This window comes from Paenibacillus sp. USDA918EY (assembly GCF_009870825.1).
Taxonomy (GTDB): Bacteria; Bacillota; Bacilli; order Paenibacillales; family Paenibacillaceae; genus Paenibacillus_AQ; species Paenibacillus_AQ albilobatus.
In genome coordinates, this window is the sequence record NZ_WTWY01000011.1 from 115,343 (window position 1) to 210,382 (window position 95,040).

The 95,040-nt window shown below is 54.8% G+C and carries 89 protein-coding genes and 2 riboswitches; of the genes, 63 read left to right on the forward strand and 26 right to left on the reverse strand.

Translation table 11 applies throughout. The features are described from left to right. Window positions 1-45: 45 nt before the first annotated feature. Complete coding sequence (locus GQY55_RS20720) at window positions 46-300, forward strand: YuzB family protein (RefSeq protein WP_036710884.1); 255 nt, start codon at window positions 46-48, stop codon at window positions 298-300. Here GQY55_RS20720 and GQY55_RS20725 read toward each other — a convergent pair. Both GQY55_RS20725 and mqnE read right to left on the reverse strand, forming a co-directional pair. Beyond that, the gene (locus GQY55_RS20725; RefSeq protein ID WP_160043788.1) at window positions 297-1,358 is read right to left on the reverse strand and encodes an NAD(P)/FAD-dependent oxidoreductase; all 1,062 of its coding nucleotides are present in this window, start codon (window positions 1,356-1,358) and stop codon (window positions 297-299) included. The two genes, GQY55_RS20720 and GQY55_RS20725, sit on opposite strands and share 4 nt — an antisense overlap. Window positions 1,359-1,421: 63 nt before the next feature. Then, window positions 1,422-2,528 (reverse strand): aminofutalosine synthase MqnE, encoded by a 1,107-nt coding sequence (gene mqnE, locus GQY55_RS20730; protein ID WP_160043790.1) that lies wholly within the window; start codon window positions 2,526-2,528, stop codon window positions 1,422-1,424. A 488-nt stretch (window positions 2,529-3,016) separates the two neighbouring features. Here mqnE and GQY55_RS20735 point away from each other — a divergent pair, with 488 nt between their 5' ends. Beyond that, complete coding sequence (locus tag GQY55_RS20735) at window positions 3,017-3,376, forward strand: HesB/IscA family protein (RefSeq protein WP_160043792.1); 360 nt, start codon at window positions 3,017-3,019, stop codon at window positions 3,374-3,376. A gap of 112 nt (window positions 3,377-3,488) precedes the next feature. Here the strand turns inward: GQY55_RS20735 and GQY55_RS20740 are convergent, their stop codons facing one another. Further along, window positions 3,489-3,701, reverse strand: a complete 213-nt coding sequence (locus GQY55_RS20740) for a hypothetical protein (protein ID WP_160043794.1) — start codon at window positions 3,699-3,701, stop codon at window positions 3,489-3,491. Window positions 3,702-3,913: 212 nt separating this feature from the next. On the opposite strand from GQY55_RS20740, the gene GQY55_RS20745 reads away from it, so the two are divergent. Further along, the gene (locus GQY55_RS20745) at window positions 3,914-4,576 is read left to right on the forward strand and encodes a YheC/YheD family protein (RefSeq protein WP_160043795.1); all 663 of its coding nucleotides are present in this window, start codon (window positions 3,914-3,916) and stop codon (window positions 4,574-4,576) included. Window positions 4,577-4,946: 370 nt separating this feature from the next. After that, window positions 4,947-5,090 carry a sporulation histidine kinase inhibitor Sda gene (locus GQY55_RS20750; protein ID WP_156124595.1) on the forward strand — a complete coding sequence of 48 codons (144 nt, stop codon included), beginning with the start codon at window positions 4,947-4,949 and terminating at the stop codon, window positions 5,088-5,090. 205 nt (window positions 5,091-5,295) lie between these two features. Here GQY55_RS20750 and GQY55_RS20755 read toward each other — a convergent pair whose 3' ends face one another. After that, the gene (locus tag GQY55_RS20755; protein ID WP_160043796.1) at window positions 5,296-6,297 is read right to left on the reverse strand and encodes an NAD(P)/FAD-dependent oxidoreductase; all 1,002 of its coding nucleotides are present in this window, start codon (window positions 6,295-6,297) and stop codon (window positions 5,296-5,298) included. A gap of 571 nt (window positions 6,298-6,868) precedes the next feature. On the opposite strand from GQY55_RS20755, the gene GQY55_RS20760 reads away from it, so the two are divergent. Both GQY55_RS20760 and GQY55_RS20765 read left to right on the forward strand, forming a co-directional pair. Continuing rightward, window positions 6,869-8,062 carry an NAD(P)/FAD-dependent oxidoreductase gene (locus GQY55_RS20760; protein ID WP_160043893.1) on the forward strand — a complete coding sequence of 398 codons (1,194 nt, stop codon included), beginning with the start codon at window positions 6,869-6,871 and terminating at the stop codon, window positions 8,060-8,062. A 1-nt stretch (window position 8,063) separates the two neighbouring features. After that, a complete protein-coding gene (locus tag GQY55_RS20765; protein WP_160043797.1) occupies window positions 8,064-8,315 on the forward strand; it encodes a hypothetical protein in 252 nt (83 codons plus the stop codon). A gap of 67 nt (window positions 8,316-8,382) precedes the next feature. On the opposite strand, the gene hemQ is transcribed toward GQY55_RS20765, so the two are convergent. Further along, window positions 8,383-9,132, reverse strand: a complete 750-nt coding sequence (hemQ, locus tag GQY55_RS20770; RefSeq protein WP_160043799.1) for a hydrogen peroxide-dependent heme synthase — start codon at window positions 9,130-9,132, stop codon at window positions 8,383-8,385. A 221-nt stretch (window positions 9,133-9,353) separates the two neighbouring features. On the opposite strand from hemQ, the gene GQY55_RS20775 reads away from it, so the two are divergent. The 4 genes from GQY55_RS20775 to dnaI all read left to right on the forward strand — a co-directional run bounded on the left by GQY55_RS20775 (window position 9,354) and on the right by dnaI (window position 13,990). Then, window positions 9,354-9,650 (forward strand): YuiB family protein, encoded by a 297-nt coding sequence (locus GQY55_RS20775; protein WP_160043800.1) that lies wholly within the window; start codon window positions 9,354-9,356, stop codon window positions 9,648-9,650. Between the two features lie 97 nt (window positions 9,651-9,747). After that, window positions 9,748-11,382: an alpha/beta hydrolase family protein gene (locus tag GQY55_RS20780; RefSeq protein ID WP_160043802.1), complete on the forward strand. Its 1,635-nt coding sequence runs from the start codon at window positions 9,748-9,750 to the stop codon at window positions 11,380-11,382. Between the two features lie 79 nt (window positions 11,383-11,461). Continuing rightward, complete coding sequence (locus GQY55_RS20785; protein ID WP_160043804.1) at window positions 11,462-12,979, forward strand: DnaD domain protein; 1,518 nt, start codon at window positions 11,462-11,464, stop codon at window positions 12,977-12,979. A 54-nt stretch (window positions 12,980-13,033) separates the two neighbouring features. Further along, window positions 13,034-13,990: a primosomal protein DnaI gene (gene dnaI / locus GQY55_RS20790; RefSeq protein ID WP_160043806.1), complete on the forward strand. Its 957-nt coding sequence runs from the start codon at window positions 13,034-13,036 to the stop codon at window positions 13,988-13,990. A gap of 92 nt (window positions 13,991-14,082) precedes the next feature. On the opposite strand, the gene GQY55_RS20795 is transcribed toward dnaI, so the two are convergent. After that, complete coding sequence (locus GQY55_RS20795) at window positions 14,083-14,241, reverse strand: YqzM family protein (RefSeq protein WP_160043807.1); 159 nt, start codon at window positions 14,239-14,241, stop codon at window positions 14,083-14,085. Between the two features lie 311 nt (window positions 14,242-14,552). Here GQY55_RS20795 and trxA point away from each other — a divergent pair, with 311 nt between their 5' ends. Continuing rightward, complete coding sequence (trxA, locus tag GQY55_RS20800) at window positions 14,553-14,870, forward strand: thioredoxin (protein WP_160043809.1); 318 nt, start codon at window positions 14,553-14,555, stop codon at window positions 14,868-14,870. A gap of 228 nt (window positions 14,871-15,098) precedes the next feature. Beyond that, a complete protein-coding gene (uvrC, locus tag GQY55_RS20805; RefSeq protein WP_160043811.1) occupies window positions 15,099-16,988 on the forward strand; it encodes an excinuclease ABC subunit UvrC in 1,890 nt (629 codons plus the stop codon). 117 nt (window positions 16,989-17,105) lie between these two features. Here the strand turns inward: uvrC and GQY55_RS20810 are convergent, their stop codons facing one another. Next, window positions 17,106-18,797 (reverse strand): CPBP family intramembrane glutamic endopeptidase, encoded by a 1,692-nt coding sequence (locus GQY55_RS20810; protein ID WP_160043812.1) that lies wholly within the window; start codon window positions 18,795-18,797, stop codon window positions 17,106-17,108. 261 nt (window positions 18,798-19,058) lie between these two features. Next, window positions 19,059-19,201: riboswitch (cyclic di-AMP (ydaO/yuaA leader) on the forward strand. 62 nt (window positions 19,202-19,263) lie between these two features. Here GQY55_RS20810 and GQY55_RS20815 point away from each other — a divergent pair. The 3 genes from GQY55_RS20815 to GQY55_RS20825 all read left to right on the forward strand — a co-directional run bounded on the left by GQY55_RS20815 (window position 19,264) and on the right by GQY55_RS20825 (window position 22,708). Further along, window positions 19,264-20,607, forward strand: coding sequence for a TrkH family potassium uptake protein (locus tag GQY55_RS20815; RefSeq protein WP_160043814.1), 1,344 nt, complete (start codon window positions 19,264-19,266; stop codon window positions 20,605-20,607). Between the two features lie 165 nt (window positions 20,608-20,772). Further along, the gene (locus GQY55_RS20820) at window positions 20,773-21,441 is read left to right on the forward strand and encodes a potassium channel family protein (protein ID WP_160043815.1); all 669 of its coding nucleotides are present in this window, start codon (window positions 20,773-20,775) and stop codon (window positions 21,439-21,441) included. Window positions 21,442-21,457: 16 nt separating this feature from the next. Then, window positions 21,458-22,708, forward strand: a complete 1,251-nt coding sequence (locus GQY55_RS20825) for a cation:proton antiporter (RefSeq protein WP_160043816.1) — start codon at window positions 21,458-21,460, stop codon at window positions 22,706-22,708. Window positions 22,709-22,958: 250 nt separating this feature from the next. On the opposite strand, the gene GQY55_RS20830 is transcribed toward GQY55_RS20825, so the two are convergent. Beyond that, on the reverse strand, window positions 22,959-23,873 hold the full coding sequence (locus tag GQY55_RS20830) for a LysR family transcriptional regulator (protein WP_160043817.1): 915 nt from the start codon (window positions 23,871-23,873) through the stop codon (window positions 22,959-22,961). Window positions 23,874-24,092: 219 nt separating this feature from the next. Here GQY55_RS20830 and GQY55_RS20835 point away from each other — a divergent pair, with 219 nt between their 5' ends. The 4 genes from GQY55_RS20835 to GQY55_RS20850 all read left to right on the forward strand — a co-directional run bounded on the left by GQY55_RS20835 (window position 24,093) and on the right by GQY55_RS20850 (window position 28,311). Beyond that, a complete protein-coding gene (locus GQY55_RS20835) occupies window positions 24,093-24,761 on the forward strand; it encodes a succinate dehydrogenase cytochrome b558 subunit (RefSeq protein WP_160043818.1) in 669 nt (222 codons plus the stop codon). A 15-nt stretch (window positions 24,762-24,776) separates the two neighbouring features. Then, window positions 24,777-26,522 carry a succinate dehydrogenase flavoprotein subunit gene (sdhA, locus tag GQY55_RS20840; RefSeq protein WP_160043819.1) on the forward strand — a complete coding sequence of 582 codons (1,746 nt, stop codon included), beginning with the start codon at window positions 24,777-24,779 and terminating at the stop codon, window positions 26,520-26,522. A gap of 15 nt (window positions 26,523-26,537) precedes the next feature. Continuing rightward, window positions 26,538-27,302: a succinate dehydrogenase iron-sulfur subunit gene (gene sdhB / locus GQY55_RS20845; protein ID WP_160043820.1), complete on the forward strand. Its 765-nt coding sequence runs from the start codon at window positions 26,538-26,540 to the stop codon at window positions 27,300-27,302. Between the two features lie 367 nt (window positions 27,303-27,669). Beyond that, a complete protein-coding gene (locus GQY55_RS20850; protein WP_160043821.1) occupies window positions 27,670-28,311 on the forward strand; it encodes a potassium channel family protein in 642 nt (213 codons plus the stop codon). Window positions 28,312-28,326: 15 nt separating this feature from the next. Here the strand turns inward: GQY55_RS20850 and GQY55_RS20855 are convergent, their stop codons facing one another. Continuing rightward, window positions 28,327-29,706: an aldehyde dehydrogenase gene (locus GQY55_RS20855; RefSeq protein WP_160043822.1), complete on the reverse strand. Its 1,380-nt coding sequence runs from the start codon at window positions 29,704-29,706 to the stop codon at window positions 28,327-28,329. Between the two features lie 209 nt (window positions 29,707-29,915). Between GQY55_RS20855 and GQY55_RS20860 the strand changes: the two genes are divergently transcribed. From GQY55_RS20860 to GQY55_RS20870, 3 genes are read left to right on the forward strand one after another with little or no spacing between them, the layout of a single operon-like run. Beyond that, window positions 29,916-30,782: a metallophosphoesterase gene (locus GQY55_RS20860; protein ID WP_160043894.1), complete on the forward strand. Its 867-nt coding sequence runs from the start codon at window positions 29,916-29,918 to the stop codon at window positions 30,780-30,782. A gap of 38 nt (window positions 30,783-30,820) precedes the next feature. After that, window positions 30,821-31,411 (forward strand): GNAT family N-acetyltransferase, encoded by a 591-nt coding sequence (locus GQY55_RS20865; protein WP_160043823.1) that lies wholly within the window; start codon window positions 30,821-30,823, stop codon window positions 31,409-31,411. 20 nt (window positions 31,412-31,431) lie between these two features. After that, entirely contained in the window at window positions 31,432-32,400 is a 969-nt protein-coding gene (locus tag GQY55_RS20870; protein WP_160043895.1) for a DMT family transporter, read from the forward strand. Between the two features lie 157 nt (window positions 32,401-32,557). On the opposite strand, the gene GQY55_RS20875 is transcribed toward GQY55_RS20870, so the two are convergent. Both GQY55_RS20875 and GQY55_RS20880 read right to left on the reverse strand, forming a co-directional pair. Further along, window positions 32,558-33,367 carry a histidinol-phosphatase gene (locus tag GQY55_RS20875; RefSeq protein ID WP_160043824.1) on the reverse strand — a complete coding sequence of 270 codons (810 nt, stop codon included), beginning with the start codon at window positions 33,365-33,367 and terminating at the stop codon, window positions 32,558-32,560. A 37-nt stretch (window positions 33,368-33,404) separates the two neighbouring features. Further along, a complete protein-coding gene (locus GQY55_RS20880; protein ID WP_160043825.1) occupies window positions 33,405-34,307 on the reverse strand; it encodes a LysR family transcriptional regulator in 903 nt (300 codons plus the stop codon). Window positions 34,308-34,713: 406 nt separating this feature from the next. On the opposite strand from GQY55_RS20880, the gene GQY55_RS20885 reads away from it, so the two are divergent. From GQY55_RS20885 to GQY55_RS20905, 5 genes are all read left to right on the forward strand, one after another. Then, window positions 34,714-35,172 (forward strand): chemotaxis protein CheX, encoded by a 459-nt coding sequence (locus tag GQY55_RS20885; RefSeq protein ID WP_160043826.1) that lies wholly within the window; start codon window positions 34,714-34,716, stop codon window positions 35,170-35,172. Window positions 35,173-35,298: 126 nt separating this feature from the next. Further along, entirely contained in the window at window positions 35,299-36,072 is a 774-nt protein-coding gene (locus tag GQY55_RS20890; RefSeq protein WP_160043828.1) for an SDR family NAD(P)-dependent oxidoreductase, read from the forward strand. A gap of 215 nt (window positions 36,073-36,287) precedes the next feature. Then, window positions 36,288-37,691, forward strand: a complete 1,404-nt coding sequence (locus tag GQY55_RS20895; RefSeq protein WP_160043830.1) for a DEAD/DEAH box helicase — start codon at window positions 36,288-36,290, stop codon at window positions 37,689-37,691. A 39-nt stretch (window positions 37,692-37,730) separates the two neighbouring features. Further along, the gene (locus GQY55_RS20900) at window positions 37,731-38,477 is read left to right on the forward strand and encodes an ABC transporter ATP-binding protein (protein WP_160043831.1); all 747 of its coding nucleotides are present in this window, start codon (window positions 37,731-37,733) and stop codon (window positions 38,475-38,477) included. A 2-nt stretch (window positions 38,478-38,479) separates the two neighbouring features. Then, complete coding sequence (locus GQY55_RS20905) at window positions 38,480-39,703, forward strand: ABC transporter permease (protein ID WP_160043833.1); 1,224 nt, start codon at window positions 38,480-38,482, stop codon at window positions 39,701-39,703. A 92-nt stretch (window positions 39,704-39,795) separates the two neighbouring features. On the opposite strand, the gene GQY55_RS31540 is transcribed toward GQY55_RS20905, so the two are convergent. The 3 genes from GQY55_RS31540 to GQY55_RS20915 form a co-directional block, all read right to left on the reverse strand. Then, entirely contained in the window at window positions 39,796-39,915 is a 120-nt protein-coding gene (locus GQY55_RS31540) for a YjcZ family sporulation protein (protein ID WP_212958675.1), read from the reverse strand. Window positions 39,916-40,053: 138 nt separating this feature from the next. Further along, window positions 40,054-41,352: an aminotransferase class I/II-fold pyridoxal phosphate-dependent enzyme gene (locus GQY55_RS20910; RefSeq protein WP_160043835.1), complete on the reverse strand. Its 1,299-nt coding sequence runs from the start codon at window positions 41,350-41,352 to the stop codon at window positions 40,054-40,056. Window positions 41,353-41,490: 138 nt separating this feature from the next. Continuing rightward, window positions 41,491-42,150 carry a pyridoxamine 5'-phosphate oxidase family protein gene (locus tag GQY55_RS20915; RefSeq protein ID WP_160043836.1) on the reverse strand — a complete coding sequence of 220 codons (660 nt, stop codon included), beginning with the start codon at window positions 42,148-42,150 and terminating at the stop codon, window positions 41,491-41,493. Window positions 42,151-42,316: 166 nt separating this feature from the next. Between GQY55_RS20915 and pdxR the strand changes: the two genes are divergently transcribed. The 4 genes from pdxR to GQY55_RS20935 all read left to right on the forward strand — a co-directional run bounded on the left by pdxR (window position 42,317) and on the right by GQY55_RS20935 (window position 46,926). Then, a complete protein-coding gene (pdxR, locus tag GQY55_RS20920) occupies window positions 42,317-43,768 on the forward strand; it encodes a MocR-like pyridoxine biosynthesis transcription factor PdxR (RefSeq protein ID WP_160043838.1) in 1,452 nt (483 codons plus the stop codon). A 118-nt stretch (window positions 43,769-43,886) separates the two neighbouring features. Then, the gene (locus tag GQY55_RS20925) at window positions 43,887-44,672 is read left to right on the forward strand and encodes an AraC family transcriptional regulator (protein ID WP_160043840.1); all 786 of its coding nucleotides are present in this window, start codon (window positions 43,887-43,889) and stop codon (window positions 44,670-44,672) included. A 376-nt stretch (window positions 44,673-45,048) separates the two neighbouring features. Then, complete coding sequence (locus GQY55_RS20930) at window positions 45,049-46,059, forward strand: phosphotransferase enzyme family protein (protein WP_160043842.1); 1,011 nt, start codon at window positions 45,049-45,051, stop codon at window positions 46,057-46,059. Between the two features lie 12 nt (window positions 46,060-46,071). Continuing rightward, window positions 46,072-46,926, forward strand: a complete 855-nt coding sequence (locus GQY55_RS20935; RefSeq protein WP_201452200.1) for an SDR family oxidoreductase — start codon at window positions 46,072-46,074, stop codon at window positions 46,924-46,926. Window positions 46,927-46,932: 6 nt separating this feature from the next. Here the strand turns inward: GQY55_RS20935 and asd are convergent, their stop codons facing one another. Beyond that, the gene (gene asd, locus GQY55_RS20940; RefSeq protein ID WP_160043843.1) at window positions 46,933-47,742 is read right to left on the reverse strand and encodes an archaetidylserine decarboxylase; all 810 of its coding nucleotides are present in this window, start codon (window positions 47,740-47,742) and stop codon (window positions 46,933-46,935) included. A 440-nt stretch (window positions 47,743-48,182) separates the two neighbouring features. Next, window positions 48,183-48,294: riboswitch (TPP riboswitch) on the forward strand. Between the two features lie 105 nt (window positions 48,295-48,399). Here asd and GQY55_RS20945 point away from each other — a divergent pair. From GQY55_RS20945 to GQY55_RS20955, 3 genes are read left to right on the forward strand one after another with little or no spacing between them, the layout of a single operon-like run. After that, complete coding sequence (locus GQY55_RS20945; RefSeq protein WP_160043844.1) at window positions 48,400-49,008, forward strand: ECF transporter S component; 609 nt, start codon at window positions 48,400-48,402, stop codon at window positions 49,006-49,008. Continuing rightward, window positions 49,001-50,542, forward strand: coding sequence for an ABC transporter ATP-binding protein (locus GQY55_RS20950; protein WP_160043845.1), 1,542 nt, complete (start codon window positions 49,001-49,003; stop codon window positions 50,540-50,542). The genes GQY55_RS20945 and GQY55_RS20950 overlap by 8 nt, the downstream gene beginning before the upstream one ends. Continuing rightward, window positions 50,542-51,348, forward strand: coding sequence for an energy-coupling factor transporter transmembrane component T family protein (locus GQY55_RS20955; RefSeq protein ID WP_160043897.1), 807 nt, complete (start codon window positions 50,542-50,544; stop codon window positions 51,346-51,348). Before GQY55_RS20950 ends, GQY55_RS20955 begins: the two co-directional genes overlap by 1 nt. 22 nt (window positions 51,349-51,370) lie before the next feature. On the opposite strand, the gene GQY55_RS20960 is transcribed toward GQY55_RS20955, so the two are convergent. Continuing rightward, window positions 51,371-52,453 (reverse strand): YheC/YheD family endospore coat-associated protein, encoded by a 1,083-nt coding sequence (locus tag GQY55_RS20960; RefSeq protein ID WP_160043846.1) that lies wholly within the window; start codon window positions 52,451-52,453, stop codon window positions 51,371-51,373. 308 nt (window positions 52,454-52,761) lie between these two features. Here GQY55_RS20960 and GQY55_RS20965 point away from each other — a divergent pair, with 308 nt between their 5' ends. The 23 genes from GQY55_RS20965 (at window position 52,762) to GQY55_RS31060 (ending at window position 79,430) form a co-directional block, all read left to right on the forward strand. After that, a complete protein-coding gene (locus GQY55_RS20965) occupies window positions 52,762-53,919 on the forward strand; it encodes a glycosyltransferase family 4 protein (RefSeq protein ID WP_160043847.1) in 1,158 nt (385 codons plus the stop codon). Between the two features lie 271 nt (window positions 53,920-54,190). After that, a complete protein-coding gene (locus GQY55_RS20970) occupies window positions 54,191-60,787 on the forward strand; it encodes a WIAG-tail domain (RefSeq protein WP_160043848.1) in 6,597 nt (2,198 codons plus the stop codon). 297 nt (window positions 60,788-61,084) lie between these two features. After that, window positions 61,085-61,834 (forward strand): glycosyltransferase family 2 protein, encoded by a 750-nt coding sequence (locus GQY55_RS20975; protein ID WP_268895041.1) that lies wholly within the window; start codon window positions 61,085-61,087, stop codon window positions 61,832-61,834. Window positions 61,835-61,924: 90 nt separating this feature from the next. Continuing rightward, window positions 61,925-62,956, forward strand: a complete 1,032-nt coding sequence (locus tag GQY55_RS20980; RefSeq protein ID WP_236575762.1) for a glycosyltransferase family 2 protein — start codon at window positions 61,925-61,927, stop codon at window positions 62,954-62,956. Continuing rightward, a complete protein-coding gene (locus GQY55_RS20985; RefSeq protein ID WP_160043849.1) occupies window positions 62,953-63,717 on the forward strand; it encodes a glycosyltransferase family 2 protein in 765 nt (254 codons plus the stop codon). Before GQY55_RS20980 ends, GQY55_RS20985 begins: the two co-directional genes overlap by 4 nt. 21 nt (window positions 63,718-63,738) lie before the next feature. Next, entirely contained in the window at window positions 63,739-64,470 is a 732-nt protein-coding gene (locus GQY55_RS20990) for a sugar phosphate nucleotidyltransferase (RefSeq protein WP_160043850.1), read from the forward strand. Next, a complete protein-coding gene (locus tag GQY55_RS20995; protein ID WP_236575763.1) occupies window positions 64,467-65,585 on the forward strand; it encodes a GT-D fold domain-containing protein in 1,119 nt (372 codons plus the stop codon). Before GQY55_RS20990 ends, GQY55_RS20995 begins: the two co-directional genes overlap by 4 nt. Window positions 65,586-65,660: 75 nt before the next feature. After that, window positions 65,661-67,007, forward strand: a complete 1,347-nt coding sequence (locus tag GQY55_RS21000) for a glycosyltransferase family 2 protein (protein WP_236575764.1) — start codon at window positions 65,661-65,663, stop codon at window positions 67,005-67,007. A gap of 132 nt (window positions 67,008-67,139) precedes the next feature. Continuing rightward, window positions 67,140-67,427, forward strand: coding sequence for a nucleoside-diphosphate sugar epimerase (locus GQY55_RS21005; protein WP_160043852.1), 288 nt, complete (start codon window positions 67,140-67,142; stop codon window positions 67,425-67,427). A gap of 30 nt (window positions 67,428-67,457) precedes the next feature. Further along, the gene (locus tag GQY55_RS21010; RefSeq protein WP_160043853.1) at window positions 67,458-67,796 is read left to right on the forward strand and encodes a restriction endonuclease subunit S; all 339 of its coding nucleotides are present in this window, start codon (window positions 67,458-67,460) and stop codon (window positions 67,794-67,796) included. Next, window positions 67,793-68,065: a hypothetical protein gene (locus tag GQY55_RS21015; RefSeq protein ID WP_160043854.1), complete on the forward strand. Its 273-nt coding sequence runs from the start codon at window positions 67,793-67,795 to the stop codon at window positions 68,063-68,065. Before GQY55_RS21010 ends, GQY55_RS21015 begins: the two co-directional genes overlap by 4 nt. 27 nt (window positions 68,066-68,092) lie before the next feature. After that, on the forward strand, window positions 68,093-68,461 hold the full coding sequence (locus tag GQY55_RS21020; protein WP_160043855.1) for a hypothetical protein: 369 nt from the start codon (window positions 68,093-68,095) through the stop codon (window positions 68,459-68,461). Between the two features lie 389 nt (window positions 68,462-68,850). Next, window positions 68,851-69,924 carry a CgeB family protein gene (locus tag GQY55_RS21025; RefSeq protein ID WP_373309267.1) on the forward strand — a complete coding sequence of 358 codons (1,074 nt, stop codon included), beginning with the start codon at window positions 68,851-68,853 and terminating at the stop codon, window positions 69,922-69,924. 84 nt (window positions 69,925-70,008) lie between these two features. Then, entirely contained in the window at window positions 70,009-71,142 is a 1,134-nt protein-coding gene (locus tag GQY55_RS21030; RefSeq protein WP_160043856.1) for a glycosyltransferase family protein, read from the forward strand. A 141-nt stretch (window positions 71,143-71,283) separates the two neighbouring features. After that, the gene (locus tag GQY55_RS21035) at window positions 71,284-72,705 is read left to right on the forward strand and encodes a glycosyltransferase family 4 protein (RefSeq protein WP_160043857.1); all 1,422 of its coding nucleotides are present in this window, start codon (window positions 71,284-71,286) and stop codon (window positions 72,703-72,705) included. A gap of 12 nt (window positions 72,706-72,717) precedes the next feature. Continuing rightward, the gene (gene wecB, locus GQY55_RS21040; protein ID WP_160043858.1) at window positions 72,718-73,809 is read left to right on the forward strand and encodes a non-hydrolyzing UDP-N-acetylglucosamine 2-epimerase; all 1,092 of its coding nucleotides are present in this window, start codon (window positions 72,718-72,720) and stop codon (window positions 73,807-73,809) included. After that, a complete protein-coding gene (locus GQY55_RS21045) occupies window positions 73,802-74,785 on the forward strand; it encodes a polysaccharide biosynthesis protein (RefSeq protein WP_160043859.1) in 984 nt (327 codons plus the stop codon). Before wecB ends, GQY55_RS21045 begins: the two co-directional genes overlap by 8 nt. After that, entirely contained in the window at window positions 74,785-75,633 is an 849-nt protein-coding gene (locus GQY55_RS21050) for an SDR family oxidoreductase (RefSeq protein ID WP_160043860.1), read from the forward strand. Before GQY55_RS21045 ends, GQY55_RS21050 begins: the two co-directional genes overlap by 1 nt. Further along, complete coding sequence (locus tag GQY55_RS21055) at window positions 75,594-76,526, forward strand: NAD-dependent epimerase/dehydratase family protein (protein WP_160043861.1); 933 nt, start codon at window positions 75,594-75,596, stop codon at window positions 76,524-76,526. The genes GQY55_RS21050 and GQY55_RS21055 overlap by 40 nt, the downstream gene beginning before the upstream one ends. After that, the gene (locus GQY55_RS21060; RefSeq protein WP_160043862.1) at window positions 76,523-77,236 is read left to right on the forward strand and encodes a glycosyltransferase; all 714 of its coding nucleotides are present in this window, start codon (window positions 76,523-76,525) and stop codon (window positions 77,234-77,236) included. The genes GQY55_RS21055 and GQY55_RS21060 overlap by 4 nt, the downstream gene beginning before the upstream one ends. 125 nt (window positions 77,237-77,361) lie before the next feature. Then, a complete protein-coding gene (locus GQY55_RS21065) occupies window positions 77,362-77,799 on the forward strand; it encodes a hypothetical protein (protein WP_160043863.1) in 438 nt (145 codons plus the stop codon). A gap of 208 nt (window positions 77,800-78,007) precedes the next feature. Then, window positions 78,008-79,228, forward strand: coding sequence for a glycosyltransferase family 4 protein (locus GQY55_RS21070; RefSeq protein ID WP_160043864.1), 1,221 nt, complete (start codon window positions 78,008-78,010; stop codon window positions 79,226-79,228). 40 nt (window positions 79,229-79,268) lie between these two features. Beyond that, on the forward strand, window positions 79,269-79,430 hold the full coding sequence (locus GQY55_RS31060; protein ID WP_201452201.1) for a hypothetical protein: 162 nt from the start codon (window positions 79,269-79,271) through the stop codon (window positions 79,428-79,430). An 82-nt stretch (window positions 79,431-79,512) separates the two neighbouring features. Here GQY55_RS31060 and GQY55_RS21075 read toward each other — a convergent pair whose 3' ends face one another. Next, window positions 79,513-80,142: a DUF1796 family putative cysteine peptidase gene (locus tag GQY55_RS21075; protein ID WP_160043865.1), complete on the reverse strand. Its 630-nt coding sequence runs from the start codon at window positions 80,140-80,142 to the stop codon at window positions 79,513-79,515. Window positions 80,143-80,324: 182 nt separating this feature from the next. On the opposite strand from GQY55_RS21075, the gene GQY55_RS21080 reads away from it, so the two are divergent. The 3 genes from GQY55_RS21080 to GQY55_RS21090 are packed head-to-tail and all read left to right on the forward strand — an operon-like array spanning window position 80,325 to window position 82,152. Beyond that, on the forward strand, window positions 80,325-80,660 hold the full coding sequence (locus GQY55_RS21080; protein WP_160043866.1) for a hypothetical protein: 336 nt from the start codon (window positions 80,325-80,327) through the stop codon (window positions 80,658-80,660). Window positions 80,661-80,687: 27 nt separating this feature from the next. After that, window positions 80,688-81,749: a glycosyltransferase family 4 protein gene (locus GQY55_RS21085; protein ID WP_160043867.1), complete on the forward strand. Its 1,062-nt coding sequence runs from the start codon at window positions 80,688-80,690 to the stop codon at window positions 81,747-81,749. Window positions 81,750-81,765: 16 nt separating this feature from the next. Further along, window positions 81,766-82,152, forward strand: a complete 387-nt coding sequence (locus GQY55_RS21090; RefSeq protein ID WP_160043868.1) for a hypothetical protein — start codon at window positions 81,766-81,768, stop codon at window positions 82,150-82,152. Between the two features lie 62 nt (window positions 82,153-82,214). Here GQY55_RS21090 and GQY55_RS21095 read toward each other — a convergent pair whose 3' ends face one another. Further along, the gene (locus GQY55_RS21095; RefSeq protein WP_160043869.1) at window positions 82,215-83,129 is read right to left on the reverse strand and encodes an NAD-dependent epimerase/dehydratase family protein; all 915 of its coding nucleotides are present in this window, start codon (window positions 83,127-83,129) and stop codon (window positions 82,215-82,217) included. Window positions 83,130-83,305: 176 nt separating this feature from the next. Between GQY55_RS21095 and GQY55_RS21100 the strand changes: the two genes are divergently transcribed. Together GQY55_RS21100 and GQY55_RS21105 are read left to right on the forward strand one after the other, a co-directional pair. Continuing rightward, window positions 83,306-83,875 (forward strand): hypothetical protein, encoded by a 570-nt coding sequence (locus tag GQY55_RS21100; protein ID WP_160043870.1) that lies wholly within the window; start codon window positions 83,306-83,308, stop codon window positions 83,873-83,875. A gap of 105 nt (window positions 83,876-83,980) precedes the next feature. Beyond that, the gene (locus GQY55_RS21105; RefSeq protein ID WP_160043871.1) at window positions 83,981-84,982 is read left to right on the forward strand and encodes a YhcN/YlaJ family sporulation lipoprotein; all 1,002 of its coding nucleotides are present in this window, start codon (window positions 83,981-83,983) and stop codon (window positions 84,980-84,982) included. A gap of 27 nt (window positions 84,983-85,009) precedes the next feature. Here GQY55_RS21105 and GQY55_RS21110 read toward each other — a convergent pair whose 3' ends face one another. The 8 genes from GQY55_RS21110 to GQY55_RS21145 form a co-directional block, all read right to left on the reverse strand. Next, window positions 85,010-86,398 (reverse strand): MATE family efflux transporter, encoded by a 1,389-nt coding sequence (locus tag GQY55_RS21110; protein WP_160043872.1) that lies wholly within the window; start codon window positions 86,396-86,398, stop codon window positions 85,010-85,012. Between the two features lie 282 nt (window positions 86,399-86,680). Next, complete coding sequence (gene nagA, locus GQY55_RS21115) at window positions 86,681-87,853, reverse strand: N-acetylglucosamine-6-phosphate deacetylase (protein WP_201452202.1); 1,173 nt, start codon at window positions 87,851-87,853, stop codon at window positions 86,681-86,683. Next, window positions 87,853-88,578 carry a glucosamine-6-phosphate deaminase gene (gene nagB / locus GQY55_RS21120; protein WP_160043874.1) on the reverse strand — a complete coding sequence of 242 codons (726 nt, stop codon included), beginning with the start codon at window positions 88,576-88,578 and terminating at the stop codon, window positions 87,853-87,855. The genes nagA and nagB overlap by 1 nt, the downstream gene beginning before the upstream one ends. A 6-nt stretch (window positions 88,579-88,584) precedes the next feature. Continuing rightward, entirely contained in the window at window positions 88,585-89,460 is an 876-nt protein-coding gene (locus GQY55_RS21125; RefSeq protein ID WP_160043875.1) for a MurR/RpiR family transcriptional regulator, read from the reverse strand. A gap of 211 nt (window positions 89,461-89,671) precedes the next feature. After that, window positions 89,672-91,525: an FTR1 family iron permease gene (locus GQY55_RS21130; protein ID WP_236575766.1), complete on the reverse strand. Its 1,854-nt coding sequence runs from the start codon at window positions 91,523-91,525 to the stop codon at window positions 89,672-89,674. A gap of 64 nt (window positions 91,526-91,589) precedes the next feature. Then, the gene (gene efeB, locus GQY55_RS21135) at window positions 91,590-92,882 is read right to left on the reverse strand and encodes an iron uptake transporter deferrochelatase/peroxidase subunit (RefSeq protein WP_160043876.1); all 1,293 of its coding nucleotides are present in this window, start codon (window positions 92,880-92,882) and stop codon (window positions 91,590-91,592) included. A 3-nt stretch (window positions 92,883-92,885) separates the two neighbouring features. Continuing rightward, complete coding sequence (gene efeO, locus GQY55_RS21140) at window positions 92,886-93,758, reverse strand: iron uptake system protein EfeO (protein WP_160043877.1); 873 nt, start codon at window positions 93,756-93,758, stop codon at window positions 92,886-92,888. A gap of 314 nt (window positions 93,759-94,072) precedes the next feature. Continuing rightward, window positions 94,073-94,366, reverse strand: a complete 294-nt coding sequence (locus GQY55_RS21145) for a hypothetical protein (protein WP_160043878.1) — start codon at window positions 94,364-94,366, stop codon at window positions 94,073-94,075. Window positions 94,367-94,548: 182 nt separating this feature from the next. On the opposite strand from GQY55_RS21145, the gene GQY55_RS21150 reads away from it, so the two are divergent. Then, complete coding sequence (locus GQY55_RS21150) at window positions 94,549-94,737, forward strand: hypothetical protein (protein ID WP_160043879.1); 189 nt, start codon at window positions 94,549-94,551, stop codon at window positions 94,735-94,737. The last annotated feature ends 303 nt before the right edge of the window (window positions 94,738-95,040 follow it).

Sequence of the window (95,040 nt, forward strand, 5' to 3'; positions counted from 1 at the left end):
TTGGGAGGACATCCCGAGATTCATTCATAAAGCAGGTGATCATAAGTGAGACCCATTATCGAATTTTGCACGAACAACATGCATTTCGGTACCGACGAAGTGATGGAAAAGCTGGAGGAAAATCCGGACTATGATGTGATAGAATACGGCTGCTTAAGCAATTGCGGCCAATGCGCCATGATGCCGTTCGCCATGGTCAACGGCGAAATCGTCGATGCCGACAGCGCAGACGAGCTGTACGAGGCCATCATGGCCAAAATAAAAGAGCTCGAGGCTTGGGACAGCCTCGAGCTGGATTAGCCGAAATGGCGTTTGGACAACCAGAGTACTCCGCTCTTCAAGATGCGGGGTACTCTTCCTTTTACGGAGGTTTTCCCCATCAATCCGAAGCCGGCTTTGCTGCCGAGCGAACCGAGCGTGCCTTTCAGGCGGATTTTATGGATCTTCGGCGTGTCTCCCCGCCAGAGGGCATGGATCACTTCCGCGACCTGCTCGGCTTGGGCGCCGGCGGCCTGTGCGCTTGGCGCAAACGGAATGCTCGCGCAGTCGCCGATCACGAATACTTCGGGATAATCGGGAAGCTGCGAATATTCGTTGATCAGCAGGCGCCCGCCGCGATCCTTCGGCAGATCGAGATCCTGCACGATCTTCACCGGCTGAATGCCCCCGGTCCATACTGCCGCGTCGGTATAAATTGCCTCGTCCCCGTTGTACACGGCGCCCTCTTCGACACGGCAAACCGAGATATGGGAACGCGTGTTGACGTCATGATCCCGGAACCACTGCTCCACGTATGCGGACAGCGTGGAAGGGAAGGCGGAAAGTACCCGGCTGCCCCGGTCCAGAATCGTAATGTTCAGGTCGGGACGGCTTTCGCGAAGCTCCGCCGCCGTTTCGACGCCGCTTAAGCCTCCGCCGATAATGTGAACCTGGCCGTACGGCTTGATATCGTTCAAGCGCTGATACGTTTTGCGGGTGCTGGAAAAGGTCTGGATGCTGCTCGTGAACTCCTCCGCGCCCGGAATGCCGTGGTAACGGTCGGTGCAGCCAAGGGCGATGACAAGATAATCGTATTCGATCGGCTCATCCTGTTCCATGCGAACAAGCTTCTTTTCCAGATCGATGGACGTTACCTCGCCATATCTTTTCGTTAACTGGCTATGGTGAGGGAACGGAATCCGCAAATCGAAATCCGAAGCCGTTCCCGCGGCAAGCGCGTAATATTCCGTTTTGATTCCTTGGAACGGCATCCGGTCGACCAGCACGATTTCAACGTCCGCCGGAAGATTTCCGTTCACCAGGCCTTGAATCATCGCGAGACCGCCATAACCTCCGCCTAGAATGACAAATTTTCTCATCTAGTCCGTCTTTCCTTTCTCTGCATCGGGTTTTAATAGATGAAGCGAATGCCTTTGACGGGCCTACTCATATACTTTGATTTCGTTGTAGAATGTATCCCGTTCGACCGGAATTCGTCCTGCCCCTTTGATCAGCCAGACCAGTTCGTTGCGTGTCAGGCCTTCGGGCGTAAGGGCTCCCGCCGCATGGCTGATGCGCTCTTTCAGGATCGTACCGTGCACGTCGGAGGCGCCGAAGGAAAGGGATACCTGCGTCAGCTGCGGACCGATGTTGATGAAGTAGGCTTTGATGTGATCGAAATTATCGAGCATCAGACGGCTGATGGCGATGGTTTTCAAGTCCTCGTAAGCGGAGTTGCGGCGCATGATGCCGGCGTTTTTGTTTCTAGGCTGCATGGACAGCGGGATGAAGACAAGGAAGCCGTTCGTTTCATCCTGAAGCTCGCGGATCTGCATCATATGGCGCACGCGGTCCTCATGCGTTTCGATGGCCCCGTACAGCATCGTCGTGTGGGTTTTCATGCCGAGGTTATGCGCCGTTCTATGCACTTCAAGGTAACGGTCGACGTTTGCTTTTTCGACCTTCATCTTTTTGCGGTATTCGTCCGACAAAATTTCGGCTCCGCCGCCTGTCAGCGACTTCAGCCCGGCCTTTTGCAGCTCTTTCAGCACTTCCTCGATGCTAAGCCCGCTGATCCGGGTGTAAAAATCGATTTCCGCCGCGGTGTATGCTTTCAGCGTCACGTCCGGGAAGCGGTCGGTCAGCGCCTGCAGGGAATCGACGTAATATTGGAACGGCACGTGGTTGTTATGGCCGCCGACGATATGGAATTCGCGAACGCCCGGATGGATGTGCTGCTCCACGTATTCGATCATTTCCTGGCCGCTCAGCGTATAAGCGCCTTCGTCGCCGAGGTCTTTGCGGAAATTGCAAAACGCGCATCTGGCTTCGCACACATTGGTGAAATAAAGGCTCATATTTTCAATAAAATAAACCTTTTTTCCGTTTTTGCGCAGATTAACCTCATTCGCCAGCTGGCCGAGCGTCAACAGGTCATCCGTTTCATAAAGAAAGACGCCGTCCTCAAGGTTCAAACGCTCTCCGTGGCGCACTTTTTCGGCGATTTCTGCCATTCTCTTGCTGTCATTCGATGTTGCGATCATGGACATATCCATTCCTCCTGTTCATTTGATGGGGGGCGGCTTTGCGTACGAAAACACAAAAAAACCGCTCGTCGGAAGGTGTCCGGCTTCATTCAATCAAGTCTTGAAATAACGGCTTGTTAATGCGCTCGAAAGGAGCAAAGGCCGGTTAAGTATGGGCGGCAGATCTGCTTGCCTGTCGTCGTTGATGTCGTTCTTTTTTGTGAAAAAAATAACAAAAAAATATGGCAGACCATTGTCCTGCGGGTGACAAAATTCCGACAAATGCCTTTCCCCTGTCACCCACCCTATTATAAACCGCACTTTCAGGCTCCGCAATACGGTAGGGAGGAAAAAAAAGGTCGGTATTTCTTGGGATGGCGGCGGCGGTCACTTGAGAGGATAGGTTTTGTGGAGTATACTGAGCTTAAGTAAGCGACGGCTTACGAAGCCAGTTTTGCTATGAAGAACGATCAAAGGAGCAATGCTCCGCAAAACTTTTAGGAGGGTGACTTATGATTCAAATCAGCGATTCCGCTTCCGATAAGCTTAAAGAAATGCTCGAAGAGCAGGAGATTCCGAACATGTTCCTTCGCCTGGGCGTCCAGGAGGGCGGCTGCAGCGGTTTTTCCTATGCGATGGGCTTTGACGACGAAGAAACGGAAAACGACGTATACATGAACGTAAACGACCTGAAGGTCGTCATCGATAAACAAAGCCTGCCCCTCATCAACGGGCTTGAAATCGATTATGAGGATGCAGGCATGAGCGGCGGCTTCACGATGCACAACCCGAACGCCACGGCTACCTGCGGCTGCGGAGCTTCGTTCCGCACGGCGACGCACGCAGGCAAACCGGCTCCGGAAGAATGCTGACGACCGCTAAGGCCATTCGTTCAAAAGGGCCCGCACCGCTTCGTAAGAAGCATGGCGCGAGCCCTTTTTGATTGCGTTCCTTGCGCGTTGCTCGTAAGTATCGTGCCGGTCTTCAGGACGCCGGGATAATAAAGGTATGGTTGACCATAAACACGATCATGGCTGCTGCGAGGATGGAGAAAACGATGCAGCCCGCTCCCAGCCCCTTGCGCTTATCCTTAATGAACTTGAATCCGATGGCAAAAATGCCGACGGTAACGGCAACCAGCGAAATCGACATGCCGATCATGGCGATCCAATACAATATTCTAAAAAATTCAGCCACGGTGTGAGCTTCCTCCCTTTGTCACATTCAAATCCAATTATATCCGATAAAACCATAGACGCCAATAGAACTATTATAGCTCTTTGCGGCCTGCTTTACTCCGCATCCCCCCTTTTTCCCTCCATATTTACCGTTCATGTACAAACATACAAGAGAGAACGGCTTTCTCCGAGTATGCTAAAAGATACTAGTTGAGAAAGGAGGCGGTACAGGTGGGGGGAAGACAGCTGGCTAGCAAGTGGTTGAAAACTGAAGCACTGCTGACAGATCCTGAAGTGGCCCCTTATATACCGCAAACCAAAGGACTAAATAAGGAAAATCTGTACGGGATGCTCGAATCCTATGGATTTGTCGTCGTGAAACCGATCGTAGGGGGCGGCGGATACGGCGTGATCAAAATAACCCGGTCCGGTGGGGGCTACAGCATTACCCGCTCTTTCAAGACGGGCCGTTACGGGTCGTTTGACGCGATGTATCAAGCGCTGCTCCGGACAAAGGTTAAAAGAAAATATTTGATCCAACAGGGCGTCCATCTAGCGAGCATTCAAGGCCGCCCGATTGATTACCGCGTGAAATATGTCAAATCGGGGGATCGTTGGGAGTTTAGGGCTATGGTAGGCCGATTGGCGCGACAAGGGCTGTTCGTCACGAATCTTTGCAAGGGAGGGCGTTTGTTGCCCTGCAGGGAGGGGCTTCGCAGATCGCTCCCGCACATCTCTTCGGCGGCTAAAAAAAGCGAAATGCGCCATCTGACGCGCAAATGCACGGCCATTTTGGAAAGCCATTTCCCGGGCATCGGTTCGCTTGGATTCGATTACGGGCTGGATCGTAACGGGAAAATTTGGATCTTTGAAGTCAATACGCGCCCGCAGTAACCAAAGCTATGGAACGCGTTTTCGGGTTTGATAGATTTAGGATTTTGCAAAATTCGATTCCTGCCGCGCCAGGGTACAATATATAGACGGATTAAACCGTTTCGCTCTATATATTGCTGATTGAACGCCGCTTTTTGGATTTCTGCAAAATCCTCATAAAAAAAATAAATTTTGTTTTGTTGACAATTTTCCTTCCTGTGTATAAGTGTTATCCCCAAAATCCACTGCATTTTTATTGGTATTACGACACTTGCTAACAAATTATACACAGGATTTCCACAACAACCTGTGGATATTGCGAACGCTTGTTCCGATGTGGAATGTTTGATATGATAGATTCGAGGAAAATAAAGGAAAGGATGTGAAGGGAATGGCTATCTTGACGGATGAAATGCTTCTAGATTCTTATCATGCAGCCGTTGAATTGATGCTCGACCGGGACTTTATTACCCTGCTTCTGGCGGAGATCCATAAACGGAATCTTGAAGCCGATCCGCCGGGCATCGTTCACTAGGTCGGAAGAATCCAATGCACATCCATCGTTTTTTCCTTGAAAATGCAGCATAGTTGTACCATTTGACGGCGTTATGGAGGTGTAAATTCCATTATCGAGATACATAAAGCCGACATCAAAAATTAGGGTACCCTTACGGAGTTGCAGTTCGCATTCCCGGTAAGGATACCCTTTTTTGTGCGGCTTATATCATATAAAATGACGGTTACAGCTTCATGTTGCTGCTGTGTCCCGGAGACAGCTTGGCGTCCGGATCGATGTAAACCTTGGCGTTGTTGACGGCTGTCGGCGCTTCACCGAAACCGACGGCGATCAGCTTGATTTTGCCCGGGTACGTCGTGATGTCGCCCGCGGCGAAAATGCCCGGGATGTTCGTTTCCATTCTCGAATCGACGACGATCGAGTTGGATTCGATCTGAATGCCCCATTCGGCGATCGGACCGAGGGTCGAAACGAAACCGAAATTGACGATAACGTCATCGACTTCGATGTCCTGCGTTTCCTTCGTTTTGACATGGGTGAGCGTCACTTTCGTAATGGCTTCTTCCCCGTGCAGCGCCGTGATTTCCGTTGGCGTTACGACGCGAACTTTGGATTTCATCAAATTTTCGACGCTGTGCTCATGCGCGCGGAATTTGTCGCGGCGGTGGACAAGCGTCACTTCCTCAGCGATCGGCTCCAGCATAAGCGCCCAGTCGACGGCAGAGTCGCCGCCGCCGGTCAGAAGCACCTTTTTGCCTTTGAACCGCTGCAGGTCGTTAACGAAGTAGTGCAGGTTCGTTTTCTCGAATGTTTCGGCGCCTTCGACTTCAAGCCGGCGCGGCTGGAACGCCCCGACCCCTGCCGTAATGATGACGGCTTTGGCGTGGTATTCCCCTTTGTCGGTCGTCACGACGAAATGGCGTTCGTCCTTTTTAACGACGGAAGTGACTTTCTCCTCCAGGCGTACGTTGGTCTGGAAGAGCTCCATTTGCTTGGACAGGTTGTCCACCAGCTCCTGGGCGGTCACCTTCGGAAAACCGGCGACGTCATAAATGTACTTTTCCGGATAAAGGGCCGTCAACTGTCCGCCAAGCTGCGGCATGCTTTCGATCAGCGTGACGGAAGCTTGGCGCATGCCGCAATAAAAGGAAGCGAACATCCCTGTAGGACCTCCTCCAATGATGAGCAGGTCGGATATTTCAACACCATCGGTATGTGTTGTCATCGTTTATATTGCACCTCCAGGTTTTGGTAAAGGTTTTTAGAAATCTATGAATATCGGACTGAATCGTCTTCATGGCGGATGATCGGCATCCCCGACGCGCAAAAAGCGCTTAAAATGCAACCTGCCTTCCTCGAAACGCTTCAATCGACGCTTTCCTATTATAATATAATCCAGCCTCGGCTGGAAAGTGAATTCGTCCACATCGGCAGGGCCGGATGCAGAATGGCGGAAATGGTAACAGCAGCTTGATAATGCCCGCGAAAGGCGGCTTCCGGCGCGGATTTCAGGCCCAAATAAGACTTGATCTTTTGCCTGAAACTAGCTATCATTTCAATTGTGCATTACCATCTTTTTGTCGAATTTCGGACAAATTTTGCCTTCTTTTTCTGCTTTTATAATTGACCGCTGATTAACGCATGCCGCAGCTGTCGGAATGCACTCGGATCCGCGTCTCGCCGTTTGCCGGGACCCGCATTGATCGTGATTATAAAAGTGTATAATTTCACAATAAGTTTTGTAATGTCTCACAAATATATAAACATACAATGAAGGATTTGGAAGGAGCAAGATGATGAGCAACATTCCCAAGATCGTAATCCTTGGCGCGGGATACGCAGGTATTTTGACAGCACAGCGGCTCCAGAAGGAATTAAATTATAACGAAGCCGACGTTACGCTCGTGAACCGTCACGACTACCATTATATTACGACCCATTTGCATATGCCTGCCGCAGGCACGGACAGCGTTGAAAATACGCGTGTTCCGATTTCGAAGCTGATCGATGAATTCAAAATCGACCTGGTCAAATCATCCGTGCAGGAAATCCGTCCGCATGAAAAAAAGGTCATCCTGGAAGACGGCACCCTTTCGTACGATTATTTGGTCATTTCCTTAGGCGGCGAATCCGAAACCTTCGGCATTCCGGGCTTGGCCGATTATGCGATGACGATCCGCAGCATCAACTCGGTCCGCCTCATCCGCAAGCATATCGAATACCAGTTTGCGCTCTACAAAAACGAAAGGCATCCGCAGGAGCGCCTGAACTTCGTCGTCGGCGGAGCCGGCTTCAGCGGGATCGAATTCGTCGCGGAGCTGGCGGACCGGATTCCGGCGCTGTGCAAGGAATACGACGTCGACCCGAGCAAGGTCAACATCTACAATGTGGAGGCTTCGCCGACCGCGCTTCCGGGATTTGCGCCGGAGCTGGTCGAATACGCGATGGACGTGCTGAAAAGAAAAGGGGTTACGTTCAAGCTGGGCGTCGCCATCCAGGAATGTACGCCGGACGGCGTTCTGCTGGCGACCGGCGAAGAAATCAAAGCCGCTACCGTCGTTTGGACCGGAGGCATCCGCGGCAACCATATGATCGAAGCGGCGGGCTTCGAAACGGCCCGCGGCCGCGTCAAGGTGGATGAATACCTGCATGCTCCTGGACACGACAACATTTATATTATCGGCGACAATGCTCTCGTCTTTAATCCGGAAGGACGGCCTTACCCGCCGACCGCCCAAATCGCCATGCAGCAGGGCGTATGCTGCGCGCATAACATCGTGGCGGCCATCCGCAACCAGCAGCCGAGAAAATTCGCGTTCCAGAACAAAGGCACCGTCGCTTCCCTGGGCAAGGGCGAAGGCATCGCGATCGTCGGCGACAAACAATACAAAGGCTGGAAGGCGGCGCAGCTGAAAAAACTCGTCGACATGCGCTATCTGTTCATCATCGGCGGCATTCCGCTGGTTCTAAGGAAAGGCAAGTTCCTGTAGAATGCGCCACTGCAGTGTGCAGGTCCGTTCATTGTTGACGAGGGATGAGCTGGACCGTTATAACGCATTGATGGAGGTCGGAGGGTATTTGGAGGATCAAAATCGTTACGATCTGGCGTACACGGTACAAAAAGAAATCGACATTTTGATTCTGCCGGCCATCGAAAGGCTGAAAGAAAAAAGCCGGGACCGCGACCGGGCCACGGCCGAGTTTTTGGAATCGCTCAAAAACGCCGAAGAAGCGTCCGATTGACGGCTTTCACCGCACCCAAAAAAACATGCCCTCCGGCAACGGAAGGCATGTTTTTTTACGGGCTATTTTACACTTTCAGCATTTCTTCAAAGGTTTCCGGCGTCAGCAGAGGTCCGACAAAGAAGCTGCCGAATTCCCCGAAGCGCGCGCTCACTTCGTCAAAACGCATTTCGTACACGAGTTTCTTGAACTGGAGCGCATCGTCGGCGAACAAAGTAACGCCCCATTCCCAGTCGTCGAAGCCGACGGAGCCGGTAATGATCTGCTTTACTTTGCCGGCATAGGAGCGGCCGATCAGTCCGTGGCTGCGCATCATGTTGCGGCGCTCTTCCATGTCGAGCATGTACCAGTTGTCGCTGAGGTCGCGTTTTTTGTTCATCGGGTAGAAGCAGATATATTTCGTTTTCGGAAGGATCGGTTTCAGCCGCGCCACGACATGCGGATTTTCCATCGGGTCGCCGCCGCCTTCTCCCGCCAGGTAGTTGCTCAGCTCCACGACGCTGACGTAAGAATACGATTTGGTCGTAAAGCGGGCGAACAACGTTTTATTAAATGCGGTTTCCACCGCGTTGAGTTCTTCCAGCGTTTCACGCAGATGCATCAGGACAAAATCGGCTTTTTGCCCCACAATGCTGTAGACCGCCGTACTGCCTTGTTTGGCGGATTCGATCTCGGACCATTCTTTCAAAAATTCCTGCAGCTCGTCGAGCGCCATGGCGCGTTCCTCGTCGTCCGCGGATTTCCAGGCTGTCCAGTTGATGGAACGAAAATCGTGAAGAGCGTACCAGCCTTCTAAAGTGGATGCTGCTTCGTTCATTTATCGATCACTCCCAAGTTTAGTTGCTTTTGCACCTTCTCCCCATTGTATCCCAATCGCAAGGGAAAGAGCAAATGAAGTCACAATCTATTCACTTAATGTTCGTTGCTTCGTGACATTTTTTCTAGTAAACTAACTACATAAAATAAGAAGCGTTTTCTGCACTTTACTTCAGGCAAAACATGAGCGGGTCATAGAGAAGAAGAGGTGAACAGGTTAGCATGCAGTTTATCCCTGTATTGGTGCTGATGGTTTTATTTTTTATGATGATGTTCGGAATCGGCTTCATCTTAAATATGCTTATGAAAACCACTTGGTTTCCATCCTATTTGTTTATTATTGTCATTTTGCCGATCGTGGTTTATTCGCTGTGGGACCGGGGAAACACGTCGTTTCTCAATTATTTGGGCTCCTTCCGGCTCGTCGATTATTTGACGGGGGTGGCCGGGCTTGTCGGGGCGGTCGTCAGCGGCGTTTCGATTCAGAAGCTGCGCAAAAGCGGATTTAAAATGTTTTAAGGAACAACGTAAAGTGGGACGGCTCTCCGGAAGGAGGGCTGTTTTTCTTATAGCCTCATGATCTTAAGTAGCTTCCGTTAAAGAAGGAGAGGGTAGGTTGAAGGGAAAATACTGTCTTGCATGGTTTGCGGCGTTTGTGGTCGTTTGCGGTTTTTTTCCCGGGATCGGGAAGGCTGCGCCGCAGGAGGTGCCTCTGCGTGCCGCGGTCGAGGCTTTGGGGGGGAGCGTGTTGTGGATTCACGAGGAGAAGGCGGCAACGGCCGTATTGGGGACCCGCAAATGGAAAATAACGCTCGGCAGCGCCCGGTCCGATGCGGATGGCCGGCAAGTCGACCTTCCGAAGCCGGCGGCGATGGATCAGGAGCACCGGCTGTATGTCCCTTTGGCGTCTTTTCGCGAGGCGCTTGGCGTTGCGCTGGAGCTGCGCGGCGGAAGCTGGGACGTAGGAAAAGGGGATGCGGCAGGCCTTGGCATGCGGTGGATGCGTCTGCTGCAGCTGGAAAAATACGAAGAGGCGCGGGGGATGATGAATCCAAGCCTGGCCGAGCTGTATCCGGCCGATGTCCTGGAGCGTTACAAAAGCCATATCGAGGAAAGTTACGGCTCCTGGACGCTGACCAAGGCGGACGCCCGCGAAAACCGGGTTCACCGGAATGCCGTCCTTTCCTACCAAACCCCGCGCGGCAAAAGCTTCCGGATGGAGCTCCGTTTCGGCAGCGACGGCCGGCTTGACGACCTGGCGCTGCTTCCGAGCGATCCCGGTCTGTACCGGCCGCCTGCATATGACGACCCTGGCCGATACGTAACGGAGCAAGTGACGGTCGGAACCGAAAGCCTTCCTCTTCCCGGGTCGTTAACCCTGCCTGCGAAAGCCGAAGGAAAAGTGCCTGCCGTCGTTCTCGTTCACGGCTCGGGTCCGAGCGATGAAGACGAATCGTCCGGAGGCGGCAAAATGTTCAGGGACATCGCCGTCGGGCTCGCCCGCGAGGGGATCGCGGTTCTGCGTTACGCCAAACGAACATATGAATATCCCAACCGTTCGCTGACGCCTGACTTCACGGTCCGGGAGGAAACGATCGAGGACTGCCTCACGGCCGTCAAGCTACTGCGGCAGGACAAGCGGATCGATCCGGGCCGGATTTATGTGCTCGGACACAGCCAAGGCGGCATGCTGGTGCCGAAAATGATCGAAGAAGACCAAGAAGGCGCGATTGCCGGCGCGATGCTGCTGTCCGCTCCCTCCGGGGCGCTTGAGGATCTGATGCTTGCGCAGTACGAGGGCATCCTCAAGCGGGCGGTCGAGGCGGGAGAAGCCGGCGCCGAACTCGAACGCAAACAGGCGAATGCGGACATGTGGCGGCAGGCGGTGGACATGCTTCACGACGACCGGTACTCCAAGGCGCATATGCCTGCGGATTTCCCGCTGCCCCATGCGTACTGGTGGTACGATATCAGACAGTACAGCGGTCCGATGATCGCCCGCGGCCAGCATGTGCCGCTCCTGATCCTTCAGGGAGGCAATGACGTGCAGGTTCCCCCTTCCAGCATCAAGGTATGGAAGCAGGCCCTTGGCGGAAGAACGGACGTCAGCTGCAAATTATATCCCGGGCTGAACCATATGTACGCTTTATACGACAGGCCATCGACGGGAGCAGAATACCGTTTGGCGTCGAACGTTCCCGAATTCGTCATCCGGGATCTGGCAGACTGGATTCATTTGGGGACAAAATAATCGTCGAAATATATCGGAGCGGGGATTCCTTTTATGATAGAATAGAGAAAGTCTACGTTACGATGGGAGGAGCCAAATTATGCACATGAAGAGCCTGCTGCATTTTACGGAAAATCACAGGTTTTGCGTCTATCGTGATTTTTGCCTGAGCAGTCTGGACAGCAGGATGCTGAGCTCGGCGTATCAGCCCATGGTCGGAGCCTTTGCCATCAGTTTGTACCATCTGCTCTTTCAGCAGATTCCTATAGAAAAATTGGGTTATTCCCCGCTCGAGCAGCAGCGGCGGCTGTTTTTGACTTTGGGGCTCGAGCCCAGCGAAAAAGGCCGCAGGTATTTGATCGAGCAGGCCTCGCTGCTGGAAGCGGTGGGACTGCTTCAAACCTGCCGCATGTACATGCCCGAGCACGAGGATTATGTCTATGAATACGAGCTCCAGCAGCCTTTGTCGCCGGCCGAGTTTTTTAACACCCAGCATTTGACGCTGCTGCTCCGGGACAAAATCGGCAAATTCGCCGTGCTGGCCCTCCGCGAGGAGCTTTGGGCCCGGGAGCCGGAGGAATTGGCGGGACCGCGGGGAGGGCATAAGGAAAATATTTCGCTCGCTTTTTACGACATTTTCGAGCTGAACACGCATGTGATCGATTACGAGCTTGAGCAGGCGCTTTCCGAAGTGTCTTCGGCAAGGCAGCCCGGCGTTCGTGTTGCGGCAAACGAAGACGCGCTGAACTATGCCGACATCATACTCCGTTTTCCGAAGGATTCGGTCAATCGCGCCCATGTCGAGAAGCTTCGCTTCAACCACGAGCAGATGGGGATTATCAATTACGTCGTGCATAAATACGACTTGAGCGTGCAGGATCTTTGCCGCCTGCTGGACGAAGACGGGGCGTTTACCCCCGACGGCAGCGTGGCGCTCGATGAACTGCAGCGGCGGGCAAACCTGCATTTTCGCCAGGACAAGCGGCGTCAGGAGCAGCGGGAGGTGTATGCCGGCAAGGTGGTTTCGCTCAGGCTGCCTGAAGATTCGGCCGACCCGGCTCCGATGGAGCATGCCGTCGAAATGGAGTATTACCTGGACGTGCCGGTCCAATTCCAGTCCAAATGCGACATTCACCAATACAACATGATGCTCCGCAACGAACCGTACACGCGGCTGCTCAAGACGTTTTTTCCGGGTTCGGTGCCGGACAACTTTTTTGATATTTTCGAAAAAATCGACCACAGCTACAAGCTGCCGGGAGAAGTCATCAACGTCCTTATCCATTATTTGATGTCTTTGCTGACGTCGGGCGGCAACGAGCAGCGCATCAACCGGAACTTCGTCGAGGCGATCGCTTCCAACATGCTGCTGAAGCAGGTCAACACGTACGAGAAGGCCGTTCAATACATCCGCGACCAGTCCAAGGTGAAAGGAAAGCAGGCGGCGGCTTCCGGAGGCGGAAGATCCCGTACATACGGCAGCAAGTCCGCCCGGGTCAAACCCGACATCCCGATCGCCCAGGAAAGCGGGGCCGCAAACGCCGTGAGCGAAGAAGAGTTTGAGGAAATGCTCCGGATGGCGGCCGAAATGCAGGCGAGCAAAAAGAAGGGAATGTAGGCCGGAATGGTTGTGAACGGAACTATTTTCGACAGAAAGGGGGCGTTTTAAGGTTTGGAATCGTTAGGTCAACTGCTTAAGCAAATGAACGGTCCGTCGTTTCTGAAAAAATCGCAGGCGATTTTCGAGGAGCTGCTGCACGATCCGATCGTCCGGGAGCTTCGCGCCGAACGTCCGGAGATGGATGAAGACAAGCTTCGCGCCAATTTGCCTCGCCTGTACCAATACGTCCACGACCAGCGCAACTGCCGGAACTGTCCGGGCCTCGACCGATGCCCCAACGATTTCGAGGGACATTACTCCAAGCTGGAGATGGCCGAACAGAACGGGAAGCTGGAAATCGTCGAGCGCAAGGCTCCTTGCTCCCTGCAAATCGCCAAGCATAACGAAGAGCGAATCCGGAAGCGGATCCGCAGCTTTTACGTCGACGAACGGGCGCTTGAGGAAGGCTACAACGAAGTGGAAATCATGGGAAAAGACCGTCTGCGCGCGCCGGCGGTGTCCCAGGTTTTCCGTTACATCCGCGAGGTGAAGGATAACGGCCTTCAGCCGAGAGGGCTGTATCTGTTCGGTTCCTTCGGAACGGGAAAAACGTTTCTGATGAGTTATCTCCTTCATGAACTGGCGATCGCGGGTTATACCGGCGTTATCGTCTACATGCCCGAATTCATGGAGGACCTGAAGTCGATGCTTCAGGACAGCCAGAAGCTCAAGGAGACGGTGGAGGTCATGAAAAACTGCGACCTGCTCATTTTAGACGACATCGGAGCGGAAAATTTGAGCCCGTGGGTACGCGACCATGTGCTCGGCGCCATTCTCAATTACCGGATGAACCGCAAACCGACCTTTTACACATCCAATTATGATCTTGCCAGCCTGGAGAAGCATCTCAGCTTTACGAGCAAGGACGGGGAGGAACTGTACAAAGGGCAGCGGCTGATGGACCGCATTTCGCCTTTTGTCGACGTCGTGCACCTGCATGGCGAAAACCAGCGGCGGAACCGCTCCTGAAGCAACCCGAAGCGAATAGAAAAAAGCCTGACCTTCTGCCGGTGCGGCATAATAGGCCAGGCTTTTTCGTTTCAGCTCGCTTACCGAGCGTGTTAGCCGGAAATCACGAACTTGATGATGACCATAATCGCGAAGATGAGGATCATGAACAAAGACATGCCCCCGAAGCCATTCATCAGATCCATCAAGTCATTGCGCGGCTCTTCATTGACGTGTTCCCGCGGGTCGTTAGCGTGCACGTTTGCATCCATAATACAATGCCTCCTCAGGATGGTTTCACTTTATGTAAATGAGCATGGTCATTGACACGTAAAACCTGAGTTTAACCTTAGTATACCCAAAGTCCAAAGAATTTGTAAAGAATATATGGCGAATACTTTAGGGCACAATAAGTTGGATCATACGGCAGGGGATGACCACAGGAAGATCTGTAATTAAGGATTTTACATTTCTAAAAAAAGTGTGGTATACTGAAACTGTCCGCAAAGACATTTCAGTTGGGATTTTCCACAAATCCTCAAGATTTATGAAAATTCAGCTTTTTATAAGGAGGAGTAATATTATGGCTATTGTAAACGTCACTGACCAATCCTTTAATGCTGAAATTGAAGGCCAAGGTACAGTATTGGTTGATTTCTGGGCGCCTTGGTGCGGCCCTTGCAAAATGATCGCTCCGATTCTGGACGAACTCTCCAACGAAATGGGAGACGCCGTCAAAATCGCCAAATTGAACGTGGATGAAAATCCGGAAACGGCATCCCGTTTCGGCGTGATGAGCATCCCTACGCTGATCTTCTTTAAAGACGGCCAGCCGGTTGACAAAGTGGTAGGATTGAATTCGAAGGAAAACCTGAAGAACATCATTTCCAAACATCAATAATCCACATATTGACGCTCAACCATATGATGCGCCTCCGGACCCTCCGGGGGCGCTTTGCTGCGTTTACGAAAGCCGTTTTTTGAGCCTTGCCGGGTTCCTCCCATAAAAATGCGCTTTGGATTTTGGCGGATTCCCCATATAATAATAAAAGTTATATTTTCGAATCATTTTAAAAATCATACATCGTGATTCTTCCTGGATCTTTGAAGAAAGGGGGAGAGGGGAGACATGGAAGAAAAAAAGGCCGAAACGTTGGCCGAGCTGGAAAAAGCGCAGGAAAACATCCGCAACAAGCTGGCGCTGCTGCCAGATTTGCCCGGATGTTACCTGATGAAAAACGCGGACGGCAAAATCATTTACGTCGGCAAAGCCAAAGTGCTGAAAAACCGGGTCCGCTCCTATTTTACCGGGAGCCATAACGGAAAAACGCAGCGGCTTGTGGCGGATATCCGCGATTTCGAATATATCGTCACCGGCAGCAACATCGAGGCGCTCATTTTGGAATGCAACCTGATCAAAATGCATCAGCCTAAATACAACGTGCTGCTGAAGGACGACAAAACGTTCCCGTACATCAAAATTACGAACGAGGCGCATCCCCGGCTTGAAGTCACGCGGCGCGTGCTGAAGGACAAGGCGAAATATTTTGGCCCCTATCCGAACGCCTATGCCGCACAGCAGACCAAAAAGCTGCTTGACCGCATGTATCCGCTTCGCAAATGCGGCGTAATGCCGAAGGAGGTATGTCTTTATTACCATATGGGACAATGCCTCGCGCCTTGCGAAAAGGAAGTCGACCCTTCGGAATACGAGCGGATTACGCAAGAAATCCAGTCATTCCTGGGCGGCGGGCATGAGGAGATCAAAAAAGAGCTCCAGCGGAAAATGGAGGAAGCGGCCGAAGAGCTGTATTTCGAGCGGGCCAAGGAACTCCGCGACCAAATCATGAACATCGACGCCATCATGGAAAAGCAGAAAATTACGACGTCCGACGCGAAGGACCGTGACGTGCTTGGTTTCGCCGTGGACAAAGGCTGGATGTGCGTGCAAATTTTGTACATGCGCCAAGGGAAAATGGTTCAGCGCCACGCGACCGCTTTTCCGTTTTACGGGGAGGCGTACAGCGACTTTGTGTCGTTCGTGACGCAGTATTACAGCGACAACCCGGCGCTGCCGCAGGAAATATTGCTGCCCGACTCGGAAAAAAATCCGGAGGCATCGAGTCCTGAAACGGAAGAAACGGAAAACCGGGACGCGCTGGATGCGCAGAGCGCCGCGGCGTCGCTGCAGGAGTGGCTTGGCGTCAAGGTTCTCGTGCCCCAGCGCGGCAAAAAGCGGCAGATGGTCGGCATGGCCGTCGAAAACGCGAAGGTGTCGCTTGACGAAAAATTCAGGCTGATCGAGCGGGACGAGGAAAGAACGCTCAAAGCCGCCGCCAATTTGGGCCAATACATCGGCATCGAAAATCTTCACCGCATCGAGGCGTTCGACAACTCCAACATTCAGGGAACCAACCCGGTGTCGGCCATGGTGGTCTTTATCGACGGAAAACCGGATAAAAAAGAGTACCGAAAATATAAGGTCCGCACCGTTCAAGGACCGGACGACTACGAAACGATGCGCGAGGTCATCCGTCGCCGTTATGAGCGTGTCTTGAAGGAAAACCTGGAAATGCCCGATCTCATCGTCGTGGACGGCGGCAAAGGCCAAATTTCCGCCGCGGTCGACGTGCTGGAAAACGAGCTGGGTCTGTTCATCCCGGTATGCGGACTGGTCAAAGACGTGAAGCACAGAACGGCGCAGCTGATGGTGGGCGATCCGCCCGAGCCCGTCGACCTGCCGCGCGACAGCCAGGAGTTTTATTTGCTGCAGCGGATTCAGGACGAGGTTCACCGCTTTGCGATTTCGTTCCACCGCGAGCAGCGGGGCAAATCGATGGTCGCGTCGAAGCTCGATTCGATTCCGGGCATCGGCGAGAAGCGGCGCAAGCTGCTGCTGAAGCATTTTGGATCGCTGAAAAAAATAAAAGAGGCCAGCATCGAAGATTTCCGGCCTCTTTCCATCGGAGACAAGCTTGCAAGGCAAATCCTTGAAGCCCTTCAGGATGAGGAGCCATGATCAATGGCTCCTTTTTTTTGACGTTTTAGAGTTTATAAATTTCGGGGATCCCCGCAAAGTAACTGGATGAGCTTCGAAGTCAAGGCCCCACTTTGCGGGGGTTAAAAACTCATGAGTTTATTGCCAGCCGGGTTGCGGCGATGGGGCTGAAGAACCTTTTGTTTTTCTTGAATTGTACAGATAAACGATGTAAGCGACCACCGCGGGCATGATAATCGTTACGATTCCCGCCAGAATGTCCGGGACGTCGCCAAGGGCGAACAGGCTGAAGCTCATCAGGACGCTGTCGAAAACGACGTGGCTGAACATGACGGCAATGTATCCGTGCTTCAGGAAAATAAAGCTGAACAACAGTCCAATCACCGTCAGCTCGATCGGCCGCGTCGAAATCGGGTAGATCGGGTACAGCGTATGCCCAAAAGCCCAGATGAGCGTCGGGATCAAGCAGGCGATGAACGTATTGCGCAGCAGTTTTTTCAGCATCGGAATCCCGAACAACCGGTAGACCGCCTCCTCGGAAATGCCCGCCATCCACGCCATGATCGGGAGAAGCCACGGATAAAGCATGTTGTACGGCGACTGCGTGGCATCGGTCGTGGACCAGCTGTGGATCGTTTTGTCGAGCACGATGTAAATGACCGATTGCACGCCCATCAAAATAAACGCCCACAAATAGCCGGTAAACATGCTGTGCAGCACGAATGGGCCGTACCCCGGTTCTTTGGCTCTCGCCCAGGCGTTCCAGCCGGCTTTGCGCCATAAACCGTCCCCGCCGACAAGCGAGAAGTACAGCAGGGCGGCCATCACCAGGTTAAAAAAGGTTTGAAAAGCGAGCATCAAAGTAAGGCCGAGACCCGAAACCCCTTCCCCTTGAAATACGGGCAGCATGTTGTACGTGCTGAACGTGGATACGGCAAAATAAAACACGCTCAAAAAGATGCCCCGTTTAAAGGAGGTGTGATGCCGGGTCAGCGCGCTGTAGACGATGGCGAGCACGCCAAGCACGAACGTCAGCAGTCCGTACCCCAGAATGGTCAGCCAACGCGCCAAGGAGGTCTGCTTATTGACGTAGTCCGCATGCGTTTTTGGCACGCTGAAGGTTTGATCGAAGGAGCGGATCGCGCCTTCCTCGAACGTAAATTTGATTTGAAGGCTGGAACGGCCGATGGCCCGGTCGGGATCCGTATAAACGAGCCCGATTTCGTTATCTTTGGTCGACAGCTCCAGTTTTCCCGGATCGTAGCCCATCTGCTGCAGCCACGGCTGGGCAAGCTCTTCCTTTTTCGCCAAGGACAGGTCGCCCTCGACAATTTTCAGCTTGGTTTCGCGTTTTGCTTCATTGGGATCGGCCATCACGGCCGCATAATTGGAATAACGCGGCGTTACGGAAAAGGCGACGACCTTGCCCGAATTCATATGTACGTCGATATTGGCATAACCTTCGTTTGTAAGCTCGGCCAACCGAACGCGGAACACGTCGTACGGATAATTTTTTTCGAAGGTTTTGTTGTATTCGCCGAGCAGTTTTTCCCTCGACAAGTAGCCGTAAAAATCGGAGTTCGACCGATACGTGATCACTGCCGGTTTGCTCTGGTCCACCTGCAAATGAAGCGTATTTTGCATGAAGGCCTCGGCGGCGTTTTGGGCTTGCTCCTTGCTGATGACCTCCATATTTTGCTGCTCCAGCGTTTCCGAGGCGGTCGAGGGAAGAATCTGGAACAAGACGAATAAAACGAGTCCGATGACCGCGGATACGCCCAGCCATTTGTAATTGACTTTGAGACGCAGCGGTTGTCCGACGGGATTCATGAAATGCCCCCTTTGATTAAAATTCTGATGATACATACCTAGTATAAACGTAAACATAGCATACGATGTCCCCTAAAAGCCAGTTTTAAGCCTCATCCGTCATGAAAAATTAATGAAAATCAAGGAAAGGGTATGTAAACGCAAGAGAAAGGCAGACTTTTATGAGATTTGTGATGCAATCAGGCCGTATTCCCACGTATTTATTCAAATTATGGCTTTGTGATGTAAAACATTTAGGATTATAATCTTTGAAGCAAATGAATAATCCGTACGCCGAATTTCGATATGAAAACGGGGGAACCATTATTTTGGGGTGAATTTCGCTTTTTTTCCAAAAGCGAATAGGGCAACCTGTGCATGCCCGAATCCGTCAGCTAACCTCGTAGGCGTTATGCAGCAGGAACCAAACCGAAAGGCATTGGATTTCCGATGCTTTTTTTCTTTTGACTTTTTTAATGAGGTGACTATGTTGGCAGCTAAAATCAAGTGGTTTCGACTGGCTCCCCCCCAAATTCTTGTTCTGGGGTTTGCCTGCATCATTTTCATCGGGGCCATCCTTCTCACCTTGCCGATTTCGAACACAACGGGCAAGCCGCTTCGATTCATCGACGCGTTGTTTACGGCGACGTCGGCAACTTGCGTTACCGGTTTGGTTGTCAAGGATACGGGAACGTTTTTCAGCACCTTCGGACAAGTCGTCATCATGCTCCTGATCCAGGTGGGCGGTCTCGGCTTCATGACGATGGCGACCTTGTTTTCCCTCGTGCTCAAGCGGAAAATTTCGCTGCGCGACCGCCTGATCCTTCAGGAAGCGATGAACCAGAACACGATGGAAGGCATCGTGCGACTGATCCGCAAGGTGCTTATTTTCTCGCTCGTGATCGAAGGCTGCGGGGCCTTGTTGTTCGCCATCCGCTGGTCCTTCGACATGCCGGTCGGCCGGGCGATCTACTTCGGCATTTTTCACGGGGTGTCGATGTTCAACAACGCCGGTTTCGACCTGTTCGGGCACTTCAACAGCTTGACCGGGTATGTCTACGATCCGCTCGTGAACATCGTCGTGATGTTTTTGATCGTTTCCGGCGGGATCGGCTTCATCGTCATGTCCGACGTCGTCGATTTCCGAAAAAACCGGAAGCTTTCGCTTCACACCAAAATCGTGCTTTCCATGACCGGGGCGCTGATCCTCGTCGGGGCGGTCGTCATTTTCATTTTCGAATTCTCGAACCCGAAAACGCTTGGCTCCTTGAACTGGGGCGGCAAAATTCTCGCTTCGTTTTTTCAGTCGGTGACGCCGCGTACGGCAGGGGCAAACACGCTTGATCTGGCGAGCATGCGGCAGGCCTCCCAATTTTTTATGGTGATCCTGATGTTTATCGGGGCTTCGCCGGGCTCCACCGGGGGCGGGATCAAAACGACGACCTTTACCATTCTGGTCGGCGCGGTCATCGCCATGATCCGCGGGCGCGACGATATCGTGCTTTACCGGTACCGTCTGGCGCAGGACCGCATTTTTAAGGCGTTGACGATCACCTTCATGGCCCTCTTCCTGGTGGTCGGGGTGTCCATGGTGCTTTCGACGACGGAGGACAGCAACTTTTTGACGATTTTGTACGAAACCACATCGGCCTTCGGAACGGTCGGGCTTACGCTCGGACTCACGCAGCATTTGACTTTGGTCGGTAAAATCCTCATCTGCCTGACGATGTTTGCCGGACGGCTCGGTCCGCTCACCCTGGCGTATGCGCTCGGCCCTAAAAAGGGCAAGGAGCTGTATCGTCATCCGGAAGGCAAAATTATTATCGGATAGGCAAGGATTTTGCAAAATGCTGGATATATAGATTGAATTAAAGAAAGTCACATCTTTGAAACGGATATTCCCTGTGGATCAAGGAATGACAAGTAATAACTTTAATTCATGCTATATAGGTAAAAACAAAACAGAAATTGATTAAGTAAGGAGTATCAGGAGAGAATGAAAACACAGCAGTTTGTCGTCATCGGTCTGGGGCGTTTCGGCTCAAGCCTAGCACTGGAGCTTGTCGATTTGGGGTATGAGGTGCTCGGAATCGATAAAAACGAAGAAGTCGTCAGCGACATGAGCGAATATTTGACGCATGCGGTCGTGGCGGACGCCACGGACGAGGAGGTGCTCAAGTCGCTCGGGATCCGCAATTTCGACTGCGGCATCGTCGCCATCGGCGACGATATCCAGATGAGCATTCTGGCCGCGATTTTGCTGAAGGATTTGGGCGTGCGCACGGTCGTCGCCAAAGCGATTTCGGTCCTTCACGGCCGCGCGCTGGAGAAACTGGGCGTCGACCGGGTTATTTTCCCGGAAAAAGACATGGGCATCCGCGTCGCCCACCAGCTCGTGACGCCGAACCTGCTCGACTACATCGAGATTTCCAAAGAATACAGCATCGTCGAAATGAAGGTGCCTGAAACGCTCGACTGCAAAACGTTAAGCGAGATCAACACCCGGGCCAAATTCGGCTGCAGCATCGTGGCGATTCACCGCCAAGGAAAGGTGATCGTGGCCCCGACGGCGATGGACCAGCTTCGCGCCGGCGACATCATGGTCATCATCGGCGCCAACGACAACATCGACCGCTTCGAAAGCGAAGCCGTCAATGCAGACTAGGATGTGAGTAGGTACATTGGAAACCCAGACGACGGAAATCATTCATCATATTTTAATCCTGCTGCTCTTTATCATTACCGTCGGGATGCTGGCCGGAAGGCTGGCGTCCTGGCTTCGTTTGCCCGACGTCGCCGTGTTTATCGTCGCCGGCATGGTGCTTGGAAGAGGGCTGCATCTAATCAACGCCGAAAGCAGCTCGCTCATCAATCAGCTCATTTTGACGGCAGGCTCCGCGCTGATTTTGTTTGACGGCGGCCGGAACCTGAGTCTCGGCGGGCTGAAAAAGGTCTGGATTACCCTGTCACTGCTAAGTGTCCCGGGCGTAATCATCACGACGGGCATCGTGGGCGCGGCGGTGCATTTTTTGTTCGGCCTCGATTGGATTTTTTCTTTTCTCGCGGCCGCCGTCATTGCTTCGACCGACCCGGCCTCCATCATCCCCGTCTTTAAACAGGTGAAGATCAAAAAGCGGGTACGGGAGACGGTCGAAAGCGAATCGGCCTTTAACGACGCGACCGGATCCATCCTTACGTTTGCGCTGCTGGCCGCGGTGACGGGCGGAACATCGCTGCACATCGGCGGCATGGCTTGGGACTTCGTCAAAACGGCCGCCGGCGGCATCGCCGTCGGAGCGGTCGTTTCGGTCGTCCTGACCTATCTGGTGGCGCATTTCCGCCTCGGCGTGCTGAAGGATTACACGACGATCGCGATGATCGTCGTTGCACTTTCTTCCTATTTAATAGGGGACATGCTCCATGTCAGCGGATTTATGGCTACGTTCGTCGCCGGGCTGATCTGGGGCAACGCCGATGCGATGGGATTGTCGATGGACGACAAGCTGGAGGAAACCGGGGCGTTTGCCGACAATACGAGCGTCATGATGCGGATGCTCATCTTTATTTTGCTTGGCAGCCAAGTGAATTTCCAAACGCTCGGGGATTATTTCTGGCCTAGCCTGGCGGCGGTGCTTGTGCTGATGTTCGTGGCCCGGCCGGTGACGATCCTGCTCTGCGCGCTGCCTGACCGGAAGGTGAAATGGTCCTGGCGCGAGCTGCTGTTTATGATGTGGGTGCGCGAAACCGGGGTGATCCCGGCGGCGTTGTCCGGCATGATCGCCGGTCTCGGCGTGGCGCATGCGGGAACGATTTCGGCGATGACGTTTATGGCGATCATGCTGACGATTTTGGTACAGGCGAGCACGACCGGGCTTGTCGCCCGCAAATTGGGCCTTGAAGTCAAACCGGGCGCCAATCCGGCCGCCGAGTGAACGACAAGGACGGCATCAACCGTTTGGCAAGCTGCCATATTGGTTAAAAAAACTGCCTCCGGCTGCAGCGTAGCAGCGGCCGGAGGCAGTTTTTTTGTTTTTCAAGATCCGCAAATATGTTTTCGGTTAACATCAGGCCGAAAGCAAGCTTTAACGGGGATATTGCGATTCGCGGAACATGGATTTGACTTTCGGCCGATGCCGGAAAGCCGGAGTTAGCGTGCTTAAACCGGGAAACAGGCTGCTGTGCTTACGAATGATGATGCTGCCGGGCAAGCTGGCCAAAGATCGATTTCGTTTCTTCCACCCAACGCTTGGCGCCGGCGCTGAGCCCGCCGCTGTCCGGATAAATAAGCGAGGTTGTGCGCCGGGTTTCTTTTAGGGCGGGAATATGGATCGTGGCGAGGTCGTTATCGTCGAGCAGCTGGCTCCGCAAATACGACTTCGGCAGCAGCGCGGCGGCTTTGCAGGCGGGAAGCAGACGGACGATCGCTTCGAACGAGTCCATTTCCATCCGGATGTCCGGCACGACGCCGGCGCGGTGAAAAAGATCGTCCGTAAGTTTACGGTACCACGTTCCGGTTGAAAATATAATCATAGGAAGGCCATGCAGCATTTCCATCCCTACGTCGTCCTTTTCGAGAAGCGGGTGGCTTTTCGGGAGAACCAGCTCCAGATGGTCGTCGAACAATGCGGTACAACGCAGTCCGGGTTCCTCGATGGCCGAGGCCACGATGCCTGCGTCGACTTTTTTGTCGCGCACGGCGGAGACGATCTCATGCGTTTTGCCCGTGATCAGCTTCAGTTCCGCCGTCGGGTGTTTTTCCATGAAAGCGGTCACGAGCGGCGGCAGGGTCGTCTGCAGGGTGGTGAGGCTTGCCCCGAGCGTAACGGAGATTTGGTCGTCTCCTTTATATTTGGCGATCAGCTGCATGAATTTCAGTTTCTGCTGCCGCTGCTCCAAAGCGAAATTGTAGGCGGTTTGCCCGAAGGCGGTAAGCTCCAGCCTTTTGCCGCGCCGGTTGAACAGGCTGACGCCCAGCTCGTCCTCGAGCTTCGTAATTTTTCGGGACAGGGCGGGCTGCGACAAATTCAGAATACGGGATGCTTTGTTCAAGCTGGACTGTTCGACAATCGTCGCAAAGACGTCCAAGTCCTCGAACATCCGATTCACCTTCCTTACCGTGGAATGAAGATCAGCGTTTATTACATATGCATAAAAATTATAACGATTAATAATTATATTGCAATTCCATTATAAGATAAAAAAGAGTAACATGAAAAGTGCCACAAGTTGTTCACACTTTTGCGTGCGAACTTCTGTGAAATGTCGGAAAATGAAAAATTGAAAACGTTATAATGTGAGAAAGGGGCACGTCAATCTATGAATGGTTATTATTCCAGAAAGCTGCATTCGCTTCTTGGAGTCATTCCGCTCGGCTTGTTTTTCATCGAGCATGCGCTGACGAACTTCGGCGCGTTCGAAGGAGGGCTCGCGCGTTTTAACGCGGGCGTCAAGCTGATCAACGATCTTCCGCTTCTCTGGCTGCTCGAGTGGGGGCTGATCTACCTTCCGCTGATTTACCACGGCGTGTTCGGTTTGTATATCGCCTACCAAGCCAAGCCGAATAACGGGCGCTTCCAGTATTCGCGAAACTGGCGTTACCTGTTCCAGCGCATTACGGGCGTGATTACGTTCGTGTACATCATCTGGCACGTGTACGAAACCCGTATCCAATTGGCGCTCGGCAACATTACCCATGAACAGCTGGGAAACACGATGCACGACATCTTCGTTCAGCCGGGACTGTTCATCCTGTACTTGATCGGCGTCGTATCGGCTTCGTTCCACTTCGCCAACGGTCTCTGGTCTTTCCTCGTCAGCTGGGGCATCACGGTCGGACCGCGCGCGCAGCGCGTATCGTCTTACATCTGCATGACGTTGTTCGTCCTTGTGAGCGTGATGCTCGTGTTGTCCATGATCGCGTTCCGCGGAGCGGAATTCCAGCAAGCAACCGCATGGCTTGATACCGTAAAGTCAGTTCTTAGTTAAGGAGAGTGAGCAAAAATGGCATCAAACAACATCATTATCGTGGGCGGCGGCCTGGCCGGCTTGATGGCGACCATCAAAGCGGCGGAAGCGGGCGTCCATGTTCACCTGTTTTCGCTTGTTCCCGTTAAAAGATCGCACTCCGTGTGCGCGCAGGGCGGAATTAACGGAGCCGTCAACACCAAAGGGGAAGGCGACTCCCCATGGATCCATTTTGACGATACCGTCTACGGCGGGGACTTCCTTGCCAACCAGCCGCCGGTCAAAGCGATGTGCGAAGCGGCTCCGGGCATCATTCACCTGATGGACCGGATGGGGGTCATGTTTAACCGGACTCCCGAAGGTTTGCTTGATTTCCGCCGTTTCGGCGGAACGAAACACCACCGTACGGCATACGCGGGCGCAACCACCGGCCAGCAGCTGCTGTATGCGCTGGATGAGCAGGTTCGCCGGCATGAGACGGCGGGACTCGTCACGAAACACGAGAATTGGGAGTTCCTTCAAGCCGTCATCGATGACGAAGGCGTGTGCCGCGGCATCGTTGCGCAGGACCTTCGTTCGATGGAGATCCATACGTTTGCGGCCGACGCGGTTATTCTGGCCAGCGGCGGTCCCGGCATCATTTTCGGCAAAACGACCAACTCGGTCATCAACACAGGGACAGCCGCAAGCGCCGTGTACCAGCAGGGCGTACATTACGCGAACGGGGAATTCATCCAAATCCACCCGACGGCCATTCCGGGGGATGACAAGCTGCGCCTGATGTCCGAATCCGCCCGCGGCGAAGGCGGACGGATCTGGACGTACAAGGACGGCAAACCTTGGTATTTCCTTGAAGAGAAATATCCGGCTTACGGCAACCTTGTTCCACGGGATATCGCAACGCGCGAAATTTTCGACGTGTGCGTTAACCAGGGGCTTGGCGTCAACGGCGAAAATACGGTTTACCTCGACCTGTCGCATAAAGATCCGAAGGAGCTGGACGTCAAGCTTGGCGGCATCATTGAAATCTATGAAAAATTCGTCGGCGACGATCCTCGCAAAATCCCGATGAAAATTTTCCCTGCCGTGCACTATTCCATGGGCGGCATGTGGGTCGACTATAACCAAATGACCAACATTCCCGGCCTGTTTGCGGCCGGCGAATGCGATTACCAATACCATGGCGCCAACCGCCTGGGCGCGAACTCGCTCGTTTCCGCGATTTTCGGCGGCATGGTGGCCGGCCCGAAAGCGGTCGAATATATCAAAGGTTTGAAGAAGTCCGCGGCGGACGTGTCCTCCACCGTATTCGACCGGTACAAAAAACAGCAGGACGACAAATACGAAAACATCCTCAAAATGGACGGAAACGAAAACGCCTATGTGCTGCATAAAGAGTTGGGCGAATGGATGACGGCGAACATGACCGTGGTTCGTTACAACGACAAGCTGGAAAAAACGATCGGCAAAATCAAAGAGCTGAAGCAGCGGTACAAAAACATCAACATCAACGACAAATCGCGCTGGAACAACCCGGGAGCGTCCTTTACCCGCCAGCTGTGGAACATGCTTGAGCTGGCCGAAGCGATGACGCTTGGAGCGCTGCTGCGCAACGAAAGCCGCGGCGCGCATTACAAGCCGGAATTCCCGGACCGCAACGACGAAGAGTTCCTGAAAACGACCAAAGCGACGTGGACGCCGGACGGACCGGAAATTTCCTACGAGGCGGTAGACGTGTCGCTCATCCCGCCGCGGATTCGTGACTATTCCAAAGACAAGTAAGAAGGGGGATTTGACATGGCGGAACAAACTGCTTCTACCAAAAAAGTGAAGTTTATCATTACCCGTCAGGACAGCCCGGAATCGGCGTCGTACGTCGAGGAATTCGAGCTTCCTTATCGCCCGGGAATGAACGTAATCAGCGCGCTGATGGAAATTCAGCGCAATCCTCAGAATGCCAAAGGCGAAAAAGTCGCCCCGGTATGCTGGGAATCCAACTGTCTCGAAGAGGTTTGCGGCGCCTGCTCCATGGTGATCAACGGCAAACCTCGCCAAGCTTGCGCGGCGCTGGTCGATAAGCTGGAGCAGCCGATCCGCGTGCAGCCGATGCGGACGTTCCCGGTCGTACGCGACCTGGTCATCGACCGCAGCCGGATGTTCAACGCTTTGAAACGCGTCAAAGCCTGGATTCCGATCGACGGCACGTACGATCTGGGTCCCGGACCGCGCATGGCCGAGAAAAAACGCCAATGGGCATACGAGCTGTCCAAGTGCATGACTTGCGGCGTTTGCCTCGAAGCCTGCCCGAACGTCAACGACAAGTCCGACTTTATCGGGCCTGCGGCGATTTCCCAGGTTCGTTTGTTCAACGCCCATCCGACGGGCGAAATGAACGCAGACGAACGGCTGGACGCCTTGATGGACGACGGCGGCATCGAAGGCTGCGGCAACTCGCAGAACTGCGTGCGCTCTTGTCCGAAAGGCATTCCGCTTACTACGTCCATCGCGGAAATCAACAAGCAGACAACCAAGCATTTGTTCAAAAAATGGCTTAGCGTGTAACGCGAAGCTGGAAATGCAAGCCCCACCGTCTTTGCAGGAAGCTGCAGGACGGCGGGGCTTTTTAACGTGATGGAATGATTTATTTGTTACGATCATTAACTTTATATAACCCTTCTCTTATTCAGAGGAGGGTTATATGTTTTATAAGGCGCGCCAAAAGATAAAGCTTGGTCGAGTTTTTTCTTTTGTTCAGTTCGGTTGGCAATGGGAAAAGGCTTCCTCTCCCCGGGAAGATGTGTGACGCAACTCCTGCCGCGGGGTAATGCAAATTAAGCAACCTTTCGGCAAGCAAAAGCTTACGGCTTTGAGAGCGGGAGGAAGGTGCAGCGCCGGACCCGGATCCGTGGCGGGCGGGAGGTGTTCGATTATGACATGGTGGATGTGGCTTTTGAATGTGGCGGGCCTGTTGGCGCTGATGGCCGTTTTTTACAGGCTGGAGAAAAAATGGACGAGCAAGGCGGTGCTGCTGGCGCCGGTCATCATCTATGTGCTCGTGTCGCTGGAGGATTTGTTCGGTTTGATCGACCTGATGAACATCGTGCCGGGCAGCGGGGGGATGAGGGCGCTCATTTTGCTGTTTTGCCTGGCCTCCGTCATTTTTTACGTGCTCTACATTTTTAACGGAATTGCCGAATCCGCGCTGAAAAAAAGGAGGTCCTACATGAAGACGCTGCTGATTCGAATCAGCGCGGCGGCATTGATGTGCATTTGCTTTTTTACCATTATTTATACGTCCATATATAAGCTGTTCGGGCAGGAAGCCTTCGACGGGGAAAATATCGGCAGCGATCTCGTGAACCAGCTCATTTCCTTTCTTTATTTCAGCGTGGCGACCTTCGCAACCGTCGGGTACGGCGACATTTCCCCCGCCGACAGCACGGCCAGGCTGGCGGTCATTATGGAAATTTGCTTCAGCTTCATTACCGTGGCTTATGCCTTGTCGATGCTGACCGAATTCCGGCGGATCTTCAGCCCGAGTCCCGACGACAAGCTGCCGGAGGAGTTGTAGGGAGCGATTTAGCCATTAAGGCTTCATCAGCTTGCGCAGCAGCTTGAGCCCGTTTTTGGAAGACGGGTAGCGGAACGTGATGTCAAAACGATTGGTCTGCTTCAGCACGCTTTTGTAATGCGTAAAGGTGTCGAAGCTGCCCTTTCCGTGATACGCGCCCATGCCGCTTTCGCCGACGCCGCCAAACGGCAGGTACGGCGTGGCGATATGCATGAGCGTGTCATTGACGCAGCCGCCGCCGTAGGAGATGCTGCCGACAATCTTCTCCTGGATGCCGGGCTGCTGCGTGAACAGGTACAGCGCAAGCGGCTTGGGACGGGCGTTAACCATGTCCACGGCTTCCTGAATGTCGTCGTATTCCAGCATCGGCAAAATCGGGCCGAAAATTTCTTCCTGCATGACGGGCATATCCCACGTGACCTGATCGAGAAGCGTAGGTTCGATTTGCAGGCGATCCGGCGCCGTTTTGCCGCCGGCGGCGATGCTGCCGTCCTGCAGAAAGGAAGCAAGCCTCTTAAAATGCTTCTCGGAGACGATGCGGCCGTAAGACGGGTTGGACAACGGATCGGCCCCGTAGAGCTCGCGGATGGCTTCCCGCAGATGCGAGACCAGCTCTTTTTTGATGCTGCGGTGCACGAGCAAATAATCCGGGGCGATGCAGGTTTGGCCGGCGTTCGTAAATTTGCCGAAAACGATGCGCCGCGCCGCAAGCTTCAGCTTTGCATCCCGATGTACGATGCAGGGGCTTTTGCCCCCGAGCTCCAGCGTCAGCGGAATGAGCTGCTTGGCAGCGGCCTGCATGACGATTTTGCCGACGTTGACGCTGCCCGTAAAAAAGATGTAGTCCACCGGCTGGGTGAGCAGCTCCTGGCTTGTTTCCGGACCGCCTTGTACCACGGCCACGTATTCCTCGTCGAAAATGCCGCCGAGAAGTTCGGCCAGCAGCGACGACATGGCGGGGGTCAGCTCGGAAGGTTTCAACAAGACGGTGTTTCCGGCCGCCAATGCCCCGATCAGCGGGGAAACGGCCAGCTGGTACGGATAATTCCACGGGGCTATGATGAGCGCGGTGCCGTAAGGCTCGGCAATGACCCGGCCTTTGCTGCCGATATGGGTTAACGCGGTTTTGACCTTTTTGGGCGCCATCCAGCGGCGCAGATGTTTGATCGCAAAAGCCAGCTCCGCGTAGACAATGCCGATTTCCGTGGAGAAGGCTTCGAATTCGCTTTTATTCAAATCTTTTTTCAGCGCGTCCATTATGTTTCTTTCGTTCGCGGCCAGCGCCTCCCTCAGCTTGCTGAGCTGGCGCAGGCGATAGTCGTAAGAGCGGGTCTGGCCGCTGTTGTAAAAATGTTTTTGTTTCTGAATCAGGTTTGACATGGTATCGTTAGACATAGGGATTCATCCTTTCCCGTTCATCTGATGACTCGATCGAAACGAACATGAAGCCGCAAGTTTTTCTTATCATATCAGAAAGAATAAACTACAGAGCTATTGCTACCTGATATTGCAAGAAAAACGACCTTTAAACGCGGTCTGTCTTCTTTGGGGTTACGTCGATAGACGTTTTTCATTATTTTTATTATACAGGGAGTATCCAGCCGATGAAAAACAGCCGAAAGTCCGGCAGGATGACGCGAAGGGCGTTTTTGAAACGCTCGGGAGCGGCCATTTTGGGCGCCGGCATGCTGGCCGGGGGGTACGCCTGGCTATGGGAACCAAGGCAGCTTGACGTCGTTCGGCAGTCCTTCCGCTGTCCCAGGCTCCCCGTCGTTTTTGACGGTTTGACCATCGCGTTGTTCAGCGACCTGCACCTCGGGTTTCATACGCGTGAAAGCGATATGGCAAGGTTGGCCGAGGCGATCGAAAGCGAGTCGCCCGACCTTGTCCTGTTTACCGGGGATGCCGTGGATTCCCGCACGGAGGCCATGCGGGACTATCTTCCGCTGCTGGCTTCCATGAACGGGGCGCTGGGGAAATTCGCGATTCTTGGCAACCACGACTATTTGGGCGATCCGGATCGGATCGCGGATATGCTGGGAATTTCGGGATTTCATGTGCTGCGGAACACGCATGGCCTTGTCAAACGCCAAGGGGAGGCGCTCGCCATCGTTGGCCTGGAGGACGGGATTATGGGATCGCCCGACCCCGTTCAAGGATTAAGCGGCGTTCCTCACGGACTGTTTACGTTATTGATGATGCATGAACCCGATTACGCGGACACGGCCGCGGGGTATCCGTTTGATATGCAGTTGTCCGGACACAGCCACGGGGGGCAGGTTCGTCTTCCGTTGCTCGGAGCCGTGCTGACCCCGCCCGGATCGAGGCGCTATATAATGGGAACCTATGCCATCGGGGAACGTTCTATGCCGCTCTACGTCAATCGGGGCATCGGCGAAACCCATTTGCCGATCCGTTTCCTGTGCAAACCGGAACTGACGATTATCACGCTGAGATCAGGCAAAGCCTGAATTATGTCCTATGATCCGAAAAAGGAGAGGATCCGGAAATGATTGCGGATAAATTTCATTTTTCGCCCGTGTTGGCGGGAGAAAGCCTCACGCTCCGGCAGATCGAGAAAAAAGATGCCCCCGCGTTGCTGGCGATCCTCTCCGATCCGCTGGTGGCGAAATACGTCACGCAAGGGTCGATGTTCAGCTTCGGGCGTTCCCGCCGCGTGGCGGCGGAGCTTTTGAACGACGGCCGCCCGGATTCGAAGCATTACGGGATATGGATTCCGGAGTCGGACGTTCCCGTCGGGGTCGTGTCCTTGCAAAACTGGAGGCAGGAGCAAAAAGACGCCATGATCGGCTACATGATCGACCGCAGGTTTTGGCGGCGGGGACTGGCGACGGAAGCCGTGGGCGTGCTGCTCCAATATGTTTTTTGCGGACTGCGGCTGCGGCGGGTCGAAGGCCGGTGCCATGCCGTTAACGCCGCCTCGGAACGCGTCATGCAAAAAAACGGCATGGTGCTGGAACGAACGTTTATCCATAAGCGGATGTTTTTTGCGGCACCGCTTGAAATGAAAATATACAGCCTTACGGACCGGCAATTTGAAGCCTGTCGTTCGGGCGTTGAACGCGAGGGTAAGGACTGAAAGGAGATTAAGTGCAGCAAGTGAAGGCAGAAACATGGTTTAAACATCCGGCAGGCATTTTGATCAGCTCGGCGGGGGCCACCCTGCTATGGGGAAGCGCGCTGCCTGTCATCAAAATCAGCTACGAGCATTTTCGGATCGATTCGAAAAACGTATTCGGGGAGTGGGTGTTCGCGGGTTACCGTTTTGCGCTGGCGGGGCTTCTGCTGATGCTGCTGGCGATGCTGATGGGACACGCCCGCGGCCAGGGCCGCAAGCCGCTTTCCATGCCCCGTCTCGTTCGTCTCGGCTTGATCCAGACATTTTTGCAGTACCTCGTGTTGTATGCGGGACTCAGCTACAGCTCGGGCATCGAGGGCTCTATTTTGGTAGGCTCCACGTCGCTTTTTCAAATATTGTCCGCCCGGCTCATGGACAAGTCGGAATCGCTGAATCCGGCCAAATGGTTTGGCCTGCTGCTCGGCTTTTTCGGCATTTTGGTCATGGGATTCGCGCAGCAGGGCGTGCAGTTCCATTTCGGCATCGGAGCGATCCTGCTGCTGGCTTCGGCCGCTTTCGGCGGATTCGGCAACGTGCTTTTCCGCAAGGAAAGCGCAGGCGAATCCGTCATTGCGCTGACGGGAAAACAGATGCTGATCGGGGGCTTGGCGCTATTGGCCGTCGGAGCCGTCCGGAGCGGGGTCGCGCCGTTCCGTTTCGACGCCAAAGGATGGCTGCTGCTTCTTTACCTTTCCGTGCTTTCGGCCGCAGGATTTGCGCTGTGGAACACGGTCATGAAATATAACGCGGTCGGAAAAGTATCCTTATATTTGTTCCTGATTCCGGTTTTCGGCGTTCTGCTGTCGGCGGTGCTGCTGGACGAACGCGTGTCGGCCTGGATCGGGCTGTCGCTTGGGCTGGTCGTTGCCGGCATCATTATCGTGAACCGCTCCGGTCAAGCGGGAAAAAGGAAAGCTGCCCGCGCCGAAAGCGCTGAAAGAGGAATGTAACGGGGGACCTGTTTTGTAACATAATTGAAATATTGCTGTTATGCGTCTCTAACAGAGACGGGGTACACTTATTGCATGACCCCCTTTTTGAAAATATAAATGATGTTTTGAGGACCCGCTCGTGACGGGTCCATTTTTTTGTTTTGGACGGAAAAGGCTACAGCGGCACGCTGATTTTTTCCTTGTTTTTAAAATAGACCCATTCCTTGAAGCCGATCTCTTTCAGGCGCGCGGCGACCTGATTCAGCTCATCCGCAACCCGGGAAGGCTTATGCGCGTCCGAGCCGAACGTGACGTCGACGCCGAAATGGCAGGCGCGCTCCAGAATCGAATCCGACGGATACCAGCCTCCGCTCAGCTTGGTTTTGCCGGAAGTGTTGATTTCGATCGCCACCCCGTGTTCCGCAATGACCTGCAGCGTTTCGTCCATCATGCGTTCCGCGGGAATATCGGAAAATGCGGGATAATTCCCTTTCATGGCGTCGATGTGGCCCAAAAATTGAAACAAGCCGCTTCGCGCCGAATCCTGGATCAGACGGTAGTATTCTTCCTTTACTTCGATGTGCTGCTTATCGTTTAATTTTTTCCAACGGTTTTTGTTGAAAATGCTGACGCCTCCGACGCTATGCACCGACCCGATGATGTAATCGAACGGATAATTGGACAGCACCTTGCGGTAGGTTTCGAAGTGTTCGGGAAAATAATCCGACTCGATGCCAAGCAGCACGTCGATTTTGCCTTCGTACTCTTTTTTCAGCTGCAGCACTTCTTCGACGTAGTTCGCGATTTCGGATTTTCCCATGGCGATGGCCGGAAACGCCTGCTCCGCTTTTTCCCCGAAATAAGGGGTGTGGTCGGAGATGCCGATCGCTTGCAAGCCGGCGGAAACGGCGGCCTCCACATAATCGCGGATCGTTCCGTCCGCATGCCCGCAGCGGAAATGGTGGGTATGAAGATCGAATTTCATCGTATGTTCTCCCTTCGCTTGAAATTGGCGTCCGAACTTATTCGGAGCTGATGAACTGGGTTTCGGGCATGCCCTTTAAGTCGCTTAGAAACTGCTGCATGGCGGAATTGAGATATTTTCCGGATTTGTAAATCAATCCGACGGGATGGCTGACCTCAAGCTCCCTGAGCGGGATGATTTTGAGGGTGCCGTGACGCAGCTCGCTGGCAACCGATTGCTTGGACATAATGGCGGCGCCAAGGTCGATTTCGACCATCCGTTTGATTTCTTCGCTGCTTGACAGCTCCATGACCACGTTAGGGACAATGCCGTGTTTTTTGAATATTTCGTCGCTGAACCGTCTGCCGACCGTATCCTGCGACAGCAGAATGAGCGGCGTGTCCTGAAGGACGTCCGTCGATACCGTCGTCTTGCGGGCAAGGGGGTGCCTTGGAGAGACGATCAGCTCGAAAGTGTCGTAGTACAGGACGGACGTAATCAAATTGGGGTTGCGTTCAATCAAATAACCGATGCCGACATCGATTTGGCCGTTTTCAACGCTCGTATAAATTTGGGAGGAGGCCATCGATTGGATCGACGTTTTGATAAGAGGGAACTGGTTTTGAAAATAGGAAAGCACCCTCGGCAGGATTTGGATCGCGATGGAGGTCGTCGTGCCGAGCACAATATGTCCCTGCGGGATTTGATCCAGATCGGACAATCGCTGCTTCAGCTCTTCCACAACGGCCAGAATCCGCTCGGCGTGTTCAAGGAACACCTGCCCGCGGTCGGTGAGCGTAACCGGCTGATTTCGGTCGACCAGAACGGTTTTGAACTCATCCTCCAGGCTTTTGATTTGGGCGGATACCGCAGGCTGGGTCAAATTGAGCAGTTCTCCGGCTTTGCGGAAACTCATCGTCTTTGAGATGGTAATCAGTGTCTCCAGTTGACTGATGTTCATGCAGTTCCTCCTTAGACTTTATTTGTACCCTGAACGGAAATTCGACCAAAGTGTATATCCTTTAATTATATGGGATTCCGAAAGCGTCGGCAATGCCGCGCGGGCGCGGGTTCCGGGCTTGCAGCCAAACGCGGGCGGTCTCTCAAAACAAAAAAAATGAGCTAGCAAATTTCGTCATGGTATTCAAAATTATGCCTAAAGGACCGATATACATATCAGGATTCGGGCTCGCGATTTCTTAAATAGGAAAAAGGAATTAATCATAAGGGCAATTATACCCTAGTTATTCAAGCGAATGTGAATTTTTGGTGATTTATTCAGTGGTTTCACGTATAATTGGTTCAAACGGAAATGGGACTTTTGGAGCGTAGTGCTGCCATCTAGCTGGAAGGGGTGTTTTACATTAATGAAAGCGGAGGTTATTAATCCTTTTCTGGAATCCGCGCGGCTTGTCATTGAGCAGGTGATACAGGTATCCCCTTCGACGGGAAACCTTGGGGTAAAGACGGTCGAATTCTTTCAAGACCATATTTGGATTCAAATCGGAATGACCGGACAGTTGAACGGAAATATTATGTTCGGCATTCATGAGAGCGTTGCGCTCCGGATGGTTTCCGTCATGATGGGCGGATATGTCTTGACGGAAATGGACGAGATGGGGCAAAGCGCGATTTCCGAGCTCGGAAACATGATTAGCGGCAATGCGAGCACGATCTTGTCCAATCAGGGCGTCAGCGTCGACATTACGCCGCCGAAGGTTGTCAAAAGCGAACATGTGGTTTCGGCTTCTCCGCAGAAAGCGCTCAGCATCCCGCTGTTAATGGACGGAATCGGGGAACTTGACATCCAAGTCATGATTTCATAGGAAAAATTACTTTTTACCTGCAGCGATTTCCTCCTAACGGCTGTTTCTGCTATCTTTAGAAGAAAGGCAAAAACGGGAGCGCGGCGGCGAACCGCCACGCGCATCGCTTAGGAGGATCTGGAAACCATGTTGAAGGATAAAGTCGTGTTGATTACAGGGGCTTCGAGCGGAATCGGTCTGTTGACGGCGCAAATGCTCAGCGAAAAGGGGGCCGTCCCGGTTTTGGCGGCGCGCTCCGAAAGCAAGCTGGCCGAAGCCTCCGGCCGGATCGCCGGAAAACACGGGATTCGGGTGCTCGACGTGACCAGCGAAGAAGAGGTCAGGCAGACCGTAGAAGAAACGATACGGGACTTCGGAGGAATCGACATTTTATTGAACAACGCGGGGTACGGCAAATTCGAAGCGGCTACGGACATGCCTTCCGAAGAATTCGGGCGGATGATGGACGTGAACTATATGGGGACCGTGCGCTGCACGAAGGCGGTGCTTCCCCATATGCTTGAGCGCCGCAGCGGGTTGATCGTCAACGTCGCGTCCATGGCCGGCAAAATCGGCACCGCCAAATCGACCGCCTACACGGCGACCAAACACGCGGTGCTCGGATTCAGCAACGCCCTGCGGCAGGAGCTGCGCGGCACGGGAGTCGCGGTGTCCACCGTCAATCCGGGCCCGATCGATACGCCTTTTTTCGATATCGCCGATCCTTCGGGAGGATACGTAAGCAGCGTCAAATGGCTGATGATGAAACCGGAACATGTCGCGCGCAAGATGGTGCGGCTGATGGAAACGGGCAAGGAAGAGCTGAACCTGCCGCTCAAGGCTGCCGCGGCCATGCGATTGTACCAGCTGTTCCCGCGCCTGTCCGACAGGCTTACATACCGCATGATGAATAAAAAATGACAGGCCGGCTCGGGAAAGAGCCGGCTTTTTTGGATCTATAGAGCATTTTATGATTTCCAGTGTCCCCGCCAATCATCTGAATCGGCTTTGAAGCCATAGCCTTACTTTTCGGGGGAATTATATGCCGCCGGTCCGGCCTGAAATTAATTTTTTGGTGCGGAGGCGCTTTTATCATATAATGGATAGGAATGACTTAGATAAAAGGATGGAATATAATGAACGCAACTTCGTTTACAGCGCTGGGCATTGAACAGTCATTGATAAACAGCCTTTCGGAATACGGAATCACGGAACCGACCCCGGTGCAGGCGGAGGCCATTCCCGCCATTTTGCGGGGAGCGGACGTGCTGGCACGTTCGCAGACGGGGACCGGCAAAACGTTGGCCTACCTGCTGCCGATCCTTCAGGGCATCGACGCCGGCCGGAAAGCGGCGCAAAAGCTGGTGATCGCCCCGACGCAGGAGCTCGCCATGCAGATCGTCAGGGAAGGCGAAAAATACGGACAAGACCGCGGCATCGGCGTGCTTGGACTGATCGGCGGCGCCGCCCTGAAGCGCCAGGTGGAAAAGCTGAAGCAGCATCCCCAGCTTATCGTCGGCACGCCGGGAAGGATCCGTGAGCTGATCGAAATCCGCAAGCTGAAGATGCATGAAGTGAACACGATCGTCGTGGATGAGGTGGATCAGGTGTTTCAGCTCGGCGGCGCGGCGGACGTGGATCGCATACTGCGCAGCGCCCTTCGGGGCCGTCAGCTCGTGTTTTTGTCGGCGACCGTCAGCCCGGAGACGGCGGCGCTGGTCAAACGCGAGATGAACGCGCCGGTCGAGATCGGCATCGATCCGGACCAATCTACGGCCAAAGGGCTCGAGCATTTTTATTTTGCGGGCGAAGAAAGGGATAAAGTGGAGACGCTGCGCCGCGTCCTCCGCCACTATAATCCGAAAAAAGCGATTGTGTTCGTCAATCAGACGGAAACGATCGCCGAAGTACAGGCGAAATTGAATTATTTGGGCATTTCGGCGGAGGCGCTGTATGCGGACGCGGATAAGCTGAGCCGCAGCAGGGTGCTGTCCGGGTTCCGCGGCGGCAAGTTCAAGGTGCTGGTTGCGAGCGACGTGGCCGCCCGCGGTCTCGATATCGAAGAGCTCGAGATGGTCGTAAACTATGATCCGCCGGCGGATGCCGAGCATTACGTGCACCGTGCGGGACGCACCGGACGCATGGGCCGAAGCGGCCTGGTTCTTTCCCTTGTAACGTACCGGCAAATTTTCATCATGAACAAATTTGCGAAGGAGCTCGGCATTCCGCTCGAAGAGCGCCGGCTGTACGGCGGCAAGGTGTTGAAGCCGGGGGCGGCGCCCGGGGGGCGCGGACAGTCCGGCACCCGGAAATCCGCGGACAAGGGACCGAATGCCAAAATCGCTGCGGATGCTTCAGGCAACGGCTCAACAAGAGACGCAGCGGCCAGGGAAGAGACGCGCAGGCCGTCCGGACCGGGCAAAAGCAAAAGCGAACCTGCCCGCGGCGGCAAGCCGCCGGCTCGAAACGACAGCCAGCGGGAGCGCGACCGGAAAAACAAAGGGGCTCCCAAATGGTTGAAGGACAAAAAACGCCCTTGACGTAAAAAGCGGTATACGGCATTTCATGGAGGTGTTGCAATGAACGGAAATACGGTATTGGATATTCAAGGCTTAAGCGGGGGCTACAGCATAAACCGCCCCGTGCTTCACGACATATCCTTTCAGGTTAACCCGGGCGAAATGGTCGGTTTGATCGGTTTGAACGGCGCCGGAAAAAGCACGACCATGAAGCATATTCTCGGGCTCATGAATCCCCAAAAGGGGGAGATTCGGGTACGGGGGAAAAAGCGGGAGGAAGATGCGGAAACCTATCACGGCTCCTTGGCTTTCGTCCCGGAATCCCCGCTTTTGTACGACGAGATGACCGTCCGCGAGCATCTCGAATTTACGGCGAGAGCCTATAACGTTCCGCGCAGCGATTACGAGGAACGTGCGGACAGGCTGTCCCGCATTTTCCGGATGCAGGACAAAATGGACAGCCTGTCCACGCATTTGTCCAAAGGGATGCGGCAGAAAGTCATGATCATGTGCGCTTTCGTGGCCCGCCCGTCGCTGTATATCATCGACGAGCCGTTTCTCGGGCTTGATCCGCTCGGCATCCGGTCTTTGCTGGATTTTATGGTTGAATTGAAGGAAGGGGGCTCGTCCATTCTGCTGAGCTCCCATATCCTTTCGACGATCGAGAACTACTGCGACCGGTTTGTCGTGCTGCATCAGGGAAGCGTCATCGCGCAAGGTCCGCTGGAAGCGATCGAAGCGCAGGCGGGAACGGCCGGGGCAGGGCTTGAAGAAATGTTCTATACCCTCGTGCAAGGCAGGGATTGACGATGGACCTGATGAAATTAAGGGCGGAACGCCGTAGCCGCTTCTGGGGAAAAGAAGTGCTGCCGTACCTCGGTTACGTTTTCCAAAGCGGCGTGGCGGTGCTTTTCATGTTTGCGCTGATCGCCTTTTCGGCATGGTATACGGCTTTCGTTCAGCATCTTCCTGCCGGGCTGCCGATCCGCTGGATCATGCTGGTTTTGTTGGTGCCTTTGACGGTAAACAGCAGCTTTAGAACCTACCTGGTTCCGGCGGACAGCGTTTTCCTGCTGCCCCAGGAATCCCGGATGGCAAGCTATTTCAAAGGAAGCTGGATCGGCGGCGTCGTTTACAAACTGCTGGTTTTAGCCATCATCTTTCTTATTTTATGGCCGCTATACGTTCGCAGCGATGTCAATCCGAAGTCCTTTTGGCTGTTCCTGATCGTTCTGGTCGGGCTCAAGCTGTTGGCCAGCCACGGCTGCTGGAAAGAGCTGCGGATGGTTTCACGGAAGGCCGCGCTCGCGTACAGGCTGCTGCGTTACGTCGCGCTTGCGCTCTCCGTGGCCGCTTGGATGTGGCAGCCGGCGGGGCGCAGCTTGATCTTTATCGCGCTGCTTGCGGTCACGTATCTCGCAGCGCTGCGCATCCCGGCCAAACATCCCGTGGCATGGGAGAGGCTGATTGCCCAAGAAAAAGTACAGGTCGGACGCGTGCTGATGATTCTGGGCTGGTTCGTCAATGTCCCGGGCAGGGAGCAGCGCGTTTATGCGCGAAAATGGCTTTCCTGGGCCGGAAACGGCATCCCGTGGAAACCGGAAACGGCGTACCGGTACCTGCTCGTCAAAAGCTTCGTGCGCAGCGACATTTTGGGCATCGTGCTTCGGGTCGGCATATTGGCGGCGTTTTTGGCATGGTGGCAGCGGGGCGGCATCGTCGGCTCCGTCATCTATTTGTTTTTCGTATTTTTGGCAGGGGTTCAGCTGTCGTCGCTGCTGCGCTTTCACAGCGAATCCTTTTGGCTTCACGTATATCCGATCGCGCCCGGCAGCCGCAGAAGCAATGCGGTCAAGCTCGCGTTTCAAATTCAGCTGCTGTTTGCGGCCGTAACCTGGCTTCCGCTGCTTGGAGCGGGGCCCGGCCGTTTCGGCGCCGTCTTTATGACGCTGGCGGGCGGGATCGTCCTCTGTTTGCTGTTCCGTTTTTTTGCCAACAGAAAAAAAGCGTCCGACGACGAAGACGAAGATTGACGGAATTTCACATCGAAATAAAAAGGCATAAGGCGGGAGAATCCCGGCCTTATGCCTTTTCGTAATTCTATGCTTGATCCAAGGATGCGAGATCAGATCCAGAAAGAACGGGTGATGATGACCAGAAGGATGAAGAGAACAAGGATTGCTCCGGTGTTATGAAACAACCCGTGACAACCGTATCCGTACGCGCCTCTTACTTCTTCGCTCATTGTTCATTCCCCTTTACATTGGATTGTTTTGACTTACACCGTATCATATGTCTAGGGGGATATCTGTGCTTGGGCAATCACCCGTTCCAGGATAAAAAACAATTCCCTGGATCATGGACCGTTCTGACAGACGCGCTGCTATTTCCGCAAATCGAGTATTCCCTTGTGCACCAGATCAAACAGATCTTCGAGGTATTCTTCCTCGATGCAGGAAAACGCGATGCGAAGGTCATGCTCGCCGAGCGCGATCGTTCCGACACCGTATTGATGAAGGATATGCGTGCGCAGCTCTTCCGCGGATACATCCTTCAGCTTCAGGCACATGAAGTAACCCGAGTTGAACGGATAATAGTCCCACGCGTCCCCGTATTTTCCGCTGTCAAGCAGCGTTTTGACTTTATTGGCGCGGCCTTTCATGATTTGGAATTTTTCTTCCTTCTGCGCATGAAATTCCGGCGATTTAAGCGCATCGAGCACAAACGTCTGCGAAGGATGGGAGCAGCTGGAAACGGTGGCGCGGATGATGCCGAGCGTTTTTTGCTCCAGCGCATTCAGCACGTCTTTGTTTTCGGAAACATAGGTGATAAACCCGACGCGGAAGCCCCACACGAATTCTTCCTTGGTTGCGCCGTCGACTTTGACGGCGAGGACCCGCGGATGAAGACCGGCCAGCTTGCCGAACAACGACTCCTTCAGGGAATCTTCAAAAAAGAGCCCGAAATAAGCGTCGTCCGTGACCACGACCACGTTGATGCCTGCCTCCGCCGCTTCCTTGACGGCCGCAACGATTTCTTCCCCTTCTTTAAGCCCCGGGGTGTATCCCGTCGGGTTGTTCGGGAAGTTGAGGATCACGATCGCTTTGCCTTTGTCCTTTTGCGCAAGCAGCGCCTCGCGCAGGCCTTGGCTGTTGAACGTCATTTCGTCCGTGAAGAGCGGATAATTGACGATGTCCGCGTGGCGGCGGATGCCGAAGGTCAGCTCGTAGTTCTCCCAGTTTTTGTCCGGGAAAATGACGGCGTCCCCTTCATCGACGAACAGGTCGGCAACGATGCTGAGGCCGTGCGTCAGCGCGTTGGTTACGATCGGATTGCTGACCGATTTCCCTTCCAGGGAAGGATTTTCTTCCTTCATTTTGGCAAGCCAGGCGGTCCGAAGTTCGGGTTTGCCGGCAGGAGGAGCGTAAGGATAAAGATCCTTCGGCTGATAGGCGGACAGCTTGCTTTGGATGACGTCCAAATGCATCGGAATGCCGCCTTCCGTCGCGATGCCGATCGTCGCGTTGTATTTTTTGGCATGGCCGGCGGCTTCGGCGGATTGGCTCAAAATGCCTTCCTTCGGAAAATAGATTTCTTTTCCCAGCGTGGACAGCATGTCGTGCACATGCGGATTGCCGGATTTGATGCTTTCGTTCAATTGTTCAGCAGGTCGGTTTACCATGTCTTCCATCCTTCCAAATCGGTTGTAATGTCGGAAATGAAGCGGGATTTCCATGTAAGGTTTCCGTATTAACTGCCTAACATTATATCATTTGCAGCAGGAGCCGTCACGGCAAAAGGAGCTTTTTATACCGGGCGGTCATTCATTTATTTCCGAATTTCTGTCCGGCGTCCCTCTTTTCTTTTTGGGTTCGGCCGGAGCGCTGACGCGGATCAGTTCGGCTGTTTCAAGGTCGCGACTGCCGCCCCGGGACGAAAGCCCGCAAAGCACCCGGTTCCTTTCGTCATCCGCCAGGTTTTGCCCGAATTTGAATTTGGCGGTAACCTGGTCCGGGACGATCTTGACGACGGCCACGTTGCGCAGCCGCGGGGCGTAGGCCGGGTTGGCGGGATCGATCGGATCATAGCCGCCTTCCGGTTGGAGTTTTTTCATCAGCAGCGTGAACACCGCCGCTTTCTCTTGCACATCCGTTACAATTTCGGCCCGGCCGCTTGCCGTGACGCTTTTGAAATAAGTCGTTGCCGGACAGGCCAGGTTCGGGTCGGTGAAATAGGAAGGGATGACCGCATATTCATCGGCCACGCTGAAGCTGACCGCCGGATTCGCTTTTAGGTGGTCTATTTTTTCGCCGATCCGGCTGCCGTGAAAATAAAAGATGCCCTGATCGTACACAAAATTGAGCGGCGTAACCCGCGGGCGCCCGTCTTCCGAGACGGTGCCGAGAAAGCCGAAGCTCATCCCGGACAAAAACGCGTCGATTTCCTTTTCCTCGGTAACGGTGAATTCATTTCTTCTCATTTTATATTCCCCCCACTATCTTTTTTGCCGTTTTGCATGACGTCCGATGTTCGGTCCGCAAAAGCTTTTTGTCAGCATAACGGACGCATTGACAACAAAAAAGATCCAATTTAGATTAAATTTTATAGTCCAATGTTGCACGTTGTTTAGAAAAGAGGCTGACAAGATGGAATTGACGCTCCATATGCAGGCATATCTCGACCAATACCGGTTCAAATATCTGGCGCTTTACCATGCTTTGCGGGAGGCCATTCAGGACGGGCGTTTGCCGGGCGGCATGAAGCTGCCGTCGACCCGGGAGCTGGCGGAACAGTACGGGTTGTCGCGCGGGGCGGTCGCCCAAAGCTACGACATGCTGATGGCGGAAGGATACGTTCATGCCGAAACGGGCAGGGGAACCTTTGTTACTGACGCAGGCTATTCCCCCCGGCAGGCGGAGAACATAAAGGAATCGCCGATCAGGCTCTCGAGATGGGGCGATCGTCTGCTTCACCTCCCGGCTGCGCCTTTGGAGCCCGCAACACGGGCGGACATCAGCTTTGTCAATCAGCCGCTTGAAATGAGCCGGTTTCCGTATGAAGAATGGCGGAGCGCGCTATCCCATGCAGGGGGGCCCAAAGGAACCGGACTGCAGCATAAAGCGCCGCCGGAAGGCGACGGGCAGCTGCGCGAGGCGATCGCTTCCCATTTGCGCGTGACGCGGGGCATTATGGCCCGTCCGGAGCATGTCGTTCTTTTTAACGGTTCGATGCAGGCCATCGTGCTGCTGTTTCAGCTGCTGATGAATGAAGGAGAGGCTGCGGTCGTGGAAAATCCGGGGTTTCACGGCATCCGCAGTGCGATCGGAGCCTGCGGCGGCAAAGTCATTCCCGCGGCGGTCGACCGCCAAGGAGTGCTGCCGCAGGAATGGGACGCGGGGATTCTGTTCGTGACGCCGAGCAGGCAGTATCCGACGGGAGCCGTACTCAGCCTGCAGCGGCGGAGACAGCTTCTCGAGTGGGCGGAGCGGCATGACGCCGTCATCATCGAAGACGATTATGACAGCGAATTCCGTTTTGGAGGACGGCCGATCGAGCCGCTGAAGACGCTTGACACTCAGGAACGCGTCATTTATATCGGCTCCTTCTCCCAGACGATGTTCCCCGGGCTGAGGCTCGGGTATGCGGTCCTGCCGGAAGGGCTGGTTGCGGCTGCCGTACGCGCCAAATCGCTGTATGAGCCGATGTCGCCGGGGCTGCTGGAGCAGCGGGCGTTAGCCAGGTTTATGGCCAAGGGCTGCTATACGCGTCATTTGCGCAGGCTGACCCGGCTGTACGGGGCGAGACACCGCCAATTCTGGAACAGAATGCACGAAATGGCCGGCGGGCTTTTCGAGCTGATGCCCGGCGACGCAGGATTGCACGTGTATGCGAACTGGCTGAAATCGCCGGAGGCGTTCGGGGCGTTCTGCGAAGCCGCAAACCGAAGAGGCGTTTATTTCCGCGATGCCCAGGCGTACTGGATGGACCAGGGGCCGCCGGCCGCCTGTTTCGGGTTCGCCCATCTGACGGAGGAGAAGATGGAGGAAGGCATCCGCAGACTTGCGCTTGCATGGCAGGATGTGCAAAAATTCTCGTGAAGGGGTATCATGGAGATAGATTTTTGAAAAACACCGCCGGCATGCGGCTCTCGCTTATGGAAAATACGGCGATCAACGTTTTTCTTGTAAAGTAAATATCCTAAGGGGGAATGACGACATGCTGCACGCGTCGCCGTCTTCTTTTCAAATACTGCCCTCGCTGGCGAAAATCGTATGCGAGCCGGGATGGAAATGGCAGAAACGCGAAAAAGCGTTGGAAAACTACGATTTATTTTATGTATGGAGCGGCGAAGGGACGGTGATCCGGAACGACGAGCCGTTTGAGGTCGGCAAAGGCAGCTGCTTTTTGTTCAGGCCGGGGGACCATACGAGCGCGACCCATAATCCGCAAAAGCCGCTTGTGTTAACCTACAGCCACTTCAGGATCAACGAGCCGGTAAGCGACATTCCGCAGCCTTATCGAAGGCTCACGGATACCGTCGATTTCGAATATATGCTGTCCCGGTACGTCAGGTTGTTTTTGGTGAATACGTTCGCCGCGCAGGAGGAAGGGCAGCTCATCCTGAAGCAGCTCATGATCCATCTGCTGCGGCATGACCGCGAGCAGCCGGAGGAGAAGAAGGTAAGCAACCAGCTAACCGAGGTCATCCACGAAATCGCGAATTACGTCCAGCAGCATCCCGGCAAACCCCATCGGGTCGAAGATCTTGCCGCCCGCGCGGGTTTGTCGCCGCGCTATTTTTCGATCAAGTTCAAGGAGCTGATCGGGACGCCGGTGCAATCCTATATCATCCGGACGCGGATCGAACGAGCGCAGCATCTGCTGCTTCACGCGGGCATGAACGTGACGGAGGTGGCGGACGCCCTCGGGTACCGCGATATCTTTTTCTTCAGCAGGCAGTTCAAGCAGTATACGGGGAAAAAACCTTCCGAAATCCGTTGAATCCTATTTTCCGGACCCATAGGGATTTCCGAAGGGACAGGCTTCGTAGCGGGTGAAGACAAAGCAATAGTAAAAAATGGCGGGCAGTCATGAGAACTGCGCCGCCGTTTTTTATAATATCAGCATGTATAAACTACAGAGCCATTTCTTCCTGATATTGCAAGAAAAACTACCTTTAAGCTCGGTCTGTCTTCTTAGGAAGTACGTCGATAGACGTTTTTCTTAATGAAGGGCCGGTAAAGGCAAAACCCGCTTCGGTCCGAAAGGGCATTGCGATAATATTTCGAATTTGAAGCGCCCGGTATGCTATGCTAGCAGTATGGGATGTTGCTTGCATCTTGACCAGGCAAAACAGAAAATGAAGGGGGCGGTATCTATGAACGAAGCTTTTCAGGCGGATACGGAAGACAGCAGAAGACTATTGCTCGTTCGGGCGGAAGCGGCTTTAACGGCTGCTCTCGAGCAATACGACATTCATGAAAAAGAGCTGGATTTCATTCAGGTATCGGAGCATGTGACCTATAAAATCGAAGACGAAACGGGAAGTCGGTATTTGCTCCGCGTCCATCCCGGATCGGCGTCTTCAGCCGAAACCGTTTCGGAAATGGAGTGGCTTGCCTATTTGGCCGAAGAAGAAGGAATCGGGGCGCCGTTAGGCGTCAAAAACCGCGAAGGCTCTTACGTAACCGAGGTGGAGACGGGACGGGGGCAAAGCTGGAAGGTTTCGGTGCTGCGCTGGGTGGAAGGCGATCATCGGGAAGGAGACTTCACCGAAAGCCAGCTTCTGCAAATGGGCGGGTTGTTGGCCCGGATGCACCGGGCAGCGCGGAAATTTCAGGTTCCGGAAGGTTTTGTCCGTCCGGTCTGGGATGAGCGGGCGTTCGCCCAAGAAGCGGCCAGGCTCAAACAGCATTACCGGAGCTTTCTGACGCCGGACGAACACGGCGTGTATGAGCAGGCCGCGGCCGAGGTGACGGCCCATATGGCGGGAATGCCAAGGGATGACGAACGTTTTGGCATCATCCACGGCGATTTTCATGAGGGAAATCTCGTTTTCAAGGACGGGGAGCCTTATCCGATCGATTTCGGACGCTGCGGCTACGGTTATTTTTTGTACGATTTGGCGCAGGCATTTATCGGCCTCTACCCGATGCAGCGGCAGGTGTTTCTGGAAGGATACGAGCGTCTGCTGCCCGTTTCCAGCGAGCCGGACGACATCCGCGTGCTTGAAACCTTTTTTATCAAATCGCTGATCGAAAACCAAAGCTATCATGCCCCGCATCCATGGGAAGCGGCCGAGCTGCGGGAGAGCAAGCCGTACGCAATGGCGCTCCTTCGCCATTATTTGGACGGGAAGCCGTTTTTGTTTCAAGCGATTCCCGTATAAGGCGGTGGAATAGTGAACACATGGCAAGGGAACCCGGTCGCTCTCGTGACCGGAAGCTCAAGCGGCTTCGGCCTGCTGATCTCGGTCGAGCTTGCGAGACGGGGGTTCGACGTCATTGCGGGCATCCGGAGGATGGAGGCGGAAGCCGTAGTGATGGAAGCGGCTGCGCAAGCGGGCGTGCAAGGGAAAATCCATTGCATTCGGCTGGACGTCACCGAAAACGACGACGTCACGGAGGCGGCTGCGCTCATATTCAGGCGGCACGGGCGTCTGGACGTGCTGGTTAACAATGCCGGAACGGCATACGGAGGTTTTGTCGAGGAGGTGCCCGCCCGGATTTGGCAGGAGCAGATGGACACCAATTTTCACGGGATGGTGCGCGTGACGCAGGCCGTGCTGCCGATCATGCGGGAGCAGGGCAAAGGGCGCATTATTCAGATGAGCAGCATCAGCGGCCGCGTCGGATTTCCCGGCTATGCGCCTTACGCGTCTTCCAAGTTTGCTTTGGAAGGGTTCAGCGAATGCCTTGCGCTTGAGGCAAGGCCGTTTGGAATCGATGTCGTGCTGGTAGAGCCCGGAGCCTACGGCACCCCGATTTGGGACAAGGGCTTCACGCAAATGAGCGCGGCGAAGAGGTCGCCCTATCAATCCATGCTGGAAAAGGTGCTGGCGTTTTCACAAAAAAGCGCACGACAAGGAGGCGACCCGAGAGAGGTTGCCAAACTCGTTGCGCATATTGCCTGCATGAAACGTCCGGCGTTCCGGTACGCGCTTCCGCGCAGTACCCGGCTGACGCTTCATGCCAAAGCGCTGCTGCCGGGGCGCTTGTTCCAAAACATCATCGCTTCGGTGCTCAAGCGGCCGTAACGGCGGTTATGGGTTGTTGGAGCGGGGCGCCGGGGCATGCAGCGTGCCGAGAAGCTGGCCCATTCGCACCTGGTCTCCGGGCTTTAGGTCCGCCCGCGGCGTAAAGGTTCCGTCCTGGGTGAGGAGCACGACCGTCGACCCGAATTCGAAGTAGGCCAGATCGTCGCCGTTGTTCCAGCGGGACACGCTTTCGTCGTTGTACCGGATGCTGCTTACGTTCATGGCGCCTACCTTAACGACGGCCACCTCTCCGTATTCCCCGGCGATGTAGGTAATCAGCCGCTCGTTGCGGCACAGCACCGTTTTCATTCGGGTCATGCCGAACTCGTTGACCGGATAGGCGCGGCCTTTAATATGCTCGCTTTCCGTACGCACGCCCGTAATAGGGGAATGGATGCGGTGGTAATCGGTCGGGCTTAAATACAGGACAAAAAAATAACCGTGCTTGTAGAGCTCCAAATGCGGAGAAAAATGAAGCAGCTCCGCCACGGAATAATCCTGGCCTTTTACGTTCAAAATCGTTCCCGCGCTGATGTCGCCCATCGCGGTGATTTTGGCATCCACCGGGCTCGTCAGTACGTTCGGGCCTTCATCCACCGGGCGCATGCCCGGCTTCAGCCGGCGCGAAAAAAACTCGTTCAGCGTCCGGTATTCGTGAATTTCTTTTTCGGCCTCGTGAGCCGGAATTTGATAGCTTTTTATGAATAAAGGGATGACGCTTTTGCTGAGCCTGCTGTGGGAAAAGCGTCCCATCAATGCGGAAAGCCACTTTCTTGAGGAGAGCTCCGTCATCAGCCTTAACCATTCTTTTGCCATGCTATTTCTCCCTTCGGATGATGCTAAGTCGATTTATAGAGTTAACGTTCGCGGCCGCCTTTTGGTTTCATCGGATTTAGCGGCCGGATCCGAATGCCGCAGCATACTATTTTTGGAACACTCTGAAATATATTGACATAGAATAGCGGTTAAATCAATCAATAACGATCAAAATGGGGGGCGGTCGGCGGAAGCAGCCGGACTGCCGGAAGCCTAATTATTTCAGGATTTTGCAAAATTCGATTCCTGCCGCTCCCTGGTCCAATATATCGGCGAACGAAAACGTTTCGCTCTCTATATTGCCGATTGAAAGTCGCTCTTTGGATTTTTGTCTCATCCTTATTTAAATTTTTTTGTTGCCAATCGCTTCGGAATTGGTGTATTTTGGAACCAGGATACGGATGATGCGCTTTTGTGTTTTTATGAAATGCGATCCGTTACATATGGGATGCGGGAGCTTGAGTGAATCAGGCTGAGATTGCAGCTGTATCCGCTGCTGACCGGGAATCTGATCTGGATAATGCCAGCGTAGAGAATTCGCGATGAAGCCCTTTTCGGGCTTATTTAACCGTCTCTCTTTGCGATCCAGGGCGGTTTTTTTCGTGCCTGTTCATGCAAATTCCCGCCGATTCAAAAAACAAAAGAGGGGGAAACAGGATGGATTATGCATTGCTTGCGGAAAAAAGGAAGGGGCTGCGGCTGAGCGACCTGCTGGTCACGGTGCTGCTGTCGCTTGTGCTTGGCGTCGTGTATCATTTTTGGAGTTCGGTGTATGACTTGTTTAAGCCGCTGTTTTTTCAGGCGGATGAGCTGGTTTACGGCGTCTGGTTTTTGGCTCCGACGCTCGCCATGCTGCTGATCCGCAAACCCGGCGTCGCCATTTTGGCGGAGGTTGCGGCGGCTCATGTGGAAATATTGTTCGGCAGCGAATGGGGCATTCAGCTGGTGCTGTACAGCATCGTGCAGGGGCTTGCCGCGGAGCTCGTTTTTGCCGTGATGCGTTACCGCAGCTTCAAGATGGGAACGGCGGCATTTGCGGGAGCGGCGGCGGCGCTTGGTTCATTCGCGGTCGATATTTATTTCGGCTACGTGACGGACTATACGCTCGGCATGATGCTGTTCAAATATGCGCTGCGGATCGTCAGCTCCGCGGTTTTGGCGGGATATTTGGCGTTTGCCCTGGCCAAGGCGCTGGAAGCGACCGGCGTGACGCAGCTTCTGCGGCCCGTGACCAAAAAAGATTACGAAGCGCTTGAACATGATTGAACATCGCGAGACGTTTGAACCGGAGACCGTCGCGGGCGTAAGCATGCTTAGGCTGAAATTTCCGGGCGAGCAAACTTTTGTGTTTAAGGATTTGTCCCTTTCGGTTCGCCGCGGCGAAAAGGTGCTGCTGCTCGGCCCGAGCGGCTGCGGCAAATCGACGCTGCTGCAGGTGCTGGGAGGACTCATTCCGCATGTAATGGAGGTTCCGCTCAAAGCGGACGGCATCGTGGCGCCGCAATCCGGAGGATACGTATTTCAGGACCCGGATACCCAGTTTTGCATGCCGTATGTCGATGAAGAGCTGGCGTTTGTTTTGGAAAACCGGGGTATCCGGCGTGAGCGGATGCTTCCCGAAATGCGGCGGGTTCTTGCGGCGGTCGGCCTGAACCTCGATCAGCTGCATGTGCCGGTAGACAGCCTGTCCCAGGGCATGAAGCAGCGGTTGGCGCTGGCATCCGTGCTGCTGCTTGAACCTGACGTTATTTTTCTGGATGAACCGTCCGCTTTGCTGGATCCCGAAGGAAGGAAACAAATGTGGGAGGCCGTCTGGGAATCGGCGGAAGGACGTACCTTAATCGTCGTGGAGCACCGGATTGATGAGATCGCGGACCGGATGGACCGGATCATATTGTTTGCTCCGGACGGAGGCGTCATCGGCGACGGCAGCCCCGAATGGATATTCCGTACTTTCCGGCGTGAACTGCGGCAATACGGCATATGGTATCCGGGCGTGTGGGAGGACTTTTTTCGGATGCTTGAAACGAAGCGGGACGAAACGGAAAAAACCGTTGTGCCGGAAAATCCGGCTCCGCTCCTCACGCTGCGGCAATTCACGGGATTCCGCGCCGGCCGGCCTGTAGTTCATGCAGAGTCGGCGCAGATTTATCCCGGCGATTTTATCGCCATTGTCGGCCCGAACGGCGCCGGAAAAAGCTCGTTTTTGCTGAGTCTGATGTCGCTGCTGCGGTTCCGCGGGGAGTATCGGCTGTGCGGAGAAGCGATGCCGGAAACGGAAGGCGCCTCCAGGAGGGAAAGAAAAAAGGCTCATCCCCCTTCGGACCGGGTCGGATACGTGTTTCAAAATCCTGAATTTCAGTTTGTTGCGGACACGGTGCTGGAGGAGGCGGCTTTTTCCTTGAAGACGGGCAGATTGACGGGCGACGAGAACAGGCTGGCCGAAGAGAAAGCGCGCGATTTTCTGCGTTTTTTCCATTTGGAAGGGCTTGAATGCCGCCATCCGTACCAGCTTTCCACCGGCCAGAAACGGAGGCTCAGCATGGCTGCGGCCGTTATGCGGGGGCAGCCGATCCTTTTGCTGGATGAACCGACCTTTGGACAGGATGCGCGCAATACGTTTGCGATACTCGATTACTGCCTGAATATGCAGGAGAAAGGGGCCGCCATCGTGATGGTAACCCATGAAGAGGACATCGCCCGGCAGGTGGCCACGAGGGTATGGGAGGTACGGGACGGCGCGGTGATCGAACGACCTGCGGTCGAATCCAAGCGGACCGAAAGGCGGGTGGGCACATGATCGAGCTGCTGACGCCTACCCGCCAAACGGTTTTGGCTCGCGCCAATCCCGCCGTAAAACTCGCCGTGTTTATTGTGTTGTTTTTGGTTACGGTAATGACGCGGGACATCGATTTTGCGGTTTATCAGGCTGCGGCTTATACCGCTCTTTTGTTTATGCTCGGCGGGTATCCGGCCCGGAAAACGCTGCTGCTTGTCCTGCCGTTTGGCCTGCTGTTTGTATCCTCCTCCGCGACGATGATCCTGTTCGGTAAGGGCGATACGTTATGGTGGCAGTGGGGAATGCTGCGCGTTACGGCAGAAAGCTTCTACCGCGGGCTGCACCTGGGTTTCCGCTCGATCGCGTTTGCGGCGGAGGGGTTGCTGTTTGCCGGCACGACCCCTTCCGTCAAACTTTTTTACGCGCTGATGCAAAATTTCAGGCTCGCTCCGCGGTTTGCATACAGCTTTATGGCTTCGATCCGGCTGCTGCCGATGGTGTGGGAGGAGTTTCTCATCCGCAGGCAGGCGCTTCAGGTTCGCGGCGTTAAGGTGAAAGGACGCGGTCTTCGGGGTGTGGCGGAGCATGTCCGGCTGTACGCCGTACCGCTTCTGTCTCAAGCCATCCGCCGTGCCCACCGGGTTGCCGTCGCGATGGAAGCGAAGCGCTTTAACGGTGAAGGCGGTAGAACCTACTACTACCCATCCAACGTTTCCTGGGCGGACGGAGCGGCCATCCTGATGCTTGTTTTCGCTCTATGCGCCGCTTATGCCGCCGCGGCCGTTTTCCCGTGGTTCGGCATCGCGGATGTCCGCTACCATTCCTAAAAATGACGGAAGACAACGGGCATCAGCTGCCGAGGAGGAAGCGGGCATAGGCCATAGGCTTGCGGTACGTTTCCTTCCAAATCTCGTTTAGTCCGGCCTTGCGGAAGCCGTAACGCTGGTCGCGCCCGTTGCATTCGATGAAATAAGGTTTCCCCGTTTTCGCAAGGCCGATGTCGAGCCCGAAATCGGCGGCCATGGGGAGATGCTGCCCCAATTTTTCGGCGATCCGGAGCGCGAGATGACGGACTTCCGATAGGATCGCTTCCGGCGACAAGCGAGGAAGGCTTTCGCCCAGGACGGTTTCCGCGGGAAAAGCCTTTCCTCCCTGCGCCATATTGGACACAAAGGTGCGGGAGGGGGCGGCCTTGGCGTATATGCCCGTTATTTCCCATTGCCCGCTGATGCCCCGCTGCACGGTGACGCGCAAATCATACGGCCGGTCCTTGTATTCCGCGAGGGCGATGCGCTCCTGGACGAGATACGGAACGCGGCCTACTCGGTTTCGCAGAGCCTGGGGCAGCTTGTTTTGGCGAAGGGTTACCGTTTTCCAGCCATAATACCTGCCGCTTGGCGAATAAGTCAGCTTCCAGGCCGTTCCCGTGCGGCGAAGCCGCCATATGCCGCGGCCGACGCTGCCGGTGCAGGGCTTCATAACCAAATCGTTGTAATGCCGCATCATGTCCGCGATGGACAAAGGTGCGGCTATTTGCGTTTTCGGGAGATGAGTCGCAAGCAGCGGGTCTTGTTTCAGCAGCTGGTGGATCTCATCTTTGCCGTATCGGTTAAAAGCGTTGAAAATAAGGTAACCTTGGCTGAGCAGCCGTTCGATTTTGTGACGGGAGCCCACGTCCATATAAATGGCCCGGTTATGAATGACGCGCGGAATCGGCATGCGCTCGAGCGTCCAGGCATGCCCCTTAAGCACGTAGGCGCTGCACTGTCCGCTGTCCAAGTCAAGATCCTGAAGCTGGACGTAGCAGGGGATCAACCCATAAATGCGAGCGGCCTCCTCATAGTTGGAAAGGGACTCCTGCCCGGTTCTTCCCTGCGGAATCCCCCGGTGCATGGCCGCATTCAACAGAATTCCGACATAAGAAAACCACACATTTCATCCCTCCTGTTCCCGATATAGTCATGGCGCAAACCGCTGTCCATGCCGAATGTTCCCTTGTCAAACGCCGTACAATTACGCTTCGGGGGTTGGTATAGTTTATGCCGCTGTTTTCTTGTCAGCAAGGGGCGTTTGTCCATCCATGTCCCGCCTATTTTTGCCCCCCTGGTGCTGCTAGTTTGTCACCGTTCCCCCCAGCATCTGTATAGGCTGGAAATGAAACGGGTTCTCTTTGGAACACGCATTATTTTTTTCTTTCGGATCAAGTACTTTAAAACCTTAGGCGAGGTGGTAGCCGAAAGATGCAGAAGCAAAAAGCCGCAGTGGTGACGCCGGGTTCGTTTTATATCCCGTCGGGCCGGAGCAGTTCGGTCGAACGGGTGGTGGAACAAATGGTCCCTTTAGTTCCCGACGGTTTCGACATACGGATTTACGGGGTTCGCGAGCCGGGCCGCCCGGTAATCGGGTCGATCGACGGCGGGATCCCCGTGCATCGCCTTCCGGATGGAGCGCGGTATGCTCCAAGCGTCGTCGCGGCCCTTCAGGCGTGGAAGCCCGGGGTGATCGACGTACAAAACCGTCCCGCTTTGGCCGGCAGAATCCAGGAGGTTTTGCCGGACAGCAAAGTGGTATCGTCCATCCATTCCCTCACCTATATTTCGCCGCCGTACATGGACCAAGAGACCGCCGGCCGGATTTTGCGGCAGTTGGACCGGCTCGTCGTCAACAGCAAGTATTTGAAGCTTGAAATCGCCGCACGTCATCCCGCGCTCCGGGAAATGATCAGTGTCAATCCGCTTGGCGTCAAATTGGCGGATTTTACGCCGCGCTGGAGTCCGGCCTCCGAGGCGCTGCGGGAATCCAAGCTGAAGGACAGGGGATGGCAGGGAAGGCGGATCGTCATGTATGCCGGGAGGCTGCTGCCGATCAAGGGAGTACATCATCTGCTTTCCTCCCTGCCGGAGCTGGCGCGTGCCGTTCCGGACGTGATGGTGCTGATCGTCGGAAGCCCTTATTACCGCTCGGGTCGTCCCCATTCGTATGAACGGTACCTTCACGAACTGGCAAAACCTTTTCCCGATCATGTTACCTTCATTCCTTTCGTCCCGTATCCGGCTGTTTCGTACTGGTATCATTTGGCCGACGTTGTCGTCGTCCCATCCGCGGAGGGCGAATCTTTCGGTTTGGTCAACGTGGAGGCGATGGCGTCGGCGGTTCCGGTCGTCGCTTCCGATGCGGGGGGCATACCGGAAATCGTGGAGGACGGAAAAACCGGAATCGTGCTGCCGCAGTCTTCTTTGGGATCCGCGCTCGGACCTGCGATCATCCGCCTTCTGAACGAAAAACGGCTGCGGCAATCGTTAGGGGAGGCGGGGCGGCTGCGGGCAGCCCGCTGTTTCAACTGGCAGCAGACGGCCGCGAGATGGCACGGGATGATGCAAAAGCTCGCTTCGCTGTGACAAAGGCCTAGTCCGCCGCATATGATGCCAAAGGATGATACGGCCAGGAAGGGAGCGAGGGGTTTTGAAAAAAAAGGGTAAAAAACAACCCGACAGAAACGTCAGCCGCCTTTATTTCGTTGATAATCCGGATATCCACGAATTAGATATGATTGTAAAAGAAAGAGCGGAGTCAACGATAACAAATCAGAAAATACCTGCCCAGATCAAATCAGTAGCAGAAGCATTGCCAGAGGCGCTAATCACTGAGCAGCAGGAGTCAAACGTGGCCGTGCAGCCGGAGGCAGACGTCGCCGTGCAGCCGGAGGCAGCGATTGAGGCAGCGGTTGAGGAAGCAGTGCAAGAAACGGTTGCCATCACGGAAACGGTAACGGTAACGGAGGAAAAGGAGGAATGCCCTCTTGAGCCGCAGGAGACGGCTCAGGAACGGATCGAGGAAAAGAAGCTGCCGGATGCTTCGCAGCCTTTCATTTATACGGAAGATTTAAGCGACGGCGCCATCGTCACTTCCAAAATCGCCTTCGGCGCGGTCGATTCGTCCAGATTAAAATCCGGTGCAGTAGACGGGAAAGCGATCGCAGATTATGCCGTGACCCATGTTCATTTGGCGGAAGGCTCGGTTACGGCCTCCAAAATCGCCGCATTTTCGGTCATGGAAGAACATTTGGCGGACGGGGCGTTCAGCGGAAGCAAGATCAGGGACCACTCGATCGGTGGGGAAAAACTCCGCGCCGGAAGCATATCTTCCGACAAGCTTCAGGATCGGGCGATCGCCTCGGAAAAGATCGCCGACGGCTCCATCAAATCGCGTCATTTGTCAGAACTCGTCATTACCAGCGAGTTGATACAGGAAGAAGCGATCATTGAAAGCAAAATTGCCGGCTCAAGCATCCAACCCCGCCATCTTGCGAGCGGCGCGGTGGATACGTCGAAGCTGGCGGATGGAGCGGTGACGGCTTCGAAAATCCGCAACGGCGGCATTACCGGGGAAAAAATCAAAGAGCGCACGCTCGGAGGCATCCACATTCGCGAGGGATCGCTGACGGGAGAACTGCTGGCTGAAGGCACGATCGGAAGCGGGCAAATCGCCCCCGGCAGCATCGGTCCCGTTCAGTTGGCCGAAGGATCCATTACGACGAGCCATATCCAGCAAGGCGCCGTCAACGGTAAAAGCATAGCGCCGTCAGCCGTCAGCAGTATCCATTATGCGGAAGGAAGCATCGACGGCTCGCATATCGGAGAGGGCGAAATTACCGCTCTTCACATCGCTGACCGCAGCATCGGTTCCTCCAAGCTGGAAGAGCAATCCGTCAGCACGGCCCATATCGTCGATCAGGCCGTCACGTCATCCAAAATCGCCGATCAAAGCATACTGCCGAGCAAAATCGCGAGCGAAGCGGTCCAATCCCGGCATTTGGCTCAAGGAGCCGTGCAGGAAGCGCAGATTGCGCCGGGGGCGGTTGCCGGAGGGCACATTCGCCAGGGAGCCGTCAGTCGGTCCCATTTGGCAGACAACAGCATAGAGTCGAGGCATTTGCAGCAGGCCTCCGTTCAACGCATCCATATCGGAGAAGATGCTGTAGAACAAAAACACATTATGGAAAAAGCGGTTGGAGAAGAGCAGCTGCAGTCCGCTTCCGTTACGGCGGAGAAGCTGGCCGATGGGAGCGTTACCGCCAGCAAGCTGGCCCAAAGTTCCGTAGGAGGGGCAGCCGTAGCGGCGGACGGCATCGGGGCCGAGCATATTCGCGCAGGGGCGGTCGGCGGCCGGCATCTTGCGAGGCTGAGCGTGGAATCCGGCGCCATTGCGGATGAAGCCGTTCAATCCCGCCACATCGAAGCAGGGGCAATTTCGGCCGTGCATCTGCAGCCCGGCATCGTCGGCACGGATATCCTCGGAAAAGATTCGGTCACTTCCGACCGTATCGCGGCCGGCAGCCTCCAGGCGAGACATCTGAATCCGGCGATCGTGACCCATGTCCATCTCGCCGATCATGCGGTAACCTCACTAAAACTGTCGCCTGAAAGCATCGCAACGGATAAAATTCAGGATTTGGCCATCACGGCCGACAAGCTGGCGGATGGCAGCATCCTTTCCTCTAAAATCCGGCAAGGAGCCGTCAGCGGAGGACATTTGGCTGAAAACAGCGTGGAATCGAAACATCTGCAGCAGGCTTCCGTTCAGGGCGGCCATCTAGCAGAACATGCCGTGGAACAAAAACACCTTGCAAAAGGAATCGTTGGGGCGGTGCAACTTCAGCCCTCTTCCGTTACGGCAGAGAAGCTGGCGGATGGGAGCGTTACCGCAAGCAAGCTGGCGCCGCGTTCCGTCGGAGGGGAAACCGTCACAGCGGAAAGCATAAGCAGCGAACATATCCGTGCAGGGGCAGTCGACAGCCGGCATCTCGCCGAACAGAGCGTAGGATCCGAAGCCATTGCGGATGAAGTCATACAATCCCGCCATATCGGCGCAGGGGCTGTTTCATCCGAGCATTTGCAGCCTGGAATCGTCGGCACGGATATCCTTAAGATGGATTCGGTCACTTCGGACCGCTTGGCGGCGGGCAGCGTTCAAACGAAACATCTGAACCCGGCCATCGTGACCCATGTTCATCTCGCCGATCAAGCGGTAACTTCGCTCAAGCTGTCTCCTGAAAGCGTCGCAACGGACAAAATTCAGGATTTGGCCGTTACGTCAGGCAAGCTGGCAGACGGCAGCATTCTTTCTTCCAAAATCGCGAAAGGTGCGGTCGGCAGGGAACATGTGGCCGAGGGAGCGGTCCATTCCTCGGCAATCGAGGATGGCGCGGTCGGGTTCCGGCATATGGCGCCGGGTGCCGTAGGCTCTGAGCAGTTGCGGCCGGGAATCGTGCAGGAAAGCCATCTTAGCGCCGGAGCCGTCGGCACGGAAGCGATCAAAAGCGGCTCCGTCACCTCGTGGCATCTGGCCGCCGAGTCGGTAGGAAGCGTGAATCTGCAGCAGGAGGCGGTCCGCTCAATCCATCTTCATGAAAAAAGCGTTCAGGAAAGACATATCGCCCCGGATGCAATCGTTTCTCGCCATTTGGCAGCGAAATCGGTCGGTGCGGAGCAACTGCAGAAAGGTTGCATCGGCGCGGAGCACCTGAACGAAGGTTCCGTATTTGGCGGGGCCATTCAGGACGGCGCCATCACGCGAAGCAAGCTTGCTTTCGAATCGGTCGGCAGCCATCAGCTGACGGCGGATGCGGTTACCGCCGCTCATCTTCAGGCAGGTGCCGTACAAGAGCAGCATTTGGCGAGTGAAGCCGTACATTCCGCCCATTTGGCTGCGGATAGCATCGACGACCGCCATCTTCGGGACGGAATCATAGCGAAACGGCATTTGGCCAACGGAGCTGTCTCTGCGGAAGCATTGCAGGAAGAATCCGTAACGGCGGATAAAATTGCGCCGGGTTCGATCGGAAATAAGCATATCCTTCCGGAATCCGTAGCTTCGGATCAGCTGAAAGAACACTCGGTTCAAAAACGGCATCTCGCTCCGGGCGCAGTGGACTATATGCATTTGGCCGCCGAATCGGTCGGCGAAGACCAGCTGCAAACCGGCATCGTCGGGGAACGGCATCTTGTGAGCGGGGCCGTAAGCACGGAAGCGTTGGGCCCGCAGTCGGTAACATCCGATAAACTTGCGGAGTCTTCGGTGGGCAGCGTCCATATTCAGGCCGGCGCGATCGGAGCCCGTCACCTCGCCCCAGGCGCCTTGCACGGCGAAGCTATTCAGGACGGTTCGATCCAATCGGCCAAAATCGCCCCAGGCGCGATTCTGGGCACGCACATTCAGCCGGAAACGCTCCGTTCGCTTCATCTGCAGTCCGAGAGCATCCAAGATTGGCATTTGCAGCAAGAAGCGGTGGGCAGCCGCCATCTACAAGCAGGCGCCGTACAGGAGCAGCATTTGGCCGACGAAGCCGTACATTCCGCCCATTTGGCTGCGGAAGCGGTGGGCAGCCGCCACCTTCAAGACGGAATCATAGCGGAACGGCATCTGGCCGGCGGAGCGGTGAGCACCGAAGCTTTGGGCCGGGAGGCGGTAACCGCCGATAAGCTGGCGGAATCCTCGGTGGGCGGCAGCCATCTTCAATCCGGCGCGGTCGAAGCCCGTCACCTCGTTCCCGGAGCGGTCCATGAAGAAGTACTCCGCGACGGTGCCGTCCATGCGGCCAAAGTAGCCCCCAATGCGATCGGCAGCACGCATATTCAGCCGCAATCGATCCTTCCGCTCCATTTGCAGGCCGAGAGCATCCAGGGGGATCATTTACAGCCGGAAGCGGTGGGCAGCCGTCACCTTCAAGACGGAATCATCACGGAGCGGCATCTGGCCGGCGGAGCGGTGAGCACGGAAGCTCTGGGCCAGGGGGCGGTAACCGCCGGTAAACTGGCGGAAGCCTCGGTCGGCGGCAGCCATATCCAGTCCGGTTCAATCGGAGCCCGTCACCTCGTTCCCGGAGCCGTCCATGAAGAAGCGCTCCGCGACGGTGCCGTTCATGCGGCCAAAGTGGCGCCAAGCGCGATCGGCAGCACCCATTTGGCGAATGAAGCCGTGCATGCCGTCCATTTGGCCGCAGAGGCCGTCGGCAGCGGACATCTTCAAGACGGAAGCGTAACGGAGCGCCATCTGGCTAGCGGCGCCGTTTCGGGAGAGGCTTTGCAGGCGGAAGCCGTGACGGCGGATAAAATAGCCCCCGGCTCGATCCGAAGCGAGCATCTGCTTCCGGAATCCGTATCTTCGGCCCAGCTTCAGGAAGAGTCGGTTCAAACATGGCATTTGGCCCCCGGAGCGGTAGACCATTTGCATTTGGCGCCCGAATCGGTCGGCGAAGACCAGCTGCAGCCGGGCATCGTCGGAGAACGGCATCTGGCCGGCGGAGCGGTAAGCACCGAAGCTTTGGGCCGGGAGGCGGTAACCGCCGATAAGCTGGCGGAATCCTCGGTGGGCGGCAGCCATCTTCAATCCGGCGCGGTCGAAGCCCGTCACCTCGTTCCCGGAGCGGTCCATGAAGAAGCGCTACGCGACGGTGCCGTCCATGCGGCCAAAGTGGCCTCCAATGCGATCGGCAGCATGCATATTCAGCCGCAGTCGATCCTTCCCATGCATCTGCAAGCCGAGAGCATCCAGGATGACCATTTGCAGCCGGCAGCCGTCGGCAGCCGCCATCTTCAAGACGGAAGCATCACGGAACGGCATCTGGCCGGCGGAGCGGTAAGCACGGAAGCCCTGGGCCAGGAAGCGGTAACCGCCGATAAGCTGGCGGAATCCTCGGTGGGCGGCAGCCATATCCAGTCCGGCGCGGTCGAAGCCCGTCACCTCGTTCCCGGAGCGGTCCATGCAGAAGCACTCCGCGACGGTGCCGTTCATGCGGCCAAAGTGGCGCCAAACGCGATCGGCAGCACGCATATCCAGCCGCAATCGATCCTTCCGCATCATCTGCAGGCCGAAAGCATCCAGGAATGGCATTTGCAGCCGGATCTGGTAGGCAGCTATCACCTTCAAGCAGGCGCCGTACAAGAGCAGCATTTGGCGGATGAAGCCGTGCATGCCGTCCACTTGGCCGCAGAGGCCGTCGGCAGCGGACATCTTCAAGACGGAAGCGTAACGGATCGCCATCTGGCTAGCGGTGCCGTATCGGGAGAGGCTTTGCAGGCGGAAGCCGTGACGGCGGATAAAATAGCCCCCGGCTCGATCGGCAGCGAGCATCTGCTTCCGGAATCCGTATCATCGGCCCAGCTTCAGGAACAGTCGGTGCAAACATGGCATCTGGCCCCGGGCGCGGTAGACCATTTGCATTTGGCGCCCGAATCGGTCGGCGAAGACCAGCTGCAGCCGGGCATCGTCGGAGAACGGCATCTGGCCGGCGGAGCGGTGAGCACCGAAGCTTTGGGCCGGGAGGCGGTAACCGCCGATAAGCTGGCGGAATCCTCGGTGGGCGGCAGCCATATCCAGTCCGGCGCGGTCGAAGCCCGTCACCTCGTTCCCGGAGCCGTCCATGCAGAAGCACTCCGCGACGGTGCCGTACAAGAGGCCAAAGTGGCCCCCAATGCGATCGGCAGCGCGCATATTCAGCCGCAGTCGATCCTCCCCATGCATCTGCAAGCCGAGAGCATCCAGGAATGGCATTTGCAGCCGGAAGCGGTGGGCGGCAGCCACCTTCAAGACGGAAGCATCACGGAGCGGCATTTGGCCAGCGGAGCGGTAAGCACGGAAGCCTTGGGCCAGGAAGCGGTAACCGCCGATAAGCTGGCGGAATTCTCGGTAGGCAGCAGCCATATCCAGTCCGGCGCGATTGGAGCCCGTCATCTCGTTCCGGGAGCCGTCCATGGAGAAGCGCTCCGCGACGGTGCCGTCCATGCGGCCAAAGTGTCCCCCAACGCGATCGGCAGCACGCATATTCAGCCGCAATCGATCCTGCCGCTTCATCTGCAGGCCGAAAGCATCCAGGAATGGCATTTACAGCCTGGAGCCGTCGGCGGGCAGCATATTCAAAACCAATCCGTGGAAGGGAGACATTTGGCCGATCAATCGGTGACGATATCCCATCTGGCATTTGCTCCGGTAAGAAGCGCCTCGCGCCAGCCGACCGTACAGCAGTGCGGGATGACCGCTTTCCGCATCGGAGAAGGAGAAACGCAGGTCGAAGTTCCGATTCTGCTGCAAGAGCCGTACCCGGGCAACCAATACGTCATCGTGGCCATGTGCAACCATCCCGATTTTTATGCCGTCCTCAAAACCCAGAGGGAGGATATAGCGTTCATTGAAGTGGTAAGACGCCAAAACGGTGCCGAAACGTTCGGTTTCCTCTCTTGGATTGCCGTTGGCATCGCTCTGACGTAACCGTTCTAACGCAGGAGTTATCTTCATACGAGCCGGATCAAGGCCGATCACGCCTTGGTCCGGCTCTTTTTGTTCCGGGACTCGGGCAGCCGGCGATCCGATAAGCGGCGGAAGCCGAAGCGACATGCACAAACGCCGCTTCCGCTCTTCCAACAGCCGCATACGATACTCAAGGAATATCCGTCGACTCGGAACAGGGGGGGAATTATGGCCCGCATGCGCAAGCCATTTCGAAACATGCGAACATCAAGACATCCAAGGCGCGGAGACCGCAATCGCGGCCCGGCAAAATTTTTAATGCGGAGGACAGGCGGGTGCCCGGTCGTATCGGTCATTATTCCCGCAATGAACGAGGAAAGGACGGTCGGCCATGTGATCCGGGCTGCCCGGCAGGTTCATGAATCCAGCGAAGTCATCGTCGTGGCTAATGGCTGTACCGACCGTACGGAAAAGATCGCGGCAGCGATGGGGGCGCGCGTGCTCCACTACGACGAGCCGCTCGGGCATGACGCCGGCCGGACCATAGGTGCCGAGGCCGCTTTGGGTCAAGTGCTGCTGTTCGTCGATGCCGATATGAAAATCGGCAGCGCGGATCTGAAGCCGTTCGTATCCGCAGTACTGAACGGAACCGACGTCGCGCTTAACCGTTACAACGGGCCGGTCCGCCGCCGCCAGCCGCATCCTGTCGTTTTAGCCAAGCATGCGCTTAATACGTTTTTGCACCGCTCCGATTTGTCAGGGGCCTCGATGACCTCCGTTCCGCATGCGATCAGCCGCAAAGCGGCGGATTGCATCGGCGCTAGCCATCTTTCCGTTCCCCCGCTTGCCCAAGCGATCGCCATCCGTTCCGGTTTGAACGTCGCAGCCGTTCACGAAGTCCCGGTTGGAAAGCTGAACCGGCGCAGGGTGAAGCATAACGGAACGGATTTGCTGCAGCAGGTCGTGATCGACGACCATTTGCGGGCGATGGAATGGTATTTATCCGATACGGATCCAAGAGCCGGGTTCAGCGATTTGTTCCGGGACAGAAACAGGGTGGGAAGGTGAGAAGGAATGAGCGCCACAAAAAGGGGACGCGGCACAAAGCACGGGCATAGCCACCGGCGGATCCGCCGCGTGGGAAGGAAACGCCCGGCAATGAAAAGCCAACAACGTTCATCCGTTTCTCGAGGCGGCGGCAGGAGTGATCCTTGGCTGCGCCGCGCGATCAGCGCCGGATGGAAGGCCGGAGAGGCCGCACGCCCGGATGCCGGAGCGTCGCGGACGCATCTTTCCGAGCTTCAGCAATCCTTTGTGGACTGGATGAACGCATGCATACAGCAAAGGCCGGGTTATGCCCGGATGAAACGATTGTCGGAAGCTTACGTGCAGGGTTACTCTCTGGCTTCGGGGAGCAAAGAGAACGGCATACCGCTTCTGCTGAAGGGAAGCGCGGCCGCCGTCGTTTGCGTGAGCAATGAGGAAGGCACCATCCATGCGGTGCTCGGCGAGCTGGAACGGCTGCCGCTCCGGCAAATCATCGTCGTGCTGAACGGCTGTACGGACCTCAGCTACTCGCTCGTTCGGGAGCACCGATCGGTGACGGCCGTTTATTATCCGGAGCCGCTCGGGCACGATGTGGGCAGAAGCATCGGCGCCAAGTTAGCCGAAGCGGACATCGTGTTGTTCTGCGACGGGGATTTGGCCATTGCCGCCGAAGACTTGGCGCCCTTTTTATATGCGGCGGACGGAGGCTGCGACGTCGCTTTGAACGATCTGAACGGTTTTCTGCCGTTGTTTGCCGCCCAGGATGAAGTGACGCGTTGCAAAAGCTTCTTGAATGCATCGCTTTCCCGGAGCGATCTGGGCGCAAACTCCATGACGGCCGTGCCGCATGCCTTATCCGGCCGCTTTATCCGGGAAACGGATCCGAGCCTTTTGTCCGTGCCGCCGAAAGCGCAAGCCGTGGCCGTGCTTGAGGGTTACCGGGTAGAGGCGGTGCACGCCGTCGACGTCTTTACGGGCAACCGGAAGCGAAAAGGGAACACGGGCAAGGGAAACAGCGTCGCCGCCATGATAGTCGGCGACCATGCGGAAGCGATAGGCGAAATATTGAAACGCAGGGGAATTTCGGCCATGCGAACCTCCTTGTCCCGCAAGGACATCGCGATGCGGAGGAATGCGGTATGAACGGGCAAGCAGCGCTGACCAGCATCATTATCCCGACGTTTAACGGGCTGCCGTTGCTCGCGTCATGCATCGAATCCATCCGCCGATATACCGACGTTCCTTACGAAATCGTCGTCGTGGACAATGCTTCCACCGACGGCACGGATGAGTATTGCGCAAGGGAAGGCATCGTTTTCGCATCCCTGCCGGGAAACGAGGGATTTCCCAAAGCTTGCAATGTCGGATTTAAGGTGGCGCGGGGAGATTATCTCCTGCTGCTTAACAATGACGTGACCGTGACGAAAAACTGGCTCGACAATTTGCTGGCGGCCGCAGAGAGCAGCCCGGACGTCGGACTGGTCGGGCCGGTGACCAACGCCGCGAGCGGAATCCAAAAGGTGGAGCTGTCCTTCCGGGACCTGCCGGAATTCCAGCGGATCGCCGCCGCCAATAACCGTTCGGATCCCGCGCGGTGGCTCGAAGTGAAGCGATTGATCGGCATGTGCCTGCTGTTGAAAAGGGCGGCGTTGAACCGCATCGGCTTTTTCGACGAAGCGTTTTCCCCAGGCCACTACGAGGATGACGATTACTGCCACCGGGCCCGGCTGGCGGGCTATCGACTGCTGCTATGCAGGGACGTGCTCGTCCATCACCGGGGAAGCGCCAGCTTCAGTCGGTCGGAGCCGGAAAAGCTGCAGGCATTGATCGACAAAAATCACCGTTTATTTATGGAAAAATGGCATTTTGATCCTCGACAGTTTATCGAAGAGCATAAAAAGTGAACCCGAAGGAGGAGAAGTGCAGTGAAAGGCGTCGTTTTGGCAGGCGGGACAGGAACGAGATTGTATCCGCTGACCCGGCTGATCAACAAGCATTTGCTTCCTGTAGGGAAGTACCCGATGATCCTGTACGGGATCGAAAGGCTTCGCCAGGCGGAGATTACCGATATTTTGATGGTGATCGGCAAGCAGTCCGCCGGCTTGTATACCGACTTTTTGGGCAGCGGCAAGGAATTCGGCGTCAATCTTACCTACCGGATTCAGGAAGAGGCGGGCGGCATCGCCGAAGCGCTCGAGTTGGCACGGGGATTTGTAGCCGAAGGAGAACGGTTCGTCGTGCTGCTCGGCGACAATTTGTTCATGGATGATTTGAAGCCTTTCGCCGACAGCTTTGTCCGCCAGCCTGAAGGAACGGCCAAAGTGCTTCTGAAGCAGGTGCCGGATGCGAGGCGTTACGGCGTTCCCGTCTTCGACGGAAAAAAACAGGGACGGATCGCCAAAATCGAAGAAAAGCCGGCGGTTCCCAAGTCGTCATATTGCGTTACCGGAATATACATGTACGATACCGCCGTATTCGACATCATTTCGCAGATCCATCCCTCGGAACGCGGCGAGCTTGAAATTACGGATGTGAATAACATGTATGCGGCGGAAGGAAGACTCGAATACGACATCCTCGAAAAATGGTGGAGCGACGCAGGCACCTTCGAATCGCTGCACGAAGCCGGCCGGCGCATGAAGGGAGTGATCCCATGACACGGCTATTTCGTCACACGGCAGCCTTCGTTCCGTTACGGAAGAAGGCTGCCGTTGTCAGTAGCCCCAAAAGGGCAAAGCAGGCAATCGGCGGCGGAACCTTATCCGGGCTGCGTTCGGCAAGACGCGGGGAACGGAGACGCAAGCCGTGGAGAAAAACGCAGTCCCGCCGCCGGAGACGCGTGACCGGATTCCCCGGAACGGCAGCGCCGTACCGTCGGAAGACCTCTAGGGAAGAACCGGCGGACATCCGGGATTTGGCCGCTGAGAGCAGGGAAGAGACGGCCTATGCAAAGGGATACGACGAGGGATACAGGACGGGAGCCGCGGCCGGGGCGGAAGAGGAAGTGGCTTCACTGCTCCCGCCTTATACGATTTTGCCCGACGTATCCGCCAAAGAGGTGATGCAGGCGGGGCTGCAGGGGTATTTGCACCGGCTTAAACCGTTGATGAAGCCGGAAGAGGTCTATCGCCGCCTGGAGCAATCATTGGCGGCCGGACAACCGCTGTCGGTAGTCCGGCTGGGGGACGGCGAGCTGCTCGCTTTGGCGCATGACGCCGTGCTTCCGCTGGAGCAATCATTGGCGGCCGGGCCGTTCCTTCCAACCGCCGGCATCACCCTCCCCGACCACGATGCGCGGGAACGGCTGGTTGAAGCGGTCCGTGGAGCGGACGTCATCGGAATCCCGACATCGCGTCTGCCTACGTATCAAGGGCTGCTGTTCCCGATTCTTCGCCATTTCGGCATCAGCCACGAAACGCTTGATTTTACCGTGTCGACCATAAATTACGCGCTCCACGAGCAAAAACTGCTTCAGCAGCTGCTGCGGGGGCGGCAAGTGCTCGTCATCGGCAACAAGGCGGTGCCCTTGGCGAACGTTCTTTCCGCTTCGGGGGTGCATGTGGCCGGGGCGATTGCCCCCGTCAACGGTTTCGGGGACATATCGCGCGTGCTTGCGGAGGCGGCAAGCCATGCGTTTGACATCGCATTGGTTGCCGGCGGCATTCCGGCGGTGGTCATTTGCCGGAACATTGCTGCGGAGCTTGGGAAAGTGGCGCTTGATTTCGGCCATTTGGCCGATAAGCTCATTTCGGGCGAGCTGACCTACGACTAGAACGGATCGCGACGGGCAGGACGCATGTCCTTCGCTTCCGGCGAACGAACAGCATACATGCAAGGAGGGTTGCACATGAAAAGATCAGGAAACGGCCGCGGGCAGGAGGCCGCCATGCGTTACAGGGCCGGGTTCGAACGCGGGTATGAACAGGGGCTTGCAAGGGGCAGCGAAACGTTCGGACAGCCGTTCCACGGCACGAGCATCGTCATTCCAAGCTATAATCAGGCGGATTATCTGGCGCGCTGCATCGAAAGCATCGAACATCACACGGCCGAACCCTACGAAATCATCGTCGTGGACAATGGCTCGACCGACGGGACAGAGGACTATCTGGAAAAAAGGACCGGACAGCTTCGATACAGGCGACTGGAAACGAACCGGGGATTTGCCGGCGGCGTCAACCAGGGACTGATGATGGCCAAAGGCGATACCATCGTTATTTTGAATAACGACACGCTTGTGACAAACGGCTGGCTCACCCATATGCTGCGCTGCCTGCACAGCGATTCCCGGATCGGGGCTGTCGGGCCGGTCACGAATTATATCAGCGGCGAGCAGCAGATCGAGGTGCCCTACGAAACGGTGGAGCAAATGTGGAATTACGCGGATGCCTACAGCCGACCGGACCCATCCAAATGGAAGCAGACCGACAGGCTCGTCGGATTTTGCCTTCTGTTCCGAAGGGAGCTGCTGGAGCGGGTCGGTTATTTCGATGAAGGCTTCCGCATCGGGAATTACGAGGATGACGACTGGATCATCCGAATCCGTCTCTGCGGCCTGAAGCTGGTTATTGCAGGGGACGCGTTTATCCATCATTTCGGCAGCGTCAGCATGAAAAGCTTGAGAAATGAAGAGTTCCAGACCGTTGAAGGACATAATGGGCAATATTATGCGGGAAAATGGGGCAATCCATACGCCTGGGTTGACCAGGCGCGGCAGCTGGGGTTTCGCGGCGGAACGGGCGGTGCGGATGTCGCCTTGTCCGGAACTCCCGCCGATCTGTTCCCTACCCAAGTGCTGGTTCAAGATCAAGGAGGGCGGCAGTATGTTCTCCATGAAGGGAGGAAATACCCGTGCAGCGGCCTGGATGAAAAGATCGGAATCCAACCCGTGGTGCTGTCCAGGCTTGATCTTCGCAGCATCCCGACGGCGGAGGCGGTTCGATCGGAGCAGGATATACTGTCCCTGCTCCTGCCCGCCCCCGGCGGGCTGATCGACGGGCAAATCGTGAGCGGCGGCGACGGGATCGCCTATCAATATTGCAAAGGGGCGGTCCGGCCGTTTGTCTCCGATTATGCGTTGAAACGATGGAGCCTGAAAGAAAGGGGCATCGTCCATATTCCGCCCGAGCAGCTGCGTTCCATCCCGCGCGGATTGCCGCTGATTGCTCCTCCGGTGCTTGAGAACCCCGTGCTGTAATAATTTATTTCCAGCCCCGGGTTAGGCGTAACTGTATGTGGGCGGCCGGCATAGGATATAACAGGCAGAAGCGGATCAGGAGGGGCGGGCCTTCGCGGCTTTTCGCGCAACATTCTACAGGAGGAGTCGACCATGCAGAATAAAATTGATGAAATGTTAAGTCATATGTCTCATTCCCATCAACAGATCGCGAGAGTTCTGGATGCCGAACGGCAGACGGCCGTCCGGCTGTCCCAGATTATCCACGACCTGCCGGACGAGAATCCCGAATTTGACGGCATCAGCGGATTAATCGAGAACTCCGGGCAAATCAATAAAAGCATCATTGCCTATCTGGGGAGTATCGCGGATCTTCAGGAAGCGCTCGCGGAGACTCTGAATCATGTCGTGAAAGAGCTGGGCAGCCATGAGGAAGAGTAATTGGAGATATGATATGGGAGAGTGCTGCAGATGAGCAGGGAACAGGCTTTTTTGCATATGCTGGACGCCGCATCCAAAATTCAGTGGAACATTGCGATGATTTTGGAGGCCAAAGCCGTCGAGGCCGAGAAAGTCCGGAACTGGGCGATCAATCATTTAACGGCCGACGCCTTCGAGACGCATGAACATCAGCTTAACGAACCGCTGCAAATCCACGGTCAAATCGTCGAACTGCTCGAAGGTTTGACCAAACTCCAAAACGGGCTTTGCAGCAACTTGAAAGCCGTTATCGTTCAGGATGAAGGAGGCCTCGGGGAAGATGACGGCATGTTCGGCTCAGGTTTCGATCTGGGAGACATGGAAAAATGAGTCTTTTCGTTAGAGAACAGGAAGCCAAGCTGGAGCTGATCGCCTCCATCGCGCACAGCCAGCAGGCGCTTGCCCGGATTCTCGGCAGCATCGCGGATATTTCCTCCCATTCGGAATTGTCCGCCCGAAGTTTGAGCGAAAATATCCGTCTCCTGACGCAGCATCAAGCCGTCATGTGCGAGATGCTGCAGGGTATCACATTATGCCAACCCCGCAGCGGTACTCCTGCGCCGCCCTGGTTAAACGCATCCCGACTGCCGCATGCATGATGACCGAACGAACAGGAGGAATAACGGATGAAGACCAAGAAACGTGTTTCCCGGTCGGCAACATCCGGCACCCGGAGGCGAAAGCTTCGGATTGCCCGGAAGACCCGAGTGAAAAAAACGAGAAAGTTGCGTTCGAACAAAACAAGGCCGCGCCGTCTTGCCAAAGGCAGAAAAAGACGGCCTTCACGGCTTGGGGCCGTTCGCAGGAAGCGCAAGCGCCAGTGGGTTCAGCCCGTTCTTCCGGCTCCGGTTGAGCAGGGCTCGCCGCCGGAAGTTCCCCAATCGCCGGATATCGCTTATAACGAGGGATACGACGAAGCGTATAATGAAGGATTTAATGCCGGGTTTGCCAAAGGTTACGAGGATGGGCATCAGCTCGCCTATCAATCGAAATGAGGATTTGGCGGACATCATGAAAAAATAAATAGGCAGGGATATCGGAACAGTCAAGCCTTCGCTCCATGGACTCATGGAGTTGAAGGCTTTTATTATTTTCGGATCCGAAAAAGGAGCACCAAAGCTTCAAAACTAGCTTTCAGGAAAATGGAGGGAAGCGGGACTCGCGCCCGCAAAACGTGATATGCGCCAATTTACCGCCCGAAAGGCAGCCGTCCATGATGCAAGTGTCTCTTCCGCATATATTTATCATTATAGATTGATATAAGCCTTCGGCATATGCCAAGCCGGCTTATGTCAGCTACAAAAAGGAAACATTCCGCCTGCGGGCATGCGCCGGAATATCCTAAAGAGGTTTCCTTTAAATTACGACAGGCAGGGTGAAAGCTGTGGAAACAAAGGCACAACAAAACGAAAGCTACCGGCATGGCTACTCGGACGGCTACAGGTTCGGCGTCTGTCAAGCCGTTGAACAACGCGTGCCCCTGATGCAGCCCCATCTTCGGGATATAAAAATACTTTACGTCCCCCAAGGCTTCGAAGCCATCGACCAGGGAGTAACGGCGGCACTCCGGAGCCTGGTCAAGGAACTTATCGTCGGGGAAGCCCCCAAAATGCTGGAGCTGGCGGCCAAGGAGCGGCCCGATCTCGTGCTAGTCATGAACGGGCTGCACGTATTCCCCGGCAATCATCTGGAAGATGTGGCGAGAATTCGGGGAATGGGGATCAAAACAGCCATTTGGTTCGTGGACGATCCGTATTTTACGGAGGACACGGCGCGGATGTGCACAAGTTACGATACCGTGTTTACCCATGAACTCGGCTGCGTCCCGTTTTACCGCGGGCTCGGCGCGGCCAACGTGCATTATTTGCCCCTTGCGGTCCATACCGGCATGTTCAAACCGCAGCGTCCCGGACCAGGGCATCTGTACGACATTTGCTTTATCGGCAACGCGTTTTGGAACCGGGTCGCCATTTTCGACGAGATGGCACCATTTTTGGAAAACAAAAACGTGCTCATCGCCGGAGGGTTCTGGGAAAGGCTGCGGGAAACTCGGATACTCGGACGTTTCCTGCACATCGGTTTCATTCCCCCGGAAGAAACCGTGAATTATTACAACGGGGCGAAAATCGTCATCAATATCCACCGCCCGGATGAGTATGGGCAGGATAACCGGAACAGCCACGGCATCCGCGCCAAATCCATCAATCCGCGCACGTACGAAATCAGCGCCTGCGGCACGCTGCAAATTACGGACATCCGCGAAGATACGCATTCGCAATACCGTCCGGGGTACGACATTGAAACCTTCGGCTCGGTCCAAGAGCTGCAGGATAAAATCGCCTATTACCTGGAGCATGATGACGAACGTTTGAAGCTGGCATGGCGCGGATTATGGACGACGCGCAAGGAGCATTCCTTCGTCTCGAGACTAAACACGATGCTGGATCTAATTCCATGAAGATTTTCGGGAAATCCAAGGCATCGGGTACGAAAAGTTATTCGTCTTAAAATCCAAAAATATAAAAGAGGAGCGGGCTGCTACATGTCAATCATTAAACATCCAAAAGCTCATCACTACCAACCAAGTCCGGCCGAGGAAGCGCGGGCACGCGGGCGCGAAGCCGGATATCGGGGAGGGTATGAGGAAGGGTATTTGAAAGGACGCGCCGACTATATCGTCAAAAGCCATGCGGAATCGTTCCCCTTCCGGCAGCTTCATGTGCTGTATGTCGCTTCAGGGAAGGGATTCCCGTATTCCCCGATGGATGAGGCCATTTCGGAGACGCTGCGCAGCATGGTTGCCCAGCTGACGGTCATTGAACCCGGGCAGCCGATCAACGAAGTCGCCTACCAAGTGATGCCGGACCTTGTGCTCGTGCTGGACGGCATGTTCGTTCCAAACGAGCAGCTGGACGATATTCGACGGCAGGGGATCAAAACCGCCGTTTGGCTGACGGATGACCCGTATTACACGGATATGACGACGGAGAACGTCGGCCATTACGATTATGTATTCACGCTGGAATCCAACTGCATTCCGTATTACCAACAACTTGGCTGCCGGCAGGTCCATCATTTGCCCTTTGCGGCGTTTCCGGAGTATTTCAAGCCATCCAAAACGCCGGCGGCTCAGCGCAGGGATGTGAGCTTTATCGGATCGGCTTACTGGAACCGGGTCGAATACCTGAGTCCGATCATGGACCGGCTCATGCAGCACAACACGATGATCAACGGAATTTGGTGGGACCGCCTGCCGAATTATGCCGCATACCAGGATCGGATCGAAGTCAACAAATGGATGGGACCCGTGGAAACGGCGGAAGCCTACAACGGCTCGAAAATCGTTATCAATCTTCACCGTTCCCACGAAGACGATTCCGTCAACAACAATACCGTCAAAATTCCCGCCGCATCCCCGAATCCGCGCACGTTCGAAATTTCCGCCTGCGCGACGCTTCAGCTGACCGACGCCCGAAGCGACCTTGCGAAGTTATATACGCCAGGCAAAGAAATCGAAACGTACACCTCGCCGCAAGAGCTGCTGGATAAAATCGAATATTACCTCAGCCACGAACAAGAACGCAGGGAGATTGCCTTGAACGCCCTTGACCGCACGCTAAGGGAGCACACCTACGGCCACCGCCTGAACCAACTGCTGTCCGTCATCTTCCCGTAAGAAAGGTTCCTTTGACATTTGGACATCTGGAGGGGAACATATGTCGTGCCGGTACAGATTCACTTCTAATATATTGTATTACTTGGGTGAAAGGAGGTGCGAATCGTACCCTGTGCTTTTAGCCAGTGGTCCTCATTTTCCATGAATACGTACAAACCTAAGATCATGTTGTTCTCCCATGTCTGCAATACCGGAAGCATCACGGGGGCCGAGAAGCTCCTGCTGTTGTTTTGCCTTCAGATCACGCCTTATTTCGAATGTATCCTGGTCGCCCCGCAGGAAGGCAAACTGACTGCCTCGGCCCGAAAACAAGGCATGAAGGTACGAATCCAATCCTACCCCCTGCTGTTTGGGATGTATCAGCCCGGTGAGCAGCTGGAGCAAGAGGCGGAGGCTCTCCGCCATCACGCCGATTTTGGAGCGGTCGTACGCTGTATCGCCGAAACGGCCCCGGATATCGTGCTGGCGAACACGATCGTAAACGTCATGCCCGCCATTGCGGCCAAATTGCTGGGCATACCCGTTTTATGGAAGATCACCGAAACGATGCAAACAACCGCCCATACGTCTGCCGCAATTGCGGTGGTGGAGAAGTACAGCGACTGCCTGATCGCCATTTCGGAGGTGTCGGCCCGCGTCTTCCGCGGGGCTGTCTCCCGGCCGATCACGCTGCTGCCCCCGTCTTCGGACGATGAGCTTCTTCAACCTTCGCAAAAGCTCATCCGGAACGGATACCGCAAAATACTCCGCCTTAAGGATTCCCATGTATGTATTGGCTACATTTCTTCCTTTATCCATCCCGAAAAGGGGCTGCTCGAATTCATCCGCATGGCGGCGATCCTGGCCGCCTCCTTCCCGAACTGCCGTTTCGTCATGATCGGCAAACCTTCCGACCAGTCTTATTACGACCGCTGCGTCGATGAGGTCAACGCTTCCGGCCACCGAAACTCTTTCCGTTTCATTCCTTTTGTGGAATCGGTGCAATCGGCTTACAGCGCAATGGATATCCTTGTCGTTCCAAGCATGGTGCAGGAAGGGTTCGGCATGACGGCGCTTGAAGGCATGCTTTGCGGCAAGCCGGTCGTCGCCTTCGATTCCGGCGGTCTCGGCGAGTTGATGAACAATACGGGGAACGCCAGTTTCACGGTTCCGACGGGCGACTACGCAGCGCTTGCGGCTAAAGTATCCGAACTTTTGAATCATCCGGAGCTTCTGCAATATACGGGCAGCATGAACGCAAGCGCGGCAAGGAACGCATACGGATTGGAAGCCTACCGCCAGCGTATTCACGTCTTTGTCCAGGGCCTGCAGCACGGCTGTCCCGACTGGATGAGCGGGGCCATTTCCCAAAGGGTGGCCGCCTCCGGGGTCCCGCAGATCGATCCCGCGATCCACCCGGAAAATTCGAAACCCGCGCGCAAAAAAAGGCCGGTTAGACGAAGAAAGCAACAACGCAGAAGAGCGGGAAGACCGGCAGCCACGGTCCGACGCCGCCGATTGATAAGAAAGGCAGGAGCAGGCAAGCGTTCCAAACGTCGCTCCCAATCCATTAAACGAAAGTAGGAGACGGACGCTATGAGAATCATGACGATTTTGGGCACAAGGCCCGAAATTATCCGGCTCAGCCTCATCCTTCCCAAGCTGGACCGGTATGCGTCGCGGCATGTGCTGGTGCATACCGGGCAAAATTTTGCAGAAAGGCTGAGCGGTATTTTTTTTAAGCAGATGGGCTTGCGCTCACCCGATTACGTTTTGCAGGACTCGGCCGCTTCGCTGGGTGAACAGCTATCGTCGATGTTCCTTCAAATGGAGCGGATTTTGGAAAAGGAAAAACCCGATAAAATACTGCTGCTCGGCGATACCAACAGCGCGCTTTGCGCGGTGCTTGCCGAAAGGCTCGGATATCCCGTGGTCCATATGGAAGCAGGCAACCGTTGCTTTGATCTGAGTGTGCCCGAAGAGAAAAACCGGCGTGTCATCGATGCGATCTCTTCGATCAATATGCCGTATACGGAGCAAAGCAAAAAGCATTTGCTTGCCGAGGGCTTCCCCAGCGCGCGTATCGTGCTGACGGGAAATCCGATTTACGAAGTGATGAAGCATTACGAAGATTCGATTGAAGCAAGCGACATTTTGAACAGCCTCTCCCTAAAGCCGAAGGAGTATTTTCTGGTCACGGCACACCGCGCCGAAAACGTGGATCATCCGGAACGGCTGCAGCAGATCGTCAAGGGACTGAACAAAATCGCCGAAACCTACGGGCGCCGGCTGATCTGCAGCATTCATCCACGAACGGCTTCCCGCATTGCGGGGCTGAACGATATGGCGAACCACCCGCTGGTGGAATTTCACCAGCCGTTCGGATTTTTCGATTTCGTCAAGCTGGAACGGTACGCCTGCTGCGCATTAACGGACAGCGGAACGGTTCAGGAAGAATGCTGCATCATGCAGGTTCCGACCGTAACGATGCGGCATACGACGGAACGCCCGGAAACCGTGGATTGCGGCAGCAACATCGTATCCGGCCTGGAAGCCGGCCAGATCGCTCGTGCGGCGGACCTGATGATCAGCTTGAACCGGGAATGGGTTTGCCCCGAAGGGTATTTGGCGGCAAACGTCTCGGATAAGGTAGTTAAATTTCTGCTTGGAGGGAAAGTGCATGTTTGAAAATAAACGAATTTTGGTGACTGGGGGGACAGGATCCTGGGGGTATGAACTGGTTGCCCAACTGCTGAAGAAAGGTCCCGGGGAGGTGATCGTGTTCTCCCGCAACGAGTCCTCGCAAGTGGCGATGAGCCGGACGTTCGAAGATAAGCGGCTGAGCTTCCGGATCGGGGACATCCGCGACAAGGAGGCGCTAACCGCCGTTTGCCATGGCGTAGACTACGTGTTCCATCTCGCTGCGTTGAAGCATGTACCGGTGTGCGAGGATCAGCCGTACGAAGCGCTCAAAACCAACGTCATCGGCACCCAAAACGTGATTGAGGCATCGATCGACAACAAGGTGAAAAAGGTATTTTACATTTCGACCGACAAGGCGGCCAATCCTTCGAATTTTTACGGCATGACGAAAGCCATCGGCGAAAAGCTGATCGTATACGCCAATTTGCTGAACAGCGACACCCGCTTTGTCACGGTTCGCGGCGGCAACGTGCTTGGGACGAACGGCTCCGTGGTGCATGTGTTTAAGGACCAGATTCGAAACAAGGGCCAGGTGCTCATTACGGACATGGAAATGACGCGGTTTTTCCTGACGCTGCGGGACGCGATCAAGCTGCTGTTCAAAGCCGCCGAGGAAAGCCATGGCGGGGAAATCTTCGTCATGACGATGCCTGCATGCAGAATCGTGGACTTGGCGGAAGTGCTGATCGAGGCCTCCGGCAAGAAAAACGTCGGCATCGTGGAATCCGGCGTCCGTCCCGGCGAGAAAATCCATGAAATTTTGATGAGCGATTATGAAAGCATGTCGACGGTGGTTTACGACGAGGAATACCTCGTTATTTTGCCGACGCTTCATATGCCCGAGCTGAAGGAGCGTTACAAGCACTGCAAGCCCGTCGAGTTCAGCAGCTTTAGCTCCAATCACCATCTGATGAACAAAGAGGAGATCAAAAACATTCTCCGGCTTGGAGGGTTTCTGTAATGAAGCTGCTTATCCTTGGAGGAAACGGAATGGCGGGCCATATGCTGGTTCAATATTTTCGGCGTCAGGAACAACATCAGGTTTTCTACACCACCCGGGAACCGCGAAGTCCCGGGGGGCTCTACCTTGACGCCACGGAGCCATGCATGGTCGAAAAGCTGATGGACATCGTCAGACCCGACGTCGTGATCAATGGGATCGGCGTGCTGAACCATTACGCCGAAGAAGACCGGATCAACGCGTACCAGATCAACGGTTTTTTGCCCCATCGGCTTCGCCAGGCGGCGGACCGGCTTGGCGCCCGCCTGATTCATATCAGCACCGATTGCGTATTCGAAGGCACCCGCGGCGGGTATACGGAGGAGGACCGGCCGGACGGAACAAGCACGTACGCGTTGACCAAAGCGCTGGGCGAAGTCCGGGCGCAGGGACATTTGACGATACGGACATCGATCATCGGTCCGGAGATTCGCAACCAAGGGATCGGGCTTATGCATTGGTTCATGTCGCAAAAGGGCGCGGTTACCGGTTACCGCAACGTCATGTGGAACGGCGTGACGACTTTGGAGCTGGCCAAAGCGATGGACCGCCTGATGGATTCTTCCGTGTCGGGACTGATCCATCTGGCCCATCCGGTGCCGATCTGCAAACATGACCTGCTCTTGTTGTTCCAGGAAATATGGGATATGAAGGACGTCATCGTCATGCCCGTCGATCAACCGGTTCAGGACCGTACGCTGGTATCTACCCGCACGGATATCGATTATGCGGTCCCGCATTATCGAGCGATGCTGAAGGAGTTGAAGATATGGATGAACGAGCTTCCCTCCCCAAGCGCGTCATTATGATCACCGGAGCTTCGGGGTTTACCGGCGGCCATGCCTGCCGGTATTTCGCGGGGCTCGGGATGGAGGTCGCCGGGATCGTGCGGCAAAGCAAGACGCTCCCTGCGATCGACGGGGTTCGGTATTATTGCTGCGACCTCATGGATAAACGGCGGGTCGAGGAGCTTGTCCGGGCTGTTGCCCCGGATTACGTCCTTCACCTGGGAGGGAAAAACTCGGTTCCCGAATCCTGGACGAACCCGCTGCTTTACATGGAGACCAATGTGCTCCCGACGCTGTATTTGCTGAATGCCCTGCGGCCTCTCCCCGCCTGTCGGGTGCTGGTTGCCGGAACGAAAGCCGTGTTCAGGCTTACCCCTCCTTACCGCCCGCCGCATCCCTACAGCCTGAGCAAAAGCTTGCAAAAGGCCGCGGTCATGTCCTGGAGCGAGCTTTTCGGGCAGGCGATCATGCTGGCGGAACCGTCGAACCTGATCGGCCCCGGACCGTCGACGGGCTTTTGCGCTTTATTGGGCCGCCATATCGCGGCAGCGGAAAGGGGAGAAGCAACCGGGGCCTTTCGCATTTCCTCGCGTGCCACCCGGCGGGACTTTCTTGACGTCAGGGACGCGGTCCGTGCCTACGGCATGATGCTTGAACAGGGAACGCCAGGGGGAATTTATTCCGTCTCCTCAGGAAAAGAACATACCTTGGAGGAAATCGCGACGTTATTTATCCATGCTGCGGGCACCCCTGTTGCCGTCGATTGGGGGAGTGATGAGGATTCCGCCAAAGACGAGGCACGGCTAAACGCACCCGGTTCGGGAGTGCCGGGTTGGGAACCCGTCATCCCTCTGATGACGTCCATTTCGGACATTCTCCAATATTTCCGTACCGGAGGGGGGGCATCCATATGAGACCGCTGGTATCGATCGTCATTCCTTTTTATAACGATCCATACGTGGATCAGGCGGTGCAAAGCGCCCTGATGCAAACCTATTCGCCGCTTGAAATCATCGTTGTCGACGACGGTTCGACGATGCATGCCGACAGGCTGCATCCCTACAGGAACCATATCCATTACCTGGGAAAAGCCAACGGCGGAACCGCTAGCGCTTTAAATCACGGAATTCGCCATTCTTCCGGGCAATATATCGCATGGCTTAGCTCGGACGACGTTTTTTATCCCGGTAAAATAGACCGTCAAATCCATTTTATGTTGGACCGTGGCGCTTGGATTTCCCATACGAATTTCAATTATATCGACGCGCGCAGCCGGGTCGTCCAGCTCCGCGCAGGCATGACGGACCGGGGACCGGTCGATTTTTACCGCAGTTTTCTTGGAGGAAATCCGGTTAACGGCTGTACGGTCATGATGAAAAAAGAAATGTTCTGTTATGTCGGGCTGTTCGATGAATCCCTGCCGTACACGCATGATCTGGAGTTTTGGGCCCGCATCATCCAGGCCAGAATTCCATTTCCGTATCTCGATGAAGCGCTGACCGGTTACCGCTGGCATGAGGGAATGGGAACGCTTCGGCACCGACACATGATCGAACGGGAATATGCTTTTACGCAGGATCGCGTTCAGCAAGCCATGACTCCATTGATTAACCTGTTGAGATAGCAGTGTTTTAGAAAGCTTAAAGCCCTTCTAACCTTTTCATTTTTATATGAATAGACTGGAAAGTTCGTCCATACGGAGTCTAGCATCCCAGCATATTCTATGGATGAAAGGAGGGAAAATTCCTAATGCCAAAACGCTTAATAGATAGCCAGATTTCCCAAAACGTCTCAACCGCAGGAGCAGTGGCGATTCCCGCGAGCACCACTCCCGCTTTGTTCGGTACGCTTGGTTTGGATGTCGCTGCAGCAGGACCGAACCTTTCCGTCCACTTCACAGCAACCGTTACCCTGAGCGCGGTCGTCAGCATTCTCGTGCCTGTCACTGTCACAATTTTCCGGGTGGTTGGCGGGGTGTCTACCCTCATCTATTCCGCAACCGAGACAATGCCTGTCGGTACGCTCCTCTTAACTACGGATGTCCTGACGGTAACAGGGATCGACCTGTTGACGACAAACCCCGGCTTCGTCGTCTACCAAGCCTTTGTCAGCATTCCCGGAGGACTTGCAATCATTCCGGACCGGGTGGGGCCCGAAAGCTTTGAAGCCGTGGCGTACTCCGACTAATTTCAGAGAATCGCCGGCTCCATCGCAAAATCACCGGAGTTATTCCGGTGATTTTTTTTGTCTTAAAAGGTTGAACTTTTCGGTGCAAGGGGTTCAAGCGTCGTGTCCGGCCACTCTCTTTTTCAATATAGTATAGTGTCAGCGCAGTCCATATTAAACGATCAATGAATCCGGCCTCGACCGCCGGATCCCATGGGAAGGAGAAGGGATGAAGATACTGCTTGCAACATACTGGCTGATTCCCCATGTCGGCGGAGTATGGAAGTATATGACGCAAATCCAGCAGCGGCTGGAAGCGATGGGACATCATGTGGATCTGCTCGGGAACAGTCCGGACTATTCCAGATTCCATATCGTCAACCGCGGCCGCGAGATTTCCAAGGAGTGGATCCGCCCCTTTGTGAGAACCAAGCTTGCCAGGGAGTACGCTCCCCAGCTGTATGCGGATCCGCTCATTCATTTTTACGAAGAAGACCGGTACATGATGGAGCTTTCGGCAGCTTATTTTGGTCTGGATCAATATGACGTCATTCACACCCAGGATATTTTTGCGGCTCGGGCCATGGCCCGTGTAAAGCCGGCTCACGTTCCGCTGATCGCCCAGGTTCACGGCTCCGTGTCCGAAGAACTCCATAACCATTTTCGGCTGAATCCCCACTTGGGTATCCAGGAACATTCGCCTGCATGGAAATATTTTCAGTCCATTGAATATTACGGAGCTTCGTCCGGAAATGTCACGGTCACCTCGACCCAATGGCAGAAAAGATTGCTCCTCGCCCTGGGTGTTCCGGAGCAGAGGATCAACGTCTTTCAGTACGGCCTGGATGCCCAGCAATTTTGGCAGCAAGCAAGGTCCGGAACGAATGTCGCACGTCCAGGGGACAAAAAGGTCATCATTTGCCCGGCCAGGTTGTCGTTCGTCAAAGGGATCGACGTGTTGATTGCGGCGCTGGGCATTCTGAAAAGCATGCGTCCGCAGGATTGGGTATGCTGGATCGTCGGCGACGGCGAAAAAAGGGACGAACTGCGAAACCAGGCAATGGCTTTGTCTTTGCAAAACGACGTGCTGTTTTTCGGCGAGCGCCATGATATCCCGGCTCTGCTTACGCAGTCGGATATTTTTGTCCATTCCTGCATCCAGGATAACCAGCCTTTTTCGGTTATGGAGGCGCAAATGGCCGGCCTGCCGGCATGTGTATCGAATGCGGGCGGGCTGCCGGAAATGGTGGAGCACGGCGTGACCGGGCTCGTCTCTCCGGTCAAAGATCCGCTGACGCTGGCACAGCACCTGAACATGCTGCTAACAAACGACGAATACCGGCGCATCGTGGGCTTAAACGCGGCGCGTTGGGCACAGGAGCATTGGTCGCTTGACCAGATGATTGACAGACTTTTGAATGAATACGCAAGGGCGGCTTCGGGGGCCTGATTTCGCCACAATGAATTCACAGAAGATGGGAGGGGAGTCCATGTCGGAGCCTTATATGGTCATCGGCGATTTATATAACCGGATTTTCGCGTCGCAGTCGTCGCATATCGACGTGCTTGTGAACTACGCGGTATGGAACCGGATTTTCGAGAAGCTGCCGAAAGAATATTTGCTTCCCGATTTGGAGGTTTTGACCTTTTAACGAAAACGAACGGGGAACCCGTGAAGAAAAAGCCGCCCGCCGGGCAGTCCGAGACTGCTCGACCGGGCGGCTTTAAATGTTCTCAACTACTTGTCAGATGAATGCCGTTTAAGATTTGGCTCCACAAATGGTCGTTCCCCATCCATTTATCCGCATCGGGCATTAAAATGGAGCAGACCTTGTCGAGCGGCCAGTCGAGTTCGACAATGCCGCTGACGGAGGTATGGTTGATCAACAGCACCCGGAAATCATGTCTCACAAGACCCGATAATACCTCCTGCAGCTCTTTTGCTTGCTCGAACGACCCTTCCGTCCGGATAAACAATATGTTGCGGCTGGTATGCGCCTTCTCCATAAAACGCTGCACGCGCCGGTCATATTTTGCCTTCACGGTCGGATAGGCTTCAAGATTGGGCGGGAAATTGTTATGGGTAAAAAAGTCGTGGTTGGATTGAAAATCGTAATAAGTGTCGCGTACCAAGTATAGCTGATCGCTTACCTTTTTTTCGACATAAAGATTGTTGTATTCCATGAAATGGGCAAAACGGTTTCTCAAAAGCCGGTTCACTTGGGACAAATCGTAGGTAGCCATCCAGTCGAGGGGCCCGGCGTACGGGCGCAATTCGAATTTTTCAAGTTTCATCGCGGCCAAACATAAGTCTCCCAGGCTGAATATCGCATCATACGATCCTTTGAGATCGGCGACTCTCATCGTAAATCCTTCCTTTCTTGGCTAAATTGCGAATCGCAATATAGTAGATGCGAGAGTCTGCGTTTTGGATTGTATTCCCGTTTATCCCCGCAATATTAGGTTTGCGGCGGGTACGATATGCCCTTCCCCTTGTCATTCCAAAACATACGATAGGATAAGACTTGATTTCAGGAGGAAAGGTTATGTCTATCTTACGGCTCGAAGCCGCCCCTTTAACCCCGATTGATTCCAGATACATCCAATATGTCGATCTTGAGATTTTGAATACCGGCATGGAAGGTTTTGAGATGCTAGCGCATGTATACGGGGAACAGGGACTGCAATATATTCAGCTCATTCACCTGAATCCCGGCAGCGCCGTCCCTCTTCACCATATGATGACGGAGCATAAACCTTTTCAGCTGGTGCTGGTGACGAATGTCAACGATTTTGCCCATACGGCGGTCACTGTCAGGGCCTGCAATCAAGGTCAATTGATCGCTGTATTCACGCAGGAGAACATGATTCGTACATTGTGACGATTACCGCGAAAGGAGGAACGTGCCATGAACGTGCTGTTTGTGTTTTACGTGCCAAGCGGCGGCATGGATACGCTGAACCGGCTGCGGTGCAAGGCGCTGGCCAGATACGGAATTCAAGCTTCCTGCCTTTATTTCCATTGGGGAGCGGGAGTGCAGAACAACGACGGGGTACCGGTGTACATTACAAATGAGAACGAAGAGATCCGAAGAATTCTGGACGCAGGAAAATTCGACGTGATCGTCGTCACGACAGACCATAAAAGCTTTCCCCGGTTCAGGCAGCTCGGTTACGCGGGAAAGCTCGTGCTGGAAATTCAGGGCTACGGCGCCCAGGAAAACGCCCGCCGGCAGTTGACGGAGGCCGTCCCATACGTCCACAGCTATGCAAATGCGCTCCTGAACCCCAGCACCTCGCATATTACCGCATTGTTCCGCGAACTGTTTCCCGGCATTCCCCAGTACAATTTCCCGAATATGTTTGACGCCGACACCTTTACTTACCGTCCGGGACCCCAGCCGGAACAGCCGATTATCGCCTGGATTGGACGCATGGAAGACAACAAAAACTGGCGGGAATTTCTCCATATCGGCCACCAGTTATCCTATTACGTTCCCAACCTGAAGCTGTGGATCTTCGAGGATCCCAACCTGTCCATTCCCCATGAACGCGAGCAGTTCGAATATATGATCGGTCAATTGGGACTCCATTCGCGTTTGACGATCCGTTCGAATGTGGCGAATACCGAGATGCAGCATTATTATTCGGCGATTGGCGACTCCGGCGGTTTTTTGTGCAATACATCGAAGGTCGAAGGCGGCCCGCTGTCGGTCCTGGAAGCGATGAGCTGCCGTTGTCCGGTGCTGGCGACCAACTCCGACGGGGTGGCGATCGCCATCCGTCACAACGAAACCGGTAAAAACTACACGGTCGGCAATATCGGGCAGGCGGTACAGGAAGGGCTGGATTTGTTGTTCAATGCACCGCTGAGGGAAAGCATCCGGACCAATGCGCAGCAACGGCTGCAAACGGTGTTTAACCCGCATAACTACTGCGCCAGCTTTATTGATATGCTGTATCACATTTGAATGGAGGAAGGTCGTCATGATGCAAAAACATAAAACCAGGGTGGGAGCAGCCGAAGGTTCTTTCACGCCGTTTACGGTCGGCCCCGACGAAATTGTCCTGACCGGAATTACGTTGGAAGGAATCGCTGACGGGGACCGCGTCGTTTTGGACATCGACGTAACCTGGCTGAAGCCCATGTGCGATCTCGGGGAGCTTGAGCTGATTTTGAGAAGAGACGCTCCTACCGGGACGGTGATCTATTGGACCATGGAGACCTGTTTTGCCAGAGCCCGCGTGAGGGAAGAATGCATCGTGCGGGGGGAAGGCGGCATGCGTCATTTTTTTCTGACGACCCGTTCGAGTGAACACAAGGCCATGCTCGCCGCTTATTATTTGGAAGGAACGGTGTATGCCGGAACATGATATCGATACGGATCAGGCCGACGCCGACTGTTTTTTTAACGGGTTCGGCCTTTTTCGTGCCCTTACCGGAAAAAGCTCTGGTACGTCCGTTTTAACCCTTCGCCGATACGATAGGCCGGCTGCCAATTCAGATGAGTCAAGGCTCGCGTATTGGACAAACGGCTGTGGCGGATGTCCCCGGCCCGATCTTCACGGTGGATGCACTGGATGTTGCTGCCATGATTTTCGCGAAGCAGCTCAACGAGCCGATTGACGGACGTCGCTTCGCCGGTGCTGACGTGAAAGATTTGACGCGCTCCGGCTGTTTGTGAAGCCGCCAACGCCGAAGCGACATCTTCGACGTATATAAAATCCCGCGTCTGTTCCCCGTCTCCGTTTATCGTCAGGGGGACGCCCTGCCGAAGCTGGTTCAGGAAGATCGCCACGACGCCGCCTTCTCCTTTGGACGTCTGCCCGGGGCCATACACGTTGGCGAACCGCAAAACGGTCCAATCCAGGTCGAACAGCTCGCCGTAAAGGCGAATCACATGCTCTGCCGCATATTTGGACAATCCGTAAAAGGAGATGGGAACGGTGGAATCATGTTCCTCCAGCAGATCCTTTTCCAAGTTGCCGTACACGCCGGACGTGGAAGCAAACACGAATTTGCGCACACAACTTTGGCGGCTGGCTTCGAGTATATTAAGCGTGCCCAGCACATTGATGTCCATGTCTTCCCGCGGGTACCGGATGGAATGCTGTACGTCCGCCTGTGCCGCCAAATGAAAAACGGTGTCGGGGCGAAGCGAAACGATTGTATCAAAGGCCGAGGGCGTTCGGATGTCTTCCTGGTGCAGCACGGCGTCCGGGTGAAGATTGGCTGCTTTGCCGACAGACAGATCGTCGATGACATGGACGCCGTGTCCTTTTTCGATCAGATGTTTGACGAGATGCGAACCGATAAAACCGGCTCCTCCTGTCACCACCACCGTATTCATGCCATTACCTCCCGAAGGCTAAAGTCATGAAATATCGTATGTGGCGTTTCCCCCGTTGGCATTAGGCAGCGTCCCAAATTTAACGATTTGAATGCATCGGTAGTAACAATCGCCTAATCGGGTAATATGTGAATAGCGTCTTTTATAGCTCATGTTTAGAGACAGGAGGGATGTACATGAAAAAAGTTCGGCCGGCACTTGTTTTTTTAATCGTTTTGCTTGTTGTCGTCTGCATGGCATATTTTGTCCGGCCTTACCAAACCGATGCACCGGGAAAAAAAGAAAACCGAACGTCGTCGCCAGGAGCTGGGCAAGCAGAGCCGGTTTGGGTGAATAAAAAAGACGTCATTACGGTCGAATGGGACGGCAAAAGAACTTCATGGCTGCTTCGGCGAACAAGCCGGACGAAAGACGCCGAAAGCGGATGGACATTAAACGGCAAACCGGTAGCGCAGGCGGAGGCGGATACGATTTTATCGCAAATGAATTCGCTATTGGCCAAAGGCGCAGAGGGAAAACGGCCGGCATCTTCTTTAAAAAATAAAGCGATCGATTCCAACGTTACGGTGACAAGCGGCCCTGATGCTGAAGAAAAAGTATACCTCATTTCAAATGAAACGGCCGATCCAGGCATTTTTTGGATCATTCCGTCGGGAGGATCTTATGTTTATCCGATATCTGAAAAAGATATGAACTTGCTGGAAAAAACGATAGACCAATTAAAGGCTTCATCCCCACCAAAATAAGCGCAGAAAAGGCCCCTGATGCCAAATCCTTTCAGCATAGCACCATGAGCGCACGGTCATCCTAAATGATGTTACTTCATTAATTTCATAACGGAGGATGAACTCATGATGCGATCCAAAGTAATCAGTCTTTCCGTATCCGCTGCACTTCTCGCCAGCGTTGTCGGCGTGACCGGTTGTACGACGAGAGAGCCTGCCAACACGAACGTCCGAACCAAAAACGTTCATGACGGGCGCATGCTGAATACGCGGGACGGCAGACTGAACGTCAACTCGCTGCGTGACGGCAACCGGTTCTCGACGTACAATACCGACGGAAATTACGGCATGCACACCGCAAGACATGACCTGACCAACGTGACTTCTTCCCAGGAAATCGCAGACAAGGTGGCAGCCATGAAAGAAGTGCGCACGGCTAACGTGCTTAAGGCAGGCAACAGCGCCTACGTGGCAGTATCCCTTGAACATGGGGCGCAAGCCAATACGTCCACGACAGGCACGCACGGCCGATTCCGCAGCAACAGCTTCGGAACGATGAACACCGGTATCGGCAGCAACAGCAGCTTTAACAACAGCTCCGCAGGCGTTACGAACCGCGGAACGACAGGCATGGGCACCGGCACGACAGGCATGGGCACAACAGGCACGGACGGCATGACGGGCTTGGGCACGGGGACGACAGGTACGGGGCTTGACGGCCATTACCGCGGTTATACGACAGGCACCGGCGTACCGATCACCAGAGGCAACGGTTTTAACGCTACCACTCCGGGAACGGCCGGCACGAGCCATACCTATTCCCAAAACTATAACGTAACCTCCGACGTGAAAGACAAAATTACCAGTGTCGTCAAAAAAGCCGACCCGAACATCACAAACGTGTATGTATCCGCTAATCCTGATTTTGTCCAGCACGTCAGCAATTATGCAACCAACGTTAAAAGCGGTCATCCGGTCAGCGGCATGGTATCCCAGCTTTCGAACATGATCGAACGCATTTTCCCGACCAACACAAGCACGACGGATCACCGCGTGACCCCAATGGGCACGACGCCAACCGCCCCGCTTGGCAAAACGCCTGCAGGCAGACACATCATGACCCAGTAAAAAAGCAAGCGGAAAGCAGCTTTCGCATCAATTGCGGGCTGCTTTTCGGTTTATTCCCGTTTTTTTGTTCAAAAGGCTTTTGACCGTAAACCCGAACAATGCACAGCAAGCAAGGGCGGCGAAAATATCCGCGACGGGTTCCGCTATTATGATTGCATCGGTTTTCGGCTGAATGAACGCCGGCAGTACGTAAACGAGAGGAATCAGCAAAATGATTTTACGCAAAATGGCGATAAAAATGGAAACCTTCGCTTGACCCAATGCGATAAACATTTGCTGGAAAGCCAATTGAACGCCGTAAATGCATGTACCCAGGAAAAATATTTTCATAAGCGATACCGTCAGAGCGATCAAATCGGCATTGTTCGTAAAAATCATAACGGGAAGCTGAGGCATAAAAATGGCTACGGCCCACATCGACAAACCGAAAATCGCGCAAAAAAAGCTGCAGTACATAATGGTGGATTTGACCCGCGCAAAATCGCCGGACCCGAAATTATAACCGACGATCGGCTGTGCTCCTTGCGCAAAGCTTTGCAATAACAGCGTGAAAATTTGCATCAGACTGCTCATGATCCCCATGGCGGCAACGTACAGGTCTCCGCCGTATTTGGCAAGGGAGGTGTTGAAGACGATTTGGACCAGGCTTTCGGTCGACTGCATGATAAAAGACGAAAGTCCCAAAGCAAGCACGCTTTTGGCTATGTTAAAGTCGATGCGCATATGTTTGACCCGCAGACGGAGATGGGTTCGTTTTGAGGTAAGGAACCACAGCACCCAGATCGCCGAGATTGCCTGCGAAATGACCGTCGCAAGCGCAGCGCCCTTCACGCCCATATCCATACCGAAAATCAAAATGGGGTCAAGGATCGTATTGACGGCTGCGCCTGCGCATACCGTGACCATGGCCGTTTTGGCAAATCCCTGCGCTGCGATGAACTGGTTTAAACCTAACGATATCAGCACGGTTACCGTACCGATCAGGTAGATTCCCATATAATCGTCCGCATAAGGCAAAGTGTCCGGGCTTGCCCCGAACAAGGCGAGCAGCGGGGACTTAAAAGCAAGAAATGATAGCGTTATGAGCACCGAAACGATCAGCAGCATCAGAAAACTGGCGCCAAGCAATGCTTCGGCCTTTTTATGGTTTCCTTCCCCCATCCGAATGGAAGCAAGCGGTGCGCCGCCAAAACCGATCAGAGCGGCGAAGGCGGAAACGATCATGATGATCGGAAATCCTACTCCGATGCCTGTTAAGGCTTGCGTACCTATACCAGGCATCCTTCCGATAAACATGCGGTCCACCACATTGTAGAGGGCGTTGATAACCTGCGCTGCGATGGCAGGGGCGGCAAGAGAGAGAATCAGTTTGGGTATTTTCTCGTTGGCGAACCGGCGGCTCATCGGATTGTTCATTTTACATCCATCCTTGCATTGGTTTTGTTTATTTAAAAATCATAACATAGGATAAATGGTCATAAAATACGTTTTTTAACGCATTTAAACAGCTCTGTATATGTTCGTAAACGGTTGGTTAATAGGGAGGTACTATAAAAGGGTTAAAATGCTTTAAAAACGATTCTAGAGGAGATGTGCTACGGTGCCTTTTGGGCATTTGAAGACGCATTATTCGGGGAGGAAGACATAAAAAAATGACGCCGTTGAACCAGCGTCATTTTTTCCAATGATGAAGTTTAATTAAAATACCTGGCGTCCGCGTACCCATACGCCTTGAATGTTCAAGCTTTCGTCCAGCATCAGCACGTCGGCCTGCTTGCCGGCTTCAAGCGTTCCGGTCCGGTCCTCGATGCGAAGCCGTTTCGCCGGGTTGTAGCTGGCGATGCGCGAGGCATGCTCGACGGTTAATCCGACCGTTTCCACGAGGTAACGGAAACCTTTGATCATCGTGAGCGTGCTGCCCGCCAGGCTGTTCGATTCGCCTTTCAAGATCGCGATGCCGTCCTTCACTTCCACGGGAAGGTCGCCGATCGTATAATCGCCGTCCGGCATGCCCGCTGCGGACATCGCGTCGGTGATCAAAATGAGATTGTCGTTCGTTTTTACCTTCGTCAAAATCGAAATGCATGCCGGATGCACATGAATGCCGTCAGCGATGATTTCCGCATGGATCCGGTCGTCGCTGAGGACGGCTCCGGCCGTGCCCGGCTTGCGGTGATGGATCGGCGTCATGGCGTTGAACGTATGAACCGCTTGACGAAGGCCGGCTTCTACCGCGGCTTCGACTTCCTCATACGTGGCGTCGGTGTGGCCGAGCGCGGCATTGATGCCGTGTTCGCTCATCCAGCGAATCGCCTCAATCGCGCCTTCGCGTTCGGGTGCAAGCGTCACCTGCTTGACCAGGCCCGGATATTCGGCTTCCCAGCCTTCAAGCCACTCCACGCTCGGATGGACGATATGCTCTGGATTTTGCGCGCCGGGCCATTTCGGGCTAATAAAAGGGCCTTCCAGGTGAACCCCTTCAAGGATGGTATACGGCATGGTTTGCTGTCTGTATTCGTGAACTTCCTTCAGCACTTTGTCGATGGATGCCTTGGGAGCCGTCATCGTGGTGGCGAGCATCGCGGTAGTCCCTTGCGAACAATGGAAGGAGGTGATTTTATCAAGCTCCTCCTTGCCGGAATACATAAAGTCCTCGCCGCTGCCTCCGTGAACATGGATATCGATGAAACCCGGCACGATGTATCCGTCCGTCTTTTTGCCGGGATTCAGGTTATGCAGATGGTCCGGCAAATGCTGAACCTCGCCCGCATAAAGGATGGTGCCGTCATGGATGGCGATGACGCCGTCCTCGATGACATGTCCCGGAACGACAACTTTCCCGTACAACAATTGTCCTGAAACTTCGCTCATTAAATTAACCTCCCTGCTCCTTGATCCAGCAATACGACGACATTCGGATGGCATTGGAGAAGCGATGCCGGACATTGGGACGTGATCGGGCCTGTTAAAGCGCGTTTGACGATTTCGGCTTTATCTTCTCCCCGAACCAGCAGCATGATTTGTTTTGCTTTCAAAATGCTTCCGACGCCCATCGTGATCGCTTGCGTCGGCACATCGTCCAGGGAAGGGAAGAAGCGCGCATTGGCCGTACGCGTTTTTTCCTGAAGCTTAACGACGTGGGTGCCTCCGATCAGGCTTTCGTCCGGTTCGTTAAAACCGATGTGGCCGTTATGCCCAATGCCGAGAATTTGAAGATCGACCGGCCCGTTTGCTTCGAGCATGGCGTCGTATTTTTGGCATTCCGCTTCAAGATCGGCGGCATTGCCGTCAGGCACATGCGTATTTTCGATTTTAATATCGATATGATTAAAAAGTTTCTCATTCATGAAGCTGCGGTAGCTTTCCGGATGGCCTTCGGGAAGACCGACGTATTCGTCCAGATTGTAGCTGGATGCTTTCGCGAAGCTTACGAGGCCCTTCTGATTCATTTCAATCAGGCGCTGGTAGATGCCGATCGGCGAACTGCCCGTCGCCAGTCCGAGTACGGCCCTTGGTTTCGTATGCAGCAGGCTTGCGATGAGACCGGCTCCGGTCGCGTTGAAGTCCGCTTCATGTTGGAAAGTGTAGATGTTCATGATTTTTTAATGACCTCCTTTTGATTTGCGGTAGTTTCGGACGTTTTGATAGGATTGCTCCAGCTTGGGAACATATTGTCCGAACTGCTCGCTGCTCATGCCCATAAAAAGAATATCAATGATGTGAAGCTGGGCGATCCTTGAAGCCATATCCCCCCTGCGCATCCCTTCCTCGAGGGAAGAAACGAACAGCGGAATATCCGCCATGGACGCCAGCGTGTTGCTGCCGTAAGAAGTGAGGGTGATCGTCGCCGCCCCGCTGTCTTTGGCGCAGGACAACGCGTTGATCGTTTCCTCGGTTTCCCCGGAATAGGAAATGGCGATGGCCACGTCCCGGTCCGTAAGGGTCGAAGCTGAAGTGATCTGCATATGGGGATCGGCGAAAGCGGTGCAATGTTTTCCGATCCGGATGAGCTTCTGGTAAAAATCGAGCGCTACGACCGACGACGTCGCTACTCCGTACAAATCGATCCGCTGCGCGTCGCACAGCAGCCGGATGGCTTGCGAGAGCCTGTTCATATCCAGCAGCTGCGTCGTATCCCGGATGGAAGTCAAGTGGTTGGCCTCCATCGCCTCCACTATTTTAGATAACGGATTGTTGGCGACGATATCCTGGTACGATGAAGCCTGGTTTCGTTCCTTCATTCCCGTATGGGCGATTTCCGCGGATAGTTTCACTTTCAAATCCGGGTAGCCCTTGAGGTGGAACACTTTGCAAAAGCGGGTGACCGTGGCCGGACTGGTTCCGCATTGCTCGGCCAGCTCTTTGATCCCCATATGCACGACTTCGGCCGGGGAAGAAAGAATGAAATCGGCGATCCGGCGTTCCTGCGGAGACAGTTTTTCTTTTTCCTGGGCCAGCGCATATAAGAACGGTGCCACGAAAGAACCTCCTTTTGCTCGTTTTCATGAATGAAAATAATTTTAATTATTGTGATTGAATACAAGAAAATAATTTTTATGACTACTATCATCATAGGCCAAAAGTCTTTCGGTGACAAGGGGGATTCGGGATATTTTACGCTGATTTTACAAATAAAAAATAAACCCGCGTTCACGCAGAACACGGGTGTAAAAAGGGACATATATTTCGTTATTGAACGTTATCGACGCTTGCGCGGGATTTTTTTGATTTGCCGATTTCCTGCCGCAGCACCTGCCATAGGATGTAGGCCAGAATGACCATCTGCGGGATAAACGTTTCCCATGTCGGATACATGCCGAGCCATGATACGGAAGGCAGTAACGGTTCCGAATGGGCTCCCAGGGTGCCGGCCACCTGCAGCGAATGGATGCTGTCTCCAAGGAACCGGAATACGAGGTAATAAATCAGCAGCGTCGCGACCAGGAAAAAGGCCCGAAGCGGAAGGGATGCGCTAAGCACGATGATCGCATAACCCAAAACGGCGAGAATGGCCAGCGCAATGGCGACGCCGAGGATGAGCTGAAGAATCGGCATCGACGGGGCCATGCCGACGTAAAAGATCGTCGTTTCGGCGCCTTCTCTTAAGATGGCCAGCAGGGCTACGAAAAATAGCGACCATAGGCTGCCTTTGGCCAGCGCCTGGTCCATTTGCTTGCCGACATACCGGTTCCAGGCTTTGGTGTTCGATTTGTTGTGCAGCCATTGCCCAACCGTAATCATCATGACCACGGCGACCAAACCGGTAATCCCTTCGATCAGCTCGCGCGCGCTGCCGGAGGCGGCTTTTGAGATCGTGTAGGTCAGGACGACGGCGAGCAGGAGCGACAATATAAGTCCCGTTCCCGCGCCAGACCAAATATATTTCCGTCCCTCGCGGTGGCCGCTGCGTTTCAGGTAAGAGAGCAGCGCAGCGATGACGAGAATGGCCTCGAGCCCTTCGCGCAGCAGCACGAGCGCGGCGTCCCAGGCGGTATAGTGATGGCTTCCGGCGATCGGGGTCAAGGAAGACTGCATTTCTTCGATAAGGCGGAGCGCATCCTGGCTGCGCGGAGGCGTCGATAGCAGATAACCGGACACCTCGGACATCTGATTTTCCACTTTGGTATACAAAGCCTGGGAAGACACCCGAACCTCTCCTTCCACGGCAGGCCATGAGGCAATGAATTGGTTCATGCTGTCCGCGGCCTGGGCGGTTTGGCCGTCCGCGGTCTGCTGACGGGCCGTCTCCAGGACGCCCAGCAGATCGGACAACGAATGGATGCTTCCGTTTTCGCTGCCGGTCTGCGACGCTTTTCCGTTCTTGTAATCCATCAATAACGAAACCAGCTTTTTCATTTGCTGCACGGCCTGGTCCTCGCGGACGGGGTCCGCTTGTAGGGCGATGCGCACCAGGCTGATTTGGGTCTCAAGCTGTCCGTAAACGGCGAAGTTGTCGCTCCGGATCGGCGTTTCGCTTTTCGGCCATGCATCGACGATATGCTGGTAGCTCGATTTGGCTGTGGCCCAATCCTTTTTCTCCATGGCGGCGAGGCTTGCTTCGGCAAAAGGAAGCAGCTTCGCGGCGGATTCCGTCCCGCCCGAAGCTTGGTTGCCGCTTTGCTGCTGCCCGGAAGCGGCATCGACGTACGCATCGACGGCTTTGGCGAGCGCCGATAACGCTTGTTTGGCCCCGGCATCTTCCTGCCGGAGCTTCGAATCGGCTTCGGCGAGCGCCGCGTCAACCCGTGCCGCCTGGTCGGCCAAATTATTGCCGCCGCTAGGCTTCACGGCGGCCCACTTGGTTTTGAACTGCTCCAAATCATTTGCGGCTTCTTTCCACTGCTGTTGCCCGGCTTCGACCAACGCGCTGCCGACGGCGGGGAGGAGCGGGTCCAGGGAGGAAGCTTGATCGGTTTCGGCAAATGCCGGAGCCGCGGTCAGGTGCAACACGATCAGGATGGCGAGCGCCAGAATGGCCGGCATGCCAGGTTTGCTTCGTCTGCTGTTGTGTGTTGTCTGGCCGGATTGGCTGATCGACATCATAGGCTCTATTCTCCTTCAATCTCGAATAATGGCGGTGCCGGAGAGGACTTTTCCGCGAAAAGGCCTAAAACAAGGTGTCACCGATGTACCCGCCCTTGGCGGCTCCGGGGAAGCAGGCAAACGCGGCGCTGCCTACGTGCAAAATGTATTCGTTTAAACGGTCGCTTTTCGCCAATTTTTGCTGCAAGGCGACAAATTGCTTGAACAGGTCCCGCTGATAGCTGATGAACAGCAATCCTGCGTCCAACTGACCGGTTTTCATGTCCATACCTCCGGAATAGGAGTAGGAGCGGCGGAGGATTTGGACGGAGCCGTCCCCGCGCGCCAGCGCGACATGCGAATCCCGGGGGATGTACGCATTGCCGCGTTCGTCCTTGGCGTTCAAATCCACCGGATCGAATTCGTTTTTCGCGCCAAGCGGAGCTCCGCTTGCGCGATAGCGGCCAAACGTATCCTCCTGATCTTTCAAGGAGGAGCGGTCCCATACCTCGATGCGCATCCGGATCCGGCGGACGGCCATATAACTTCCGCCGGCCATCCATGGGGCGCCGTCGCCGTTTTGCGCCCAAACGATCCTGTTCATTTCCTTATCGTTTGTCACTTGAGGATTGGCCGTTCCGTCTTTGAAGCCGAGAAGGTTGCGTGGGGTGTTTCCGGTCGGATCGGCTTGGTTCGTTCGCTGGAAGCCTTCCTGCACCCAACGCAGAACCGCTTTTCCGCGCGCGATCCTTGCCAGGTTGCGCACGGCATGGAAGGCGACCTGCATATCGTCCGCGCATACCTGCACGCCGATGTCGCCTCCGCACCACTCGGGTTCGAGCTGGTCTCCGTTGAAAGCAGGGAGTTCCTTGAAGGTAGGCGGCTTTTTGGAGGCAAGGCCGAATCGTTCGTCAAACAGCGAAGGGCCCGCGCCGAAGGTAATCGTAAGCCGGGAAGGGCTCAGTCCCGCCGATTCGCCGGTATCGGTCGGCGGAAGGTTGTAATTGCCGCTTTCCTCGCCGACGGGCATGCCTTCGGCCATGGCCGCGGCCGCCGCCGTCCAGGCCTGGAACAGCTTTTTCAGCGATTGCGCGCCGCTTGCGGTGACGTCAAAGGCCGCAAAGCAGATGAAATTTTGCGCAGGCGTGATGATGCCGGCCTGATGCGTTCCGTAAAAGGGGATGCGGTCCCCTTCCGCGGATACGGACTTGGCGGCTTCGGTCTTGCTCTTGGTTTCCGTCGTAAGCAGGGTGCCGATCGCGCCGCCTCCGAGAAGAAGCCCAAGACCTCCGGTACCCGCCAAACGAAGGACGTCGCGGCGGGTCATCGGTTTTTTAAGTATGGAATCGTCGTTTGGCTGCTGATTCTGTTCCGGCATACGTTACACTCCCAAAATTTTGCCCATGTTGGACAGCGGTTCGGCCAATGCGTCCAGGTTTTGGCTGAGCTTGCGGATTTCGTCCTGCTTCAGCGCGGTGTAATCGACGTAACCGTCGCCTTTTTTGAACGCATCCAGCTCTTTTTTCAAGTCCGTGAAGCGGTCCTCGATTTCTTTTTGAAGATCCGCGTCTTTTTTCGCCAGTTCGGGCTTCAGGATTTCATAAATTTTTTGCGCCCCTTCGACATTGGCGGCAAAATCGTAAAGATCCGTATGCGAATAAAGCTCTTCTTCGCCGGTGACTTTGGAGGAGGACACTTCGTTCAAGAGCTCCACTGCGCCGGTTACCATCAAGCTGGCATCGAGGTCGATCGTTTCGATTTTGGCCCGCAGCAGTTGGGCGTCCTTCAGCAGCTGGTCGGCGAATCCTTCCGCCCCGGCCGTCGTTTTGTCTTCCCAGAGCGCTTTTTCGATCCGGTGGAAACCGCGCCAATCGGCGGCGTCAACGTCATTCACGCGCGCGTCGATGTTCGGGTCCAAATCCCCCAGCGCTTCGGCTACGGGCTCAATCCGTTCGTAGTACGCACGCGCGGGAGCGTAAAGCTTTTTCGCCTCTTCCAGCTTGCCGGCTTTGACCGCGTCCGTGAATTTTTCCGTTTCCTTGACAAAAAGATCGCATTGTTCGATCGCAAAGGTGCGGTATTGCTCCACGCCGGCGGAGAAGTCGGCCGCGGAAGCCGTTTTCGATTCGGCGGTTGCAGGCGGGGCGGGATTGGTGGACGCGGCATCGGCGCCCGCGTTTTCTTTTTGCCCGCATCCGGTGAAGAGAAGGGAGGCGGCGAGAATGCCGGTAGGGAGAATAACTTTGTACTTCAAGAAAAGCAGCTCCTTTATCTCGGGATTTTGCAAAATTCGATTCCGGCCGCTCCCGGGTACAATATATAAACGAACTAAACCGTTTCGCCCTATATATTGCTGATTGAAAGTCGCTCCTTGGATTTTCGCAAAATCCTCATATGTAAGATTCGATGGTCAACTGATAAATGATAATGATTCTCAGTTTCATGCATGAAATAATAATAAAGAGGCGCTGGGCCGATGTCAATATCTATTTTTGGGCGGCATTCCGCAGGGGATAAAAAAACGCCCCAACTGCATAAACGCAGTCAGGGAGCGGCATGAATAGCCGTTTATCGGCGAAGATGAACCCATAGCCCGACCAGCATCCGGTACGGGATGTACAGCCCGAGAAAAGAACCGGAAACCAGAAACCACGGGTTTAGCAGCAAATCATGGACGTTGGTCGTCAGGACGGTCTGATGGACGATGTTCCGGTATACCGCCGCCGCGACGATGGAGCCCGATATATAAAATGAAATCACGGCCAGCAGATGCCAAATCCACCGGACGGTACGGCTTAATGCAGCCAAGGCCGCCATGACGAACGGAACAACGATAAAACCGACGATCAGCCAGATCAGCAAGCGCAGCACCCCCTCGGAACTATTTTCGGTATGTGCGGAAAGTTTTAAACTTGGGGAGAGGGCCTTGAAAGGAAGATCCTTCCTCCGCGTCGAAGTAAGGAGCGAGAGGGGGGATGCCTCACGGGAGACATCATTGCTCTTCATTTTTGGGGTTGTTTTAAAATGAATGCTGGAGGTATGACATGAATCGGGTAAAGATTCTCGAAAGCGACACTTCGCTTGGACTTGAAAGGGAGATCAACGAATTTTTAAGCGATCCGTCCGTTGAAAATCCTGCGATCCATTACACCGTGGGTTCGAAGCCGGACAAAGTCAACCGGAACATCCAAGTTCCGTTGTACACGGTAATGATTTATTACTCGCAGGCCTAAATCCGAAAACAAGCCGCTCGGCATGAGCGGCTTTTTCTATAGGAAAATAAGCTGTAAATGAAGATAAAAAGTTAAACCATTAGGCCGTATTCTTGCTCAGGACGCCGTATAAATGAATTTTGCTGATTTAAGCCCATTTTTAAGCCGCGACGACACCATTGCCCCGAACTTGACATAGTATGAGTTGACTGTATCCCTTTACCTTGTTATACCATACAAACCCGAGCAAGGAGGGGTGACACCATTGAAGGGGAACGATCATAAAAGCAAATTTTTATTGACACACCGTGAACGTGAAGTGTT

Coding starts and splice junctions, on each gene's coding strand:
- GQY55_RS20725 (WP_160043788.1), bottom strand. CDS start 1,358: ATGAGAAAATTTGTCATTCTAGGCGGAGGTTATGGCGGTCTCGCGATG.
- mqnE (WP_160043790.1), bottom strand. CDS start 2,528: ATGTCCATGATCGCAACATCGAATGACAGCAAGAGAATGGCAGAAATC.
- GQY55_RS20735 (WP_160043792.1), top strand. CDS start 3,017: ATGATTCAAATCAGCGATTCCGCTTCCGATAAGCTTAAAGAAATGCTC.
- GQY55_RS20750 (WP_156124595.1), top strand. CDS start 4,947: ATGGCTATCTTGACGGATGAAATGCTTCTAGATTCTTATCATGCAGCC.
- GQY55_RS20755 (WP_160043796.1), bottom strand. CDS start 6,297: ATGACAACACATACCGATGGTGTTGAAATATCCGACCTGCTCATCATT.
- GQY55_RS20760 (WP_160043893.1), top strand. CDS start 6,869: ATGAGCAACATTCCCAAGATCGTAATCCTTGGCGCGGGATACGCAGGT.
- GQY55_RS20765 (WP_160043797.1), top strand. CDS start 8,064: ATGCGCCACTGCAGTGTGCAGGTCCGTTCATTGTTGACGAGGGATGAG.
- hemQ (WP_160043799.1), bottom strand. CDS start 9,132: ATGAACGAAGCAGCATCCACTTTAGAAGGCTGGTACGCTCTTCACGAT.
- GQY55_RS20775 (WP_160043800.1), top strand. CDS start 9,354: ATGCAGTTTATCCCTGTATTGGTGCTGATGGTTTTATTTTTTATGATG.
- GQY55_RS20785 (WP_160043804.1), top strand. CDS start 11,462: ATGCACATGAAGAGCCTGCTGCATTTTACGGAAAATCACAGGTTTTGC.
- GQY55_RS20795 (WP_160043807.1), bottom strand. CDS start 14,241: ATGGATGCAAACGTGCACGCTAACGACCCGCGGGAACACGTCAATGAA.
- trxA (WP_160043809.1), top strand. CDS start 14,553: ATGGCTATTGTAAACGTCACTGACCAATCCTTTAATGCTGAAATTGAA.
- uvrC (WP_160043811.1), top strand. CDS start 15,099: ATGGAAGAAAAAAAGGCCGAAACGTTGGCCGAGCTGGAAAAAGCGCAG.
- GQY55_RS20810 (WP_160043812.1), bottom strand. CDS start 18,797: ATGAATCCCGTCGGACAACCGCTGCGTCTCAAAGTCAATTACAAATGG.
- GQY55_RS20815 (WP_160043814.1), top strand. CDS start 19,264: ATGTTGGCAGCTAAAATCAAGTGGTTTCGACTGGCTCCCCCCCAAATT.
- GQY55_RS20820 (WP_160043815.1), top strand. CDS start 20,773: ATGAAAACACAGCAGTTTGTCGTCATCGGTCTGGGGCGTTTCGGCTCA.
- GQY55_RS20830 (WP_160043817.1), bottom strand. CDS start 23,873: ATGTTCGAGGACTTGGACGTCTTTGCGACGATTGTCGAACAGTCCAGC.
- GQY55_RS20835 (WP_160043818.1), top strand. CDS start 24,093: ATGAATGGTTATTATTCCAGAAAGCTGCATTCGCTTCTTGGAGTCATT.
- sdhA (WP_160043819.1), top strand. CDS start 24,777: ATGGCATCAAACAACATCATTATCGTGGGCGGCGGCCTGGCCGGCTTG.
- sdhB (WP_160043820.1), top strand. CDS start 26,538: ATGGCGGAACAAACTGCTTCTACCAAAAAAGTGAAGTTTATCATTACC.
- GQY55_RS20850 (WP_160043821.1), top strand. CDS start 27,670: ATGACATGGTGGATGTGGCTTTTGAATGTGGCGGGCCTGTTGGCGCTG.
- GQY55_RS20855 (WP_160043822.1), bottom strand. CDS start 29,706: ATGTCTAACGATACCATGTCAAACCTGATTCAGAAACAAAAACATTTT.
- GQY55_RS20860 (WP_160043894.1), top strand. CDS start 29,916: ATGAAAAACAGCCGAAAGTCCGGCAGGATGACGCGAAGGGCGTTTTTG.
- GQY55_RS20865 (WP_160043823.1), top strand. CDS start 30,821: ATGATTGCGGATAAATTTCATTTTTCGCCCGTGTTGGCGGGAGAAAGC.
- GQY55_RS20875 (WP_160043824.1), bottom strand. CDS start 33,367: ATGAAATTCGATCTTCATACCCACCATTTCCGCTGCGGGCATGCGGAC.
- GQY55_RS20880 (WP_160043825.1), bottom strand. CDS start 34,307: ATGAACATCAGTCAACTGGAGACACTGATTACCATCTCAAAGACGATG.
- GQY55_RS20885 (WP_160043826.1), top strand. CDS start 34,714: ATGAAAGCGGAGGTTATTAATCCTTTTCTGGAATCCGCGCGGCTTGTC.
- GQY55_RS20890 (WP_160043828.1), top strand. CDS start 35,299: ATGTTGAAGGATAAAGTCGTGTTGATTACAGGGGCTTCGAGCGGAATC.
- GQY55_RS20895 (WP_160043830.1), top strand. CDS start 36,288: ATGAACGCAACTTCGTTTACAGCGCTGGGCATTGAACAGTCATTGATA.
- GQY55_RS20900 (WP_160043831.1), top strand. CDS start 37,731: ATGAACGGAAATACGGTATTGGATATTCAAGGCTTAAGCGGGGGCTAC.
- GQY55_RS20905 (WP_160043833.1), top strand. CDS start 38,480: ATGGACCTGATGAAATTAAGGGCGGAACGCCGTAGCCGCTTCTGGGGA.
- GQY55_RS31540 (WP_212958675.1), bottom strand. CDS start 39,915: ATGAGCGAAGAAGTAAGAGGCGCGTACGGATACGGTTGTCACGGGTTG.
- GQY55_RS20910 (WP_160043835.1), bottom strand. CDS start 41,352: ATGGTAAACCGACCTGCTGAACAATTGAACGAAAGCATCAAATCCGGC.
- GQY55_RS20915 (WP_160043836.1), bottom strand. CDS start 42,150: ATGAGAAGAAATGAATTCACCGTTACCGAGGAAAAGGAAATCGACGCG.
- pdxR (WP_160043838.1), top strand. CDS start 42,317: ATGGAATTGACGCTCCATATGCAGGCATATCTCGACCAATACCGGTTC.
- GQY55_RS20925 (WP_160043840.1), top strand. CDS start 43,887: ATGCTGCACGCGTCGCCGTCTTCTTTTCAAATACTGCCCTCGCTGGCG.
- GQY55_RS20930 (WP_160043842.1), top strand. CDS start 45,049: ATGAACGAAGCTTTTCAGGCGGATACGGAAGACAGCAGAAGACTATTG.
- asd (WP_160043843.1), bottom strand. CDS start 47,742: ATGGCAAAAGAATGGTTAAGGCTGATGACGGAGCTCTCCTCAAGAAAG.
- GQY55_RS20945 (WP_160043844.1), top strand. CDS start 48,400: ATGGATTATGCATTGCTTGCGGAAAAAAGGAAGGGGCTGCGGCTGAGC.
- GQY55_RS20950 (WP_160043845.1), top strand. CDS start 49,001: ATGATTGAACATCGCGAGACGTTTGAACCGGAGACCGTCGCGGGCGTA.
- GQY55_RS20965 (WP_160043847.1), top strand. CDS start 52,762: ATGCAGAAGCAAAAAGCCGCAGTGGTGACGCCGGGTTCGTTTTATATC.
- GQY55_RS20975 (WP_268895041.1), top strand. CDS start 61,085: ATGCGGAGGACAGGCGGGTGCCCGGTCGTATCGGTCATTATTCCCGCA.
- GQY55_RS20980 (WP_236575762.1), top strand. CDS start 61,925: ATGAAAAGCCAACAACGTTCATCCGTTTCTCGAGGCGGCGGCAGGAGT.
- GQY55_RS20985 (WP_160043849.1), top strand. CDS start 62,953: ATGAACGGGCAAGCAGCGCTGACCAGCATCATTATCCCGACGTTTAAC.
- GQY55_RS20995 (WP_236575763.1), top strand. CDS start 64,467: ATGACACGGCTATTTCGTCACACGGCAGCCTTCGTTCCGTTACGGAAG.
- GQY55_RS21000 (WP_236575764.1), top strand. CDS start 65,661: ATGAAAAGATCAGGAAACGGCCGCGGGCAGGAGGCCGCCATGCGTTAC.
- GQY55_RS21005 (WP_160043852.1), top strand. CDS start 67,140: ATGCAGAATAAAATTGATGAAATGTTAAGTCATATGTCTCATTCCCAT.
- GQY55_RS21010 (WP_160043853.1), top strand. CDS start 67,458: ATGAGCAGGGAACAGGCTTTTTTGCATATGCTGGACGCCGCATCCAAA.
- GQY55_RS21015 (WP_160043854.1), top strand. CDS start 67,793: ATGAGTCTTTTCGTTAGAGAACAGGAAGCCAAGCTGGAGCTGATCGCC.
- GQY55_RS21020 (WP_160043855.1), top strand. CDS start 68,093: ATGAAGACCAAGAAACGTGTTTCCCGGTCGGCAACATCCGGCACCCGG.
- GQY55_RS21030 (WP_160043856.1), top strand. CDS start 70,009: ATGTCAATCATTAAACATCCAAAAGCTCATCACTACCAACCAAGTCCG.
- GQY55_RS21035 (WP_160043857.1), top strand. CDS start 71,284: ATGAATACGTACAAACCTAAGATCATGTTGTTCTCCCATGTCTGCAAT.
- wecB (WP_160043858.1), top strand. CDS start 72,718: ATGAGAATCATGACGATTTTGGGCACAAGGCCCGAAATTATCCGGCTC.
- GQY55_RS21045 (WP_160043859.1), top strand. CDS start 73,802: ATGTTTGAAAATAAACGAATTTTGGTGACTGGGGGGACAGGATCCTGG.
- GQY55_RS21050 (WP_160043860.1), top strand. CDS start 74,785: ATGAAGCTGCTTATCCTTGGAGGAAACGGAATGGCGGGCCATATGCTG.
- GQY55_RS21055 (WP_160043861.1), top strand. CDS start 75,594: ATGGATGAACGAGCTTCCCTCCCCAAGCGCGTCATTATGATCACCGGA.
- GQY55_RS21060 (WP_160043862.1), top strand. CDS start 76,523: ATGAGACCGCTGGTATCGATCGTCATTCCTTTTTATAACGATCCATAC.
- GQY55_RS21065 (WP_160043863.1), top strand. CDS start 77,362: ATGCCAAAACGCTTAATAGATAGCCAGATTTCCCAAAACGTCTCAACC.
- GQY55_RS21070 (WP_160043864.1), top strand. CDS start 78,008: ATGAAGATACTGCTTGCAACATACTGGCTGATTCCCCATGTCGGCGGA.
- GQY55_RS31060 (WP_201452201.1), top strand. CDS start 79,269: ATGTCGGAGCCTTATATGGTCATCGGCGATTTATATAACCGGATTTTC.
- GQY55_RS21075 (WP_160043865.1), bottom strand. CDS start 80,142: ATGAGAGTCGCCGATCTCAAAGGATCGTATGATGCGATATTCAGCCTG.
- GQY55_RS21080 (WP_160043866.1), top strand. CDS start 80,325: ATGTCTATCTTACGGCTCGAAGCCGCCCCTTTAACCCCGATTGATTCC.
- GQY55_RS21085 (WP_160043867.1), top strand. CDS start 80,688: ATGAACGTGCTGTTTGTGTTTTACGTGCCAAGCGGCGGCATGGATACG.
- GQY55_RS21090 (WP_160043868.1), top strand. CDS start 81,766: ATGATGCAAAAACATAAAACCAGGGTGGGAGCAGCCGAAGGTTCTTTC.
- GQY55_RS21095 (WP_160043869.1), bottom strand. CDS start 83,129: ATGAATACGGTGGTGGTGACAGGAGGAGCCGGTTTTATCGGTTCGCAT.
- GQY55_RS21100 (WP_160043870.1), top strand. CDS start 83,306: ATGAAAAAAGTTCGGCCGGCACTTGTTTTTTTAATCGTTTTGCTTGTT.
- GQY55_RS21105 (WP_160043871.1), top strand. CDS start 83,981: ATGATGCGATCCAAAGTAATCAGTCTTTCCGTATCCGCTGCACTTCTC.
- GQY55_RS21110 (WP_160043872.1), bottom strand. CDS start 86,398: ATGAACAATCCGATGAGCCGCCGGTTCGCCAACGAGAAAATACCCAAA.
- nagA (WP_201452202.1), bottom strand. CDS start 87,853: ATGAGCGAAGTTTCAGGACAATTGTTGTACGGGAAAGTTGTCGTTCCG.
- nagB (WP_160043874.1), bottom strand. CDS start 88,578: ATGAACATCTACACTTTCCAACATGAAGCGGACTTCAACGCGACCGGA.
- GQY55_RS21130 (WP_236575766.1), bottom strand. CDS start 91,525: ATGATGTCGATCAGCCAATCCGGCCAGACAACACACAACAGCAGACGA.
- efeB (WP_160043876.1), bottom strand. CDS start 92,882: ATGCCGGAACAGAATCAGCAGCCAAACGACGATTCCATACTTAAAAAA.
- GQY55_RS21150 (WP_160043879.1), top strand. CDS start 94,549: ATGAATCGGGTAAAGATTCTCGAAAGCGACACTTCGCTTGGACTTGAA.